Below are 115,343 nucleotides of genomic sequence, written 5' to 3' on the forward strand. Positions count from 1 at the left end.
GCGGCTGTCATTTGGTCCGGCCATGAGCGCAGCTGAGCTGTCAGCAGCTTGTGCCGCTATTCGACGGCTCGTCCCGGTCGTGCGCAACTGTTGTTTGGTGCTTAGTGATGCGCAAACAACCTCCACCGCGCCAATGCCGGGTTTAAGTCAGTTTAAGTACGAAGACTTATGCAGTTATCTGCTGGTTTGTCCACAAAGCCGCGATGCCGTGATCATTGATCCGGTCGAGCCTTTAGTGAACCGACTGGTGAATCTGGTGCAGGGCCAGGGTTTGCATTTAAAGGCCGTACTGGAGACACATCAGCATCAGGATCATCCGTCGGTACGGCTCGATCTGTTAAATGCCTTGGGACAACCCGCATTGCCGGCGGATACCGACCTGCTTGGCTGGCCACAGGGCATGATCAATCTGCAGATTGGCGATTACCAGTTAGAGCGTCTGGCGACACCAGGCCATAGCCCGGATGGGCAGAGCTATTTGTTGTATCAACACCAGCAAATCCTCGGCGCCTTTGTCGGTGATCTGTTGTTGCCTGGCGGCTTTGGCCGGCTCGACCTGGCTGGTGCTGACAGTCAGGCCTTTGTGCATAGCCTGCAGCAACTGAAGTCAGTGCTGCATGGCGAGACGCTGTTGTTGTCCAGCCATGATTATGCGCAGCGGTTTTTCACGACCTGGCAACTGGTGTGTCAGGAAGTGCCGGGGTTGGCAGATTTGGTTAGCAGCGGCAAACTGACCGAAACGTGGCAGCAGACTTTGCAACAACAAGCCTTGTCGTTACAACAACAAAGTCAGTACCAATGTGGCATTGTCGAAGTCAGTTATTCTGATGCTAAAGCACTGATAGGACCGGCCGAGATCGCAGCTTTATTGTTGCATAATCCCACACTGCAAATTGTTGATGTCCGTGAACCGCATGAACAGAACGCCGGTGAACTGGCGCCATTATTGCCTGCCAATGCAACAGTGCAACACTGGCCATTGTCACAATTAGCCTGGGCATTGATGAGCGGGGCGCTGCATCCTTCGCAGCAGCTGTTGCTGGTCTGCCGCTCGGGTAACCGCAGTTTGTTAGCAGCTAAGATCCTAAACCGGCTTGGCTTTGACCAGGTGTATAACCTCAAGGGTGGCGTGGCGTTGTTAAGTTGAGCTGACCAGCATCGGAACAATAAAAAACCCGCATTCAGCGGGTTTTTTGCATGCCTTTGGCTCACGCTTAATAAAAAAAGCGTTGCAGCGGGTTCAGCCAGCGAGTCAGACCTTCTTTGAACTGCAGTGGCGCGCTCAACACCGACAAACACAAACAAGGCTCATCGCTGATGTTGCGCGGTTTGTGCGTGTCATCCGGCGAGTTAATGATTAAATCGCCCGGCACATAATGGCCGTTTTCGTCGACCATTTCCCCGGCCAGCACTAAGGTCATCTCTAAGCCCTGATGTGTGTGTAACGGCACATCAGTGTGTTTATCGATAAAGAGTAAAGAAGCATGATGTGGCTCGCCAGATGGTAGGCGGGCTGTCGCGATGCCGCCCATGCTGAGCCATTTGCTGCGTTTTGACGCAACTCTGCGCAAACTACGCGGCAACTCAAACTGGTAACTACCAATCTGGATCAGTTGTTCAGCAGACTGCGCCGGACTGGCTGCTGTTCTTGGCAGTTGTGGTGTTGCCACAATGCTGTTCAACATCTCCAACCAGTCGGCGCTATGCAGATCCTGCGATGCCGGTGTTGATGCCGCCAGTTGGGCGCCTAGGTCGGTTTCAATATCGTGCCGCAATTGTTGGCAATGTGGACAGTAGTCCAGATGGGTTGCCACCAGTAGGGCTACTTCTGCGTTCAGACTGCCATCACAATACAATTCAAGCAGACTGATGCTCGGGTGATGATTAACGCTCTGAGTCATCCAACGCCTCTCTTAATCGGTCTAATGCCAAACGGATACGGGATTTCACAGTACCCAGCGGAATACTTAATAAATCAGATACTTCCTGATGTGACATCTCTTCGAGATACACTTTCTCCATCACTGTGCGCTGCGCAGGCGGCAGTGCAGCAAAATGCGGTGCCAGCTTTTCAGTTATTAGCCAAAGCTCCCACTTTTGCGTCTGATGGTCTTCAGCTTCCGGATAATCACCATCAGCCCATAAATCATCTGCAGAAATGTCGTCTTTGCGGCTTTGCTTTTTTCTCAGCATGTCAAAGCGCACGTTCCGCGCGATGGTGAAAATCCAGGTCGATGCACAGCCGCGGGTCGGGTCGAACAAAGCAGCTTTCTGCCAGACATTCAGCAGGGTATCCTGCACCATCTCCAGTGCTTGCTGTTCGTTACCGAACATTTTGATACCAAAAGCGCGCAACCGTGGCGCAAAGTAGCCAAACAGCTCTTGATAAGCCTGTTTGTCGCGGGTCAGTGCGACCAGTGCCAGTGCTTGTTCCCATTGGCCCAAGTCACGGTTTACCGATTCAGTCGTCGCCAAATTCAATGTCCTGTCGGATACCAGTACTGGTGTGGAAGGTTCGGGGCCATGATGCCTTGCTGTCATCATCAAATCCATTATTTAATCTTCCGAGTCGCTGAGTAGTATCCGTTATACGCAATGCCTATTGCCCTGGTTCAGTCGGCATAAAAGAAATATCATTCTAAAATATAGAATGATTCGTGCAGTTAAATGCGATATATTTTCGATTAAGTGTGATTTAAGCTGGTGCTATCCGTTGAAACCCGCTTCAACATTCTTCGAGGAAAAGGCAAATGAAAAAAGTACTGGTTGTTCAAAGTTCTGTCAGTGGTGAGCAAGGTAAGTCAAATCAACTGATCGAACAGTTTATTAACGCCTTACCGGCCGGTTTCAGTCGTGAAGACCTCGATTTGGTCAGCAACGGTTTTCCGCATCTGGCGATGAATGAAATTGGCGCCTGGATGACGCCAACTGATAACCGTAGCCCGGAACAAACGGCACTTGCAGCATTGTCAGATAACGCTATCGCCCAAGTACAGGCAGCGGATGTCATTTTATTAGGCGTGCCAATGTACAATTTCGGCGTACCGAGCCAACTAAAAGCCTGGTTTGACCGCTTGGCTCGCGCTGGTATTACATTTAAATATACTGAGCAAGGTCCGGTCGGTTTGCTGGCTGATAAGCCAGTGGTGATTTTCGCGACCCGCGGCGGTATTTACAAAGATCTGCCAGCTGATTCACAGACCCCATTCCTCAAGAGCTTCTTCAACTTCATTGGTCTGAAGGACCTGCATTTTGTCTACGCAGAAGGCCTGAATATGGGGCCAGACACTGCGGCACAGGCGTTGTCTGCTGCCAGTGCTCAAATCCAGTCATTAACGGCAGACCTGGCGGCCTGAGTCTGACCATGTAAACAGCCATCAAGGCCGGGCATTTGGTCCCGGTCTATGGCTATTGTGGCGCAGAAGATTGAATTTGGTGGACTTGCTTTGTATAACAACAGGCTCTGTCCACAATCTCAGTTCAGGTCTGGCTTCACAATATGAAAAAACTCCAGTACAGCACCATCGCACTCGCTCTAACCGCCATTTTATGCACAACCCCGGTATTCGCCGAGCGCGAGGCCGATCGTTTTAATCTGCAAACGCAACAAATTCAGGGCCAGAGTGGCGCTGTAGCTATGACGATCGAACAAGCAATGGCGCATCAGGACTGGCTCGGACGTCAGCCGGAACTGGCCTATTGGTCTGCTGATAGTCAATCATTGATTTATCAGCGCAAACAAGCCGGCAATGAATTACGTGACTGGCATCAGGTGGGGATCAACGGCGGTCAGAGTACTCAGGTAGCGCTCAATGACTTAGATGATGTCGGCGCAGCAGAACAGGTGTTTTCCGCCGATCGGAAATTTGCCGGCTGGATCTTCGAAGGCAATGTGTTTGTCAAAAGCCTCAGTGACGGCAAGATCAGCCAGCTGACGCGCAGTAATGATAACCGGCTTGCACTGCAGTTTTTGACCAACGGCCGGGTCGCCTGGCGCCAGGGCTGGGATTTTTATGCCGTTGATTTAAATAGTGGTTTGCATGTGCAATTGGCCAGCCTCAAACTGGAAGACGCACCAACTGCACCGCCAGCCCCGCAGGGTTATCTGGCAGAAGAACAGCATAAGCTGATTAAATTCGTCGCGCTTGAGCATAAAAACGCGCTGGATTTATATCAGCAGCAGGAAGCTCTGCGCAAAGCCAACAATACTGTGGCAGTGGCACCGGTGTATTTGGGCAAAGATAAACAGATTTCCGACGCAGCTTTGTCACCGGATGGCAGCAAGCTGGTGCTGGCGTTAGGTGCTAAAACCCGTTGGAATGACGAACGCGATATCATGCCGAATTACATTACCGGTAATGGTGATATTGCCGCGCAGCCGGTACGCCGGCGCGTCAATGATCAGAAACCAGAGCCTGAGCAATTTTTCCTGGTAGACCTGGTAACAGCGGAAGCGAAAGAACTGAAACAAGACGTGCTGTCCGGGTTTGATGAAGACGTATTAGCCAGTGTTAAAGCGGAAAATGCCAAACGTCATGGCAAAACTTATAAATCTGAGAAAAAGCCACGCGCTATCACGCTCATCAACGACTGGAGCTGGGATCAGTCTGCTATTCGCTGGAATGCCGACGGCAGCCAGGTCGCTTTAATGCTCAAAGCATGGGACAACAAGGACCGCTGGCTAGCCACTGTCGATTTTAAAAAAGCCGGTTTTGTTGAACAACATCGTTTACATGATGACGCTTGGATCAACTACGACTTCAACAACTTTGGCTGGGCGTATGACAACCAGCTGTATTTCCTGTCGGAACAAAGTGGCTACTCGCATTTGTATCTGAAACCGCTCAAAGGCGAGGCGAAAAAGCTGACCAGCGGTAGTTTTGAAGTGAGTCAGCCGGTACTGAGTAAAGACGGCCGCAGCGTGTACTATCGCGCCAATGCCCAGCATCCCGGCATCTACAATGTGTTTAAAGTTGCGCTGGACAGTGGCAAAACCACTGCGCTGACCCAACTGAGCGGCAATTTGACCTTTAAACTGTCGCCGGATGAACAAAAACTGCTGGTGCGTTACTCCACGTCTTTACTGCCGGAAGAGCTATACGTGATGGATAATCAGCCCAGTGCGCCACTAAAACGCCTGACTTATACCGTCTCGAAAGAATTGCAGAATATGGCACTGCAGGCACCACAGGTTGTTGCTGTGCCTTCCAGCCACGGCAAAGCGCCGGTGTATGCCAAGCTGTACTTACCCAAAGACTACAAACAAGGTGAAAAACGTCGCGCCGTCATTTTTAACCACGGTGCCGGTTATCTGCAAAACAGTGATTTAGGCTGGTCCAGTTACTTTCGTGAGTTCTTTTTTCATAACTTGCTGACTCAAAAAGGTTATGTCGTACTGGATATGGATTACCGGGCATCAAAAGGTTATGGCCGTGATTGGCGCACCGCGATTTACCGGCAGATGGGTACCCCGGAAATTGAAGATTTGGCCGATGGTGTGAATTGGCTGGTCGACAATGCGCATGTGGATCGGGCACGCATCGGCACTTATGGTGGTTCTTACGGTGGCTTTGTGACCTTTATGGCGATGTTCAAGCAACCTGAACTGTTTAAGGCTGGCTCTGCGCTACGGCCGGTTGGCGACTGGGCTTATTACAACCACCCGTATACGGCAAACATCCTCAATACACCCGATGTTGACCCGATTGCCTATGAGCGCAGTTCGCCAATTTATTTCACCGAAGGCTTAAAAGGTCAGTTGCTGATTAACTCGCCGATGGTTGATGACAACGTGTTTTTCCAGGACTCGGTACGCATAGTACAACGGCTGATTGAACATGAAATCAATAGCTTCGAAACAGCAATTTTCCCGGTAGAACCGCATGGGTTCCGTCAGCCCAGCAGCTGGCTGGACGAATACCGCCGGATTGAAAAACTGTTTGACCGTACGCTGTAACCGACAGAATATTGTAAAAATGAAAAGCCCCGAAAATCGGGGCTTTTTGCTTTTGAAGTTTGTCATTTAAGGCAGCTGTAAAAAGGCTTCAGCTTCTAAGGTTAGCTGTTCCGCGATCTGGTGACTGAGGCGATATTGTTGCAGACGCTGCAGATTGGTTTTGCCGGTAGCAAGTTCGGTCAGCCAGTCTTCCAACATGGCGCTGAAACCGCGTTGGGTCAGGGTTGGCACCCAATCGCCAAAACCGAGCGGCTGCAATATACCGGCGACACTGTGCTGACCACACCGCAGATTATCGATCTGCCAGTACTGATCTTTGGCAAAGACCTCGAGCCGTTCAAAACTGGCGCCGGCGCGACGGTCCATGATGGCACTAAAATCCCGGCCACGATGGGTAAATTGCAGCCGTACTTTTTGCAGCAATTGCTGATCGCGCACAAAATTATGCTGGATGTTGATGTCAGCGATATCGGTCAGCCCGGCGGCCAGCACCAATAAATCAATCAGATGAATAAAATCGTCAAAAATCAACTGACGTGGCACTGCACTGTGTAAATGCCGGTGTTTTTGATAGTGCAGGGTCTGCAGATCCGAGCCTGATTGACGAGCAAACAGTGGCGTCTGATAAAGCGGTGCAAAGCGACGGTTAAAGCCAACGACAAAAGGCAGATTGTTATCAGCAGCAAGTGTCAGTAATTGCTCGGTTTGTGCCAGCGTGTCACAAATCGGTTTGTCGATAAATAGCGCAATGCCTGCCTCGAGCACAGCCGTTGCCAGCTGAAAATGACTACTGGTGCTGCTATGCAGCATCACCGCATCAGGACGACTTGTCAGCATCGTAGCAAAGTCGCTGTAACAATTATTGACGCGGTATTGTCGACCTAACTGTCGAAGGATATCGTCATTGCGACTACACAAAATTGGCGAGATCTGCGGATGCTGGCAGACCAGTGGTAAATAGGCTTTTTGCGCAATGTCACCAAGCCCAGCCAAAGCGATCCGAAACATAAAATTCCCGAAAAATCCGCAAGATACACCAAGTGAATTGTGCAGCAGCGCGGGCTTTGTGACAAGACTCGTCTTCTGGCAGACCGCGCAGTTCAGCGCGCGACAAATCCGGTCGAGACACAGAGCATTTGCTCAGCTGAAAATAATGGTGGTAACTTATTCGGGCCAAATTCAGGTAGCTCTGGTGGGCAAACAAACTGCAGACGTTCGCCGCTGTAGGGGTGACTAAAAGTCAGTTCAGTCGCGTGCAGCAGCAAACGCGTTGCAGCTTGTTGCTGGTCCTGCGTCGCATAAATAGCATCTCCAAGGATCGGGTGGCCGAGACTTGCCAAATGCACCCGCAGTTGATGTGAGCGTCCGGTGATCGGTTTTAACTGCAGTAACGCAGAAGCCTGATCCTGCCACAACAGCCGGTAGAAGGTTTGTGCGGTTTTACCACGTTCGTGACAGATCTGATGGCGCGGTGCGAGCCCAGGCGAATACTGCGGGGACGCAGCGAGCGGTAAATCTATTAACCCGGCAGAAACTGGTGGGATGCCGGCGACTCGGGCGAGATAGGTTTTTTCCACGAGTCGGCTGGCGAACTGTTGTTTTAACGCGACTTCAGCTTTTTTCCGTAACGCAAACACCATCAGACCTGAAGTAGCCATGTCCAAGCGGTGGATCAGATACAGTGGGCTAAATTGCTGTGCCAGACGCTGTTGTACTGAATCTTGTAAGTGGTCACCCCGGCCCGGATTGCTCAGCAGACCGGAAGGTTTTTCAACGACCAACAGATCCTTATCCTGGTAAAGGATTTTTGGCCAGGGCGCGCCGGGCGGCTGATAAATGAAAGCGTCAGACAAAATGGCAGCTCAATAGCAAAAACACGGATTCTAGCGAATTTCTGGCGATCGGCAACAGCTGCTTTTATAATGCCGGCCTTTGTAGCCTGTTTGAGCCTTGTAATGACTGACCTGACCGACCTTGCGGTATTGCCCGCCACCACTGAACGCTGGCAATTACTGTATCAGGACGAAGATTTAGTGGTCGTCAACAAACCTACGCGTCTTCTGACAGTACCGGGACGGCACCCAGCAAACCGGGATTGCCTGGTTAGCAGGGTGCAAAATGAGTTTCCAGGAGCTCAAGTGGTACACCGGCTCGATTATGATACGTCGGGAATTGTGTTGTTGCCGCTACACAAACAGGCGCTGTCTGAGCTCAGTAAGCAGTTTCAGGCCCGGACCATTGGTAAGCAGTATCAAGCACTGGTCGCCGGGGAAATTTCAGCAGAGGGTGACATCGACCTGCCAATTGCGGCAGATGAGGCTCGCCGGCCTCTGTATAAGATCTGTGCCGAACATGGCAAAGCGTCTCTCACACATTACCAGCGACTGAGTTTCATGCAGGACAACCAGGTCAGTCGGGTGTTGCTGGAACCGCTAACAGGTCGGTCGCACCAGTTGCGTCTGCATCTGGCAAGTCTTGGTCATCCAATCCTTGGTGATGAGTTTTATGCACCGCTGGAGATACAACAGCAAGCAGATCGTCTTTGTCTGCACGCTTGTTTTATTAGATTTATCCATCCGAGAAGCGGCCAGTGGCTCGAATTCAGCCAGCCTCCGCCATTTTAACTGTGGCGCCGGATCTGCTGGAAGCTGTGCAATACGCCGAACAACAAGACGCCGCAAATGGCACCATACAGATGGGCGTCTGTGGCGACATCGGCTTCGATCAATAACACCAAATCGCCGCTGGCGCCGTGCCATTGCTCCCATCCGACCTTTGCAGCCACCCCTGCTAAGATCAACCAGCCACTCGACCAGTGGCGTCGTACATCTTCACAGGCGCCATACACCAGCAGAGTGTGTAACCAACCCGATAAGCCGACATATAAGCCAATCGCCGGGCTCCAGAACAATAAACCGAGGCTAATCAGTAAAAATCCACACAGCAACAAAAACAAAAATTGCCAGCGCTGATAATAACTACCGTGTAACGCAGTGATCACGACCAATCCAGCCAGATTCATCGCCAGATGCCAGCTGTTGGTGTGCAGCAAATGACCCGTCCATAACCGCCACCACTCACCAGCGAAGACTGCCTGCCGGTCAAACTGTAGCAATGGGGTCAGTTCAGTACTGAACACCGCCAGTAACAAGGTCAGCCCCAATAAGGCGAGAGGAGCACAACAAGTGGTAAACAACGCAGAAAACTTCAAAGCAGAACCTCAACAGGGTAACAGCATGCAGTGTAACGCAATTGTGGCTTTAGTTTTACCTGATTTACACTGATTTTCCAAGCCTGCGGCAGAACCCCGGTCTGTACCGGCTGATGTCATTGCAGAGCGCGTCGGTTCTGCGTTAAGGTGGATTTTTGCAGTTGAAAGAGTTGTGTCTGCTTATGTTTCATCTTCGTTTTTGTACTCGCTTGTTGTGGGGATCCGCTTTATTGATGCAGTCGTTCGGTCTGATTACTGTGGCGCAAGCGGCAGGTCAGCAAGATCCGGAGTCTGCAACCGGCATTCAGCATAAGCAGCAAGTCAGGGCGCGTCAGTTTATGGTGGTATCCGCAAATCCTTATGCATCTGAAGCCGGTTATCAGATGTTGCAATTAGGCGGCACCGCGGTGGATGCTGCTGTCGCGATGCAATTGGTGCTGGGTTTGGTCGAGCCGCAAAGTTCCGGCATCGGTGGTGGCCTGTTTATGTTGGCGTGGCAGGACAAAACGAAGCAGTTACATACGTTGGATGGTCGTGAGACTGCGCCGGCGGCTGCAACACCGGATTGGTTTGTGCAGGATGGAAAACTGCTGGATTGGCCGCAGGCGTTTGTTGGCGGTAAAGCCGTCGGCACGCCGGGCGTGATAGCAGCACTGGCACAAGCACAGCAAAAATTTGGCAAGTTGCGCTGGGAACAATTATTTGCTCCGGCGATAGCGCTGGCCGAGCAAGGTTTTAAGGTGTCACCACGGCTGCACATGCTGCTATCAGGCAGCCGGCATCCAGGCTTGCAGCGCTTTGCAAATAGTCGCGATTACTTTTATCCGGATGGAAAACCGTTACCGGTTGGTTTTGTGCGAAAAAACCCGGCTTACGCAGCATTATTACGCAGTATTGCCAAAGACGGCCCTCAAGCTTTTTATCAGGGCGACAATGCCAAAGCGATTATAAGTGCAGTGAATCAGGCAACAATCAATCCCGGTCAAATGACGGACGCAGATCTGCAGAGTTATCAGCCGGTGTGGCGAGATCCAATTTGTGCACCGTACCGCGAGGTGAAAGTCTGCGGCATGGCGCCACCAAGCTCAGGCAGTATCGCGGTGCTGCAAATGCTCGGCATTCTGAATCATTTTGAGTTAAAAACGTTAAAGCCTGAGTCTGTCGCCGCGGTGCATTTAATCAGTCAGGCCAGCCGGCTGGCGTTCGCCGACCGCGAGCGATATGCCGCAGACCCTGCATTCAGCCCCGTGCCGGTCGCTGGCTTATTGGCGCCAGCTTACTTAAAGCAGCGCGCAGCACAGATCAACCTCAAAGCGGATAATCAGCAAATCACTGCCGGCGTACCGGAAGGGGCGGTGCCACTGGGTGAGGCTAAGGCGCTGGAATATGCCAATACCAGTCATTTGTCAGTGGTGGATAAGGACGGCAATGCCGTCAGTATGACTACCAGTATCGAAAATGCTTTTGGTTCTGGCCTGATGGTCAATGGTTATTTGCTGAATAATCAGCTAACCGATTTTTCCCTGCAGGCGCGCGATAAGGGCTTATGGGTCGCTAATCGGGTCGAAGCTGGTAAAAGGCCAAGATCATCAATGGCGCCGATGTTAGTGTTTGACCAGCATAATCAGCTGCAGATGATCGCGGGTTCGCCAGGCGGCAGTCGAATCATTAATTACGTCGCCCAATCACTGGTGGCAATGATCGACTGGCAAATGGGACCACAACAAGCTGCAGATCTGGCGAAATTTACCCACCGTAACGATGTATTAGCAGTCGAGGAAGGCACACCACTAGTGCATTTGCCGTTACAGGAAATGGGCTATCAGGTGCGTGTGACCGAACTCAATAGTGGCCTGCATCTGATCAAACGTGATAAAGCCGGCTGGCTGGGCGGTGCTGATCCGCGCCGCGAAGGTGTGGCAAAAGGCCAATAAGTAAGCAGAACCAAACAAAGGATCATCAACATGAGTGTTATTGCGGTCGCAGAACAGGGCGTTCTGACACTGACGCTGGCGCGGCCAGAGAAAAAAAATGCATTGTCAGCAGCGATGTATCAGCAACTTAGTGCAGCATTGCAGCAGGCAAGCAGCGATGACAGTATCCGGGTGGTGTTGTTGACTGGCAGTGACAATTGTTTTTGTGCTGGCAATGATTTAGCGGATTTTCTGGCCGGAGGCAGCCTCAACCACGAGCATCCGACTGTGCAGTTTCTGCACATATTATCTCAGTTTGATAAGCCGCTGGTCGCCGCAGTAGCGGGACTGGCGATCGGCATAGGGACCACGGCACTGCTGCATTGTGATTTAGTTTATGCGACTGCGGATGCCCGTTTTCAACTGCCCTTTACGGCATTGGGGCTTTGCCCGGAGGCCGCGTCCAGTCTGTTATTACCGCGGTTGATCGGCTATCAGCGTGCCGCACAGTACTTATTACTCGGCGAAGCCTTTGATGGAGCACAAGCATTGCAAATGGGGCTGGTCAACCAATTGGCGACTGCGGATGCATTGCTTGGATTGGCACAGCAAAAAGCACAGCAGTTGGCGGCATTGCCGGCACAGGCGGTCCAGCAATCCAAGCGATTGCTGAAACAGCCGATGCACCAACAAGTGCAGCATGTACTACATCAGGAACTGGCTGAATTTGAACAGCTGTTACACAGCGACGATTGTAAGGCGGCTCTGAACCGTTTTTTCCGGCGTTAACCGGCGTGAGACAAGCAGCCCACAGGGAGGCGGGCTGTGCAGTGATCGCTCAGGTTAAATTTTGGTGCGGGCGAATGGATCATCTTTAATCACAGCAACTAACCACTTGCCGCCGTGTTTCTCCATTTTTACCATCCGCATATTAACTACTTTTTCATCGTTCTTTTTGCCGGTAAAAATCAGCATCACGTCTGCTTTGTCAGTGTAAAACTCACGCACATTCTTATTTGTGTCTTCGATGGTAATTTCGACCTGATCAAAGCTCATATTCAGTAAGGTCCGGCCTACCGCTTTGGCAGAGGCGTAACCATCCAGCACTCGTTTGAGGGATGGCACCGCATGGCTTTTTGCTTCTTTCAGGTCGTTCTCGACCAACAAGGCTTTGAAAAAATCGACGGCAGATACTTCGGGAGAATCGGTCGCCGTTGCCGCGGAGCCAGCAGCAGCCTGAATGTCTGGCTGGGTGGCTGTGGATGCTGCCGGCGATGATGACTCACCACAAGCTGTCAGGAATAAAGACGCCGCCATGCTGATGCTGAAGATACGCAGACCTGATAGTTTGAAAGTGGACATAACAACTTTTCCCTGATTTTTTCTGCAGTGTGCGCAAAGTGCTGTTGGCTGTAAAGTAAAAAAGGCTGCACATGGCAGCCTTTTTCTTGCTTAACGCATTAAGTTCAGGCTTGTAGTTCGGCTTCGGTGAATACGTCGGCAAACAAGGCGCTGGACAGATAACGCTCTGCGGACGAGGGCAGGATCACGACGATATTTTTACCGGCGAATTCAGGCAATTCGGCCAGTCGTTTCGCGGCGACTACAGCAGCTCCGGAAGAAATACCGGCTAAAATGCCTTCTTCTTTCATCAGGCGATGTGCCATCGCAATAGCGTCGTCGTTGCTGACAGTTTCAACGCGGTCAATCAGTTCCAAATCCAGGTTGCCCGGGATAAAACCTGCACCGATCCCCTGAATTTTATGTGGGCCAGGTTTGATTTCTTCACCAGCCAGCTTTTGGCTAATGACCGGCGAGTCGGCTGGTTCTACAGCAACGCTGATCAGCGGGTGCTTTTTTTCCAGCTTAATGTAGCGACTGACACCTGTGATAGTCCCGCCGGTGCCTACGCCAGCGACAAAAACATCAACATTGCCGTCAGTGTCATTCCAAATCTCAGGGCCTGTAGTATCAAAGTGAATTTGCGGGTTGGCCGGGTTTTCAAACTGCTGTAACAACAGATATTTATCCGGGTCAGACGCCTGAATTTCTTTGGCTTTTTCAATGGCACCTTTCATGCCTTTTGGCCCTTCGGTCAGCACCACGTTAGCGCCTAAGGCTTTGAGCAGTTTGCGGCGCTCTAAGCTCATCGTCGCAGGCATGGTTAACGTCAGCGGGTAACCGCGGCTTGCTGCCACGAAGGCTAAAGCAATACCGGTATTGCCAGAGGTTGGCTCAATAAGCTCTTTGCCAGGGCCTAACAAGCCTTTTTTTTCTGCATCCCAAATCAGGGCGGCGCCTAAACGGCATTTGACGCTAAAGCTCGGGTTACGGGCTTCAATTTTTGCGTAAACGTTACCAGTCGTGACACGTTTTAATTTGACCAGCGGCGTGCGGCCGATTGACAATGAGTTGTCTTCATAAATGTTTGCCATACAGAGCTCCAGACAGACAGAAAATTTGCCCCAGCATACCCGCTGGTATTAAAAACGAAAGTAGCGTTTTGATATAAGTTATACAACTTACTGTTATAAGCAATTCAAACAATTCAGAGGTTCAGATGCGTTTCCAGAGCAATGCACAATATATAGTTACGGCGGAGTTAGCGCTCGCAGTAAACGCAGCAGTGACGTTGCAAAAGCCTTTATTAATCAAAGGTGAGCCCGGTACCGGTAAAACTGAACTTGCCAAAGCGCTGGCGGCTGCTCTCGATACTGATTTGTTGCAATGGCATATCAAATCAACGACAAAAGCCCAGCAGGGCCTGTACGAGTACGATGCGGTTTCGCGGTTGCGTGACAGTCAACTCGGTGATGCGCGAGTGCATGATATTGCGAATTACATTAAACCCGGCAAATTGTGGCAGGCCTTCACCGCGACCAAACGCCCAGTATTGTTAATTGACGAAATCGACAAAGCCGACATCGAATTTCCCAATGATCTGCTGCACGAACTCGATCAGATGGCATTTGATGTCTACGAAACCGGTGAAACGGTGCGGGCTGTGCAGCGACCTGTGGTGATTATCACATCCAACAACGAAAAAGAATTACCAGACGCGTTCTTACGCCGCTGTTTCTTTCATTACATTCGTTTCCCCGATGCAGAGGCTTTAGAGCGGATTGTAGATGTGCACCTGCCGGGCTTATCAAAAATTTTACTGACCGAAGCGTTACAGAGTTTTTTTGGCCTGCGTGAACTGCCGGCGCTGAAGAAAAAACCATCGACGTCGGAATTAATCGACTGGTTACGGCTGTTGTTGGCCGAGCAAGTGACGCCAGAGCAACTCAAACAAAGCCGCGAAACCGGTGGTTTAATGCCGTTGTTTGGTGCGCTGCTGAAAAACGAACAAGATGTCGCTCTGGTCGAAAAACTGCTGTTCATGGCAAAACGGGCGCGCTGATGCTGAGTGGATTCTTTCTGACGGTACGCCGTCACGGTGTCAAAGTCAGTATCACTGAATATCTGGATCTGTTGCGCGCGTTGCAGCAACAACTGGTGTTTGCCGATTTGGATCAGTTTTATCAGTTGGCCCGGTTGTGTTGGGTCAAACATGAAACCGACTATGACAAGTTTGACCGTGCTTGTGGAGAGTACTTCGACGGTGTGGAGCAGCTTGATTTACTTGGCGCCATACCAAATGACTGGCTGACACCGGGCTTCATCCGGCAATTATCCGACGAAGACAAAGCTGCTCTGCAAAGCCTCGGTGGCCTTGAAGCCTTACTCAAAGCCTTCCGCGAACGGTTGGAAGAGCAACAAGGCCGGCATGCTGGCGGTAATAAGTGGATTGGCACCGGCGGCAGTTCTCCGTTCGGCGCTTATGGCTTTCATCCAGAAGGGATGCGGATTGGACAGCAGGGCAGTGGCGCGAGGCGTGCGGTCAAAGTCTGGGATCAGCGCCAGTTTCAGAGTCTGAGCAGTGATGAAGTACTGAATAACCGCAGTTTGCAGCTGGCACTACGCCAGCTACGGCGCTTTGCCCGCAGTGGTGCAGAAAGCGAGCTGGACTTAAACGACACCATCAGCGCCACCTCCAAACAAGGTGGATTACTCGATTTGCGTTATCAGCGCGAGCGGCACAATGCGGTCAAACTGTTGTTATTGTTTGATATTGGTGGCTCTATGGATGACTACATTCATCAGTGCCGTCAACTGTTTAACGCCGTGCGTGCTGAGTTTAAGCATCTGGAGTTTTTCTACTTTCACAATTGTGTTTATGAAACGTTGTGGCGCGATGAAAAACGCCGGCCACAAGACGCCGTGGCAACGACACAACTTCTGCACACTTATGGGCATGATTACAAACTGATTTTTGTCGGCGATGCGACGATGGGGCCTTATGAAATCAGCTATCCGGGTGGCAGTGTTGAGCACTATAACACTGAAGCCGGTGAAGTCTGGCTGCAACGCCTGCTGGCACAGTTCCCGCAGGCGGTTTGGCTCAATCCGCAGCCAGAAAGCTGGTGGCCACATTATGCTTCGATAGCGCAATTGAATAAGATCTGCCAGGGCCGGATGTTCGGTTTGACCCTGGATGGTTTAGCCAATGCGATCAATCAGTTAAAGCATAAAAACTAAGCGCTTGCCGCAACGTGAACCGGTTGTTACTATCGGGTAATAACCGTGAGTGGGAGCTGCCGTGATGCCTGAGAATAAATACGAACTGCCGGCCACGCCGGTGCCACAAGGCGAAACCGGTACACCGTTAACCCGCCGTGAAAGCCGAGAAATTGTTACCCCTTATGCTTTCGAAGTTTGTCCAAACCTACTCGGCGTGCCGACCGCGCACCCACTGCGCCGTGCCATTGCAATGGGGATTGATGGCATCATTATTTCCGGTCTCGCCAAGGCGAGTCTGTTGCTGATTTTACCGGTGATGACCTATCTCATCTGGTTTCGGCTACAGGCAAAAAAATTTAATCACGTCATTGTGTTGCTGTTAGCAACCGCGTTTATGTGTGCCTCGGCGACCTGGATGCCTGAGCTCATCGTAGAAGAAGACGCACAGCAAAAAGTCGGAGAAACTGAATTAAGCGCCGACCAGGCTATGGTGTTGGCCGCCAGCGCGCTAAAAATCCAGACTGAGAGCTGCAAGCTCGAATGCATGGAGAAAGAGCTGGAAAAAGTGGCCAAAATGTTGCGAAGGGCCGGCGTGGACAAAGTAGCAGCCACTGAAATGCTGGACGATTTAGTACAGGGGTCAGATTTCCCGGCGGCGCAATGGCCGACGTATCGTGAGGCTTTATTAAAAGACTTACCCGAAGCAGCGCCGGTTGCAATGCCGGAAGCCAAACCTGCACAGGCAGCACAACCTTCTTTGCCTTGGTATTTACCTGATGAAAATACCCATAGTGTCGTGGCCTGGGTGAAAGGAATTTTCGCGGACTTAGGCATCGGCGTCGGTTGGGCGGTGTTCTACTTCACGGCCACCATTGCCTGGTGTCATGGCCAGACCATTGGTAAAAAACTGATGTTAATTAAAGTGATCCAGCTGGATGGCAAAGAGTTGAGTCTGTTTGGCGCTTTTAGCCGGCAAGGCGGTTACGGTGCAGGTATTGCGACAGGTTTGCTTGGTTTTCTGCAAATCTTATGGGATCCGAACCGGCAGGCTATTCAGGATAAAGTCGCTTCAACCGTCGTGATTAGGCTTGGCAAAGCCAAACGGCCCCTGACGCATTAAGATATTGCCGACAGCGGCAGTCGCAGAACGCTACTGCCTTTGTCTTTCCTGCTGAGTTATACTGCAATTTTTATCACCCATCCGACCAGATCCAACGTTTATGGTGCGGAGTAGCGGAGAACGCATGAAGCCAATTCTGATCACAGGTTCAGGTGTATTTACGCCAACTGAAACCGTCAGCAACGAAGAGCTGGTCGCCAGCTTTAATCAATATGTCGATTTATTTAATGCCGAGAATGCCGCGGCAATTGCTGCAGGCGAAGTGGCTGCGCTGGAATATTCCAGCTGTGAATTTATCGAAAAAGCCTCGGGTATTAAATCGCGTCACGTGCTGTATAAAGACGGCATTCTCGACCCGCAGGTGATGCAGCCGGTATTTCGCCGACGTTCAGAAGATGAAATGCCGGAAATGGTTGAAATGGCCTTGGCTGCTGCAAAAGAAGCTATCGCTCAGGCAGGCAAAACGCCGGATCAAATTGATTTAATCATCTGTGCCGCGTCAAATATTCAGCGGCCATATCCGGCATTATCGATTGAGCTGCAGCAACAGCTTGGCGCCAAGGGGTATGCCTTTGATATGAATGTAGCCTGCTCCAGCGCCACTTTTGCCATCAGTAATGCGGTGAATGCGATCCGTGGCGGCACCGCGTCAGTTGTACTGGTAGTGAATCCTGAATTTGCTTCGCCACAGGTCAACTATACCAGCCGTGACAGCCATTTTATTTTTGGTGATGTCTGCAGCGCGACTATTGTCGAAGCGGCCGAAACAGCGACTGCTGATAACAGTTTTGAAATTATCGGCATGCGATTAAAAACTGAATTTTCCAACAATATTCGCTGTGACGTCAGTTATGTCGAACATTGTTATCCGGATGCTGATCCGCTGACGCCATTTTTCCGTCAGCAGGGCCGCAAAGTATTTAAAGAGTTGTTGCCGTTGGTTGCCGAAGTCATCGAAGGTGAAATGGCTACTTGTGGTTTGACGGCGCAGGACTTAAAACGACTGTGGTTGCATCAAGCCAATATCAATATGAATATTTTTGCCGTGCGAAAAATTCTGGGCCGTGAACCTGAAGCGGGAGAAGCGCCACTAGTGCTCGACACTTATGCCAATACCGCATCGGCCGGCTCCATTATTGCCTTCCACCAAAACAAACAAGGCCTGGCCGTTGGCGATCATGGCGTGTTGTGTTCGTTTGGTGCCGGTTATTCGATTGGCTGTTTGATCCTCAAACGCGCGATGTGATCCAAACAATAAAAAACGGCAAACCTCTAGTTTGCCGTTTTTATGTTTCACTTAGCTGAGTTGATTCGGGGCGTATTTAAGCGCTGATGTTGATCAGCGTTGCCATTAGAGCCGGATCAAAGAATTCTGGTCATAAGACACCGGCGAAGGAACAAAATCGTCAGCCTGCTCATCATTACGCCAGTCGTTGTGGCCTAAGCGATAACGAAACTGAAAGCTGCTGTCGTTCGGTAGGGTCAGTGTCAGGCTGAAGTCGCCATTTTTCTGCTTTTTCATTTCGTTGTCCTGCCAGTCGTTAAACTCGCCGACCAGGACTACAGATTCGGCCGCGGCCGCTTGCTCGGCCGGTACGACAAAGGTCACCTTACAGGCTGGTTTTGTTTTCAGGTATTGCTTGCTGATTGCCATGATTTACTCCGTTATGCTGAAAAGATCCAATTGCCGACAGGCGATGTGGCAAAACTAGCATAGTCTGTTTGACAACAACATGACACAGCGTGGCGATCCGCAGTGAAAACGTATGCGGACCCGGACTCATTAGTGAATGGTATCTGAAGACATGCCTGTTGTTCGTGCGTTTGCAGTCATAAACAGTTTTAAATGCAGACTTAAGCAGGGTGGCTGAAATATTTGGCAGTATCCGCCGTCAGCTGTCGGCAAGGGTTTGATGAATACCGGGCACAATTGCTTGCGCCCGGCGGGTTGATTAACACTCGATGATATTGACTGCGAGACCGCCGCGGGAAGTTTCTTTGTACTTGCTCTGCATATCGCGGCCAGTATCCCACATGGTTTTAATCACTTTATCCAGCGAGACTTTGTGCTCACCAGTGCCACGAAGTGCCAAACGTGAGGCATTGATGGCTTTTACCGCACCCATCGCATTACGTTCAATACATGGCACCTGTACCAAGCCACCGACCGGATCACAGGTCAGCCCAAGGTTGTGTTCCATGCCGATCTCGGCGGCGTTTTCGACGTTATCGACGGAGCCACCAAGAATTTCGGTCAAAGCACCCGCAGCCATCGAACAGGCGACGCCGACTTCACCCTGGCAGCCGACCTCAGCACCGGAAATAGACGCATTTTTCTTGTACAAAATACCGATGGCAGCGGCAGTCAACAGGTAGCGGGTGTAGATGTCCGGGGTCACAGGTTGAATGAATTTATCGTAATACATCAGCACTGACGGAATAATACCGGCGGCGCCGTTCGTCGGCGCGGTTACGACCCGGCCACCAGCAGCGTTTTCTTCATTCACAGCTAAGGCAAACAAATTCACCCAGTCCATCACTTGCAGTGGATCTGAGCTCTTTTCTGCGCATAAACGGCGGTACAATGCCGGTGCACGACGTTTTACTTTCAGACCGCCGGGCAGAATGCCTTCAGTGCGCATGCCGCGTTGTACGCAGTTGTACATGGTTTGCCAAATAAGCCCCAACTCGGTTTCAATCTGCTGTTCACTACGCAGGACTTTTTCATTTTCCATCATCAGTGCAGCGATCGACAGGCCATTTTCTTTACAAAGCTTCAGCAACTCAGCGCCGCTGTTAAATGGAAACGGTGGTGGATTGTCGGCGGCAAACTGGCTGGCGGCTTTTTTCTCACCAGCGAAATCTTCCGCTTTGACGATAAAACCGCCACCGATCGAGAAATAGATTTCACTAAACACAATTTCTTTGTTGGCATCAAAAGCAATCAGTTCCATGCCGTTACTGTGCTCTTTTAAGGTTTTGCGCCGGTGGAACACAATGGCGCCGTCACGTGGGAAGTTCACGACATGGCCAGATGCTAAGGTGATTTGTTCCTGCTCATCCACTTGCTTCAGGATGCCTGGTACCTGATCCGGGTCACAGTTTTCTGGTAAAAACCCGCATAGGCCGAGGATCACGGCTTTACCGGTGCCATGGCCAATGCCAGTTTGGCCCAGAGAGCCATACAATTCGGTTTTGATACTGGTGACTTCAGCGAGCCGTCCGCTGGCGGCGAGATTCTCGGTAAACAACTTGGCGGCGCGCATTGGGCCGACGGTATGAGAGCTGGACGGACCGATACCGATACTGAACATGTCAAAAGCACTGATAATCATAGGGTTGTCTTTTATTGCCTTATAAGAATACGACGATTGTACCGGATGTCTTGCGGTTCTGTAACTGATGCTGTCACTGGTCAGTGCTGCTTACAACAATTCAGGGCAATTCGCGGCAAGTGAACGTTACTCTTAGTGGTTGAAAAGTATTCATCAGCGCGCTGGCGGCGCAATTTGTTGTGCCAACTGATACAGCATTTCTGCACTGGCGCCCCAAATCAACTGTTGTTGCCAGGGGATAAAATGCAATTGTTGCCGGCGGCCGCGCAGTGGCCAAACTTCTGTTTGCCGGCGCTGCGCTGACAGCGCTTCATGCAGTGGCAGTAGCAGTACCGAATCGACCTCAGTTTGTTGCAGCGTTAAAACCGGCAGTTGGTCAAGCACGCCAAGCCAGGGTTCGACGATAAAACCAGTTGATGTATTGATGGACGGCAATTTGCCGAGTAAGCGGATTTGCGTGGTGGCAATACCGGTTTCTTCATAAGTCTCGCGCAGCGCTGCGGCACTCGATGCTTCACCGGCTTCGATCCGGCCACCGGGGAAGCTGATTTGGCCCGGATGGTGACGCAGATGCAAGGCGCGCCGCGTCATCAACAGGGTCCAGACGCCTTGATGGCGGAATATCGGTAGCAAGACTGCGGCGTTTGGCTCCGTTTGCTCGACCTTGCGCTGTTGTGGTGCTTGCAGCAGAAACCGGCTGATCCAGAGTTCAGTCTCGGTTACATTCATTGTTGTTGCCCATGACCTTGCATCAGCACAGGTAGGATTTTGCCGACTTTGTCATAGGTTTCCTGATATTCGGCTGCACCTTGTGAATCCGCAACGATCCCACCGCCAGCCCAGCAGTGGATTTGCTGATCCGCTACCACCAGCGTGCGGATCGCGATATTGGTGTCCATGTGACCATGCTGACTGATGTAGCCAATGGCACCGCAATAGACATTACGGCGGTGTGGCTCCAGCTCTTCAATAATTTGCATTGCCCGCACTTTGGGGGCGCCGGTAATAGAGCCGCCGGGAAAAGCTGCGCGCAATGCGTCTATAGGCTGATACAACGAGTCCAGTTGTCCGGTGACTGTGCTGACCAGATGATGCACCGCCGGAAAAGATTCGATAGCAAACAGAGCTGGGACGCGAACTGTGCCTGGCGTGCAAACCTTGCCAAGGTCATTGCGTAGCAGGTCCACAATCATCACATTTTCGGCGCGATCTTTTGTCGATTGACGCAGCGCTTCTGCGCTTTGTGCATCCAGCTCTGGGTCAGAAAACCGTGGTTTTGTGCCTTTAATCGGCTTGGTTTCCACTTGCCTGGCTTTCACCTCAATAAACCGCTCCGGTGAAATTGATAGCACCGCAACATCTGCCAGACGGATAAAAGCCGAAAAGGGCGCCTGGTTGCTGCGCCGCAGTTGTAGATAAGCACTATAGGCGTCGCCTTCAAATCCGGCAGTAAAACGCTGTGCCAGATTAATCTGATAACAATCACCGCTTTGCAGGTACTGCTGAATACGGTCGAATTTTTGCAGGTAATCAGCCTGACTCATATTTGCCTGCCAGGCGGAGGTTAGCACAAAACCAGCCGCAGACGGCAGATGGTTGGGCGCCTGCAGCGCATCGGCAAACAGCGCCTGATACAACGGGAAACTTTGTTCAGCCTGACCTTCGGCATCAACAAACCACAGCTGTTGCAGCTGTTTGTCCAGCACCAGTGCATGGCGGTAAATGCCGATTGCCAAGTCAGGCATCTGGATATCAGCCAGCGCCAGCTCTGGCAGTTTCTCGGTGACGCGGCCGAGGTCATAACCAAAAAAGCCAACAGCGCCGCCAACAAAAGGCAGCCCGGTCACGTCGGCCGGCAACTGCGGTACCAACTCAAGCTGCAGTTGTTTTAATAGCAAAAATGGGTCCGAATCGCTGACCTGCTGGCGCGGTTGCGCAGAGTCGAAGTAGTGCACCTGGCAGTGCCTGCCCGTCGCGGTCAGACATGCCAATGGCCGGCATACCAGAATGTCATAGCGGCTGTTGGGGTGGTCGGGAGCTGCTGAGTCGAGCAACATCGCAAATGGCTCTGTCGCCACAGCACGAAAAAAACCGGTTAAATCGGTTACAACCGATGACACAAGAAACTGCACAGACATAACCACAGACTCAATCAATTTTAGGCGGCGGCAGGAATGTCAGAACCGATGAATTCAGCATGAACTGACTAGCCGCCTCTACAGGATGCGCGTTATGATAGCAGCCCTGCTTAAAATGAGAAGCAGTGCCGGACCAGGCAAGGGTCGGGTGCTGTAAAAACACCATGTGCATATAGCATTAAAAAAAGATCAGGGCAGCCGGTGCGCTGACTGCCCCTAACCACGCAGAAGGGCACCCTATGACGGTTATTCGCCAGCAAGATTTTATCGATAGCATTGAAGATGCATTGCAATACATTTCTTATTACCACCCGTTGGATTTTATTCAGGCCTTAGAAAAGGCGTACCACAAAGAACAAAATCCGGCCGCCAAAGACGCCATCGCACAAATTCTGATTAACTCACGGATGTCCGCTCAGGGCCACCGGCCTATTTGCCAGGACACCGGTATCGTCACCTGCTTCGTCAATATCGGTATGGACGTGAAGTGGGATAAAACGGACATGACAGTGCAGGAAATGGTCGATGAGGGCACCCGTCGTGCTTACATGAACCCATTGAATCCGCTGCGCGCCTCGATCGTGATGGACCCCGCTGGTTCGCGCAAAAATACCAAAGACAACACACCAGCGGTGGTGCACATCAATCTGGTTGCCGGTCATCATGTTGAAGTGGCGATTGCCGCTAAAGGCGGTGGTAGCGAAAACAAAACCAAAATGGTGATGTTGAACCCGTCTGATTCTGTGGTTGATTGGGTGCTGGAAACTTTACCAAAAATGGGCGCTGGCTGGTGTCCGCCAGGCATGCTCGGCATCGGTATCGGTGGTACCGCGGAAAAAGCTGCGGTTCTGGCCAAAGAAGCGCTGATGGAAAGCGTCGATATGCAGGACCTGCTGGAGAAAGGTGCGCAAACCGGCGAAGAGAAACTGCGTGTTGAGCTGTACGAAAAGGTCAATAAACTGGGGATCGGCGCGCAGGGACTCGGTGGATTAACCACAGTGGTCGACGTCAAAATCAAATCAGCGCCGACGCATGCTGCGTCAAAACCTGTGGTGATGATCCCGAACTGCGCGGCAACCCGTCATGTGCATTTTCATTTAGATGGTTCAGGCCCGGCACACTTACCAGTACCAAAATTAGAAGATTGGCCAGAAGTGACCTGGGAATTAGGCCAGAACGTGCGTCGGGTCAATCTCGATACCGTCACACCTGCGGACGTATTGGAATGGAAAGCCGGTGAAACGGTGTTGTTGTCCGGCAAGATGCTAACCGGCCGTGATGCGGCGCATAAACGTATTGCCGATATGCTGGCCAAAGGTGAAGCACTGCCGGATGGCGTGGACTTCAAAAACCGCTTTATTTATTACGTCGGCCCGGTTGATGCAGTCGGTGATGAAGTCGTGGGCCCGGCAGGCCCAACCACTGCGACGCGGATGGATAAATTTACCGACATGATGCTGGGTCAAACCGGCTTATTGGGCATGATCGGTAAGTCTGAACGCGGAGATAAAACCGTTGCCAGCATCAAAGAACACAAAGCGGTGTATTTGATGGCTGTCGGTGGCGCGGCGTACCTAGTATCTAAAGCGATTAAAAAATCCCGCGTAGTGGCTTTTGCTGATTTAGGCATGGAAGCGATTTACGAATTTGATGTTGAAGATATGCCGGTGACTGTGGCTGTCGACAGTCAGGGCAATAACGTGCACGACCAGGGACCGGCGATTTGGAAAGTCAAAATCGCCGAGGCGGCAAAAGCCTGATAAGCTCGATAAACAACGCGTCTGCAGGCAACTTCAGGCGCGCTTTTACAATAAGAACTATATAAACAACCAAATTTGCGACAACGGAGTATCCAGATGAAAGCTTGGGGAATTCTGGTCAGTGCCTTGCTGGTAGCAGCAGGGGCACAGGCGAAAACCAATCTGACGATTGAGCACTTAAACAAACTGAACAAAATTTACGACGTCCAGGTGTCACCAGATGGCCGGTATGTGGTCTATGGCCAGAAAAATGGTGGTCTTGCGCCCGCCGATACCACGGCTGACCTGTATGTACTTGATGTGCAGGATGGCAACAAAGTGCGCCGTCTGACTGAAAGCGCCGGTCGCGAGCACGATGTGCGTTTTAACGCTGACGGTACCGCTTTGTACTTTTTGGCCGATCGCTCCGGTTCCAGCCAGCTGTGGCGCTTGCCACTGACCGGCGGCGAAGCCCGTCAGGTGACTGATTTGCCACTTGATGTGCAGGGTTACATGGTGTCGGCAGATGACAAAAAGTTAGTGCTGACACTCGACGTGAAACCCGGTTGTAAAGATCTGGCCTGTACCGTTGCACACAACAAAACCACAACAGAGAAAAAAGACAGCGCCACTGCTTATGATTCCTTGATGGTTCGACATTGGGATACCTGGGAAGATGGTCTGAAGAATCATTTCTTCGTGGCGGACCTTGGTGAAACAGCGGTCAAAGATGCCAAAGATTTAATGCCGGAATGGGATACAGATGTTGCTGGTACCAGCGAAGCTGCATTTACCCCAGACGGCAAGAACCTGGTGTTCAGTGCCAAAATTCCAGCTGTTGACCAAAGCTGGCACACCAATTTTGACATTTTTCAGGTGTCTCTGAACGGTGGCCAGAAAATCAATCTGACCAAAGACAATCCAGCCTGGGACGCCAAACCCAAATTCTCCGGCGATGGTCGTTATATGGCGTATCTGGCGATGAAAAAGCCAGTGTATGAAGCCGACCGCTTTGGCCTGATCCTGCTGGATTTAGTCACAGGCGAGCGCAAAGAACTGGCGCCGCAGTGGGACCGTTCGGTGGAAGACTATGTGTTTGCGCCGGATAACCGCACCGTTTATGTCACAGCGCAGGACTTAGGGCAAAAAGGCATTTTTGCCATTGACCATGCGTTTGGTGAAGTCAGTAAAGTTTATAGCAACGGCAGTGCCGGTGACGTTGCAGTGCGCGGCACCAATGTATTTTTCACCAATCACCAGCTCAATGCGCCATCTGACATTTATCAGCTGAAAAACAGCGGCGGCGAAGCCTACCCGTTGACGCAGGTCAACGCATTGACACTCAAAGACATCCAGCTGGCTGAGTTTGAGCAATTCAGTTTCCCGGGCGCCAATGATGAGACAGTCTACGGCTACTGGATGAAACCATGGAACTTTGAAGCGGGTAAAAAATATCCGATTGCATTTATTGTGCACGGTGGCCCGCAAGGCAGCTTTGGCAATATGTTCAATAGCCGCTGGAATGCGCAGTTGTGGGCAGCGCAAGGCTATGGCGTCGTGATGATCGATTTCCATGGATCTACCGGTTATGGCCAGGCTTTTACTGATTCGATTGCGCGGGATTGGGGTGGCAAGCCGCTGGAAGATCTGAAGAAAGGTATGGCGTTTATCACTGAACAGCAGCCATGGCTGGATAAGGACAATGCGTGTGCATTAGGTGCGTCTTATGGCGGTTTTATGATGAATTGGATCGCTGGCAACTGGACTGATGGGTTTAAATGTCTGGTGAATCATGCCGGTTTGTTTGATATGCCAAGTTTTTACGGCAGCACTGAAGAACTCTGGTTCCCGGAACATGATATGGGTGGCCCAGTTTGGGATAAAGCGGCGGACTATCAGAAGTTTAATCCAGCTGCTTTTGTCGATAACTGGAAAACGCCGATGCTGGTTATCCATGGCCTGAAAGACTACCGCGTGCCTTATGCACAAGGGCTTGGGGCATTTACCACGCTGCAGCGTAAAGCGATCCCGTCCCGTCTGGTGATCTTCCCGGATGAGAACCATTGGATCTTGAAACCTGCCAATGCCGAGCGTTGGTATAACGAGATCTTCAGCTGGATGAAACAACATACGGCAAAATAGTCAGTATTTTTTACAACAAAAGCCCGCTATCAGCGGGCTTTTGCTTAATAGCGCACAAAAACAGCGCATAAATAATAAATACGTTACAAAACAGTGTGGTGAAGTTGCAATTCAAAAGTGCTTGTATATGCTGAAGGGAAAGGTGTTTAACCTTTTGGAACACCACCCGACATAAGGATATGTGGATATGCGCTTCACCACTAAAATCAGACTGATTAGTCTGATCACCGCTTTAGTTCCATTAATTGTTGCTACCTTCATTGTTACTCTGCTGGCCCGTGCTGAATTATTCAGTCAGGCCGAGGCCAAATTGACGGCTGTACGTGAAATCAAACAGCGTCAGATCGAAGCCATGTTTCAGGATTTTGCTGCAGGTTTACAAACAATCAGCGCAGTTGTTGTTGCCGACCTCAATCCCGAACAGCCGCTCGCTTTACACAACTCCCTGAAAGCGATTGGGAAGGAGTTGGGGTTTTATGATGTGTTTGTCATTGCCCCCGACGGACTCGTGATCTATAGCGCGGCACGCGAGGCCGATTTTCAAAGTAATTTAATCAACGGCCCTTATGCCAACTCCAATTTAGCCAAAGTGTTTCAGCGCTCACGTGTAAAGACACAGCAAGTTGTACTGGAAGACTTCCAGCCATATGCGCCTTCTAAAGGTGAACCTGCAGCATTCATGGCCAAAAGCCTCGAGATTGGTCATCAGCAATACGTGGTAGCAGTACAACTTTCCATCGATAAAATTAACGCTGTGATGCAGGTCCGCGAGGGGATGGGGCAGACCGGTGAGAGTTATCTGGTTGGTCCCGATCAACGCATGCGCTCCGACTCTTATCTGGACAGCCGCAATCGAACAGTACGGGCGTCTTTTGCTGGCGCTGTTAGCACACACGGCGTTGACACTGCAGCAGCCAACGCTGCTTTAAAGGGCCAGGCCGGTCTTGTGTATATCGATGATTATAATGGCAATCCAGTAGTGTCGGCTTTTGCTCCCGTGGATGCGTTTGGTTTGCAGTGGGCATTGCTCGCTGAAGTTGATGTGGCGGAGATCGCAGCACCAGCTCAGCGCATGTTGTGGATTGGTTTGCTCGTAATTGTTGTGGCCATTGTTGCGGCCGTATTGGTGGCGAAACTGGTCACTGCTTTTGTGTTAAATCCGTTGGGCGGTGAACCGGCCGAAATGGTCCATTTGACCAGTGTTATTGCAAATGGTGATCTAACCATGGCGTTGCAGGCCAAATCGTCTTCGAGTCTGATGGGGTGGTTAGGCCGGATGCAGCAACAGCTTCGGCAGATCGTCAGTCAATTGGTTGGCGTCGGCCAAGCGCTGGAAATGGCGGCTGCGGCAAACTCGGCCGCGATGACTCAGGCGGATGGTAGTATGCAGCTGCAAGCCCGCGAAACCGAAATGCTGGCAACCGCGGTCGAAGAGATGAGTTATGCCGCCGCCGAAATTGGTAGTAACACGGTGAAAGCGGCAGACGAGGTCAATGGTTGCCAGCACAATGCAACGGCACTGAACCAGACGATTGGGCACGTCAGCTCAGGGCTGGATCGCACCATCAGTGCTTTTGACCAGATGCGCGGACAGGTCAATCAGCTTGATCAGGACAGTCAGAAGATTGCATCTGTAGTTGCTGTGATCACAGCGATTGCCGATCAGACCAACTTACTGGCGTTAAATGCGGCGATTGAAGCGGCGCGCGCTGGTGAGCAAGGGCGTGGTTTTGCGGTCGTTGCTGATGAAGTACGCCAGCTCGCCGGAAAAGTGCAGCTAGCGACGCGTGACATCGCGCAGGTGATCCAGGGCATTTTACAAATCTCCGCCCATCTATCGGGGAGCAGTGATGCATGTGCTGATATTGCCCATAGCGCGAAAACAGAAGCGGAACAAATGTTGGGCCAGGTGAGCCAGATTAATGAACGACTGCAGTCGCTGAAAGGCTTGATGGCGCAAACCGCCACAGCAGCAGAAGAACAAACCAGTGTCAGCGCGACCTTAGCCCGTAGTGTTTCCAGTCTGAGTGCGGCCGCGGAAGAAAACAGCACAGCGATCAGTGAAGTGGCGCACAATACCCAGAGTTTGCTGGGCCTTGCTAATGAGCTGGGGCTGACGGTCGGCCAGTTTAAAGTCTGATGGTGGTTGTGCGATGAGTTTTGATTTTACTGCGGCACGTAATTATTGTCTGGAACAGCCCGGTAGCTGTGAAGATTTCCCGTTTGGACCAGATATCTACGTGTATAAATCGCAGACCAAGATTTTTGCGATCCTGACAGAAAAAGACGCGCTGGCCCGGATTAATCTCAAAGCGGATCCCACCGAAGCGTTGATGTTACGCCAACTATTTGCTGCGGTGACACCCGGATATCATATGAATAAAACGCACTGGAATACGGTGCTGCTGGACGGAACTGTGCCGGTGAATGAAGTTAAACGGCAAATTGATAATTCTTGGGCGTTGATCCAGCCCAAACGGCGCCGAAAAGTAACACAAAATCCAGCGGCAGATTAATTACGCCTGATCTGTTTTTTGATATAGGCGCTGGCGGATAAACAGTTGTTCGATTTCAGTGCGGGCCCAGGGGGTTTTGCGTAAGAATTTCAAACTGGAATTGATGCTCGGGTCATTGGTGAAACAATTCAGTTTGACTTGTTTTGCCAGGCCAGTGAAGCCACCATTCTGTTCAAGCAGTAATTCAAGGATCTGCTGCAGAGTAAAACCATGTAACGGATTTTTTGGTTGTGGCGTAGACATCAGGGTTTAACTCCGGTTTTGGCAGATTCAACCGGTTTGACCGGCTCAGCTAGAGGGTGGGCTGGCACGACGGGGATCTGAGGGCGCTGACCTGCCGGGGCAAACAAAGAGCGCCAGATGCCGCCAAGTTTTTCGTCTTCGCTGCCAACCGACAGACTGGAGCCCGGCAGCAATGGACTTGGTGCCGCCAGTCCCTCAATTTTCAACCCATCCAATTGCCAGAAAATCCGGCTGGCAGCCAATAGCCTTACCGGCTCGATGGCCTGAGGGTCAACCAATGCCACTTGATAAATAAAGGAACTGAACGGACCAGCGGCGCCGGCTTCGCGCACTGCGCTGGCCCAAAGCACGTTAGATTCCAGATATAGATCGGCGATATCACGTTGAAACGGTTCATTATGATCCGGCACTGGTGGTACTACAGCTAAACGTTGTGGCGACCATAAGATCTGCCCGGCAGCGATATCAAAATCGCCGTGCACCAAACTGCCGCGACGTTGTTCACCACCGCGCTCACCTAACACCAGTAAATAGCGGTTCGCCGCTTTTTGTGCACAGACCAATCCTTCGAACTGGTCACCTTGTTGTTGCGGATTGTTATCAGACAAGACCGGCATCGGATAACTGGCCAGCACACGTGCGTAGCTGGTCTGCAACAGCTGGATATGGAATAGCCGGCCGAATTCACCTTGCCAACTACCTGATTCTGCGATTAAAAATTCGTTTGGGCGACCGGGCAGGGCGCAAGCGCTTTCCAGATCATTTGACATCTGGTCTTCCGGCCAGTTGCTAACCGGGATCGGCTGATAACGCGGCGCTTTGTCGGCAAACACCTGCAATACACCTAAACGTTCGCCGGGATTGGAGATTTTTTTATCCTGCACCACCAGATAGCGGTCCGTGTCAATTTGCGCCATACCACTGATGCCAGGCAGCGAAGGTGTGGTTTGTGAGCGGCTCAGAGTGAACCAGCGTGGGTCGATTGGCATTTGAAACAACAGCGGCGCCATTTTCAAAAAATGCTGCGTGTTGACTTCACATTGCACATTGTCCGGATAGTGTTGCTTCCAAGGGTCGTTAGCCAGATACAACGTCTGACCGTGCACGGCGACGCCTTCCAGCGCGGTTTGCACTACGCGTTCATACACCGGACATAAACCTGAGTTGTCGGTACCGACAAAAAACTGTAATGGCTGCACAAAAGGCCGCACCCGGTTGGTCAGGTCAAATACCCATAATTCATCGTCATTGCGCGCTGCTGCAATCAGATAACCCGGATGGCCCGGCACCGGACTTGGCATAAAATCGAGGTCATTAATTGGATGGCCACGGTCATCCAGATCCGGCAAGCTCAGGTTTGCGTCTATGACTTTAATAAAATTATCACGGGTCCAGAAATCCGGGGTAAGGCGGGTTTTAAAAATGGCAGGCAGTCCCGCCATGTTTTTTTCCAGACCAAGGTACAGGTTCTGATGATCATCAATCGCCAGGCCTTCGATGCCATCATTAGGTAAGTTACCAACATTCGCATCGGCCGGAAACTGCACTGGCCTTACCGCAGTAATTTGGGCACGGGTCAACGCAGCATCAATACTGATCTTCAGCAACAAAGTTGGATAAGAGGTTGAATTGGTTTGAGAAAACTTGCGGGCACAGGCCGGGCTCAGTTGGGCGCGACTCGCATCTTCAGTCACCGTAATGAGTGTCTGCGGATCGATTCGGTCCCAGGTCAGTGCTTCTAAATCGGGAGAATTTGCCAGATAGTCGCCAAAACAGCTTTTGCGTACCTCATCTGACAAAGTAATCGGGATCGGTGCCGTAATAAAACGACCGGTATCAGGGGCCAGACGGAATATTTTCATCCGCAGATCAGGGGCGGCACTTTGATCGCCGAGGCTCAAAAGTTCCCCGTTCCACCAAGTCAACCCTGACGTTTGCGGATCGGCCAGACTCTGGCCCTGCAAATCCATGATCCATTGCCCGGTTAAGGCCTGACTGGCGTTGACAGCTGGGGTATAAATGGCAATAAAAGCAAAACAATACAGAGATTTAACTAACAGATTCATGGTGCTCTCAACAGTGCGTCAGTTGGAATAACTGCAGGCGGCTCTGACAACAAAGCGGCTAATTTAGCAGAAATTCGCCAGCCGGAATACAGCAGTGAGAGAAGTGAATGCAGGACTGCGACGAAATCGGCCTGAACGGCGCTGAACAGGTGCAGAAAAAACAACCCCGGCACTGAGCCGGGGTTGTTTGGGCGATTTAGTAACCTTGTTCGTGTACGTCGCGGACGGCGCGTCCCGACGGGTCAGTCAGTTGCGCCATTTTTGCATCCCAAGCTAAGGCTTCAGGAGTTGAACAGGCAACTGACTTGCCACCTGGCACACAAGCAATCGCAGCCGGATGCGGGAAATGTTCCTCAAAGATGGTGCGGTACAAATAGCCTTCTTTGGTATCCGGAGTATTAACCGGGAAGCGGAAGCTGGCGGTGGCCATTTGTTGATCCGACACTTCTTTTTCGGCGAAGGCTTTTAAGCTGTCAATCCAGCTGTAACCAACCCCGTCAGAGAACTGCTCTTTTTGCCGCCATAAAATTTCTTTTGGCAGCAGCCCTTCAAACGCCTCACGCAGGATATGTTTTTCCATTTTGCCGTTGCCACACATTTTGGCTTGTGGGTTCAGGCGCATCGCGACATCCATAAAATGCTTGTCAAGGAATGGCACCCTGGCTTCAATACCCCAGGCCGACATCGCTTTGTTGGCGCGGTTACAGTCGAACATGTGTAAGCGGTCCAGTTTGCGCAGGGTTTCCTCATGGAACTCTTTAGCATTCGGCGCCTTGTGGAAATACAAATAACCACCAAAGATCTCATCCGAACCTTCACCAGACAGCACCATCTTGATGCCCATCGCTTTGATTTTACGTGCCATCAGATACATCGGCGTCGAAGCTCGGATAGTGGTCACGTCATAAGTTTCGAGGAAATACACCACGTCACGCAGTGCATCGATACCTTCCTGCACCGTGAAGTTCACTTCATGGTGTACGGTGCCGATAGCGTCAGCGACAGTACGGGCAGCTTTTAAATCCGGCGATCCAGGCAAACCAACTGCAAAAGAGTGCAAACGTGGCCACCAGGCTTCAGAAGCACCATCGTCTTCGACGCGGTTACGGGCAAATTGCTGTGTGATGGCTGAGATCAGGCTTGAATCCAAACCACCTGATAACAACACACCATATGGCACGTCCGACATCAGGTGACTTTTCACTGACTGTTCCAACGCCGCTTTGAGTTCGCCGAGGTCTGCCGGATTATCTTTGACGGCGTCATAGCTCATCCAGCTACGCTGATAGTATTTCACCAGCTTACCGATCTTCGAATCAAAATAATGTCCAGGCGGGAATTCCTGCATTTGTTTGCAGACTGGCACTAAAGCCTTTAATTCCGACGCGACATACAGCTGGCCATGCTCGTCATAACCGTAATACAGCGGAATAATGCCAATATGGTCGCGGGCGATCAGATAACGCTGCTGTTCGGCGTCATACAGAATAAAGGCAAACATCCCCTGTAACTGGTCAATAAACTCCGCACCATGCTCTAAGTACAGCGGTAGGATCACTTCACAGTCCGATTTGGTTTGGAAGCTGTAGTCGACGGTTAAATTCTTCTCTAAATTCTTGTGATTATAAATCTCACCATTCACTGCCAGAATGTGATTTCGATTTGGGTTAATCAGCGGTTGTGCACCGTTCTCAGTATCTACAATCGCCAGACGTTCATGTACGAGGATGGCATTATTATCATTCCAGACCCCAGACCAGTCAGGACCGCGGTGGCGTAATAACTTAGATAACTGTAGCGCCTGCTGACGCAACGCTTTAACATCCGTTTTGATGTCAAGCACCCCAAATATCGAACACATGGTAAAAACTCCGTATTGGTTAATCCGAAAAAAATCATTTCATTTGGCAGTATGTACGTTTAGACGTACCTCCCTGACTCTGCCAGCATGGGCAGAAATTGCAAGCGCTTTTTGCCGCTTTTTGCAAAGTAACCAGGCCTGGAGCCTTTCAGTGGTGCGGTCAAACTAATGATAACTACGAAAAATCAACGTTTTGTTGCGCCAGAGCAATGGGATGCGCAAATCCTCTTCGATCATCCGGCATACCGGTGGCTGTGCGCGGCATTGCCGCTGGCGACGCAAACGAATTTTCCAACACCGGCAGTGCTGACTGACTGGATAAAGCAATTACATCCGGATAGGGCGGTCGGCTTTGTGGATACGGCGACATGCCAGCAAGACCCGCGTTATTACGAAGTGTTTATCGCCGACACTCAACAGGTGCCGACTCGCCCGGACAACTGGCATGATTTGTTTGGAGCCTGTATCTGGACGTTGTTTCCTCGCAGCAAACAAGCGCTGAATCAGCGCCACCTGAGCGAAATCGCTTTGCATGGCAGTAAAAACCGTTCACCACTGCGCCACCAACTGACATTATTTGATGAATGTGGTGTCTTGTTGCTATGTCCGCCAGATCAGCAGGATCTGGTCGACGCGTTACGCGCGCATCAGTGGCAACACGCATTCTGGTTACAGCGGGACCGCTGGCATCACTGTAGCGGAGTGACGCCGCTGATCTTTGGTCATGCTAATTATGAAATGCTGACCCGGCCTTTTATTGGTCTGACGGCCAAATTGTGGCCACTGCCAGTCCCGACAGAATTCTGTGATTGGCCATTGCCGCAACAACTTGATTTCGTTGATACTGCGCTAAGTAAACAAATTGCAGAATTCACGTTAACTGATTTTCGCCAGCAGATGAGTCCTTTACCATTACTGGGCATTCCCGGTTGGTATCAGGATTTGCAGACTGTAACCTTTTATCAGGATGTCAGTTATTTCCGGCCAAAACGGCAAGCGCCTGTCATTGGTTAGTGATACTGCACTCGCACAGGGAAACAATAAAAATATGATTGAGATCCGTCAGCTGGCAAAAGCTTTTGCTCTGGAAAAAGGCCAGAAACTCAGCGAAGCCGAATTACAGGATGTGCGTTACACCGGACGCAGTTTTTGTTCAGTCCGGGATGTCAGTTTTAATTGCAATAATGGTGAAGTCATCGGCTTGCTAGGACCCAATGGCGCCGGCAAGACCACCACGCTGCGCATGTTATCCACTGCGTTAAAGCCTGATGCCGGCACGATTCTGCTTGATGGCAAAGATATACTGCGCGAGCCCGTGTTGGCGCGCCGCAGCATCGGGTTTTTATCCAGCAATACCGGCCTGTATGGCCGGCTGACGGCTTTTGAAAACGTCGCATATTTTGCCCGCCTGCATGGCATGACAGAAGTTGCTTTGCGTCAGCGTATCGACGAGTTGTTTACGCTGCTGGATATGCATAGTTTTGCCAGCCGCCGCGCCGAGCTGATGTCTTCCGGTATGAAACAAAAAACCGCCATTGCCCGCGCAGTGGTGCATTCTCCCGCGTTAGTGGTGTTGGATGAACCAACCACTGGTCTGGATATTATGACAACACAAACGGTGCTGGATTTTATCCATTCGTTAAAAGTGGCCGGCACTCCAGTGATTTTCTCGACACATCACTTGGATGAAGTCAGCAGTCTATGTGACCGCGTTGTAGTGATTAACCAGGGGATCAGTGCCTTTAACGGCAGTCTGGCGGCATTTCGCCAGTTAAGTTCGGACGGAGATTTACGTCAGGCGTTTATGTCAGTGATCAAGCAGGAGTCAGTCTGATGTGGCAAGTGTATCTGAAAGAATTATTAGAGTTGAGCCGGGATCGTAAGACCTTAATGTTTGTGATTTTACTGCCTGTGCTGATTTTCCCAGTTATTTTTGGTTTGCTTGGCCTCGTGGCAGCCAACGTCACTGCCAGTGCGCAGGCTGAAGAGCACAAATACGTCATTATTAATGCTGACAAAGCACCGGCTTTTGCCGAGCAGCTGTTTTATCACAAGAATTTTAAACAGGTTTCGACAGAATTGGCCGAACCTGAAGCGCTGCGCCAAGCCATTCGTGACGGGCAGTTTGACCTCGCGGTCATCATTCCGGCCGATTTTGCTGCCGGCTCAACTGAATTGGCGCAGAGCCAATGGACGGTGATTTATAACACTGCGCCAGTGCTTGATTTAATCGGTAATTATCTGAAAGATTTAGTGAAAGACTACAGTCGACAGCTACAGCTGGCGCGGCTTGAGGCGGTGGGTGTCACAGGTAAACAGGTTGACGCGGTCTTAGAGCCAGTGCAGATCAATAAAGTATCGAGCGCGGAAAACCGTGAAAATTTGGGTGAAAAACTGGGCGGCTGGATTGCCTATCTGTTGGTGCCGCTGTGCTTTATGGGCTGCTCTTACCCGGCAATTGATATCGCTGCCGGTGAAAAAGAGCGGGGTACGCTGGAGACTTTGTTAATTTGTCCAATCAGCCGCACCAGCCTGGTACTTGGCAAATTTTTGACGGTACTGACCACTGGATTGGCCACGGCTTTGATTACAGTATTGAGCTTTGGTGGCTGGGGCTATCTAATAGGCTCGCTGGCTGGCGTCGATGTTGTCGCTAAGGCAATGTCCGCGCTCGGTTTTGGCGATTTGATGTTGATCCTCGCGATGTTGATCCCGCTGACGATGATTTTTGCCAGTGCGTTGTTGTCGCTGTCGATTTATGCCCGTAGCTTTAAAGAAGCGCAAAATTATATCGGTCCGATGAGTATTTTGGTGTTTGTGCCGCTGGCGTTGGCATTGCTACCAGGCGTTGAACTGAACTGGAAAACGGCATTGATCCCAATGACCAATATCTCTTTGTGTATTAAAGAACTGGTGAAAGGCACCATCGATATGGGCATTTTAACACTGGTGATCGCTTCCACTGTGGTACTGGCTGGCGTATTGATTGCGTTTTGTGTCAATTGGTTCCAGCGTGAGAAGGTGTTATTCCGGTGATAAGTCTGATGCTGACAACAAATCCTTATGGTGCGGCCGTATTGGCTGGCGGCAGCCTCCAGACTGCCGGCATTAGTGTCGATGCGTTTGCACAATGGCTGAATAACGACTTGGCAGCGCTGGCAGAGGTTTATAAGTTGTGCTGGCTGACCTTCAACGCTGCAGAAACCGCTTTTATCGCACCGGCACTGCAACATGGTTTTGTCTATCACCATGTGCAGGGTACTGACATCACTTTAGTCAAACGCCTGCAACATGACGCCTATTTGCCGCTGGCGGCCACCCATAGTATTGGTGTTGGTGCTGCAGTGTTTAATCATCTTGGCCAGATTTTACTGGTGCGTGAATTACCATTGCCTGGCAAAAAACCGGGGTACTTTAAATTGCCTGGCGGTATGGTGGAAACGCAGGAACATTTTGTCGAGGCGCTGCAGCGGGAAGTGTTGGAGGAAACCGGGGTTGTCGCGGTTTTTCAGGGGTGGTTCGCGATGCGACATCACCATCAGGGCCAGTTTGGCGCATCGAATCTGTATCTGGTGGCCAGACTGAACAGTCAACAAACCGATGTGAGTCCCGATCTGCACGAAATTGCGGAAGCCGCCTGGTTTGACCCGCAAGCATTTTTGGCAGATCCGCTGGCCCACCCATATAACAAGCTGTTAGTGCAGGGCGCGCTGGACAGTCCGATCTGGACCGCACGGGAATTGCCCGCGTATCAGGCTGGCCCGTTGGGTTTTGAGCTGTTTCAGGGCTTTTAAAATAGATCCTGTTACGATCCAGAGGCTTATAAACTTCTGCAGATTTATGCTTGAAAAACGACCAGCGCTTAGGCAGGATTTGATATCCCTACAGCCAACAGGAGTCGGGCCCATGACCTCTGAATTCGTCAAGAAAATCCATTTGGAAACTGCACAGCGCTATCAGGCGCAAGGCTATAACCGGGACGCGTTAATCTCGCATTTTCGCAAAGTGGCACTGGACGCCGATGAAATCAATGAGCTGTTAGATGCGCTAGAACAGCAACCCTGGGCAGAACAGCCATTTCGGGCCCGCAGATAATCAACAAATCGCGTTAGCTCAGCATGGCTGACGACGTCGAGAGTAAATAAAAAAAAACCGCCGTTTGGCGGTTTTTTTATGATACGCAAAGCAACTTAAAGCCGGTTGGCCCACAAGTCGTATTCGTCAGCAGCTTCAACAACCGCTTTCACCACGTCGCCGGGTTTCAGCGACGTTTCTCCATTTAAATAGACCGCGCCGTCAATTTCCGGTGCGTCGGCGAAACTGCGGCCAATGGCGCCTTCGTCATCCACTTCATCAATCAGGACGTCGATAGTGCGGCCTATTTTCGCTTGCAAACGTGCTGCACTGATCTTTTGCTGTGTTGCCATAAACCGATGATATCGGTCTTCTTTGACTTCTTCCGGCACTGGATCCGGTAATTCGTTAGCTTTTGCGCCTTCGACCGGGCTGTATTTAAAACAACCGACGCGGTCAAGCTGTGCTTGTTCGAGGAAATCCAGTAATTCCTGGAACTCTTCTTCGGTTTCACCCGGAAAACCAACGATAAAAGTAGAACGGATCGTCAGTTCAGGGCAGATCTCGCGCCATTTTTTGATCCGCTCTAATGTACGCTCAGCCTGACCCGGGCGCTTCATCAGTTTCAGGATCCGTGGACTGGCGTGTTGAAATGGAATGTCGAGGTAGGGCAGCAGTTTTCCTTCAGCCATCAATGGGATCACATCATCCACATGTGGATATGGATAGACATAATGCAGACGTACCCAAATCCCCATAGCAGACAATGCTTCGCATAACGACTGCATGGAGGTTTTTACCGGCGCGCCATTCCAGAAGCCGGTACGGTGCTTCACGTCGACGCCGTATGCGCTGGTATCCTGAGAGATCACTAATAACTCTTTGACGCCAGCATTTTTCAGGCGCTGTGCTTCATCGAGAACCTCACCGATAGGGCGGCTGACCAGATCACCGCGCATTGATGGAATGATACAAAAGGTGCAGCGATGGTTGCAGCCTTCGGAAATCTTTAAATAGGCGTAGTGTTTGGGTGTCAGCTTAACGCCGGTATCCGGAACAAGCTGTTGGAACGGGTCGTATTTAGGCTTAGGCACGAATTGATGGACCTGCGCCAGTACGTTTTCATAGGCATGCGGTCCGGTGATACCGAGAACATTCGGGTGGACTTCACGAATTTCATCTTCACGAGCACCGAGACAGCCAGTCACAATAACTTTGCCATTTTCTGCTAACGCTTCGCCGATAGTGTCCAGTGATTCCTGGACGGCACTATCGATAAAACCACAGGTATTGACGATCACGAGTTCAGCGTCGTCGTAGCTTGGGACTATGTTGTAGCCTTCGATTTTGAGCTGCGTCAGGATCCGCTCAGAATCTACCAGGTTTTTGGGACAGCCCAGACTGACAAAACCAACTTTAGGTTGCGACATATTTCTTTATACCTTGGCGAAAATGGGGCGGTATTTTAAACCAATTCAACCCCACCTCACCAGCTGCATTTAGCAACGCTGCGATATTGCCGCGAAATAAACTGCAGGAACCGCATGATAGTCGTTGAAAAATTAACCGATTCGACAAAATGCAAGAAAATCGTTAATTAATGGCACCGTATATGCTTAATATTTTGCAGTCAAAAATGACTATCATAAAAAATAGAACCCTTCCTTAAATTCAGAGGTAACCATGTTTAAGAAAATGTTAATGACTATGTTTGGTCTGGCTATCGCGGCGGCTTCAGCGCTGACGCCTGCGCATGCTGGTTTGGTGATCAAACAGGATTTCTGGGGTAAAAACGCTGACAATAGCCTGGTGCTGTTTGGTCAGTTAGTGGTTGACCCAACACAGGCTGTGCAATGGTCTGGCAGCATCTATAAAGCTTACGGCTGGAGCAGTTTCAAACTGTTTGGTACTGACGTAGCAAAACCAGCCCCGCTGTTTGAAGCCGAATTTGACATGGATAATTTATACGCAGGTTTCAGCTTCCTGTCTTTTGACGTCAGCGATAGCAACAATCAATACAATTTCTTCGGCATTAACGATGTTGCCTTAGATCTCACATTCTTTGACTTACGCGATGCCTCTAAAGCATTCGATGATCCAGCTTCTGTGATCTTTACAGACGACACACTCGTCACCCCTGGTTCAACAGCAGTCAGCGCACCTGCTTCAGCCGCCTTGTTAATGCTGGGTTTTGCCGGATTGATGCTGCGTCGTCGTCAGGCAGTATAAGCCTGCAGTCGTTATATAGATTGTCAAAAAATTTTACAAAATAACAAAAACAAATCCGAAGTCAATTGTTAACAAAAATGCTGCAAGGCTACGTCAACACTACAAATGTAATTAATTGTGAGTTTTTGTGGGCGCTACAGAGTGTCGAAAAAATTGACAGTTACTGTTAAATGAAGTTTTCACGCTCGCCGGCAAGATACAGTCGCGACGTGACAACCGAATGACAATTACAGCTGGTGTGACAAAAATCAGTTGATGACGGAAAATCCGGAGAACGTAAATGAAATATCTGCAATGCTCACGTTTCAGTGTGCTGGCACTTGCTATCGCAGCCGTCTGTCAGACGGCTACAGTTCAAGCTGCTGGTTATGAAGTGAAAATCGACACTAACAAACTGACAACACCCGCTGAATCTCAAGCAATCGCTACTTATATCGTGCAACTGGTTGGTAAATCAGGCGTAGAAAAAGCCGCTGATTTAGGTCAGCTGACGCCTAACAATGCACCTGTTGGCACTGCTCTGAACTTGTACGACAGTACTAACCCGCAAATTGTTGCTTACAACGCTGGCTTAAAACAGCTGCAACAGAAACTGGCGAGTCAGTTCAGCAATACTGGTTTGATTTATTCTTACACTCACACATTCAACGGTTTTTCTGCCCGCATGACGGCAGAGCAGGCATCTCAACTACGGATGCATCCAGACGTAGTTGGGGTTTGGGAAGATAAACCTGAACAAGTCACGACATCACGCACGCCTGCGTTGCTCGGCCTGACCGGTCCTGATGGCCAGCATACGCTGGGTATCAAAGGTGAAAACATTATCGTTGGTATCGTCGATACCGGTATTTCTCCAGCCAATCCAAGTTTTGCCGACGATGGTTCATATGCGCCATTGGCCAGGTTTAAGGGCACATGTGATAAAGGCCAGGATGCAGATTTTGCCTGTAACAATAAAATGATTGGTGCGCGTTACTTCAAAGATTCGTTCCAGTCCGTGTACGCTATTCAACCTGGCGAATTTATTTCTCCACGTGATGCCGACAGTCACGGTAGCCACACAGCCAGTACTGCTGCCGGTAATGCAAACGTAGCCGCCAGTATCGGTGGACAAAGCTACGGCAATATCACCGGTATCGCGCCACGGGCCCGTATAGCTGTGTATAAAGCTTGTTGGAACAGCGACTATGTGTCACCAGCCGGTGCACAAGAGCGCGGATGTTTCTACGGCGATACCATGGCAGCAATTGATGCTGCTGTGGCAGATGGCGTTGACGTTATCAACTACTCCATCGGCGGTAGCCGCACAGATTTAACCACCATTTCCGTGGCAGCAAAACTGCGCGCAACTCAAGCTGGTGTTTTAGTGTCAGTTTCAGCAGGTAACGACGGCGGAAACAACGCAATCGAAACCGTTGGTACACCAGCACCATGGGTTGTCAGTGTTGCGGCTTCAGGTTTCTCTGTAAACGCTATCGGCGTTAACAGTGGTCTGGGCGTGAACAAAATGACTGCCATCGAAGGCACAGTGACCAAACCACTGAGTGTGACCGGTGCTGTCACTGGTAATGTTGTGGTTGCACAGCCAGCGCTGGGCTGTACTCCATTGACCAATGCTGCTGACGTAGCTGGTAAAGTTGTGTTGATCCAACGCGGTACCTGTGGTTTCGCAGACAAAGTGCTGAACGCACAAAACGCAGGCGCAACTGCAGTTCTGGCATACAACAGTGTGGCAGGTAACCCAATCGCGATGGGCGGTACAGTAGCATCAGGCCCGACAATCCCAGGTGTGATGGTAAGCCTGAGCGATGGCGCCACTATCGCAGCTGCGGTAAATGGCGGCACCACTGTGAATGTCACACTGGATCCAAACCAATTGTCTAACGCAATGGCGGACTTCTCTTCTAAAGGTCCAAACAAAGCCTCTTATGACATTTTGAAGCCGGATATCACGGCGCCAGGTGTCAATGTGCTGGCTGCTGCAACGCCAACAACGTTCACCAAACCAAAAGGCAACAACTTTACCTTTATGTCTGGGACTTCAATGTCTAGCCCACACATTGCCGGTATGGCGGCGTTGTTGATTGAACAACATCCGGACTGGACGCCGGCGATGGTGAAATCGGCACTGATGACGACGTCTCACCAAAATGTGACTAAAGCCAGCTCATCTGTACTGGCTGATCCGTTTGATTTCGGTGCTGGCCATGCTGCACCAGTGAAAGCGATGGATCCAGGTCTGGTGTATGACGCCAGCGCGCTGGATTATTACGCCTTCCTGTGTGGCATCGGCAATACAGCCTTTGTGAAAAGCGCGTCAGGTTTCGATTGCGCGGCTTATGTTGCTGCTGGTTATCCAACAGATGCTACTCAACTGAACTACCCGTCGATTTCAGTATCGCAGCTCAAAGCGGCTAAAACTGTGGTCCGTGTCGTCACCAACGTAGGTGGCAGCAATGCTAACTATCGCCCGGTGATCCAAGCGCCAGCCGGTGTTGACGTGGTATTCAAAACGTTAAATGCTGCAGGTCAGCTGGTCGAAGCCAGCAGTCTTGATGTACCGGCAAATGGCAAAGCGGTCTACGCTCTGACATTAACGCCAACCAGCGGTGCAGTGCTGAACAAGTGGGCATTTGGTAGCTTGACCCTGACTGACGGCGTGCACAACGTCCGTAGTCCGCTGGTCGTTAAACCAATGGAACCAGATGCGATCATCGCACCAGGGTCGTTAACGACTCAGGTTGCTGCAGCATCAGGCCGTGTGTCTTTCACCGCTGATATGTCTTACTCAGGTGTAACGTCTGGCAAACTGTTTGGTCTGTCACAGGCCTTCGGTACAGCAGGAACAGCAACGCAGGATCCGGACAAAACCTTCGGCTTTAACGAAGCAACGCTGGGCACGCACATCCTGACAGTACCAGCTGGTACTCAGGTTGCTCGTTTCACTCTGCGTAATGCACTGACCAATCTGACTGCACCTGATATGGACTTATATGTCTATCGCTGTGTGGCTTGGAGCTGTTCAAGCGTTGCGGTATCACAAAATGCCGAAGCCAATGAAGACATCGTGTTACGTAATCCGGCCCCTGCAAATAACGCAGCGAACGGCGACGTCTACATCGTTTGGGCACATGCCCGCGACTTAAAAGGCGCAGCGAAGGTGAACTACACACTGGCGTACTGGATTGTTGACAAAGCAAATACAGCCACCAGCACTTTAACTGCCAGTACCCGTGCAGTGAAAGGTCGTCCAAACGTGATCACCGTGTCTACCAAAAACTTGGTGGCTGGTGCATTACCTTACATGGGTGTTGTGACACTGCATGATGCAAAAGGTACTGCCCGCACTTCAACATTACTGGAAGTCTTTGCGAAGTAAGACTAAGTAAGATCTACAAGGCGTTATTCTAAAGACGCTGACCTCAAATCCCCCGGCTTTGCCGGGGGATTTTTTTGTGCATAAACCGTCCGCATACGCATCGAAGTCGTGCTATTTCGCTGTTGTCGCTTGACTTCAAATAATTTCAAACGTACATTTCAAACAGATGTTTAAATTCGTTACTGATAAGACCAGTTTATGGTTTTTGCCGAGATTTGAAGCCTGCTTATGAGCAATAAACAAAGCACACAACTGAAAATTCTGGAAGCCGCCGAGCAGCTCTTTGCTGAAACCGGCTTCAGTGCGACTTCGTTGCGTCAGATCACCAGTCTGGCTGAAGTGAATCTGGCATCAGTGAATTATCATTTTGGCTCAAAAAAAGAATTGATTCAGGCTGTGTTGCAGCGTTACCTCGCAGTGCTGATGCCGCGACTGGATCAGGAGTTTAATCGCCTGTTGTCAGCGCAGCAGCCCAATCAGCTGACGACAGTTCTGTCGGTGTTTGTCGAACCTTTGCTTGAACTTGGCCAAGTGCAACCACAGGGCACCAGTACTTTTTTACAGTTGCTAGGCCGTGGTTATACCGACGTACAGGGCCACTTACGCTGGTTCTTTAACCATCATTATGGCCGTACCCTCGATAAGTTCGTGCTGCTGGTGCAACAAAGCTGCCCGGCGTTACCTGCCAGCGAAATCTTCTGGCGATTGCACTTTTCGCTCGGCACCATCGTATTCACTATGGCATCGAACGTGGCACTAAAAGATATTGCTGCGGCTGATTTTAATGAAACCGTTGAAATCGACGGCGTGATCCAACGTTTAATTCCGTATCTGGCGGCCGGTATTGCCGCGCCGTCCGCGGCATAATTTTTTAAGACCCTGATTGATAAGTAATAACTGTTTAACCCTGCAGATCTGAGGAACACTTTATGTTGATTTTATTTGTGCTCATCGTTGCCCTGGCAGTGGTGTTGGGTGTGACCGATATCCGGCGCAACCTGATCACCAAGCCTATTTTCGCCATTTTCAAAAAAATTCTGCCGCCACTGTCGGACACAGAGCGCGAAGCGATGGAAGCAGGGGACGTCTGGTGGGATGGTGAGCTGTTCAAAGGCAAACCAGACTGGCAGAAACTACATCAGATCCCAAAACCACAGTTAAGCTCTGAAGAGCAGTCTTTCCTCGACAACGAAGTCGAAACGCTGCTGAAAATGCTGGACGACTATAAAATCGTGCAGGAACAACGCGACCTGCCGACAGACGTGTGGAACTACATTAAAGCCAACGGCTTCTTCGCGATGATTATCCCGAAAGCCTACGGTGGCCGTGAGTTCTCGGCGATTGCCAACTCAACCATCGTCTCGCGCATCGCCACACGCAGCTTAACAGCCGCAGTCACTGTGATGGTGCCTAACTCATTAGGCCCGGGTGAACTGCTGATGCATTACGGCACGCAGGAACAAAAAGACCGCTGGTTACCAGGTCTGGCTGCGGGTAAAGAAGTGCCATGTTTTGCTTTGACCGGTCCGGAAGCGGGTTCAGATGCTGGTGGTATCCCGGACAATGGCGTGGTGTGTAAGGGCCAGTTTGAAGGCAAAGAAGTCATCGGGATCCGACTGAACTGGGACAAGCGTTATATCACGCTGGCACCGGTTGCCAGTGTGCTGGGCTTGGCGTTTAAGCTGTATGACCCTGAGAGTCTGCTCGGTGATAAAGAAGATATCGGTATCACTTGCGCACTGATCCCAACGTCACATGAAGGTGTGCAGATCGGCGACCGTCACTTCCCGATGAACATGGCGTTCATGAACGGCACTACTTACGGCAAAGACGTGTTTATTCCGTTGGATTGGGTTATCGGTGGCCCGGCTTATGTTGGCCGCGGCTGGCGCATGCTGGTGGAGTGTCTGTCAGCGGGCCGCGGTATTTCACTGCCGGCATTGGGCACTGCAACTGGCCATCTGGCCACACGGATGACCGGCGCTTATGCCTATGTGCGTCAGCAATTTGGTCTGTCAATTGGTAAGTTCGAAGGCGTGCAGGAATCATTGGGCCGCATTGGTGGCTTAACCTATAGCTTAGAAGCGATGCGGGTGATGACTGCCGGTGCTATCGATCTGAAACTGAGCCCATCTGTGGTTACAGCCATCGCCAAGTATCACATGACTGAAATGTCACGCACACTGCTGAACGATTCATTTGATATCCACGCCGGTCGTGCCATTCAATGTGGTCCGAAAAACTATCTGGCGCACGGTTACATGGGCGTGCCGATCTCTATCACAGTAGAAGGCGCCAACATTCTGACCCGTAACCTGATGATTTTTGGTCAGGGAGCAACTCGTTGCCATCCGTACGTATTAAAAGAGCTGGAAGCTGCGGCCAATCCAGACAGCGAAGCAGGTCTGAAACAATTTGATGAGCTGCTGTTAAAACACGTTGGCTTTGCACTAGGCAACACTTTTGGTGCCTTATTCCAGGGCCTGACCGCTGGTGCTTTTAACAAGTCACCGGTTGCCGGTGAAACTGCACAGTACTACAAACAACTGACGCGGATGAGTAACGGCCTGGCGCTGTGCGCGGACTTCTCCATGCTGATGTTAGGCGGTGATTTAAAACGCAAAGAGATGCTTTCAGCCCGTTTGGGTGATGTGCTGAGTCACTTATACATTGCATCTGCTGTGCTGAAGTTTTATGAAGATAATGGCCGTCAGGTCGCAGATCTGCCGTTCGTGCATTACAGCGTACAGCGCAATCTGTATGAAATTGGTCGGGCTTTTGCCGGTTTCTTCAGTAACTTCCCGAACCGTCTGGTTGGTAAGCTGTTAAAAGGTTTGGTATTCCCGTTTGGTATTAATTATCAGTTGCCTGACGATGAAATGGCGATGCAAATCTCTGATGCGCTGTTAAAACCAAGTGTGATCCGCGACCGTCTGACCCACTTGTGTTACTTAGGTGAAGGCGAAAACGACCCAACCGGTTCAATGGAACAAGCGTTCCTGGCAGTGCATGCCGCGCAGCCACTGATGAAAAAGATCTTCCAGGCGCAAAAAGACGGCAAAATTGCCCGTAAATTGCCACTGGATGTGACTATCAACAAAGCCGCTGAAGCGGGTGTGTTAAGTGCCGAAGAAGTGGCACAGCTGGAGCAGATGAACAAACTGCGGTTTGCTGCCATCAGTGTCGACAGTTTCAAGCCGGGTGATTTGGAAAGTCGCGCACTGCAGGCCTGATGCTACTGTGGTCCTGTGAAAAACCCCAGCGTGCGTGAGCACGCTGGGGTTTTTGTTTATGCCGGAGCAAACGCAGGCCATAGCCTTCTGTTCGCCTATCGGGTAAAGTAAATGCCCATTTCTGCATATAACATCAAGAGATTAAGCGCCGCATGTTTGGATCTGTCATGCTGGACCTGCAGGGTCCGGAAATTACTGCTGAAGAAATCGAATTGTTAGACCATCCGGCCGTCGGCGGGGTGATTTATTTTACCCGTAATTATCAGGATAAAGCCCAGCTGCGCGAACTAGTGCGCCGCACCCGCGCTGCCAGCCGCAACCCGCTGTTATTGGCGGTGGACCACGAAGGCGGCCGTGTGCAGCGGTTTCGGCCAGAATTTACGTTAATTCCGGCGATGGGACAGATTTTACCTGGCGCCGGTGGTGATTTAACCAAAGCGCAGCAGTATGCCACTGAGATGGCCTGGCTGATGGCAATGGAAGTACTGACGCAGGATATTGATATTTCATTTGCACCGGTCGCTGATGTCTGGGGTGTTTGTGATGTGATCCGCAACCGGGCGTTTTCGCCAGACGCCAAGCAAGTTGTCGCGATGGTGCAAGCCTTTGCCAAAGGTATGCATGGCGCTGGCATGAAAACCACCGGCAAACATTTCCCGGGGCATGGCTCTGTCAAAGAAGATTCGCATCTGCAGTTGCCGGTGGATAACCGCAGCCGTGACGCGATTGAAGGACTGGACCTGTTTATTTTCCGCGAGCTCGCCAAAGTTGGCGCTTTGGATGCGGTGATGCCGGCACATGTGGTGTATCCGGCCTTTTGTGACAAAGCTGCCGGTTTCTCTGATTATTGGCTGCAAACAGTGTTACGCGGTCAGATGCAGTTTGACGGCGTGATTTTCAGCGACGATTTAGGCATGGCTGGGGCGCATCAGGCCGGCAATTATCAGCAACGGGCCGAGGCTGCTTTAGCTGCGGGCTGTGACATGATCCTGGTTTGCAATGACCGCAAAGGCGCGATTGAAGTGTTGGATACCTTGCCACAAGCCTTCTGGCAACACAGTAGTCAGCGTCTTGGCAGACTTAAACATCACAACACCACCACAGAAGTGCAGCTGGCTCAAAGCCCGCGTTATCGCGAAGCGGTGGAACTGGCGGCGCGCCTGCGGGCCGTCGAACTGACCGGTGGTGTCAGTTCAGCCGGTATTGTTGAACGCACTTAACCCAATTCAAAGGACAGGTCTGATGATTGAAACCCGGATCGCCGGCTTAAGTTTACGGCTGGCCACTGCCAACGATGTACCGCAAATTCTGAGTTTTATCCGCCAGCTGGCTGACTATGAAAAGTTACTGGATATGGTGGTAGCAGATGAAGCGAAACTCACCGCGACGCTGTTTGGTGACAAAGCCTATGCGGAAGTGGTGATCGCCGACTATCAGGGCAAGCCTGCCGGCTTCGCGTTGTTTTTCCATAATTACTCGACCTTTCTGGCCAAGCCTGGCATTTATCTGGAAGATTTGTTTGTTGACCCGTCATTGCGCGGTTTGGGGATTGGCAAGGCACTGATCACTTATTTGGCTACATTAGCGGTGCAACGCGATTGTGGCAGGCTGGAGTGGTCAGTGTTGGACTGGAATCAACCGGCGATTGAGTTTTATCAATCGCTTGGCGCCCAGATGCTGCATGACTGGAGGATTAACCGGGTGACTGGCCAGACGTTGCAGGCAATGGCTGGGATGTTTCCGGGTTAAATTCTGCTAAACAGCTTTGCTGAGCGGTTCAGACAGCGGGCTATCACTGACCAAGAGCAGGTGGATTCTCAGGCAATCCACCTGCAATTCAAGACTGCACTTACTGGTTAACCTTTAAAGCCAATCGACTTCGCCAGTGCCATGACCGCTTTGATTTGCGGGCCTTGCTGGTTGCCATAGTTGCTGTCGGTATAACCCCACCAATCCCAGCAACCGTTTGGGTTAAACGGCACCATGGCGCTTTTTTCGGTTTGCGGGTAAAGCACAACGATGTCGTTGCTGTCGGCCCATTCATTTAATCCTGTACCTTTAGCATAGGCGTCACCGACGGCGCTGGCGTATTGTTTACAGCCATGAAAACTGATGTGCAGGGTACAACTGCTGCCTTTTGCACAGCTTTGTGGCACATAAAGAAATCCGGTTTCCCCCAAAGAAGATGCCGTATCACCAGCTAAGTCCTGTTGCTGCAGCGAGAAAAGCTGCCCCGTGGTTTTATCAGCTTTGGTTTTTAACTCAGGGTATAGATGTTTGAGCAGCGCGCCGGCGGCGTCATAGCCACAGGCACCGAGATAAGGCGTCTCTGACAGCTCACAGCCAGCGCCTCTGTTGGCGGTCGGGAAATTGTGACCAAATGCCTTGTCGCTAACATACTGCACTTTCGCGCCCAGTTGCTGATACAGCGTTGCCAGGGCATCACTCACTTTGCTATGCACGGTTTTATCTGCAGTGCCGTGTAATAAAAATACTGGGCTGCCTTTGAGGTTGCTCAACGGCGCGATACTGCCGGCGCCGGCTTGTTGTTGTAGCAATGCTGTAGCTTTTGATAAATCCGGCGCGCTGCTGTCTTTGTTAAAACAAAGCTCCAGCGCAACCTGTAAGGAGTTTTGTGCACAACCATAAGGCCCGGCCGCGATAATGCCAGCGCCAGTGACTTTGTCGCTAAAGGCCAAATGGAACTGATTGGCCATGTAGCCGCCGGACGACAGACCGGATACAGACAGTTTGTCTTGCAATTGCAGCGTTGGCAGGTCGCTGGCATTGGCCGGTAGCGTGTGAAACAACATCAGACAACTGGCGGTGAAAAGAGTCGGGACAACTGCGGTTCTGGTCAGCATAAAGGCGATCCTGGTCAGTCAAAAGGGGAATGATGTTGCCATCACATAAAGTCTCACCGAGCTTGTCGTGCCCGTTGCGTGACGTCAATAGTGCTTTGGTACAGTCTGGTTGCGGCGGCACCTGATGCTGCTATCTGCTTGTCAGCACAAATAAAACTGTGGGACTATCAGCAAGAAGAAGGCGCCAGACAGTAATTCCCTGGCTGGTCATACAAACAGAGTGGAGTAGTGCATGGGACAAACACATCAACGGGACGAACGCATCGACTTGTTGCGCTTTATTGGCCTCGCTATGGTGATCCTGGCGCATGTGTATCCGCCGATGTGGGTGGCGCAGCTACGGAATTTCGATGTACCGCTGATGGTATTAGTGTCGGCACTATCCTTTAGCGCTTCGGTCAAGCAAGAAAGTTATGGCCAGTATGTCTGGGCCCGGGTTAAACGCTTGGTGTTTCCGGTCTGGTTATTCCTGACGCTTTATTTCGCTGTGCAGTGGGCTTTTGCATATCCGCATGTGTTGCCGGATGCTGACAAAATTCTGCGCTCTTACACGATGATTGACGGCATCGGATATGTTTGGGTCATTCGGGTGTTTTTATTAGTCGCATTGCTCGCCCCCTTTATTTACCGCTTCCATCAACGGACACCAGAAAATAGCCAATATTTCCGTGTGCTGGTGCTGTGGTATCTGGCTTATGAAGTTGCGGTCAATATGATTCTGCCCGAGATTAGTGGCATCAGCAGGACAATCCTGCGCAATACGTTGTTTGATGCCGTGCCTTTTGCTTTGTTGTTTGCGCTGGGTTTGCGGATCCCGGCAATGACTAAGTCGGAACAGCTGCGCTTTTTCACGCTGTTTAGCGCGGTCTTTGTATTGCTTGCCGGCTGGTTTTTCTGGCAACAGGGCAGTTTCCAGCGTACCCAAAGCTTTAAGTATCCGCCGCAACACTATTATCTTGCCTATGCTCTGATGTGCGCCTTTTTGCTCTGGCTGCTGGCAGAGCCGGTGTTACGCGGGCTTCGCAGCAGCAGGTTAATTGGTTTTGTGCTGTTTGCAGGCAGCAATAGCATCTGGATTTATCTGTGGCATATTTTCTTTCTGCAAATCATTGAGCTAAGTTGGGGTCCGAAGTATCTGCTGGTGTTTGCCTGTTCGGCTGTTGTCACTTGGCTCCAGGTGAGTTTGATCCAGCGCTTTTGGTTGCCGAAGGTGGTAAATCCGGCAACTAAACGCAACATCAAAGCATTGCTGACCGGTTAGTGACGGCAGCGATATTTCTGTTGCGAGAACATTGACAGGGCAGCAGTTGCCACCAATACTGAGGACAAATGAGACATTTGACTGAGGTGCATGATGGCTATTCCAGTAACTATCGCGGATGACTCGTTGTTATCGCGCAAGACGGTCCGTAAAGCGCTACCGCCTGAATGGGATATTGAACTGACCGAAGCGTGCAACGGCAAAGAAGCGCTGGCTGCCGTCGCAGCAGGCAAAGCTGAGGTACTGTTTCTTGACCTGACGATGCCGGAGCTGGATGGCTTTGGTGTACTGCGGCAACTGCATGAACACCATACCAAAACGGTCGTCATCGTGATCAGTGCCGACATTCAACCCGAAGCGCGCAAGCTGGTCGAATCTTTAGGGGCCTTTCGCTTTTTGCACAAACCATTACAACCGGATCAACTGCGCCAAACATTGGCCGATCTGGGGTTGTTATGAGTATGCTGCTGAGTGAGTTGCAACGCGACGCGTTGCAGGAACTGATGAACATCTCGATGGGACAGGCAGCGAACGCGTTGGCGCGGCTCATTGATGCAAAAATCAACTTATCAATTCCGAAGATTGTTGTGGTCGGCGCCACAGAATTTCAGCAGATGTTTTTAACCGACCACTATTGGTTTACCCGACAGTCTTTTCTCGGCAGTGTCAAAGGTGAAGTGTTAACACTGTTAGCCCGCGCCGGCACCGAAACCATCGGCGGGCTCATGGATTATCCATTGCCGCTGGACGATCGCAGTAAAGAAGAGCTGCTACTGGAACTCGCTAACATCTTAGCGGGGGCTTGCCTCAATGGTTTTTCCACACAGTTGGCGTTGCATACCAAACTCAGTATGCCAACGATGTTTAATCCGGAGCTGCGGCAGGCCGAAAGCTTTCGCTGGTCTAGTACCCTGCTGTTGGAAGTGGAATTTCAGCTGGAAGGCTCCGCCTTTGATTCGCGGATTGTGATTTGCCTTGAACAACTGTCCATCGATGTGTTGATCAACAAGCTCAACACTCTGCTGGAGGACTGAGTCATGGACCAGTCGCATCTGCATTTACAATTAAACAACCGGCTGCCGCTGGGAATTTGTGTGCTGGATGCTGCGTATCAGGTGTTGTACTGGAATGATTTTTTCAGCGACCGAACCGGCTTGCCGTTTGCAGAGGTACAAGGCAAAAATCTACTGGAACTATTCCCGCAACAGGCGCGTTATCTGAAGAAAAAAATCGACAGTGTGTTAGTGCTCAATAATGCTAGTTTCTCATATTGGGAACATCAGCCGCATGTGTTCCCGTTCTCGTCAAGCCGGCCTATCACCGGTGAAGAAACGCTGATGTATCAGAATATCGAATTCCTGCCGGGTGAATGCGATGACAGCGCGGTTCGAACCGTTTGTCTGGTGGTACAGGACGTCACAGAGCTGGCGAGCTATTTTCAGGCAGAGCAACAGTTATCGGCACGACTTGAACAAGAAAGTGCTGAACTGAAGGTACTGAACGAAAAGCTGTCGATGGCACAAAGTCAGTTGCTGCAATCGGAGAAAATGGCTGCAATTGGCCAGCTGGCGGCCGGCGTCGCGCATGAAATCAATAATCCGATTGGATTTATCAGTTCCAATTTGCAGACCTTACAGGACTATGCGACGCGCCTGCTGAAGCTAACAGTCTTTTATGAAAAGATCGTCAGTAAAACCGCGAATGAAACTTTTTTAGCGTTACAGCGTGATATCCAACAGCGTCTGCAGTTTGATTTTGTCCGCACCGATTTGCCGGAATTATTAAGCGAATCCATCGACGGGATCGATCGGGTGGCAGAAATTGTTAAAAATCTCAAAGCGTTTTCTCATGTCGACAATGCCCAGTGGCAACCGGCTAATTTGGTCGACGGACTGGAAAATACCTTGAAAATCGCTGCCAACCAGTTGAAATATCACGTCGAAATTCATCGGGATTATGCCGCTGACTTACCTGAAGTCTATTGCCAGCCGAATCAAATCAATCAGGTGTTACTGAACCTGCTGGTCAATGCTGCGCAGGCCATGGACCATAAAGGTCATTTGTACCTGCGCGCCTGGCAGCAGGACCAGTCAGTCTGTATCGAAGTTCGTGACTCGGGCCCTGGCATTGCGCCTGAACATATGAGTCGTTTGTTTGAACCTTTTTTCACCACTAAGCCGGTGGGAAGCGGCACTGGGCTTGGCCTGTCGTTGTCCTACAGCATTGTCAAAAAACATCATGGCGACATTCTGGTGCAATCGAAACCAGGTGAGGGCGCGAGTTTTGTCGTCTGTTTACCCATCGCAGGTCCTGCCGCAGCTAATATGACTGGCGAGGATAGGGCTATGTTATGACTGACGAAGCAGCCGATCCGCAAGCAGATTTGCTCATTAGCCAGTTGATGGTTGAATTGTCACAGTGTTTTGAGAGAAGTGTCTGTGATGGTGGTTTATTGTCGTTGCATCTCTGCCGTTTGATGTCTGTTTTGCAGTGCGATGCACTGGCAATTTATCAGCCTGAACACAGCGGGTTGGCAGGGATTATGGTGCCAGATGTTAACGATGAATTTGCTCGGGACTATGCCAAAGTTGCAGTCACGGGCCTGCAATTTCCGGAGCGACTTTCCGGCGCTCAGCTTCAGATAGTTTCAGTGAGTCGGACTTGGAACGGACGACAAGCATTGCTGTTGCCGGTGCACAGCGAACGCAATGCCGGTTATTTATTGCTGTGTGGTACCTCGAATTGCGAGACGATAATTCAACAGCTTGCCCCCTGGCGCCAGCTGCTTAATTATTTTTTATCGTTGGAATCTGTCACTTCCTGTCAAGTCACCGAGACGTTGTTGCAGCAACAGGCTACTAGTGCTGCCGAGGCAATTTGTTGGCAACTGGATACGAAAACAGGTCAGCTGGAGCTGGGGACTGACGACCTTCAATGGTTTGGTTTGAAAAAGGATCTCGACGTCCCTCTGACCCAGCAATGGTTATTTCAACAAATGCACCCGGATGATGCAGATCGATGCCGAAGCGCTTTTGAGCGGCATTTGCACGGCGAGACCTCGTTGTATGATTGTGTCGGCCGTATCTGGCATCAAGGCGGTTATTGGATTTGGGTCCACTGCCGGGGAAAACTGCAATGCAAAGCTGGTCAGCCGAACAAAATGCTGGGGTTGTTTTTTGATGTAAGTGAAAGAATGCAAACGCAACTGCAGCTGGAAACCCTAACCGCCTGTGTGCCTGGTGTAGTGTTTCAGTACTTGCGACGGGTCGATGGTAGCCGATGTTTCCCCTATCTGAGTCCCCAGGCCGAGAAACTGTTATCCCTGCCATTGCATCAGCTCCGCCAAGATGCCACTCCGTTATTGCAAAAAGTACACCCGGAAGACTTGCCCGTTCTGAGCCAGCAGCTCGACCAATCATCCAACTCGCTGGCAGTATTACAGGCTCGTTTTCGGTTGCGTGACAGTAATGGGGATTATCTCTGGTATCTTGGCAAAGCCCAACCAGAGTTGCTCCCTTGCGGTGATGTGTTATGGCACGGCCACTTGTCAGATATCTCAGCGGAGATCGCAGTAGAAGAGGAAATGCGTATCGCAAGGGAGCAGGCCGAACAGGCGTCGCGTTTTAAAAGCAGTTTCTTAGCTAACATGAGCCATGAAATCCGCACACCTATGAACGGTGTGCTGGGCATGCTGGATGTGTTAAGTGCAGGGTTGACTGAGCCGCAACAGCGAACCAATATCCGCATTATGCGAGATGCCGCCACTGCATTATTAACAGTAATTGACGATATTCTGGATTTCTCCAAGCTCGATGCCGGCAAATTAGCTGTGGTGCCAGAACCTTGTGAAGTAACAACGCTTCTGGCCCAAATCGTCGGAGTATTGGATGAACTGGCCTTCAGACAACAGGTGTTTTTGAGTTATTTTATTGATCCTGTAGTACCGTCATATGTGCTAGCGGATAGTGGGCGAGTGCGGCAAATCTTACTAAATTTGCTCAGCAATGCGATCAAATTCAGCAGTGGCACTGGTCGCCAGGGGCGTGTCCATCTGGCGTTAACGGTATTAGATCAGGACAAACATGATGTGTTGCTGAGTTTTTCGGTACGCGATAACGGTATCGGCATGTCAGAAGTTAGCCAGCAGCGTTTGTTTAAACCTTTTATCCAGGCCGATGATTCAACCAGCCGGCGTTTTGGTGGTACCGGTCTTGGTCTGTCTATTAGTCAGCAGCTGGTGCATTTAATGGGCGGACTGATTGAAGTCAGTAGTCAGCTTGAATTAGGAAGTGAATTCAAAGTAATGTTACCGCTACAGGCGCTATCGATTGCTGGCGACACGCCTGGCATGCGAATAAAGCCTGTAGTTGTCATCATCAGTGAACCCACATCAACACAGGCGTCTGATTGGTTAAGATATTTACAGGCGACCGGCTGTGAGGTGCAGATACTCACGGGTCCTGATGCCGCAATACTGACAGAGTGCTCAGTCCGGGTCTGGCTTATTGACGTTTCCACTGATGCACTCTCAATGTTATGGCTCGACTTAGCCGGCCGCATTCGCAAAGCACAGCCGGAAGACGGGATTGTGATGTTAGGCCGTGGAAGGCGGCGAGTCCCAAGATTACTGGCGGAAAAACAAGTTTATCTGGATGCCAATGTGCTAAGCCGACAGGTCCTTTATCAGGCCATTGAATTGGCGCTAGGCATCGAGCTGTCGCCGGACTCATCGGTGGAAGTGCTTCCTGCGGCGATTCCGCAATTAACACAACGCATTCTGGTGCTTGAAGACAACAGTACAAATCAGATAGTGATCCGACAGATGTTGTTGCAATTGGGCTATCAGTCAGATCTGGCCGCGGACGGCGTGCAGGGTTTACAAAGTGCTCAACAGCAACGATACGATCTGATCCTGACCGACCTACATATGCCTTTGCTGGATGGCTATGAGTTTTGTCGCGCCTGGCGTGATATTGAGGAGCTGCAGCAGCGTCAACCGACTCCTGTGCTGGCGCTGACAGCCAATGTTCGGCCTGAAGAACAACAGCGGTGTCTCGAGGCTGGGATGAATGGGTGTCTGACCAAACCTTTACCCATCTCAGCATTGCAGCAAGCGCTACAACAATGGCTGCCGGCATCGCCTGCTTCAGCGTCTGACTCACAGCCGGAAGAGCCGGTAGACCGCACCTCAGTGCTCGATTTTGATCGCATCTTACTTGCAAAAACGGTAGGCGAAGATGCAGTCGAAGAAGTCCTAGCGGATTACGCATCGGCTTATCACCAAACGATGCCAGCTATGACGGACGCTATGGCAAACCAGCAATTTGGACTAGTCGCCGCCTTGGCGCACAAACTGAAGTCGTCGACAGCATTTGTCGGTCTGCATGATTTTTCAGACGCTCTGGTGCTGTTGGAGCAAGTTGCGCGCAGTGGCAGCGATTTGGATGCGTTAAACGCGTGCTGGATTAGCTGCCAGCATCATGCCCTGCAAGTCAGTAATTTATTCCGCCGTTCAGCCGGTGCTGCCTAATATCACAAATAAATTTGTTGCAGTGCCAGTAAATAGCCTTTGAGTACAGCGGTATCCAGCGGCTTTTTCAAAAAGGTCACATCCTGCAGTATCTCTTGCTGCAAGTCTAGTTGCTCCTGTTCCAAGCCACTGACAACAATAATATGCCGCATATCCTGGGCTCGGTGAGCCTTGATGCGTTTTAGCATTTCAAAGCCGTCTATAAAGGGAATCTCAAGATCCAAAATTAACAGATGAGGAAAGCCTGCACCTAACCGCAGCATAGCCTCCAGACCGTTGTCATAGAGTTCAAGCTGCAGTGGCAACTGCATTTTGGCTAGCTCTCGTTCGTAACAGCCCCGCATAAAATCATCGTCTTCAACGATCATCACTTCAAGCTGCGAGACCAAGCCTGTTTTTGCTGGGGGCTGTATGAGTGGTAGTGGTTGGCGGTGCTGCTGCAAAGACTGCAGCAGAATACGCCGGTGACCACCGCTGGTTTTCCATGCACTGAGTTTGCCTGCCTCGACCATTTGCTGCACTGTGCCGACTGATACACCAAGCAGTTTTGCGGCTTCTGTCGTGCTGCAATATGCATCCGCACGTTGCGTCACAATTTCATCTTCCACCATTTCTCTCCGGTTCTGCAGTATCACTTCTTAAATTTATCAATGATTTGGCAAATTTACCAGAAGTGGCGGCTTTTTAATCGGGTTAATTTGGTAAAAATAATATAAACGTCATATTTGACAGTTTGCTCAAGGCCGTTCTAAGCTAACTCCAAGAGACAAATGAGACAGGTGCGACGTATGCAAGAAAGTGAGCATGGTTTAAATCGCGTTCCCAGCACGCATGAAAGTGTGACTAGTGTAGGTCAGTACCTAACCTTTAATTCTGGTGGTGAATGTTATGCGTTATGTATTCTGGCGATTAAAGAAATTATCGAATTTGGCAATATTACTAAAATTCCCATGATGCCTATTTTTGTGCGGGGGGTAATTAACCTGCGCGGTGCTGTTGTACCGGTGATTGACTTAGCCGCGCGGCTTTATGGTGAGCAGCTGACAGCTGGTCGACGCACCTGTGTTGTGATTGTCGAGCTTGAAACCGAAGACGGCAAGATTGAACTGGGCGTCGTAGTTGATGCAGTAAATGAAGTGCTTGAACTTTCTGCCAAAGATCTGGCAGCGGCTCCGAATTTTGGCAGTCGAATCCGCACTGACTTCATTCGGCAGATGGCGCGTATCCAGGATCGTCTTGTGATGATACTGGCTCTTGAGCGGGTGTTGTCTGTTGATGAGATGGCCGGCCTGATGGCTCTGAGCCAGGAAAAGTCAACAACAGCGCAGGTGGCATGATGTTAAGCGTCGGCATGCAACAGTGGTGGCAAGCGCAAACAAACCGGCCAACAGCTTTGGCTGCCTATTGTGATCAGACAGCGCAGCGATTGGTTATGACTTTGCTGGTTTTAAGTCTTGCGCTCGCGCTTTTCCATTGGGTCTGGCTCATGACAGTCGTCGCTCTTGCATGCTGTTTGCGCCTGCAAAAGCTGACTTCCCATCATTTACAGCAACAGCTGCTGCAGAATGCACAATGGCAATCCGCGTTGCACACAAGCGAGCAACAGGCAGTAGCGGACCATGAATCAGTTGTCGCCGAAACACAGTTACTGGCAACGCTGATCACTCAGCTCGGCTTCGGCCAAAAATTAGGTGACCAGTCGGTTAATCAGCTGGTCGAAGATTTTAATCTGCTTTACGTCTCCCTTGGCCAGAGCATGCAACTTGCACAAAGTGCCGCGCAGCGATTCGAACCAGGGCAGGACAGCTTTGCTGCGACCAGCGAAATGTCGCTTGCGCAGGTGCTGCAAATGTTACAGCAGGCGCTGCAGCGAAAATCACTACTTTTAGAATCTAATCAACAAGTTGCCCAAGCTGCTGGCGCATTGAAAAACCAGACTGAAATTATTCAGCGCATTTCAAAAGAAATCACTTTGTTGTCTCTAAATGCATCCATCGAAGCTGCGCGGGCTGGTGAAGCCGGTCGAGGATTTTCGGTGGTGGCCGAACGGGTCCGTGAATTGTCAGATACGACTTCACAGGCTGCCAACGACATAATTAGCCGGATGCAGACATTAATGCAGGCGATCGACGGCAGTTCCAGTCAATTGCAGTGCAGCGGTGAAATGGATGAACAACTGATGGCAGATGCCAACCGTCAGATTGGCACTGTCCTGAGCGGTTTTAGTCTGATGACCAGAGAGCTTTGCGGCACTATCGGCCAGTTAGAACAGACTCAGCTGCAGGTACAGCACAAACTGGAAGACGCCGTGCGGAATTTTCAATTTCAGGATCGCGTCAGTCAGCGTTTAACTCACGTGATCAGTGCCATGCAGCAGCTGCAAAACCTACGCGCTGATAGTGCAGTGATACAGCGCGATGACCTCGAACAACTCGGTATTAATTTGTATCAGTCATACACCATGCAAGACGAACGTGAATTGCATCAGGCGGCAGTGCCAGGCGAAAGATCTGAACACAGCCAGCAAGACATTACTTTTTTCTGAGGACAGCAAGATGTCAAAAACAATTTTAGTGGTCGATGATTCCGCTTCCATCCGCCAAGTGGCTCGCATGACACTTGCAGGCCAAGGTTATGAAGTGCTTGATGCCTGTGATGGATTGGAAGCGCTTAAACATCTGGATGGGAAAAAAGTCCATTTGATTATCAGTGATTTGAATATGCCAAACATGGACGGTCTGACGTTGTTACAGCGGGTCAAAGGCGAACCAGCATACCGTTTTACTCCTTTTGTTATGTTAACCACCGAGTCTGGTGAAAATTTTATGGCGCAGGGCAAAGCGCATGGAGCCCGAGCCTGGATGGTGAAACCTTTTAAAGCTGAACAATTGTTGATGACAGTGTCTAGGCTGTTGGCCTGAGGGGGTTTTATGCGTGCTGAGATACTGAAGTTTCCGTCTAGTCTGACCGTGTATGAAGTGCAGCAATACGCTAGTGACTGGCAGGCGATATCTGTCCGGCAACCAGAGAAACTAGAATTAGACTTGTCCGACTTGCAGGAGCTGGATGCTGCCGGTTATCAACTGGTGTTGAGTTTACTCAAAGGGCTGCCTAATCCAGAGCTCACAGTCAGAGCAGGCTCTGACAGTCATCTTATTGCTGCCTGGTTAGCAGACCAGCTGAGTGCTCAGGGTTATAGTCTGGGAGGCATGCATGCTCAATCTGACTGAACTAGTTGGGGTATTCCTGACAGAAGCCCGTGAATTGCTGGAGCAGCTGGAGCGTGGCGTATTGGCGCTGGAAAAAGCGCCGGACAGTGTCAGTACTGAAGACATCAATGCGATGTTCCGCGCAGCTCATACTATCAAAGGCTCAGCAGGCGTAGTTGGACTGGATGCAGTTGTAAGCTTTACCCATCTGGTTGAAACTGCCTTTGAACAAATACGCAGTGCGCAGTTGCACGTTTCCAAACCACTTTCGCAACTTCTATTACGTTGCAACGACCATGTTTCAGCTTTGCTGGACTGTGCAGAGACGGCGGTTGAGCCTCCTGTTGCGTTGATAGAGGCTGGTGATGCCTTGCTTGCCGAGCTCAAACCCTGGTTGCAGTCTTCTGAATCTACTACTGTCAAAGAACAAGCGGCTCCGGCACTGGCGCTTGCAAAAACAGATCGCCGGCAGTGGCATCTGTTTATGAAGTTATCTGCCAGTTGTTTTACCGATGGGTTAGATCCTCTGGCATTGGTGCGTTATCTACGCCAGCAGGCGGCAGTCTGTGATGATTTCTGGTATGCCGATCAAGTACAGCCGTTGAGCCAAATGGCGCCAGCACAGGCAGAAACCTGCATGCTGATGCTGGATTTAATACTGCACGACATCGATGAACAGGTTCTATACGACGCTCTGGAGTTCATTCGTCAGGACAGTCTTTGTGCTTTGTTCAATATGCCGGGTTCTGACAGCGACAAGCAGACGTTTCTCGATAGCCTACAGAATCCAGAGTTGACGCAGCGTCTGCAACAACGCTGGCAGGTCGCAGGGCTTATGGCCAGACCTGACAGGCCGCTGCAGGCTGGCCCGCTGGCGGCTTGCAACCGCAACGAACCTAGGCCGGAAGTCAAAACAGTCCAGCGCCAGGCTGATCAGCGAATGATGCGCTTGCCGGCCTTTAAGCTAGATACTTTGGTCAATCAGTTAGGGGAATTGCTGATAGCGACCGCGACTTTGCATGAGCATAGTCGACAGTTTAACAACAGCGATTTGACTGAACGCGTGCAACAAGTGCAACAGCTGGTTGACGACATTCAGGGTAGTGCACTGCAGCTACGGATGGTGCAAATCGGTGAGACATTTAACCGCTTTCAGCGCGTGGTACATGATATCGCGGCTGACCTTGGTAAAGATGTGCATTTGGTCATTGAAGGTGCCGAAGCCGAACTGGATAAATCCATGGTAGAAAGGATTAGTGATCCTCTAATGCACCTTGTGCGCAACGCTCTGGACCACGGACTGGAAAGCGCGGCAGAGCGTATCAAAGCAGGTAAAAGTGCGCATGGCAGTTTACTGCTGCGCGCTTATCACGACTGCGGCAGTATCGTGATCGAAATTCGGGATGACGGCCGCGGTATTAATCGCGAAAAAGTGCGGCAGAAAGCACTGAGCCAGGGCCTGATAAGCGCTAATGCTGAACTGACGCTGCGCCAAATCGATGAACTGATTTTTGAACCCGGATTTTCCACAGCCGATGCGGTGAGCAATTTGTCCGGCCGGGGTGTCGGTATGGATGTTGTGCGGCGCAATATTGAAGCACTGCGTGGCACTGTCGATATCAGCTCAGAACCCGGCTACGGTACGCAGTTTCAGCTGCGCTTACCGCTGACGCTGGCCATTATTGACGGCTTTATGGTTCGGGTCGGTCAATCGCGTTTTGTGATCCCGCTGGATATGGTCAACGAGTGTATTGAATTGCCAGCTGCGATGGCGCTTGACGCCGCCGCAAGCTATCTCAATTTGCGTGGCGAAGTTCTGCCCTTTATCTACCTGAATCAGCTGTTTGGGCTGAATGAATCCAACGGTGACCGTCGCAGCATCGTGGTGGTTCGTTATGGCAAGCAAAGTGCTGGATTAGTGGTAGACCAGCTGCTTGGCGAGTTTCAGACAGTGATTAAACCATTAGGCAAATTATTTCAGTTTTTACAAGGCATTAGCGGTTCCAGCATCCTGGGATCCGGTGATATCGCATTGATCCTCGACATACCGCGTCTGGTGCAGATCCATGTGCAGGCGGCAGAGCGTCAGTGCACAACAACGACCATCTGAGGTGAAACTATGGGAATTTTACGGTTTTTTTCTGATAAGCAAAGCAGCCGTTTAACACAGACACTGCAACTGCAAAGGCAAAGTCAGCGCTACGAAGCATTATCGCCGGAGTCTTTCGACGCCGACTATCAACTATTGGCAGCTGAAGTAGATTTACTACTGCTTGAGTTGCAGCGGCGCTCATTGCCGACGACAGCGCTTGAGTACCTAAACACCTGCGTCATGCTGGCCGACCAGCAAGGCATTATTACTTACCTGAATCCGGCATTACAGCGTTTGCTGCAGCAGGCTGAGCCAGAGATCCGCACTCATATTCCATCGTTCTCATTACCACGTCTGGTGGGTGATTCTATTGACATGTTTTTTAATCCAGGAACCCGTGGCATGTCAGTGGTGGTGTTGAAATTGGGTGAGCGTAGCTTCCGGCTCAGTCAAAACACGCTTATGGCGCAAGGTCAGCAGATAGGCACGGTGCTGGAGTGGCAGGACCTGACTGCAGAGCTGCAGCGGGAGAAAACGCTGGCCGCACAGTTTGGTCAGAGTTTTACCGCGGCAGCACGCGGCGATTTCACTCAACTGATCAATATTGATTTACTCGATGGTATTGCTCGTGATATTGCGCAGCTGTCAAACGAGTTGCTCGGACAACTCGATACCGTGCTACGCGACAATCTGGCTGTGATCCGCGGTGTCAGTAAAGGCGATTTATCGGTGCGACCGCAGGTCCGAGCCGAGGGCCTGATGGGGGAGCTGGCTTCCTGTTCTCAGTCGCTGACTGATTTGATGAATCAGCTGGCGACGGCTATTGCTGAAATGACGTCGAAACATGACGACGGCTTCAGTAGCTTTCAGCTCAATGAACGCGAATTCCCAGGTTCATTCAGTGCGGTCTGTGGGCAAATTAACCGCCTAGTCAATTCTCATGTCGGTCTAATGAAAGATTATGTCAAAGTAACGACCGCCTACGGCATAGGTGATTTCAACGCTGATATGGCGCGCTTACCCAATGAAAAGGCGGCGATTTCTAATGCCGCTGACGCCACCAAAGAGAACTTGCTCCGATTAGCAGGATTGCTGGCCGCTGTCGTACAAAGTGCGAAAAACGGTGAGTTGCAATATCGAGTCGATGGCAGCGGTTTTGCTGACACATTCCGCGACATGATTAATAGCTTTAACGAAGTGTTAGCATTTACTGAAAAACCAATTATGGAAACGGCTTCGGTCATGACGGGTTTGCAACAAGGTAAACTTACAGTCCTTGTTGAGGGCGACTATCAAGGCGTTTATGCCAGTCTCAAAGACAGTGTCAATGGCACTGTTGAAAGTCTGCGCCGCATCATTGCCGATGTCAGGTCTAATTCTGAAGCCCTAGCTCAGGCTTCCACAGAAGTCTCTTCAACTGCTCAATCCTTGGCGCAGGGGGCCAGTGAGCAGGCCGCTTCAGTTGAGGAAACCTCTGCGGCAGTAGAACAGATGAACGCGTCGATTTCGCAAAATGCAGAGAATGCCAAGATCACCGACGGCATGGCGTCAAAAGCTGCTGGGGAAGCGGTAGAGGGCGGCCGGGCTGTAGTTGACACTGTGCTGGCGATGAAACAAATCGCCTCAAAAATAGGCATCGTCGATGACATTGCTTATCAGACGAATTTACTGGCGCTCAATGCCGCTATTGAAGCGGCCAGAGCCGGCGAACACGGCAAAGGCTTTGCGGTCGTTGCAGCCGAAGTGCGGAAATTGGCTGAGCGGTCGCAAGTGGCTGCGCAGGAAATTTCTGAACTGGCCAGTGGCTCGGTACAAAAAGCCGAAAGAGCTGGCGATCTCCTGAAAGAGATTGTCCCTGCCATAGGAAGAACCTCCGAGTTAGTGCAGGAAATCGCGGCGGCCTCTGACGAGCAATCTGTCGGTGTTGGTCAAATCAATGAATCTATGATGCAAGTCACGCAGGCGACGCAGCAGAATGCGTCGGCATCTGAAGAGCTCGCAGCAACAGCAGAAGAGATGTCGGGACAAGCAGAGATGTTGATGCAATTGGTCAGCTTTTTCCAGCTTGATCACAGCGAAGGCCAAAGTGTAAGTCCCCTGTCTAGGCCGGTATTGAATAAAATAGGTACAACTTCGAATGTTACACGGCTTAGTGGTGGGCCTGCAACTTTAGATCCTGCCAGTTTTGGCCGGTTTTAAGCAGGAGCCTCCTGATGAGTTTACAGGCTATCAGTGACAATGATTTTGCTGCGATCAGCCAGTTATTTTACGCCGAGTCGGGGATCCGACTTGGCATAAATAAACGGAGCCTGGTTTGTGGCCGGTTGGCTCCACGGCTAAAAGCACTGCAGTTGGATAGCTATGGCGCTTATCTGCAATTCATCACTGCACGTGGCAACGAGCTGGAGCGGCAATTGACGGTTGATTTGCTGACAACAAATGAAACGTATTTTTTTCGCGAACAGCAGCATTTTGATTTACTGAAGGACTTGTTACAACAAGGCTGGCCAGGGCATGTGCCGCAGATCTGGAGCGCGGCCTGTTCATCGGGTGAGGAACCCTACAGCATTGCGATGACCTTGGCTGAACATCTCGGCGATAAGCCATGGCAGGTTGATGCCAGCGACTTGTCGAACCGAATGCTATCAACTGCTGAACAGGGCTTGTATCCATTATCCAGAGCGCGTGAAGTTCCCTCAGCACTCCTGCGTAAATACTGCCTCAAAGGTCTGGGGCAATTTGATGGTTACCTATTGGTTGAACCCGGCTTGCGTCAGCGTCTGAGTTTGCATACCCACAATCTGATGGAACCTGTTACGCGCAAAAAGAAATACGACCTGATTTTTCTGCGTAACGTGCTGATTTACTTCGATGCGGCCAGTAAGAAAACCATCATCAATCATTTACTTCAGGCGTTACAGCCAGGCGGGCTGCTGTTTGTTGGCCATTCAGAGAGTCTCAATGGCATTACGGATGCATTGGTTCCGTTGCGCCCGGCGGTTTACCGGCTGGCCGAGGTATGACGTTACAGGTGTTTCTCAATCCCGGTGATTGTTGGATGGGAAGTTGCCGTCCGGGTCAGTTAACGACCATTTTGGGGTCATGTATTAGTTTGGTGGCCCTTCTACCGCCAGCTCGATGGGTGGGAGTATGCCATGCGGTGCTACCGACACGCGCGAAGCTGGTTTCGGCACCCTTGAGCGGGCGCTTTGTCGATGAGGCGTTCATGATTTTCGCGCAGGAACTGATTCGTTATGGAGCGACACTGCAGCAATGCGAGCTTCAGCTCTATGGTGGTGGCGATATGTTTTTTGTGAGCACCAGCAGCGATGCACCAGCAATGTTTCGGGTGGGTCAGCAGAACCTGCATATGGCGTTGAATTTGCTCGGCAACCTGAATGCGGTTCTGGCGGTGCAGGACTTTGGTGGCAATTGCTACCGCCACTTACGTGTCGATTTAAGTAATGGCCGGACGCAGCTTGATAAAAATGGGCTGCCTCAACGGGCGATATCAACGGTTTCATCATTAAAGGCAGGCAGATATGACCGAAAGAATTAATGTAATGCTGGTTGATGATTCTGCGGTGATCCGCCAGACACTGGGCCAGTTAGTTACCGCAGATCCTGAATTGACTCTGATAGGCGCACACAGCAATCCGATCTTCGCGATGCGCGCGATGGAGCAGCAGTGGCCTGACGTTTTGGTGCTCGATATCGAAATGCCAGGGATGGATGGCCTAACCTTTTTGCGCTCTCTGATGCGCAGTCGGCCATTGCCGGTAATTATTTGTTCTTCGCTGACACTGGCTGGGGCGCGCAGTTCTGTTGAGGCGCTTGGTGCCGGTGCTGTAGAGATTTTTGCGAAACCAGTGATGTCATCTAAAGACGATTTGCTCAGAGTCGGCCGGGACATAGTCCGATCTGTGAAAAATGCCGCAAGAGCAAAAATGGTCAAACAGCAGTCGTTCAGCAGCCTTAGTCATGCGGCGCAGCGCCAATTATTTGCTAAGACACTTTTGCATGAAAACCATCAGAGCATAAGTTTGGTGGCGCTGGGGACTTCGACCGGCGGGACCCAGGCGCTGGAGTTTGTCCTGCGCCAACTACCTGCAACTTTACCGCCTATCGTAATTGTTCAACATATGCCGGCCGCTTTTACCCGTGCTTTTGCCGAACGGATGGACCATATTTCAGCACTAAATGTGGTCGAAGCGAAGCATCATGAACTGATGCAACCTGGTCATGTTTATATCGCACCAGGCGGGTTGCATCTGCAAGTGGAAAAACACGGTCAAGAACTTTATACCGTAGTTCAGGATGGTCCTGCAGTATCCCGCCATAAGCCATCTGTTAATGTATTATTCAATTCGGTGGCACGTGAACTCGGCGCTGCAGCCCAAGGGTATATTCTGACCGGAATGGGTGACGATGGTGCCCGAGGTTTGCTAGAAATGCATCAGGCAGGTGCTACGACTTATGCCCAGGATGAAGCCAGTTGTGTAGTGTTTGGTATGCCAAAAGAAGCAATTCGCCTCGGCGCAGTGCATCAGGTTCTTTCATTACAAGACATCGCACACAAACTGGCGATGCTGAGTCATCAGACATCATAATCAGTACAGCAATAATACCATCAGACATAGGTATTATTGCTGTGCCGCCGTATACAACTTATCTATTAATGCGCCAAGTAACTCTTCGTCCATAGTGCCGGCTTTCAGTGCGCCGTGTGCTGCTGCCGCTAGTGCGCTGATATCGTCGAGGCCAAAGCACGCTGTTGTGCCTTTAATCTGGTGTAGCAGGCGATTGAGTTTATCCAACTCCTGAGTGTTCATCAAACGCTGGATGGTCTCAGCATGGCTGGGCAGAGATCGGCGGTATTCATGTAGTAGTTCGTCGTCGGTCTCTTTCAGTGTAGAGCTACCATCGTCTGTTGAAATCTGTAGTGTTTCTCTAGTCAAATCGCCCGACTGCATGTGAGCTAGCGCTTCTAACAATTGTTGCCGGGAAAATGGTTTTGTCATGGTCAGGGTGAACAAATCGCTGAGCTGTTTGGCCGGCTCTTCAAATACGTCGGCACTGAGCGACAAAATCGGGCACAACACACCCATATCCCGCAATTGCCGGGCTGCGGCCATTCCATCAAGTTCCGGCATCTGTTGGTCCATGATGATCAGGTCAAAGCTATGCTGGCGGCAGAGCTCAAGGGCGGCTAGTCCATTCTCGGCGAAACTAAGTGTCAGAGGTTGTAGTTCTAAATAGGATGCGATTAAGGCGCGGATATCGGCAACATCATCGACGACCAGCAAACGTGCCGATCTGAGTAGAACCGCAGGTGCCGATTTTTGCTCTAGCTCAGGTTTGTCCTCGTGGATTGTGCTCACTAAATGCGCTGGAACCTGCAGGGTAAAAGTGGAACCAACACCAATAGCGCTTGAGACCATGATTTGCATTTGCATCGCCTCAGCTAATTGGCGGCAAATGTACAGCCCAAGGCCAGTTCCGCCATAATGACGACTGGTACTGCTATCGGCCTGAGTGAAAGCTGAAAACAGATGTGCCTGCTGCTCTTGCTGGATGCCAATACCCTGATCGATCACGGCGATGTTGATACTGCCGTCGTTGCACGCCAGGATTTTAAGCGTGATTTGTCCACTTGCGGTAAATTTTATGGCATTGCTCAAAAGGTTAAGCAAAATTTGCCTAAGCCGAAATGGATCTGCGGTCAAGGAAAGACCGTCTGCGTTATCATTGTTTACCTTGAGAGTCAGGCCTTTTTTTGCAGCAAGCGACCCTACATTGTCGGTCAGTAGCTGAATAAACTCCTTTAATGGCACAGCCTGCAGCTCCAGACTCATTTTTCCTTCATCAATTTTGGCCGTATCCAGAATATCGTCTACCAGCCGTTGCAGATGTTCAGTATTTTGTTGGATGCGGTTAATCAATACCAAATCTGTCGCTGTCAGCCGGCCGGCGAGTTGCTCGGTAAAACCTTTAATCACGGTGATCGGCGTGCGTATTTCATGGCTCATGTTGGCAAGAAAACGGGTTTTAATCGCGGCAAGCTGCGTTGCCCGGTCTCGTTCATGTCGCAGTTCTTCGGTGCGGTGACTGACGCGCTGTTCCAGCTCGTTATTTAGTGTCACGATTTGCTGCATTGACTGATACATGCCGCGACGTGATGCTCTGACACGGTGTTGCATATCACTGATGGTGAGCGCCAGTGTGTCAATTTCAATCGCTGACTGGTGCAGTAATGGCCGTGGTTGTGGTGGATCGTCTGGCTGCCAGGCAGAGGCGCTGTGGGCCAGCTGTTCGAGAGCTGTGGTATAACGGCTGACAAATGCCCGCGACAAGGCAGTAATGGCTTCAAGTAACAGCATCGCTACCACCATCGCTAATGCCAGAAATACATGATAGCGCTGGATAAAGCTGTCGGTATCGATAAAGTACTTTAACTGCCACTGGCCGGGCGACACGTAATTCTTGAGTAGGAAATGTGCGGCATTTTCTGTCAACATAATAGGGCCGAAGCTGTTGAACCAGTTATTACGTAAATACTCGCGTGGGTCTGGATCCGACTGGGAACTCACCGACCAGATTTGGCCAAGCGGACGATCATCCGAAGTGCCCCAAATTTTCTTTTGCTGATGATCTAACAACACCCGGTGGGAGATCTCGAGGTCAGTTGGTGAGATTGCTTTTGTCAGCTCTGACAGATTGACCGACACTTCCAACACACCGCTAAACGCTGCTTTGGTATCAGTCAGCGGTGTACTGACTGCAAACAACTGATCCTGTCCGAGATTACGACCAAGAAACGTATCGCTGATATAGGGTAAACCGGTGCGGCGTGGCTCGGTGAAATAGCTACGGTCTGCCACACTACTGCCAGGTTTCGCGGTCTCAGGCAGGTCCGCTTTATAAAAATGCTGAACTTTGCCTTCGGCATCAGTGATCAACGCCGAGCTAAATTCGGCGCGTTGTGCGGTCAATGCCGGCAATAACGCCGATGGACTGACAATATCCAAAATCTTGCCTGCCAGTACAACCTGGGTCAGATAGCCGGTCAGGTGACCGCTGATTTGTTTGGCAAGCTGGGCCTGTTCGTCACTGTAGCGCTGCAAATACCGCGATACATCTAATGCCGTCGCGCCATGCAATACCAGCGCAATTAACAATGTTGACGGAATGCTGCTGTACATCGCGACCCGATGAGACAATTGTTGAGTCAGAGACTGTTGCTGTTCGTGGCTGGCGGATGCAGTCAGCGTATCAAGAATTAACATCGCACGCAGGCAGAAGGCAAATACGGCGGTACTCAGGCCAGCATACAGCAGCAGGTAAAACGGCTCGCTGGTGATTTTAAACGGCGCGGTCAGACTGAATAAAACGGTACAGCTAAATGCATACAGCGCAATAGCTGCAAAACTGTATTGCCGGATACGGTCGTTAAAACAGAGCAGGACCAGCAATTGCAGCAGACTGGCGGTTAACGCCAGATTTTGCCACAGTGGTAACAGAATCAAGCCAGCGGCAGGGACCAGCCAAAACAGTCCCAGACGACGCAAGATTAAAAATAAAGCGACATTGCCTATGCTAAAAGGCACGACAAAAGGCAAATCGATAATGGTCATGTTGGCCAGCGTCCCGAGCAAAACCAGCAGCAACCAATAACGGATCCGACGTAAGCTCAGTGCTTTGTGTTGCCAAACCATCAGCGCGCCTCCAACACCGGCAGACGTAATTGAAAACAAGTTCCCGCAGCACTGGTATCAGCAAGTCTCAGCGTGCCCCCATGTTGTTCGACAATAGCGCGCGAAAGCGATAATCCAAGTCCGGTGCCTTGTCCTACCGGCTTTGTGGTAAAAAAGGGTTCAAAAATATGCGCCTGGGCACTCTCAGCAATACCACAGCCATTGTCCTGTATATCCAGTATCCATTGGCCATCGGCGGCATACAGACTCAAATCAATCTGACCTTTGCCGGCGCCGACTGCCTGATTGGCATTGATCAGCAAATTAAGTAGTACCTGACCAAGCTGTGTGGCATTGCCGCGCAATAACGCCGGCTCGGCCGGCAGGTGCAGCTGGATCCGCGCATTATGTTTGACCTGAGTTTGTGCGATCCGGATGCTGTCTTTGAGCAGGCTGCAAAAATCGAGATCATGCTGAGTTTTTTCGTCTGGATGTGAGAAGGTGCGCAGATTATTGATAATGTCGCGGGAGCGCCGTGCCCCCTCGAGTGATTCATTAATTAGATCCTGACTTTCCTGCTGCAGGTAACCAAGTTGCAGGCTGTCACCCAGCGTTTTCAGCTCCGGATGCAGTTGCGTGCTTTGGGTAATAAATTGATCATACTGTTGTAGGTAGTGACGTAAGGTATTGAGATTACAATAGATAAATCCAAGCGGATTATTCAGTTCGTGTGCCACACCTGCTGCTAGCTGGCCGATCGCGGCCATTTTTTCCTGACGCATCAGGCTTTGTTCAATCCGATATTGTTGCGCGCGTAAATCATCGCGTTCCTGTAACAGTTTACGCTTTTCGATTTGCGACAAAGTGCTGGCGATAAAGCTGCTAAACGAACGTAGCATGCCTGCGTTGTTGGCAGAAAACGCGCCAATTTTTTTCGAGAACAGCAATAAGACAAATGAAGATTGTGTCGTCTGCAACGGGTAGGTTAACGCAGATAAATAACCGTCACTAAAGCCAGACATTGCCGGTTGCCACCAGTCCAGTTTCGGCAAATTAAACAAATTTAAATCACGGAGAAATAACTGGGCGAGGGCGTCAGCATCGGGTAACAACTGTGCATTTAAAGCCGGTTGTGATGCTAAAAGTTGTAATTGCGCGCTGTCGTTTAAGCGCTGCAAAATACAAATGGCATCATAATCAATCACTTTGATAATGCCTTCAAACAGCTTGCTAAACAGCTCATCATGATGTTCGGACGATAAAATAGCATCGAGACCATGGCTCAGCAGCTCATTCAGATGTCTGAATTGTTCAAGCTGCTGCTTTTCGTAGGTTAGCTGCAGTATTTTTTCCTGCAATTGTTCCTGATTTTTCATCCCAGACCCTTCATTTGGTGTGGCCGAACAGCACTGCGGAAATCATCAGATTGCCGTGGCGGTTAAAACCATCGGCAAAACAGCCTTGTTCGCCATAAGTAAAGGCTACCAGATAGGGCAGACCTGGCAGGCTACTGGTCAGCGACTGCTGGACCTGGTGAATTTCGTCGCGTACGGCCAGCATACAACCAGCGCAATACACAATCAGCGCAGCGGCTGGTGCCGTATCGTGCCGTAACCGCAGGTTATTCGCTGCGACCTGGACGACATGTGCGGCACGACGCACTAACTGTTCTTTCGACCCGTGCATCAACGATATCTCGTCTCCAACTTGTAATTCTGCAAGCAATCTGATGCTGCCATCGTCGCCGACATTAGTCGGTAAACTCAGCAAGGAGAATGGAACATCGCGCGCCGACAGCTGGCGGCCAATCGGATGAAAAGTGCTCTGACTCATGACTACGCCGGGCTGCAGCGGCGCCAATCCGGCGCCGAGTAGCCAGCGGTTGTAGACTTGTAAGGCCGGTTCACCGTCGATTTGCATGATATTCCGGTCGCTGACGGCCGTCACAACACCGCTGAATTTGCCGGAACTGTAGCCACTACTGAAATAACTGCTGACCGGGACTGTCGGATAGAGTACCGCAATGACTAACAAATCACTGCCAAGCGTCGTACCGTCATACTGGCACCATTGCCCACTGACATCATCGTCTGCAGCGCTGCCCCCGAGGATCGGAACCTGATCGCCAACCACTTGTTGGATGCCGCTGATTATTTGCTCTTCAAACCCCGGCGCTTGCATACACCAAATCAAGCCTGGCAACTCCCCCGACCGCTTCGCCATAGCCATAGCAGCCAGTACAGTGTCCGCTGCCTGTTGGCTGATTTGCCCACTGATTTGTCTGACGCTGGCCACGCCATAACTGCCGGCAGGATCTGTCAATGCCAGTAACGTTAAACGGCGATCTGTTGCAGTGTCTACGCCAAACGACGATGCTGCGCCGATACAGGAGCTACAGGCAATCCAATTAGCGGCAAATTGCTGTGGCCGTTCTAATCCGCCCAACGCTTGCAAACTGGCGACATTGCCGGTCGCAATCAGCAGGTTGACTGGCTCCGGCAGCTGTTGTTGCAGTTCTTGCTGCAAAGTCTGTGGATCGGTCGCATTGAGTTGCAACAACCTGAACATTGGTTTCACTCCTCTTCGGTGTTATCCAGTGGCGAGACCATCTCCACCGGCACCACCAGCGATTCTTTGTGCTTGATCTCGTAACGCTGCAAGCTGTCAATGGTCGGACCGGTGAGTTGTTGTCCCTTAGGTAACAACAACAAGTGTTTTTTGTTGTACAAATTGTGTTTGAGCCGCATACCTGGCTGCAGTTCAGCGACGCTGATCCCATCAGAACTACGGTCGTTTCCGGTTCGCAAGCCGCTACGTACCAGAGTACTGAGCGCAATGACGACTTCAGGGTCGTACCAGGTGCCAAGATGGCGGCGAATTTGTTCTAACGCCTGTTCATGGGTATGGGGTTGTGGATGCAAGCGCTGAAACACATACAGCCAAAAATCACGAGCGACTGCTAAGACCCGGGCGGTCAGACAAATGTCGGTGCCGACTTTGTGCTGCGGTTCGCCACTGCCGTTAAAGCGTTCATATTGCTGAGCGATGGTGTCTCGCACGGCTTGCAGGTGCTGTGCTGGTGCCAGAATGTCTTCGGCGTATTGCGGATGTTGTAAATATTGACTGCGTTCTGCCGGACTCATTTTGTGCAGCGGTTGCAGCTGTAAATGGGTGGGCAGCCCCAGTTTGCCGAGCTCTGAAAATAAGCCTGCCTGGCGCAATTGCTGCCGCTGTTCGCGCGGTAGATTTAGCAGGCGTGCCAGTGCAACACAGGTCTGACTGACATTCAGAGCAAACTCACCGGATAGGCATGGACTACTGCTGATAATGTTGTACAACACCTCCAGCGTCGCTTTATGGTCCTGTTCCTTTTGGGCGATCATGGCTTTGAGTTGATGTAAGGTTTTTTTCAACTGTGCGGTGCGGTGCTGCACCATCTCTTCAAGATTGTGATTCAACGCCTTTAATTCGACATTCTGCCGGGCCACTTGCGCTGTCAGTTGTTTATTGGCGCTGACGAGACGAAACAGCTGCAGACCTTCTTCGATTAGTGTCAGTAGTTCCTGATTTTGCCATGGCTTTTGCACGTACCGATGGATTTTACCGATGTTAATGGCCTGCACTGTAGACGCCAAATCGGCGTAGCCGGTCATCAGAATGCGGTAACAATCCGGTTGTAACTGTGCGGCTTGCGCGAGAAATTCAGCACCATTCATCTGCGGCATCCGCATATCGCTGATGATCAACTGCACTTTTTCAGTTTGCATCAGCTGCAGCGCCTGTTGGCCACTCCCAGCCAGTAATACCCGCACGGGCTGGCCGACAAACAAACGTTGCAGTGATTTCAGAATACCGGGTTCATCATCGACACAAAGCAGCACTGGTATCGACGGAGCGGGTGTTGTCACTATAAGCTGTCCTGTATGTCGCATTTGTCTTTAAGCTGAAATGTATGCTATACCATGCAGAAGTCAAGTCAGTGAAGTAGGTTTGATTGATGAAAACACTAAAACCCGGTGAGATCGCAGCATATTGTGACGTGCATCACCGAACAGTCAGTCGCTGGATCTCGCAAGGTCAGCTCAAAGGCCACAAGCTGCCGGGACGCGGCAACTATCGGGTGCTGTTGCCTGACTTTATCAGTTTCCTGCAACTGCAGAAAATGCCGATGCCACCAGAGCTGGCCGACAGCATGCGCGAAAGCGAGCCGGAAGTAGCGCCGGCCGCGGCGCAAGACCGGCGGATCTTGGTGATAGACGACGAAGCGTCCTATCGGCAAGCGATTAAGCGGGTATTATTTTCCAGTGGCTATCAGCTGGATTTTGCTGCAGATGGCTTTCAGGCTGGCGTAAAGATCGCCGGTGGGCAACCAGATTTGATTACGCTAGATTTGTCCATGCCAGGTTTGGATGGTTTTGACGTGATCCGATATATCCGCCAGCAGCCAGAACTCGAGTCGGTGCGAATTCTGGTGATCTCGGGATTGGGCAGCCAGGAATTGGCCCAGGCCAAGGCACTAGGCGCCGACGCGACATTAAGCAAGCCGTTTGAAAACAATCAGTTATTAGAATTGGTCCAGCAACTGCTGCAGGGAGATCCCAATGCTGAACAAAGTGCTGTTGGTCGATGACGAAATTTCTATCCTGCGCTCGCTGGAGCGGTTATTGGTCCGCTCGGGCTATCGCGTGTTCACTGCAACAAGTGGTGCCGATGCGCTGTTACGCCTGCAGCAGGATAAGTGTCAGGTGATTATTTCTGATTTTCGCATGCCGGAAATGTCAGGCGGTGAGTTGCTGGCAAATGTGAAACGACTCTACCCTGAAGCCGTTTGTATGGTGTTAAGCGGCTATTCCGACTTCCAGTCTGTGTTGCAGCTGCTGAACTCAGGCACGGCATTTCGTTTCCTGCAAAAACCCTGGGAAGACGAACAACTGCTGCAAGAAATTGAAGCGGCGTTTCGGTTGTATCGCCATAACCGTAGCTTGCGGATCCGCAGCCAGCTGATGATCAACAGCAACGGCGCTTTGCTGGAACTATCGCCTGAAGGGGTGATCCTGCGCAGTAACGGCGTGGCTCAGAATTTATTAGGGCAAACCGAAGCAAGCTTGTACCGGAGCCTGTTTAGTCAGTGGTTTCAACTCAGTGATAGCCAACAACAGGTGTTCTTACAGGATATTCATGGGTCACTGGAAGTCAGTGACTTGGGTGATGAGCCCTGTGAGCTGCATGTGCAGTACAAAGACGCTGAATGTACGCTGGTTGGGTTTAAACGCATTCAGCAACAAGAAGGGCCGGCCGGGGTCTTTACCTCAGCGTTATTGGACCAGCATGCAGTGTTGCAGCAACTGGATAGTTTGTTGCAACAACAACGCACTTTTTCCGTGGCAGCGATCCGGCTGAAGAATTTCAGTGACTGGGCTGACATGCTTGGGTTTGGTGAAGCCGGTCAACTGTTTGAAAGTATCAGCCAGAGCCTGATGCAGGCCAGCCGGCCTTATGGTGCTTTGGCGTATCTGGCGAACGAATTATTTATTCTGACTATGCCGGCAGCGGTGACTGAAGTTGAAGTGCATCAGCAACTGACAGAGATCCTGCAAAGGGTGCGGCAACCATTCATGCAACAGTCACAGGTTTTACGTCCATTGTTTACTGTGACTTATTGTATGGCCCCCGAGGACGGTGACAGTGCAAAACTGCTGCTAAATAATGTCCTGACCAGCAATCGTATGCATTTACATAGCCCGCATGCGTTTTTTATGCGGTTTAGTGCCGGCGACGCCGACAAAAAGCGTCAGCAATTGCGTATTAGTGATGCCCTGTTTCGCGCCGTAGAGCACGATCAGTTTGAATTGTACTTTCAGGCCAAACTGGATTTGCATCAGGACCGTATCGATAGTTGTGAAGCATTATTACGTTGGCGTCACCCGGAACTTGGCTTCGTCTCACCGGCATTATTTATTCCGATTGCCGAACATGATGGACAGATCATTGAGATTGGCCTTTGGGTATTGCGTAAGGCTTGTATGTTGGCAACCCGCTGGCAACGGGACAAGATGCCACTGGTTCGTATCGCGGTGAATATTTCCGGTGTTCAGTTGTTGCAACAAGATTTTATCCAGCAGGTCCAACGCATCTTTGTGGAAACCGGTGTTGATACTGCGACCATTGAACTGGAGTTAACCGAGTCATGGATGATGCAGGATCTGGCGCAAAGTGCGGCCTCGTTGCAGTCGCTTAAAGCGCTTGGGGTGCGGATTGCCATTGACGATTTTGGTACTGGCTATTCGTCACTGGCGTATTTGTCCAGATTACCTGTGGATGTGTTAAAAATCGACCGTTCGCTGATTGTCGACCTGGAATCGAATATTAATACGCAAAGTCTGGTCAGCAATATTTGCCGGATGGCGCATGCACTGCATGTCGAAGTCGTGGTTGAGGGCGTGGAAAACGCCGAACAGCTGCAGATCCTGCGCAGCATGGGTTGTGATCTGGCACAAGGGTTTCTCATCGCAAGGCCGGTCCCGGAACATGAATTTTTGCGTCAACTGCAGGCCGGTCCGGCCGCAACAGACAGATCAGGAGTATGACCATGTCAGCCAAGCCTGTAGTACTGTTTATCGACGATGATAGTTTTATGCTCAAAGCCTTGCTGCGGGCTTCATTGCGGCTGCAGTCTGGCTGGACTTACTACTTGTGTGATGATCCGCAGCATTGGCCTTCCGCGCTACCAGACGGTGTGTTGCCCGACCTGATTGTCAGTGATTTTCTGATGCCTGATCTGAATGGCGACATGGTACTGGCTCAGGCGATGGCATTGTATCCGCAAACGGTGCGCGTCTTGATGACAGGGGATACGACGGAAGAAGTCGTCAGTAGTGTTAGTTTACAGGCCCATTTTGTGCTGAGTAAACCGTTCAGCGAGCAGGACATGCAACAGCTGTTTGGTTGCGTGGAACGGCTGCGTAGCCTGCAGATCCCGTTACAGTTGCGGCAGCTATTAGGGCAGGCCGACAGTTTGCCGGTGTTACCTGCGATTATCCGCCAGTTACGACAAGTGCTGGCGGCTGAGAATGCGGATTTAGTGCAGGCTGTTGATTTAGTGGCGCATGAACCAGTGATCGCAGCGCGTTTGCTGCAACTGGCTAACTCGGCGTTTCTTGGATATAGCCGGCCAACTCACTCCTTAGCGGAGTCGCTGCTGCGATTGGGCTTGCGTCTGGTTGAAGCCATAGTGACGCTGATGGCCGTTGATCAGACAATATCAGCGACAGCCACAGATGGCAGTCATCTGGCTATCAGCGAGCAGGCATTTAAGCAAGCCGGGATCGCGCGTCAGTTAGCAGATGCCGCGCAATTGTCTACTGAGCAGCAGGATCAGCTGTTTGTATGCGCTTTGCTTAGCGCGCTCGGGCCACTCAGTAAACTGAAATGGCAGCAAGATAAAAGCGTTATTCCTGCGACGATTAACGGTATCAACAGCGATAGTGTGATCACCATTTATCTGCTGACTCTGTGGGGCTATCCGGCATCCCTCTGCCAGTTGGAACAAGACAAATGCTTGTATGGCGCATCACCGGATCCAGCCGATTTGAAGCCGTATATTTTATTTATCGCCAGTGAATATCAACGCGGTTGCAGCAAGGATTATCTGCAGCACAGCGCCCGTTTGTTGCAGAATATCGGTCTACAACAAGCAATCTTGCACTTGCCAGTGCCCGCTTGATCGCTGCGGGTGCGGCTGGCTTCATTACTTCTTCTTGATTAAAGCCACTGGGTCTGTCGAAAAATTACTTGTCGACATGACCATTTGTCATGCACTCTGTAGAGAAATGACATCGCTGTCATTTTTATAATAACAGCGGGGCAGCAGAAAAAGTGGGGGGTAACATGTTGATACAAAGCATTTATTTGAAATCAGTTGTCGGAAGTTCCGATGCGTACTTCTGATCTGGATTTAAGCGCGGGACGAGTGTTGTCGATTGACGTGTTTCGCGGTATCACTATTTTTGTCATGGTGTTTGTCAACGAGCTTTCTGGTATCAATGACATTCCCTGGTGGATGAAACATCTACCGGCCAGCACCGACGGTATGACTTTTGTCGACTTAGTGTTCCCAGCCTTTTTGTTTATTGTCGGGATGTCGGTGCCTTTTGCGGTTCAGGCCCGCGCACGCAAAGGCGAAAATCCACTGCAGCAGTTTAAACATTTGCTGCTTCGCAGTCTCGGACTGGTGATTATTGGCGTGCTGATGGTCAGTACTATCGGTGGTTTTGATGAATCACAGATGGCGTTGTCGATGCCGGTCTGGACCTTATTGATGTATCTGGCGGTGTTATTGGTCTGGGCGCAATATCCCCGGCACGGCGCCGCGGTGATCCGCAATCTGGCACAAGGCTGCGGGGTACTGGCCTTGGTGCTGCTGGCCTACAGTTTCCGCGGTCCTGACGGCAGTTACATCAGCCCGCAGTGGTGGGGTATTCTTGGTTTGATTGGCTGGGCTTATCTGCTGGCAGGTACGGTATTTTTAATCAGTCGCCGTGTCAGTCACGTCCGGTTGCAGCTGCTGTTGCTTGGGGCTGCGGCATGTTTCTTTTTAGTCTTGTTTGCGCTATTGGACGGGCAAGCTGCCGTTGCCGGCCAACCTGCGATTGGATTTATCCAGCGCTGGGCGGTGGAAAACAACAGCCACACCCATACTGCGATTGTGTTGGCCGGTGTGATGTTATCGATTCTGTGTTATCACCCGGCGCTGCAAGCTAAACGATCACGTAATCTGCTGCTGTTCGCGGGTCTGTTGGGCGCGCTGGCGCTGGCCAGCTGGCAGTGGTTTCCAATCTCCAAGATCTGGGCGACGCCGAGTTGGGCACTGTTCAGCGCATGGTTCTGCACGCTTTTATTTGTGGCGGTTTTTGTGCTGGTTGATCTCAAAGGCTATCAGCGCTGGTGCACGTTGTTTGCTCCCGCTGCGGTCAATCCGTTATTGGCTTACATCTTGCCTTACATACTGGCAAGTGCTGCCGCAATTGTTGGCGCGACTTTGCGTCCTGCCGTTTTTGACAGTGGTGTCGCCGGCATGTTGTGGAGTCTGGCTTTTGCCGCGATCATTCTGTTGTTAACAGCATTGCTGACCCGGCTGGGGCTGAAAGTAAAACTATGACAGCTGGTCCTCGTCCGGCGCTTGCCGGGCGAGGAGGTTGCCCCCCGGTGATGCTACCGGGGGGCCTCTTCGAATAAAGTCAGCGAATAAAATCAGCAAATAACATCAGCGCATAAAATCAGCGCTGCTGTGGCGCTCTGGAACCTGTTCTTCCTCAGGCCCCCAGTTACGATTGACCCGCACGCCGCGTTGCACTGCCGGGCGCTCGTCAATACGCTGCGCCCAGGCCATCACATGCGGATACTCATGCACCGCTAAAAACTCAGCCGCGTTGTACAGGCGGCCCAGCACCAGCTGACCGTACCAGGGCCAAATGGCGATATCGGCAATGCTGTAGTTTTCGCCGGCGACATAATTGTGCTGGCTTAACTGGCGTTCCAGTACATCCAGTTGCCGTTTGGTTTCCATCGCATAGCGATTGATCGGATACTCAAATTTTTCCGGTGCATAGACGTAAAAATGACCAAAGCCACCGCCGACAAAAGGCGCGCTGCCCATTTGCCAGAATAACCAATTCAGGATCTCTGTGCGTGCGGCCGTGCTTTCGCCAAGCATGACTCCGAACTTCTCTGCCAGATATAACAAAATCGCGCCGGATTCAAACAAGCGGGTTGGCGGCGTGGTGCTGTGATCCAGCAAGGCCGGAATTTTGCTGTTGGGATTTATTGCCACAAAATCAGAGCCAAACTGTGCGCCACTGCGAATATCAATCAGCCAGGCGTCATAGTCGGCTGCAGCAATTCCCAGTTCCAGCAATTCTTCCAGTAACACTGTCACTTTGATGCCATTGGGCGTGGCGAGCGAATAAAGCTGTAATGCATGGTTACCGCGTGGCAAGGTGGTTTCGCTGCGCGCGCCGGCGGTCGGTCGATTAATTGCGGCAAAGGCGCCACCATTTTCGTTATCCCAGCGCCAGACGGCAGGTGGGGTGTAGGTGGGGTGGCTCATGGTTCGCTCCGGTCAGATTTGTTCAGGTCTGATCCAGCATATGGGCGGCCGGCGAAAATACAATGGGATAGGCTCACGCAAATGCGCATAGCAGCATCTTCATCACCGACAGCTCGTTGCGGCAACAGATGGTTGCAGTTTTGACCAATACTCGTTTAATTCCCCGGTTGTCATAACCACGCGGCCACGGCAAGATAGCGTTTTGATTCTGTTGTAGAGAGGCTCGCGATGTCACCGGTGCTCAGCAGCGCATTTTTACAAGAACTGGCTAAGGCCCGACACTTACTGGCCGTGGGCGACCAGACTCAGGCGTTTCGTCACTTAGAGCGCGCCCACATACTGAGTCAGGCTTATGTCTGGCCACATGTGCGGACGCATTGGCTGATGCTGCAACTGGCGTGGCAACAGTCTGACTACGGCGCGGTTGCCGGTCAGGCGATCCGGATGTTATTGGGGGCACTCGGCTCTGCAGTAGGGCGCTATCCGCTTGGTAATACCGGCGGCAGTAATATCAATATGTTCCTACATTTGCCGATCCCAGCTGATTTGCAGGCCGTGCTGGAGCAGGACCGATTAGACCGTTTCCGACGCCGGTGACCGGTTCGACGCAGCGACAGTTCAAGACGGAAAAAGGCCAGCTAGTTGCTGGCCTTATTGCATGTCTGAGTCAATTTTGGGTCAATAGCCCCGTAAATGGCTGATCCCAGGCGAATTAAACGCTTTGCCAAGCAAACTCTTTTAAACCTAAATCTGCCAGCACTTTGTCCAGATGCGCTTTAGCCTCTGGCGTTGGCCCCGGATAATCGCCACCAATTGCGGTATTGCCGACATAACCGATATCTTTGGTGCCTTGTGGCGTACTGAAAAACGCCGCGACCACTAAGCCACGCAGCAATGCAAAAGCTTTGGCGATACGCTGGAATTGTGGTTTGGTTTGGGCATTGTCGAAGGCAATATCGTCGATAATGGCTAGTCTTTGCGGCCGTTTTAGGCTGGCAAAGTTGCTGCCAAATCTTAAAGTTGCTTCATCATCAATCCACGCCAACGCGGCTAAAATGACCGGTCTGTCCTGCTGCTGACGCGGATAAGGCGCGCTGATCCATTCATCGATAATCGCCGGAGCGTCGACTTCAGACGCCGAAGGTACATCGCCCTCGCGGGGGATCAGAATATCGGACAGCAGTGCCAGCAGTGTTAGCTGCGCCGCAGACATCGTTAATGGCCACGGTGATTCTGGTGGCAAAATCATATTTGGATCTGTGCCATAGCCTTTGGCGGTGATAGGTTTGAGGTTTAACTGTGGCCAGTGCTCAGTCGTTGCCGCTGCCTTATCTGCCGGGTTTACCGGTGCAGCAGGTGGCGCACTGTCGCAACCACTTAACGTCGGTAGCATAGTGCTGGCGGCGAGGGCAGCCAGCAGTTTTAATGACTGACGCCGGCTCAGGCCAGACTGATAGTGGTAGCTGGCATCATCAGCAGCGCCAACTTCTGGTTGATTGATTTCATGAGTCATTTACAGTGCTCCCTTGTCTAACTGCGTGGCCAACCAGGACGAATTGCGCATCGCCAGCGTCATGATGGTCAGCGTGCAGTTTTTATGCGGATTGGAGGCAAACACACCGCCATCCATCACAAATAGATTCGGACAATCCCAGCTCTGACCCCATTGATTGGTGACAGAATCAGTTTTGCTGGCGCCCATCCGGGTGGTGCCGACTTCATGAATGATTTGGCCGCCTTTTAGAATGGCTTGTTCTGGTTTCGGTAATTCACCAACCTCTGCGCCGAGCAAGGTCAGGATCTCTTTTGCAGTTTTTAAACCGTGGGCCACCTGTTTTAACTCGTGTTCTGACCATTTCCAGTGAAAACGCGCCACCGGAATGCCCCATTTATCCGTGACTGTTGGATCTATATCCATATAACAATCCGGATTCGGCAGCATTTCACCGCGCAGCGCAAAAGACACATAAGCGCCGTATTTTTGTTTAACTTGCTGTTTTAGCTCGCTGCCATAGCCCTGCAAACCAGTATCGACGTTGGCGCCTGGCTCACCAAAACGCCCACCGAGCTCGAAGTGGTAACCACGCGGGAAATCCAGCTGTTTGGCGGCCTGGGCTTTGTGCCCCCACCAGGGAATAAACAGATGATTCGCGGTGTGACCATCTTCGTTGTAAATCGGCCGGCCTTGTAGCGCCGGCACCAGTGCGCCGATATTGGCACCGGTCGAATCCATCAGGTTTTTACCGACTTGGCCGCTGGAGTTGGCCAGGCCTTGCGGATGTTTGGCGGATTTTGAATTTAACAACAAACGCGCCGATTCACAGGCACTGGCGGCGAGGATCACCACCCGCGCTTTAAGCTGATGTTCGGTGCCGGTTTTTTTGTCGATATAACTGACGCCGGTGACTTTACCGTTGTCATCGGTGGTAACCGTTTTCACCATCGCATCAGTGCGCAAATCCAGTAAACCGGTGGCTTTAGCCATAGGCAACAACGAGGTCGTGGTCTGAAATGCCGCGCCGATCGAGCAGCCATGGCCACAAGGCGTGGCATAAAAACAGGCGGCGCGGTTATCCAGCGGCCGGGTCAACACCGCACGGTGCATTGGCACCGCCGGGATGCCGAGTTTTTTCGCTGCAGCGGCGATCAGCAGCTCTGGTACCCGTGGCTGCGGCGGTGGTTGCAATACGCCTTCCGGCGACGGTGGCATATCATCGAGGCCAGTGTTGGTGCCACAAACGCCGACTAAGGCTTCAGTTTTGTCGTACCAGGGTGCGATATCGGCATATTCAAAAGGCCAGTCGGCACCGAGGCCATCCCGGCTTTTGCCTTTAAAATCGTGTTCGCTGAAGCGCAGCGAATAGCGCCCCCAGTGATTGGTGCGACCACCGAGCATCCGCGCGCGCCACCACATAAATTCAGAATTTTCTGCAGCGGTGTAGGGCTCATCCGGTACCTGCCAGCCGCCATCGATAGTGGCATCATAAAACCCAAAATCTTTGTCCGGCGTGGCTGCGCCCATCAGCGGCGCATCACCATTGCGCTTAAACATCGGTGTTTCTTTTTTCGGGTCGTAATCGCGCCCAGCTTCCAGCAAAACTACTTTATGGCCAAGCCGGGTCAGTTCATAAGCTGCCATCGCACCACCGGCGCCAGAGCCAACCACTAAAATTTCAAAGTCTGCGCTCGCCATTATTTCAGCTCTTTAATTTTGATGTTTTTAAACCAAACAGTATCGCCATGATCCTGCAGACCAATGTGACCTTTTTTGGTCGCAGCGAAACCAGGCCAGGTGGCAAATTTACTGGTCGACAGCAATTGTTGCCAGCGGCTGTCGCCGATTTTGATGGCTGCGGTCTGCACGCCGTTTTGCCAGACATTTAGCTGGTCCTGCTGCAGCCGGATGGTCAGCTGATTCCACTGGCCGGCAATTTTATGCGAGGCCGGTGGTGAGGCAATCATGTCGTATAAAGAGCCGGAGCGGTGGCTCGGCAGTTTATTGTCGGGGTGGCGTTCGTTATCGAGGATCTGGATCTCAGGTGCTTGGGCGTAGATGGTGTTACCGGTTTCATTTACCCGCACAAAAACACCGCTGTTACCGCTTTCGGCGATTTTCCAGTCCAGCTTCAGCTCAAAATTTTCAAAAGTCGCTTTGGTTAAAATATCGCCGCCGCCTTTACCGGCCAGCTTTAGCGCACCGTCTTCAATTTGCCACAGCTCACTGATACCGGTTTGTTTGAAATTGCGCCACTGTGTGCGATCTTTACCATCAAATAGCAATTGCCAGCCGTCAGCCTGTTCTTGGCTGGTTAATTGGTTGTCGGCGGCGCCGGCACTGAGTGAAAGTGCGCTGCAAAGCAGTAACGCCGTGACTGTCGTTAAATTTTTCAAAGTCTATCCTCCTGTTGATGCTGCGTGCTGCCGGGGTGTCAGGCAGCATAAAACACAGTTATATCGCAGTGATCGCAACCGCTACTGCCAGATCCGTCCGAAACAGTAACAGTGGTCCCGCTGTTATTTTGTGCTCTATAAAAGCAATGGGAGGCAGGTTGATGCAAGTAAAAATTTACTTTTTTGAGGCAAAATCCTTCAAGCAGTAGATAAAGTGTGAAAAATCGCAAGCGCTTGCTTTGTTGGGATGAAACCGATTACATAAAATACTGGAAAAATCGGCCTGCTGCAGGCAGGCTAAATATCCAATCAGCGGAGGATGAATGATGGTCGGCTATCGAAGTTTTTTACCCGGAATAGGCTTTTGGCTGGTATTGCTCAGCACAGGTTGGAGCAGCACTTTGTTTGCGGCTGAGCCTGCTGTAAGCGGGGATGACGGCGTTAAAGTGCACCGCGATGTGATTTATGTCCGGCCTGCCGGGCAGCCGCTGGCACTGGATATCTATCAGCCGGAGCGGCCGGGCATCCGGGCGCCCATGCCGGTCTTGCTGATTTTTCATGGCGGTGGCTGGTTGATTAACACCAAAAGCATCATGCAGCAGATGGCCGGTTATATCGCGGCGCATGCTGATATCGTGGTCGTTAATGCCGACTACCGGCTGCTTAGCAGTAACTATAACACCACCAAACTGAATCAAATTGTCGAAGACGCGCTTGGGGCAACCTTGTGGGTGCAGCGCAATATTCAGCATTATCAGGGCGATCCGGCGCGTGTCGCAGTCACCGGCGACAGCGCGGGCGGCCATTTGGCGGCGATGGTGACATTGGCCGGGCAGAATTTATCGTCACAAGGTTTTGCCAGCCGTACGCCGGGATTTAAGCCCAGTTATTTACCGGAAGGTGAAAGTGCAGAAAGTATCCGCGCCGCGGGTGGCATTCAGGTGCAGGCTGCGGTGTTAAGTTATGCCGTGTTTGATTTGCAGGCGCGGGCCTTTGCCGATTTCGAAACAGCCAAAAATGGTTTTTGGGCGATGGGCAAAGCCAGTGCGCGTGGTTTTTTTGGTGCGGGTATCAATGTTCACAGCCATCCGGAGCTGTACCGGGCGTTATCGCCGCTGTATTTGATCCCAAAAGCCTGTCAGCGCCGACTGCCGCCGCAATTTGTCCATGTTGGTAGCCGCGATGCGCTGACGACACCGGAATCAGCGCGGCAATATGTCGAAGCGGTTAATCAGGCTGGGCATCACAGCGAGTTACATATCTATCCGGGCTTGAACCACGCTTTTCTTGATAATGACTGCAATGAATTTCTCGGCAATTGTTTTGACCGTGATGCCAAAGCACCGCTCGATGACATTATCCGTTTTCTGACTGAGACGCTGGCGGTACCTGCTAGCGACGCGAAACCAGCATGTTAAGGCGAGTACCGGCGCTGGTTTGTGGTTTGTGCTGGCTACTGGCTTGCCCAGCAGATGCTTTGCAGGCAGTCGAGCCGGCATCTGTAGCGCCAGACTGCAGCAGCTTGCGGCTGAATCAACTCAAAGTGCTGGGCTCGCATAACAGCTATAAACGACGGCTGCCGGATGAGGTCTATCAGGCTGCGGCAGCGCGGGGCATCAACAGCAAAGCACTGCGATACGGCCATCCTGCTTTGGCGGCACAGCTCGATTTTGGTTTGCGCCAGCTGGAGCTGGATGTGGTGTCTGACAGTGTGGCGGGGCAGCAGCACCGGCTGGCCGAGCCATTGGCTGAAAAATGGCTGGGCCGCCCGCTGCTCAGTAGTGCTGACCGTCATAAGTATCAACAAACAGGTTTAAAAACGCTGCATCTGCCGGATATCGATTTTGCCTCGCATTGCCCGTTGTTTGCCGATTGTTTGTTGGCGCTCAGGCACTGGTCCGATACACACCCGGCACATTCGCCGGTATTTGTGCTGATGAATGTTAAAGAGCGCGGTGCTTTTGGCGCAAATGGCGGTGGATTTCAGCCGGCGCAGTGGGATGCAGAGCTGTATCGCATGTTGGATCGGCAAATCCTGCAAGTGTTAGGCGCAGAGAAACTGTTGCGACCTGCCGATGTGCAAAAGCCCGGTTTATCGCTGCGCGATTCAGTGCGCCAGCATGGCTGGCCTAGTGTCAGTCGTACCTTAGGACAGTTTATTTTTATCTTTGATGGCGATACGACGCAGGCGCGCAGTTATCAGGCTGCAGTGGCAGCGAGGGAACAGGTCTTATTTGCCAGCACCGGCATCGACGACCCGCAGGCCGCGATCCTCGTGCTGAATCAGCCAGTAGCGCAGCAGGCGCAGATCCAGTCTGCCGTCGCGGCTGGTTTTATTGTCCGAACCCGCAGTGATGAGCCACTAAACGCCGACGCTACACGTTTTAACAGTGCGCTGCAAAGTAACGCCCAAATCATCTCCACCGACTTCTATCATGGCGCGCCGCAAGGGATTGCCGCTTTGCAATATAAACCGGCACAAGTCGCAGCAATAACATCTTGTACAAGCAAGGTTGGTTTGCCATAAAAAAGAGAATAAAAACAAGCAGATACTGAAGGTTTGTCATCACAGGCAGACGTTTATTTGCTGAGTTGCCACCGGTTGCAATTTAACGATCGCGCTAGATTGACACCGGTGTCATTGCTTGATATATCTACATTCATCTTCAGCGGTTGTCCCTGACAGCCAGCCATTTTTTCCGGGCGCAGTGGTCTTTGTACAGACGACGCCAGAGTTGGGAGCGGGTATGACTGCAGCATCACAGGCCAATAAACAGGCGACTTTGCCAACAGGCGGGCGTTTGTTGGCACTCGATTTATTTCGCGGCCTGACCATTTTGTTGATGGTGATTGTCAACAGTCCGGACTTAACCGGGCAGTGGCACCACGCCTATTGGAACGGCGCGACTATCGCTGACTGGGTGTTTCCGTGGTTCCTGCTGATCGTGGGTGTGTCGCTGGCGGTCAATGAACCGAAAATGCGCCAGCAACGCCAGTTGCTCGGTGATGGCGCACTGCTGTGGGGCATTGCCAAACGCACATTGCAGCTGTTTGCACTGGGTCTGCTGGTCAATCTGTTTTACACCGATTTCAGTGCGGTGCGGGTACTGGGTGTGTTGCAGCGTATCGCCATTGTCTATTTCTGTTGTGCCGTGTTGCTGTTGTATCTGTCGCGCCAAAAAATTCTGACCCTTGGTGCTGTGTTGCTGCTTGGCTATTGGGCGCTGCTGAGCTTTGTGCAGTTTCCGGGCGCTGTAGTGGGCGATCTGAGCCGGGGCAATACCGTAGTGAATTTGTTTGACCAGCATTATCTGCCCGGCAAACTATGGCGCGGCCATTGGGATCCGGAAGGCCTGCTCAGTACTTTACCGTCAATTGTCACCGGCATCACAGGGTTGTGGGCCGGTTGGCTATTGCAGGGCGTGACAGCTTTACCGCCTGCGCAGGCGACCCGACGCTGGGTTCAGCTGTTTGCCGCTGGTGTTCTGTTATCGCTGCTCGGCTACGGTTGGAGCCTTGATAACTGGCTGGGTAGTTACGCGTTTCCGTTAATTAAACAAATCTGGACCTCTTCTTTTGTGCTGTACACCTCGGGCCTGGGTTTTATCGGCTTTGTGTTGTTGCAGGTATTTTACCAGCAAGCCGGTCGGCGCTTTTGGGCAGAGCCGGTGGTGTTTTTACTCAAAGTGCTCGGCATGAATGCGACAGTGTTGTACCTGTGGCATGTGGTTTTACATTATTTACTGACGCAGAACTGGTGGTGGCATTTTACTGATACGGCGCCGGACCGCGCTTTATCGTTTTATGGCTGGCTGACGCAAAGCAGTGCAGGGCCTGCCGGCACCGCGACCGCATGGTATCTGCTGATTTTTATCACGTTGAGTATATTGCCAAACTTCTGGCTGTATCAGCGCCGCATTTTCATTAAGTTATAAGGAGCGCCTGGTATGCGTTGCAACCATCCAACATCCCGAAAAGCAGTGCTGATGCCGGTGCTGCTGCTGGCAGCACTGTGGCAGCAGGTTGCCAATGCTGATCCGGCGCAGGAAGCCAAAGCCGTGTTAGAGCGTGTCACCGGACAAGCGCTGCCGCAGCTGGAGCTACAGATCGAGCCGGCCGCTTCTGAAGCTTTTCAGGTACAGAGCAGCGCCGGCAAATTACAGGTCCGCGCCGGCAGCGCCGTGGCTGCCACTTATGGTGCTTACCAGTATTTGCGCCAGCAAGGCCAGCTGCATGTCAGCTGGGAAGGCAACCGCATCAATATCCCGGCCCGATTTGCCGATCAGCAGAGCCTTAACGGCAATGCGTTGTTTGCACTGCGCGCCTATATGAATGTCTGTACTTTTGGTTACAGCACGCCGTTTTGGGATTGGTCGCGCTGGCAGCGGGAAATCGACTGGATGGCATTGCATGGCATAAACCAGCCGCTGGCGATGGAAGGGCAGGAATATGTCTGGCAGCAGCTGTGGCGTGAATTTGGTCTGACCGACCCAGAGCTGGCCGGATTTTTCTCCGCAGCGACAGTCGCGCCCTGGCAGCGCATGGGCAATATTGAAAATCATTTAGGCCCGTTGCCACAAAGCTGGATCAACAAGAAAAAAGATTTACAGCTGCAAATCTTGCAACGGATGCAGGCGCTTGGCATGAAACCAGTATTGCCGGCGTTTTCCGGTTATGTGCCAAAAGCCTTTAAGCAACGTTTCCCGAACGCCAAAATTAACCGGATGGAACCCTGGTCCGGCTTTGATCGGGAAAGTTATTGGCTGGACCCGGCAGATCCGTTGTTTGCCACCGTCGCCAAACGCTTTCTTGAGCTGTATCAGGCCACTTATCCGGTCAAAACTGCCGGACAGTATTATCTCGCCGATGCCTTTAACGAAATGCTGCCGCCACTAAGCGGCGATGCCACTGACGCCGCCAACCGTGACCGGCAGCTGGCGGACTATGGTCAGGCGTTGTACCAGTCAATCGCGCAAGTGCAGCCTGATGCCACCTGGGTATTGCAGGGCTGGATGTTTGGCGACCATGCCAAATTCTGGCAGCCGTCAGCGGTGAAAGCCTTTTTAAGTAAAGTGCCCAAAGCGAAAACGCTGGTACATGACATCGGCAATGACCGCTTTGATGTCTGGCGCAGCACCAGTGCTTATGCCGGTGCGCAGTGGGTATATGGTTTTATCCATAATTACGGCGGCAGTAACCCGGTTTATGGTGACTTAAGTTTTTACCAACAGCAGGTCAGCCAGCTGACTGCTGATCCGGCGAAGGGAGCACTGACTGGTTACGGCGCCTTTCCGGAGGGCATCGAAAATAACAGCCTGGTGTATGACTTTATCTACGACCAAGCCTGGCAAGTCGGCGACAAGCCGGTCGCGGTGAAGCATTGGATCAAGGATTATCTGCAGGCGCGCTACGGCAAAGTGACGCCTGAACTGCTGCACAGCTGGCAGCTGCTCGAGCAGGCGTTATATCAAACGCGTTATTGGGGTTCACGTTGGTGGGAAGGCTCGGCCGGTGCTTACCTGCTGTTTAAGCGACCACAGCGTAACTTTACTGAATTTGGCGCCCATGCCGGCGACCAGGTCAAACTGCGCCGCGCGCTGAACAGTTTGTTGTTACAGGCGCCGCAGTACGTCGATTCGCCACTGTTTCAACATGATGTGCTGGAATTTAGCCGGCATTATCTCAGTATCGAGCTGGACCTGTTGTTACAACAAAGCGTACGGGCCTACCAAAAACAGCAATATGCCAAAGCCGATGTCTGGCTGAACGAATTTAGTGGCGTGGTGCAACAGCTCGACAGTTTATTGGGCGCGCAGCCGCAGTCATTAAGTCAGTGGCTGCAGAGTGCCGTTGCTTATGGTGAGAATCCGGAAGAATCCCGTCTATATCTGCACAATGCAAAAATGCTGCTGACCGTTTGGGGCGGCACCCAGTTAAAAGATTATGCGTCACGCGGTTGGCAAGGCATGTATGCCGGTTTTTACCTGCCACGCTGGCAGCTGTTTTTCCAGACCCTGCAACAACAACCGCAAATCAGCGATGTTGAGCTGGACCGGCGCTTACGCGACTTCGAACTGCAGTGGACCCAGTCAGCTGAATTGTTTCCAGCCGCAGTCCCCGCTGCACCACTGACCCAGTTGCCGACGCTGTTGCAACGCGTCGATCAGTTAAACAAAGCCGCTGGTGTGGCACTACAACCGAAAAAAGCGCTGGCAACCCATCAGGGAGCACGGCCATGATTAGTCGCCGCCAGTTTATGCAGGGATCCGTCGCGGCACTGGCGGCGACGCCGCTATTGGCAGACGCATTGGTACACCAGCTCGCAGCTTATGAACAACGTTATGACCAGCAGCGCAAAGCAACAAGGCTGGCGCAACGTGCTGAACCCGTGCTGGATTTTGCCAGTTTTCTACCGCACGGCGATGGTGTGCACAAAGATACGGCCGCGTTACAGGCCGCAGTGGACGCCGCCGCAGCCAAGGGCGGAGCCCGGATTTTAATTCCGGCCGGCACTTACCTGATTGGCGCGGTGCAGCTGAAAACGGCGGTCACGCTGGAACTGGCTGCCGGCGCGACGTTATTAGGCAGTGTCGATATCGCCGATTATTACATCAACGCGGCCGATGGCAGCAGCACGCTACAGGCATTGCTCTATGCCGAACATGCCAAAGCGATCCGGCTCTGCGGCAGTGGCACCATTGATGGCCGCGGCCGCGAACTGTCGCTCAATATCAACGATTTACATCATAGTGGCGCTCGGGTGGAGCCGGATTTTAACTATTGGCGCAACCGCTCGAATCATCGACCCAGTGTGATCGCGTTTCATCATTGCCAGCAGTTAGAAATCGTTGATATCACCGTGAAAAATGGTGCGTCCTGGGTGCAGCATTACGCCGGTTGTGATGACCTGCGGATTGAAAATATCAAAGTGCATAGTGACTGTTATTGGAATAACGATGGCATTGATATCAACGACTGCAAAAAAGTCCGGGTGCGCGGCTGCTTTATCAATAGCGCTGATGATGCGATTTGCCTGAAGTCCACCACAGGCCCCGGCCACTTTAATGATGACATTGAGATCAGCGACTGTGTGCTGCGCTCCAGCGCCAATGGCGTTAAGTTTGGTACCGAATCACAAGGTGGTTTTCGCCACGTGCGCATTCGTAACATCACGGTATTTGATACTTACCGCGCTGCGATCGCGTTGGAAACGGTCGACGGTGCGTTTTTAGAGGACGTCGAAGTCGACGGCGTTACGGCTAATAATGTCGGTTGCGGGCTGTTTATCCGCTTGGGTCAGCGCAACATGCAGGTCGCTGCTGACACACCACCGGGGCGGCTCCAGCAGGTGCGCATTCGCAATCTGCGTGCGGAAATTGCCTTTGGCCGCGCCGATGCAGGCTATGAAATGCGCGGGCCAGGGCTCAATGCTTTTTATAATCCGATCCCGGCGTCGATCAGCGGGCTGCCGGACGCCTGCGCCAGTGACATCGTGCTGGAAAATATCGATATGGTGTATCCGGGGCGCGCGAACCGGGGCCAGGCCTACCGGCCTTATCATCAGCTGTTTCTGGTGCCGCAGGAGCGGGCGGCTTATCCGGAGTATTCGATGTTTGGCGAACTGCCAGCCTACGGATTGTTTGTCCGCCATGTCAGAGGACTGGTTCTGAAAAGCGTGCGGTTGTCGAGCCTCGAAGCTGATTTTCGCCCGGCGCTGGTGCTCGATGATGTCATTGGGCTGACGCTAGATCAGGTACATTTGGGTGGCGCGCAGCGGCCACAGCTAGTGCTGCAAAAAGTCAAAGTGACAGCCAGCAAGGGCCTCAGCGGGCAGGACAATGCCGCTAAACCCGTGGCGCTGGGTAGCAGCGATATTGCCATCGTCAGCACAGACCGGCCTTACCTGGAGATCAGCAGCAGCCCGGGCGCGAATGCCAGTGTGGCGTTTAAATCAAAGGCTGATGCAAAGACAGTAGCCCCGGCCACAGTCGGCAAGGGACAGCGGTGATGACGACTCCCGGCATCTCAAGGCTCAGCGCAGGCCTGATGCTGCTGTTGCTGGCGGGCTGTCAGCAGCAGAGCGCAAAAACGTTGCCGGCTGCAGAGCTGGCGGTCAAACCGCAGTGGCTGGCGGGCGATCACCATGTGCATACGCATTACAGTGTGAAATGGGATAACTCGGTGTTTCCGCCCAAACCGATTTTGGGTGGCGATGCCAAATATTCAATTGAACACAATGCCCGCATGGCAGCTGCTTTTGGCCTGCGCTGGATGGTGATAACCGATCACGGCGGGCCGAATCGTGCCCGTCTTGCGCTCGAACAGGCCTATCCGGAGCTGTTGGCTTCACGCGCTGCCTTGCCACAGATTTTGCAGTTCTATGGTATGGAGTTTGACGTGCCGGGCAACAGTCCGGGCGGCCGGCATGCCAGTTTGATCATGCCAAAAACACCGACTGAAGCGCAGCAGCTCTTTCAGATTGAAAGCCGGTTTAATGGTCGCCAGGGTGTACCGCCGGGGCCGGAAAAAGCTGAAGACAGTTTTATGCTCAAGGCGTTGCAGGCGATGGCGGCATTACCTGATACCCCGTTGCTGCTGGTCAATCATCCGGCCCGCCTGGCTAAAGGGCTACGGCAGTATTTTAAAGTCACGCCAAAGCAACTCCGAGACTGGCAGGATACCGCGCCCGGCGTGGTGATTGGCATGAGCGGTGCCGAGGGCCATCAGGCGGCGACGCTCAATCCGGATGGCAGCAGTAAAGCCGGCGGTATTCGTGGCGAATATCCGGACCATCCGACTTACGGTGGCTACGACCAGATGACGGCGCGGCTTGGCGGTGTCTGGGATAGTTTATTGGCGGAAGGCCGGCGCTGGTGGGTCACCGGAGTGTCGGACAGTCATGGCCATTACACTGACGGCTGGGCTGATTTCTGGCCAGGCCAATATGCCAAAACCTATGTGTTGGCGCAGCAGGATTACGCCAGCATTTTTGCCGCGCTCAAAGCCGGCAAAATATTTGTCACGACTGGCGATCTGATCAGTGCACTTGATTTGACTGTCGCCGTCAAAGGCGCAGCGCAAGGCGTTGGTGCCGGCGAAACCTTAAAGGTCAAAGCTAATGATGAATTGGTGCTGCGGCTGTCTTTTCGTGATCCGGACGCGCCTAATGGCGGTGGTTTTAACCCGCAAGTGGCGCGGATTGACCTGATCCGAGGCCTGATAACCAGCACCGCAGCCAACGGTCAAGCTGGCGATCAAAGCCGAGCAGCAGATCGGAACAACGATGAGGCGCCGGCAACCAAGGTCAGCCAGCGCTGGTACGCTGGCGACTGGCGAATCCAATCCGACGGCAGTGCCATGCTGGAATGGCCGCTCGGCCGCATCAATCAGAGCCAATATTTACGCCTGCGGGGGACCAATCAGCGTGACGAACTGGAACCAGCACCGGATCAACCAGGCGAAAACCCCTGGCATGATTTGTGGTTTTACAGCAATCCGGTGTATCTGCAGCTAAGCGCGAACTAGGGCAGCTGCATAATCTGGTTGCCTTTGATACTGACCCGGTCGCCGACGCGTAAATCGCCAATCTGCTGATAATCAAACTGCTGCGTGCGGCTGTTATCCAACCGCACCAGCACCCGGTAAATCTGGTTGCCTTGTTGATTTTGTTTGGCGATCTGGTTGCCCGCCACAGCACCACCGATCACACCGGCTCCGGTGGCCAGCGTACGGCCGGAACCGCCGCCAAACTGATGACCGACCACACCGCCAAGCACGGCGCCGAGCAAAGCACCGCCGGTACCATTCATCGACGATTGCGGCAAGATCTGGATACTGGCGACAGTGCCAATTTGTTGTTGCGCACGAACGGATTGCTGCACGCCATAACCGGGATTGCTGCTACAGCTGCTAAGACAAAGCAGCACACAACCCAGAGCCAGATAGCGTGGTGACGGACTTTGAGTACCAGATAATTGAACAGAGTGCATCAGGAAATTCCTAAACGGGTGACTGAGTAATACCAGCCTATGCGCTTTTTGGCCGCGGCTCTGTGCGGCCGGGCACCCTGAGTCCGTTATCTGCCTGCCGAAAGAATGACAAGAAGTTCACACAGACCTGCCGGTGAATCGCTGAATAAACGCGCTGAATTTCAGATTGAACCGGCCTGCCCAAACCTTATAGCTTTGTAAGCAGGTTTGTCGATGCACTGCCAAAGTAGTTGTTTTTATTAGATATGCAAGATTGCATTGCGGGGAATGCTTAAAGCGGGATTGTTGTATAACCATAGCCTCATTAGGCTGCAGGGAAGTCAATTCAGACCTTTTTGCAGTACAGGAGGCTTTATGCCTGATCATCTTCATTCTACGACGACGCCACCATCGGCTTTACCGGCCTTCTTGCCAAGGACAGTGCAGCGCATGGCCAATCATGGGCTTGGCCAGTTTGTGCTGGCATTTGTGGTCATTCTGGTGCCATTTATTATCGCCAATGCGCTGGCCAAACTGACGCTCGATGGCGAGCAGTGGCTGCACCTTCGCAACGCCTTCAAAGTGGCGGTGCTGACCTTAGCCTATTGTTATTACGTGAAAAAAATTGAGCAGCGCCGCGTCACGGAACTGGCGTTGCCCGGTGCAGCGAAGGAAACGTTGCAGGGCTTTGGCCTCGCCACGCTGTTAATAACAGTGCCAGTGGTGTTGCTGTGGGTTGGTGGATATTTTACCGTGCAGGGCATCGCGCTGAATTTTTCGCTGTTGCATCTGTTGGTGGGTTTTTTCAGTGTCGCGGTGCTGGAAGAACTGATTTTCCGCGCCATTTTATTTCGCTTGCTGGAACGATCGTTAGGCACCTTGCTGGCCATCCTGGTGTCGTCGGCGTTATTCAGCGCGGTACATTTGTTAAACCCACATGCCGATTTACTCAGTACTTTCCAGCTGCTGGTGCTTGGCTTGCTGTTTATCGCCGCGTTTTTATATACGCGCCGCTTGTGGCTCTGTATTGGTTTGCACTGGGGCTGGAATTATGCACAGGGCGGCCTGTTCTCCAGTCCGGTATCCGGTCAAAAAGCCGATGGTATTTTACAGTCGACGATGACAGGCCCGGCCTGGCTGACCGGCGGTGACTTTGGGATCGAAGCATCTGTACTGGCATCCGGCGGTGCACTGATCTGTACCGTGTTGCTGCTGAAGGCGGCGCGGCAACAGCATTGGGTGTTACCGTACTGGCAACGTGCTGCGGACGCAAAGCCGGTGACACAGCCTGAAACTAAGACAACAACAACTGACTGATCTCACGGCTGAGCCGGTCATAGACGGTACGGATCAGCTTGTTGTTGGCAATATCGCGATGACAGCTGAGCCAAACACCAAATTCCGGCAGTGGTAAATCCGGCAGAACCTGGACCAGCTCGGTTTCCTGCGCCAGCACATAATGCGACGCAAAACCGATACCGGCACCGGCGCGCAGCGCGGTCAGATAACTGGCTTTGTCGTCGGTGCGCAGGGCAAATGCTGATTTTTCCTGCAGCAGGCCAAACTGGCGAAACCACTGCAGCATCACCGGCAATTGGTCATGGCCAATCAGCCGGTGCGCCGCCAGATCGTCAACTGACGAGGGCATGCCAAAATGGTCGAGATAACTGCGACTCGCCATCGCCTGAATGCGCACAGTACCAAGTTTTCGGCACACAGTATCAGGCTGCGTCGGTTCGACCAGCCAGAAGCCGATATCGGCATCGCGACTGAGTAAATCCGGCAGTTCGTCCGTTGCGACCAGTTCCAGCTGCAGCCCGGGTTGTTCACGCAGCAAAGTAGCGAGCAGGGCAGGCATTAAGGTGATTGCAATCAACTGACTGGCGTAGATCCGCACAGTGCCGGTCAGCTCCGCGCCCAAATCCTGCAGCGACAGGCAAAGCCGGTTGGCGGCAGTTTCCAGATCTTTGGCGTGGGCATAAATTTGCGCCGCCGCCGCGGTCGGGTGCAGGCCTCTGGGCGTGCGTTCGAACAGCGTGACCGCCAGTTGTGATTCCAGCTCGGCCAGTTGCCGGCTGAGGGTAGGCTGTTGCATACCAAGCTCGCGCGCAGCAGCAGCGGTGCTGCCGGCCCGATAGATCGCCAGAAAACTGCGTAGCAGCACCCAGTTAAACTGCTTGGCATCAAGTCGATGATTTTGCATAGCTATACGGTATTTTTTAATGATTTGTGTATAGCGACAATAGGTGGCACTTAGCGCGGGGTCAAGCGAACTTTGTCACTGTCGGGCAGCCCAGCGGCGTGCCGGGCGGCAGTGTTAAGTGAATTCAACATTCATCATCTAGAAGAAGGACAATACCAATGAAAAATTTAGCGTTGATTTTAACGATGTCAGGTCTGCTTTGTGCATTCGCGCTACCGGTGCTGGCTGGTACGCCGGTCACGGCAATGGCCCCGGCGTTGCAATCACAATTACTGCAAAGCCCAGATCCGCAGCTGGCGGCGAATAAAAAGCTGGTGTTTGATTTCTGGCGCGAAGTCATAGACGCGGGTCAGCTTGATAAAGCCGCGACGTATCTGACAGAAGTCTACATTCAGCACAATCCAAATATCGCCGACGGCCGCGCCGCATTTGTCGCGTATTTTGCCCAGTTCAGCAAGCCAAGCCCGGTGCAACCGCAGATCAGCCTGCCGCTGGTCAATATCATCGCGGAAGGGCCTTATGTCACGCTGGTGTTTGTGCAGACGTTGCCGGATAAAGCTAATCCAGGTAAGACTTACACCACCACCGCATTTGATCTGTTCCGCATCGCCGACGGCAAAATAGCCGAGCATTGGGACAGTATGCGCAAAGGCTAATTGGAATCTAGCACGGCGAAAACATTGGGATTTCGCCGTGCGGTCCGGCCGCTTTAACTGCGTGCATCAGCGGCCGCAAGTGGCCCGGCTGGATCTGATTGGTGGGCTTATTTCGGGGCCTACTGCAGATCGCAGCTGTGATCGCAACGGCCTGGTCTATCAGCTCAGCTACCTTCTGCATAACCTGTAACAAAGCCAATATATCCGCCTGCGCGGCACCAATCAGTACGACGAGCTGGAACCCAATGCCGATACCAAAGGCGAACCCCCTGGAGCGATTGGTGTTTTTGCAGCAATCCGGTGTTTATTGAAGTGGGGTCGTAGGGTGGAGTTGGTTTGACTGAGGTTTGCTGATAACAGCTGAAGCCTAACAACAGACTTATCGTGGCAAAGCCAACATCGCCACCACTGCGTTCGCCCGTTCGCGCCTCCCGCGCTCACTCTTGATCGCTCACTCCGTGGCTGCCGATGCTGGCGTTGTCGGAGTATTGGGACAACAGCTATGAGGGATATGCTAACGCCAGCAGCCGAAGGCTGCAAATGACGCGGCTTGTTAGAAAACATATTACTTAGCCCCCAAATATGCTACAAAACATACCATGATTGCTGGCAAGATCAAAAAGTTGAGAACTGTTTTGTATTCTTTCTTTATTAATGCGTGAATGCCGACTGCTGTGTGCGCAGAGAATATTGCTGTACAAATAGCTCCTGAAACAATAATACGATTAGTGTATTCAATATTTGGAAAGAAAAGATAAACCACCATGGCTGGTGGTATAAGTAGAAAAAATTTAGTTACTTGGATAGACGAGTCATTTATGAGTTTAACGTATTTCTGCACAAGGCTCATTGCGTAACCTTCTAACGCCCGCCACACAGGCGAGCAACTTGTTGCGAGTCCAGCGCCGTAGGCGCGGTGTGCTGGCGATTGTTATATGCCCCATTCAATAACGCTAACGCCCTTGATATTGCTAATAATGGTTTCAAGCTCACCTTTCACTCGTGTTTCAGTAGACTTATCAACATTACCAAATATTCTCTTGAACAATGAAACGCGTTGTTCAGGCCAGATTTGCCAAAGAGGTATATCTGTTTCTTCATCGTTCTTACCCAAATAAATATCAAGCTTTACTCCGTCAATTTCGATTTCAATTGAAAACATATAATCGGAATCTATTGGATCTTTAGGGGCGAAATTCAGTTTTTGAAGTGCTGTGTAAACGTATGATGCGAGTTCTTTAGCCGAACCAAATTCATTTGTTTTGAAGTAAAGATTTTGATTCATCTGCAGTCCTCAGGGGCATATAACATATTAATCAAATGCAAAAAGCACGCTTTAAACCCTGCGTTGTGCCTTTGATCTTTTTAACATCAGTTAACACTACCGAAAAAAGCTACAGATCTCAATCTCTTTGCCATTGCTGCACGCTTTGTAAAAAGCGAAAGCGTGCGCGGCGCCTTTGATCTAATTCAAAACATTAAATTTACATTGGCGGTTGGGTTATTCTGAGGACCTTTAGTCGTAATAGACCGCTATTGGTATACGTGATGATGCCAATGAACTCGCAAAACGGTCGGGCAACAACCTGAGCAGACCCTCTGCGGCAGGGACGCCGCAGAGGAGCCTACAGGGATTGTATTCACGGCGTGTCTGCGTTGTTGTTGCCCCGACCGTTTGCCACGGATTCGCCCTCAAGGCTCGTTATTTCCGGAGCTCTGCCGGCAAGCTTGTGACCCCCAGTTTTATTGTCGGCTACCGTGCTGTTTGGGTTGGAATTCAACGATGTACGGCGGCGCTTCGCTTGCCGATACCTACAGATCAAAATCTGTAACTGGGTGAGCACAAGCGAAGCCCGCGGGGCGTGACACGCTGGACATGAGGTTTAAATTTACCTGTAATCGCCACGTGTTGACTTTTCAAATGAACCGTCAAAACCTCGGACCGCCGCAGAGGAGCCTACAGGGATTGTATTCACGGCGTGGGTGGGATGGACAGGCCTATCGCTGCGATTTGTGCGCAGCATGCGGGCACCCGCGAGGGGTGCCCCTACGTTTTGCGGTGGTTATTTCATCGTCGGCATCGAGAACTGATTACCCGTTGGCATAGAGCCACTGGGCCAGCGGGCGGTGATGGTTTTCATCCGGGTGTAAAACCGCACACCATCCGGGCCGTGCATATTCAGTGGGCCGAACACACTGCGTTTCCAACCGCCGAAGCTGTGAAATGCCATCGGTACCGGGATTGGCACGTTGACGCCAACCATACCGACTTGCACCTGCGCGGCGAACTCGCGGGCCGCTTCGCCGCTGGCGGTAAAAATGGCGGTGCCGTTACCGAATTCATGTTGGTTAATCAGCGCCAGACCTTCGGCAAAAGATGGTACCCGCACCACACACAGCACCGGGCCAAAGATTTCTTCGCGATAGATTTTCATCGCACTGCTGACATGGTCAAACAGCGTCGGGCCGACGAAAAAGCCCGCAGAATCAGCCGCTACCTGCCGGCCATCAGCGACTAATACCGCACCTTCGGCCACGCCGGCGTCGATATAACTACGGACCTTGGCGGCATGCTGTTGGCTTACCAGCGGGCCCATTTGTGGCTCTGGCGTGACGCCGGTGCCCGGGCCTACCTGCAGCACAGCAATTTCACTCTGCAACTTCGCCACTAACGCATCGGCGACGGCATCACCGACACAAAGCGCGACCGAAATCGCCATACAACGCTCACCGGCCGAGCCATAGGCTGCGCCCATTAACGCGCCGCTGACCTGTTCTAAATCGGCGTCCGGCATCACCAGCATATGATTTTTCGCACCGCCAAGCGCCTGCACCCGTTTGCCGTGCGCTGAGCCGGTGGCGTAGACATATTCGGCGATAGGCGTTGAGCCAACAAAGCTGACTGCCTGCACCGTGGGGTCGGTCAGCAACACATCGACGGCCGTTTTGTCGCCGTTGATCACATTAAATACGCCAGGCGGCAGGCCGGCTTCGGTCAGTAGTTCGGCGAGGCGCATCGGCACTGTCGGGTCTTTTTCCGACGGCTTTAACACAAAAGTGTTGCCGCAGGCGATGGCGATCGGGAACATCCACAGCGGCACCATCGCCGGGAAGTTAAACGGCGTAATACCGGCACAGACGCCCAGTGGTTGCATCAGGCTGAAGCTGTCGACACCACGGCCGACGTTCATTGAATGCTCGCCTTTTAACAAATGCGGAATACCACAGGCAAACTCAACCACTTCCAGACCGCGCGTCAGCTCGCCTTGGGCGTCAGAAAACACTTTGCCGTGTTCTTTACTGATAAGCACGGCTAGTTCATCACGATGTTGCTCGAGCAAGGCTTTAAATTTAAACATCACCCGGGCGCGGTTTAATGGCGTGACCTGCGACCAGCTGACAAAGGCTGTTGCGGCTGCGCTAATGGCGGAGCGGGTTTCGTCGGCAGTCGCCAGACTCACTTCGGTATGGGCAACGCCGGTGGCAGGGTCAAACACTGGCTGGCTGCGACCACTGTGGCTGGCGACAGCCTGACCATTGATATAGTTTGCGATTTGTTGCATGAAAGAGATCCTTATCACGCCGGTTTGCACACCGGCGGGTGAACTGCGGTTAATACGGCTGTTGTTTTTTCTGCTCGCTATAACTGGCATGCGCCGCCTGTACACCAGGCAAAGCGGAAACCTGCGGGATCGCCACATCCCACCAGCTGCCGTTATCGGTGCTGGTTAACGGATCAGTTTTAATTTCAATCAGATAGCTGCGTTTGGATTGCCGTGCCCGTTGCAGTGCTGCTTCAAGAGCGGCAATGCTGCCAACCCGTTCACTTTGAGCGCCAAGCGCTTTAGCGTGGGCGGCAAAATCGATATCGGGCGCATCACCGTGGCAATCCTCCAGCAGATTGTTAAAGCCAGCATTACCAGTGCCGCGTTGTAAGCGGTTGATGCAGCCAAAACCACGGTTATCCAGCAGTACTACAGTGATTTTTTGCCCCAGCATCACGCTGGTGGCCAGCTCCGAATTCAGCATCAGATAAGAGCCATCACCGACCACCACAAAGACTTCACGCGAAGGGCTAGCCATTTTTACACCGAGCGCACCGGCAATTTCATAACCCATGCAAGAGAAGCCGTATTCAACGTGGTAAGTCCCCGGACCTTCAGCACGCCAGAGTTTATGCAGCTCGCCTGGTAAGCCGCCGGCGGCACAAACCACCACATCTGTAGCCGCTGATTGGCGTTTGACTGCACCTAGCACCTGCGCGTCGCTCGGCAGTTGCTGCCGGCTGCTGCTTGGGGTGGCTTCGGCCAGACTGCTGAGTGGATCCGCGGTCAGGCGTTCATATTGTTGTTGCCACTGATGGTCCAGCAACGCGGCGCGTGCTGACCAGGCTGGATCACTGTGGCGTTCGGTTAAAGCATCTTGCAGCTGGGCCAGCACAGTGGCGGCGTCGCCGACCAGTGGCAGGGCCTGATGTTTTCCGGCATCAAAGCCACCGATATTGAGCTGGATCAGCCGTTGATGTGCGCCGGCAAAAGCGGTGCGCGACTGCGTGGTGAAATCCTGCAACCGGGTGCCGATGGCGAGGATCACATCGGCTTCCTGCGCCAGTACGTTGGCAGCGGCTGAACCGGTTACGCCAATGCCACCGACGGCAAACGGATGAGTCCAGGCCAATGCACCTTTACCTGCCTGCGTTTCTGCAACCGGAATGCCCTGGCTGCTGGCAAACTGACTGAGTGCAGCACAGGCCTGACTGTAGTGCACACCACCGCCGGCAATAATTAATGGTTTTTTTGCCTGTTTTAGCAGTGCCACCGCGGCGGCAAGCTCACGCGGCTCGGCGGCGGGGCGGCGAATATAATGAATGCGCTGTTCAAACAGCGACACGGGATAATCAAAGGCTTCGGCCTGTACGTCCTGCGGTAACGCCAGTGTGACCGGGCCACAATTAACCGGATCCAATAACGTCTGAACCGCGACCGGCAACGAATGGATCAGCTGCTCTGGGCGGTTGATGCGGTCAAAATAGCGGCTGACTGGCTGGAAACAATCAGTGGCCGCGATCATCGGGTTACCGAAGTGTTCAATTTGCTGCAACACCGGATCTGGTGTGCGATTGGCAAAATGATCGCCGGGTAACAACAACAGCGGTAAGCGGTTGGCATGGGCCAGTGCGGCGGCGGTGACCATGTTGGTAGCGCCCGGACCTACTGAACTGGTGCAGACCATGATGCGGCGGCGCTGCTGCGCTTTGGCATAAGCAATCGCAGCATGGGCCATGCCTTGTTCATTGTGAGCGCGATAAGTCGGCAGCTTTGATTGTGCCGCAAACAGTGCTTCGCCAATGCCGGCGACATTGCCATGGCCAAAAATGGCAAACACACCGGCAAACAGCGGTTCAATCTGTGCCGAGCCAGCGTTGCTGTCAGCAACTGAATCATGGCTGATAAACTGGGCGCAGAGAAATTTCACCAGTGCCTGGGACATGGTCAGGCGGATGGTGCTTGCAGCTACAGTGTTTTGTTGGCCGCTTTGTGGTGTAGCCTGGTTCATACGATAACTCCTTGTGCTGATCTGTCATTACGCGCTGGCTGAGTGGCGGCAGCGTCGTGCCGGCTGAGCCAGGCCAACACTAAGGCGCAGTAGTTGCTGCGGATCTGCTGCATAAACGAGTCATCGTCCAGCTGACCTGCCAGCCACTGTTGGCTGGGCGCACCAAAAATGGTGCGGCCAATGGCAAAACCACGACACAACGCAAAGCCACTGGCGTCGCGAAACGCCTGCATCAGTTGTTCTGCCGGTGCGTCGAGGCCGAGTAAAATCACGCCCCGACAATGTGGCGCGCGCCGATTAATCAGCGCAGTGAGCGCTGCCCAGCCGGCTTTATCCGGTGCCGGTAACTTCCACCAATCGGGTCTGATTTGCTGGTCATAAATCCGGCTCAGGCACTCGGTCAGCGCGCCCCCGAGTTCTGCCTGACTGGCGACTGAGCCTGCCGGCGGGATCACTTCTATCAGCAGTTCGTGGCCTGAGATCGCACAAGCACGATACAACTCATTTAGCTGGCGAAGTTGCTGTTGCCACAGGTCTGCGGCGTCAGCCGGGTGCATAAACACCAGACATTTAACGATATGCTGGCGTGGCCAGCTAACAAGGCGAGAACCAATAGAGCGACCACCTTCCAGTTCCAGTGGACGGGAAGAGGGCACTTCGACCGGCCGGCCAATCCACCATGGTTGCTGGTTGGCTGTGTTTGTGCTTCCAGTTAGCGTATTCAACGCATCCTGACCATAGGTGTCGTCAATCAGCACACCAGGCTGGAAGCTGAGCACAGTCTGCAGCTCAGCCGCTTCGGCTTGCACCGCGGCTAATATCAGCTGTTTTAGTTGCGGCACGCGTGACAATGGCGCGTTGGCTTGTTGCGCCATGTCGGCAAACTGTTTGCGGTGGTCAAACGCCAGAATGCACAGCTCGCTCCACAGGGTTGGAAACCGCGTCGTCACACGATGCAGGTAATTCAGTTCGTCGTCGAGATCGGGCCTCGCGATCTGTTGCTGATGCGCCAGGTAATAATCCAGTTCTTCTGGTGTTGGCACCGCCGGCGCGCAGCCATGACGGGACACCACCAGCGCGCCGCTGGCATTGGCATAAGCACAGCAGCGGCTATAAGGCTCGTCTCTCAGCCAGCCACGCAGGAAACCGGCCATAAAGGCATCGCCGGCGCCCAGTACGTTCAGCACTTCGACCCGCACGCCCTGACTAAAAAACGCCGCGTTTAAATCAGCCGGGATCGCGCCATCAAACACACTGCAGCCTTCAGCGCCGCGTTTGAGTACCAGCACGGCGTCAGACAGCTCGCGCACTTTTCTCAGACAAGCGAGGGTGTCGGTGCTGCCACCGGCAATATGGAATTCTTCTTCGGTGCCGACAATCAAATCACACAGCGGCACAATCGATTGCAAATGTGCAGTGACACTGTGGTTAGAAACAAAACGATTATCGCCGTCGCCGGGACGGGTTAAGCCCCACAGTACTGGCCGGTAGTCGATATCGAGGATCACTTTGGTGTTGTTGTTACGGGCAAAACTAATAGCGTGCCGTGCCACTGCATCAACGTGGGCGGTCGAGAAGTGCGTGCCGGTGATCAGCAGTGCTTTGGCTGAGGCGATATAAGCTTCATCAAAATCAGTTTTATCTACGGCCATATCGGCGCAGTCAGTGCGGTAAAACAATAGCGGAAACTGATCTTTGGTTTTAATCGACAAAATCGCCAGCGCGGTCAACCGCTGTGGATCTGTTTTGACATGACTGACATCACAGCCACCGCGTTGCAGTTCTTCGCGGATAAACTGGCCAAATTGCTCATCACCGACCCGGGTCAGCATTGACGCCTTCAATCCGAGCCGCGCGGCGCCAAAAGCGATGTTACAGCTCGAACCACCGAGTGACTTGGCAAAAGACGCCACATCCTGCAGCCGGTCGCCAATTTGCTGGCCATACAGATCGACTGAGGCGCGACCTAAGCAGATTAAATCCAAAGGTTTGACTGACATTGCGGCAAAGCTCCTGGGTTGCGGACTCCGGTTTTGAGATCTGTTTATAATAGATTTGACACCGGTGTCAATTTAAAGCGAACCCCGCTAAAATAGAATATAAATTCTGCACAATCAATAGTTGGAATATTTGTTTTATTTTGTTAGGCTGGCCAGCATCAAGTAGCAACCGACCAGAGTAAGGCATGATGCACGGCACTAACTGCCAGACCCAGCAGCAACTCGAACAGTTAATTGAACAGCGATTTTCGACGCTGAGTAACAGGTTGCAGCTGATTGGTCGCTATTTGCTGGACCAACCGGAGCAGGTCGCTTTTGGCACTACAGCGTCCATCGCGCAAGGTGCCGGTGTGCATGCTTCGGCGTTAGTGCGATTTGCCAATGCCTTTGGTTTTAGTGGCTTTTCCCAGATGCAGCAGTTGTTTCAGCAGCAGCTGGTGCAAAGTGGTGTCGACTATCCAAGCCGCATTGCCGCCGTGCGTGAAGATCACAGCGTGGCGCCAGATATGGCCGGCCTCAGCTATCTGCAGCAAATTAGTCAGGCCAATCAACAGGCGATGCAGCAACTGTGTACAGATATGGACAATGTCACGTTGGCCAGTGCCACGCGGCTGTTACAGCAAGCGCGCATTATCCATATTCAGGGCGCGCGCCGGGCTTTCCCGGTCGCCAGTTACGCCGGTTATTTACTGGGTAACTCAGGCCGCGCCGTGCAGGTGCTCGATGGTGTTGGTTATATGCAGCACAGTGGGCTGAATCTGATCAGTGCCGATGATGTGGTGCTTGCCATCAGCTATGCACCTTATGCCAGTGAAACGCAGGCAGTGCTGGAGCGTGCACTGCAGTGTGGTGCCAAAATTATTGCCATCACCGACAGCAGATTGAGCCCGCTGGTGCCGCAAGCCAATGTGGCGCTGTTGGTGCGTGAAGCCGAATTACATGCGTTTCGCTCGTTAAACGCCAGTATGAATCTGGTGCAGGCGCTGGTGTTGGCGCTGCTGCACGACGAAGGGCACACGGCAGCGTCTGATCAAGCGCATGCCGATGCTGCCAGCGAATCTTTTACCTAAAGCCGGGGGTTGCTGATGTCTTATTTACACCGAAAACCACAATTACCTGATGCCTCTGGCCGCATTCAGCACATTACCCCCGAGAACGCCGGCTGGCGTTATGTGGGTTTTGAAGTGGTGCTGCTCAAAGCCGGTGATAGCCGGCAGTTTGCCAGCGGCGCCGAGCAAGAGCTGTGTGCCGTGCTGTTGTCTGGCCGGGTCAATGTCAGTTCAGCCACGCTACAGGCCGACAATATCGGAGAGCGCATGTCAGTGTTTGCCGGCATCGCCCCTTATGCAGTGTATTTGCCGGCTGGCGACACTCTGACCGTCACTGCACTGACCGACGTCGAACTGGCGTTATGTCGCGCGCCGGTCGATGCGGCAGCAACACCGTTGCCGGCACGCCTCATCACACCGGCCGATTGTGCGCGCGAAAGCCGCGGGCAGGGTACCAATACTCGTCAGGTCTGCAATATTCTGTTTGGCAACTTACCGGCACAACGCCTGCTTATCACCGAAGTCATCACGCCGCCGGGGCATTGGTCTAGTTATCCACCGCACAAACATGACACCGATGCGTTGCCAGCCGAAAGTGCGCTGGAAGAAACTTATTACCATAAACTCAATCCGGTGCAGGGTTTTGCCTTCCAGCGCGTCTACACCGACGACCGGCGGATCGATGAAACCATCAGCGTGGAACACAACAGTGTGGTGCTGGTACCGGAAGGTTATCATCCAGTCGGTGCGCCACACGGTTATGAACTGTATTACCTCAATGTGATGGCCGGACCGAGCCGTAACTGGGTGTTTCACAATGACCCGCAACATGCCTGGATTGTGCAAAAGTGAGTCAGATGATGCGGGCACTGTGGCGGGCGATTGTACCAGCGGGCTTAACGTGCCGGCGGACAGGTCGAATCGCGTACTATCAGCTCACAGTCGTAAATATTGCTTTGATCTTCTGGCGTCAGCGGCTCAGGCATTGGTTTACCCTGCAGTTTGTTAATCAACAGCAAGGCCGCGCGATAGCCAATGGTGGCTATGGGCTGGCGCATCGACGTCAGATTGGGCCAGACTTTGGTAGTGATCGAGATATCATCAATGCCGCAGATCGACAACTCTTCCGGCACTTTAATGCCAAGGCTGTGCGCGGCGTACAACACGCCAACGGCCATTTCATCATTGGCTGCCAGAATGGCAGTAGGGCGTGGCGTACGACTCAGCAACACGCCAGCAGCGTCCACGCCGGACTGATAGGTGTAATAGCCCTGGACTACCAGCGTTTCATTGACTGTTTTGCCGGCATCGTGCAGCGCTTGGCGAAACCCTTTCTCGACGCGGTGGCTCGATTGCTGGTCCGGATGGCCAAGCACAAAGGCGATGTCAGTATGTTGCAGTTGCAGCAAGTAGTTGGTCATCTCGAAAGCCGCTTTGCTGCCGTTAAACCCGACGCTGTCACCGCTGCCCTGATCCTTCGGCCCGATGCGGATATAACAAACATTTTTCCGATCCAGCATGTCGAGCAAATCTTGTTTATCACTGAGCGGCGGCACCAAAATCAGCCCATCTGCCAGCGTGTTATCGATGAATTCTTCAATTTCATGCACCAGCGTCGGCGAGCGGTAGCTGCAGTCGTACAAAAACAGCCCCATATGTTCTTCACTACAACACTGCAAAATGCCTTTTTGCAGCTTTTGCAGATAGCCGGGGCTGGGGTTATCGGCCAGCAGAGCAATAAACAACGAGCGGTTTTTTGCCAGAGCCATCCCCAGCGGGTTGCGCTTAAAGCCCAGTTCGTTAATCACTGCCATCACTTTATCGCGGGTGTCCACCGAGACATTGGCTTCGTTATTAATCACCCGCGACACGGTCTTTTTCGACACGCCGGCCTGCCGGGCGACATCATTAATGGTGACAGAAGACATCGACTGAGTTCCCTCTTTGCTGCAGAAATATTCCGATAGAACGGATGGGTTAACTTGTTCACAACACACACGTTTTTGGATTGGATCTTGTGATTGAAGCTGCGCATGGTCAGCTTAGCATTAACAGGCAACGGCAGAAAAGCCAACCGCTGTCTGCGGCCATCAGTCACAGTGACGCTTAGCTATAACCACAATTGACACCGGTGTCAATTGACGATATATATTTAGCCATAGTTTTATTTTGTGCTAGCGGTGGCAGTGTGCCAACGGCAGGGCGAACGCAGGTAGCCCCCAGTGCAGACCGAGCATTGGCTGCGGTTTATCTGGCAGAACGGATGATGCACCGTCAGGCTGATGCACTGTCAGCTGATACAGCAAGTTGCAACAACGTACGCGTTCGAGCTGGCTGATGCTCTGACTGATCGACTGGTAAAACGCGCTGACAAACTTAAATAACTGCTTTGACTGGCCTTTGTCACTGGCACCGGCGTATGACAAGGCGCTAACTACTGAGGTATCTGGTCGTGACTTTACCGCGTTTATCCGTTGCCCTTTTTAGTGAAACCAACTTAAGCAACACCAACTTCAGCCAAACGCATCGTGTCGGGCCTTTGTTGCCATGGCGTCAGCGTCAAGCAGCGGTCACACCGCGGATCGTGCATCTGGGCATCGGTGCATTTCACCGCGCTCATCTGGCCTGGTATACCGACGCATTGATGCAGGCGGGAGGTGGAGATGATCCATGGCCTTGGGCCATTATGGGCGTCTCATTGCGTTCGCCTGAGGTTGCGGCGCAGTTAAATCCGCAGCAAGGCCTGTATACGCTGCAACAAAGTTCAGCCAGCAGTACATCACAGCAGGTGATTCAGTCGGTGCTGGGTGTCTTAGTCGCGCCGCAAGACCCGGCAGCCGTTATCGCGCTGCTGGGTGCGCCAACCACAGAGATTATTTCGCTGACGGTGACCGAAAAAGGTTATTGCCTTGATTTGGTCAGCCGGCAGCTTGATTTTGCGCATCCGGATATTGTGTTTGATTTGGCGCATCCTTCGACACCGCGAAGTACCATCGGTTATCTGGTGGCCGGTCTTGCTGAGCGATTTGAGAAAGGCTATCCGGCGCCGACCATTCTTTGTTGCGACAATCTGCCGCAAAACGGTGTAACGCTGGCGCGGCTGGTCACGCAGTTTGCCGAAAAGCTCAACCCAGAACTGGCTGGCTGGATCACGTCGCAAGTGGCGTTTCCATCCAGCATGGTTGACCGGATCGTGCCGGCGACGACGCAGGCCGATATTGAGGTGCTGGCTGCTGAGACCGGTTATATGGATCTGGCGATGGTCAAAACCGAGCAGTTTTCGCAGTGGGTGATTGAGGACAAATTTGCTGGCGCGCGGCCCGCATGGGAACAGGTTGGCGCTTTGTTGGTACAAGACGTGACGCCGTTTGAACACGCCAAACTGCGCCTGCTAAATGGTGCGCACTCTGCACTCGCTTACCTTGGCACTTTGGCCGGCTACAGCTATGTGCATCAGGTGGTGGCCGACCCATTGTTTGGGCGCTATCTGCGTCATTTGATGACGCAAGAATTAATGCCAACGCTATTGGTGGACGGCCAGGCGCCGGCTGGGCTCGACCTGCCGCGTTATATCGACGCGCTGCTGCAACGTTTTGCCAATCCGGCGCTGGCGCACCGCACCATGCAAATCGCGATGGACGGCTCACAGAAATTACCGCAGCGGCTGTTGGCGGCGGCTCAGCAGCGCCTGCAAGCCGGTTTGCCGGTCGATGCGATTTGCTTTGCCGTGGCAGGCTGGCTGCGGTTTAGCATGGGCTTTGACGCCAAAGGCGATGCGCTGGAAGTGTCTGATCCGCTGGCCGCGCGTTTACTGGAGATCCGTCTGGTGCATTGGGATCATATCGATGAGTTGGTCGGTGAGTATTTAAAGCTCAGTCAGGTGTTTGCACCGGCATTAGTGGCGTATCCACAGTTTGCTGAGCGGCTGACATATTGGCTCAGTTATATTCTGGCCAACGGCGTGCCGACGGCTTTGCAATCGTTATTACTTGAAGTTCAGGATTATGCCGCAGCGCCGCGACTGGCCGGGAGTGCAAAATGATTAAAGTGACCGTGTGGAACGAATGCCGGCATGAAAAAGAAGATGCTGACGTGCAGGAAGTGTATCCGGAGACGATTGGCGGTTGTATCGTCAATCAGCTGGCGCCTTATGGCTTTGACCTGACGCTGGCGACACTGGACGATGCCGATCAAGGCTGGCCCCAGTCCAGGATCGACGAGACTGAAGTGGCCATTTGGTGGGGCCACCGCTATCACGATGAGCTCAGTGATGCGCTGATCGACAAGCTGCAGGCGCGGGTGCTGGCGGGCATGGGACTGATTGTGCTGCACAGTGGCCATCATGCCAAATTGTTTAAGCGTCTGATGGGCACCAGCTGTAATCTGAGCTGGCGCGAGGCCGAAGGCGGTGAACGCGAACGGGTCTGGTGTCTGAAACCGGCGCATCCGATCGCCTACAATATTCCACCGCAAATCGAGCTGCCGCAGTCAGAAATGTATGGCGAACCTTTTGATATCCCGGATCCGGATGAGCTGATTTTTAATTCCTGGTATCAGGGCGGAGAAGTACTCAGAAGTGGCTGCACCTTCACACGGGGTCGTGGTCGAATTTTCTTTTTCGCCCCGGGCCATGAGACCTTCCCGATCTACCGTAACCCGCATATCACACAAATTCTGGCCAATGCCATCCAGTGGGCGCATCAACCGCATACTACCGGCTGGATGATGGGCAACTGGGGCCGGCCAGTGCCGCTGGAAGCGGGCGCGCCGAAACAAACTTACTTTAAAAAACCACGCAAGTTAATGCTGGCTGAAAAGGCGGCAAAAAAGCAGAAATAACGGCAAAAACCGCCGGCGATGTGCCGGCGGATGCTGCTTTCTATCAGTGTCTACCCAATGATTCAGCGCGAATACCTGAACTGTGACCACAGGCTAAGACAGATCATCGTCACAGGCCTTTTGTCTCAGTGCTGAATTGAAATCCTAGCTGTGTAAGATTGGATTAGCTGACTTTCGCTCTTAGTTAAACCGGATTGGGACAGCGATGATCGTCTGACCTCGCGTTTCCTGTGGTATCGAATACGCTGCAAGACTGCAGATCGGGATCTTGACCAGTAGTTATGGCTATACTCAACGTCAATACTTGGATGGGCGCTACCGGCTGAATAGGGTTGCTGTCCTCTGTAAGTTCAGCTGATGCCGGGATAACCATGTTCAATTTTGTGAAGTTCCTGATAACTGTAAGCTGCCTGTGGGTATCTGCGGCAACCACAGCACAACAACCACCACGACCGCAGACGATGACATTTTCTTATGTCGATCACCCAGCGATGGTGAACTTGATTATTCCGCTGATCCGCGACACTTACCTGAAACTGGGTATTAAAACCGAATTTGTCGCCCAGCCGTCGAATCGGAATTTGTTATTGGTAGATAAAAATCTGGTAGACGGTGACGTGGGCTATATGCGGATTGTATTGGCCGGCTATCAGAATATTATTACGGTTGAACCAGCATTAGTGTCCGGCATTTTTACACTACTGTGTAAGCCCCAGCTGAAGTGCACGCCAGCAGTGCTGGCGGATGCACAGCAGACAATAGTCAGTACTTCGGTTTCAAAAAACGGCATGGATGTTGGGTTTCGCGGAGAAATCCATAGTCAGTTTTATATCGTCAATGATCTGGCGCTGATCCCGAAATTTATCCGCAATGGGCGATTTGACTATGCGATATACCCAACGACTGAACAGGAGCTGGCACAAATGGACCTAACCGGCTTGCAGTATGTAAAGTTGTTTCAATCCGACCTGTATCATGTATTGCATAAAAAGTACGCATTTATGGCGCCTGAGATCAGTGCAGCGCTGGCAGCAACATTGGCCCAGAAGAAAACGAAGTAGAGGTGTCGGGCGGTATCTAGGCTCAGAAACAATCAATTGACGCAAAAGGAGGTATTGCGATGACAGGGACCCGTTGGTTAATGCTGTTGGTATGGCTGCTGTGTTGGCAGCTGTTGCCGGCGCAGGCGTGTGGTTTAAAGGTGCTGACCGAAGATTTACCGCCTTATCAGGTGGTGCGTGAGCAACAGGTGGTGGCAGGCTCGGCCTATTTGCAGGTCGAAGCGATACTACGAAGTGCAGGTTTGCCGTGTCGTACAGAGGTGTTGCCCTGGGCCAGAGCATTTGAGTTGGCGCGGACTGAGCCGAACACACTGATTTATTCAATAGCGCGGTTACCGGCACGCGAGAGCCTGTTTATCTGGCTGGCACCGCTGATTAACGCTGACTATCGCTATTATTCCGCCGACAGTGCGGTGATCGAGCAAATCCAGCAAGGCAAATCGCCACAGGATTTTGTCGCCGTGGCGGTCGCCGGCAGCATGATTGACAGTACCTTGCAACAAATTGGTTTTGTACCAGACCAGAATCTGATCCAGGTAAAAGATATCAACGCGCAGTGGAAAATGCTGCGGATCCGCCGCGCGCAGTTGACGCTGGCGTTTGCACCAGATTTTAAGGCGCTGGCTGATCCGAAAGTGGGGCAAACCCAGTTTTATGCCTCCCGCCAGGTGGTCCGGCAGATCCAGCTGTATCTGGCCGCGCATCCACAAACAGATCCGGGCCTGATCCGTCAGTTACAAAACGCGATAGAGCAACAATCGGTGCTCAGTGTGCCGGTCAATCCGGCTTTACACTGACCATACCCAAGCATCATGCGCAGGTGCGACCAGACAAAAAACAACAGCAACCAATGGTTGCTGTTGTTTTTTTAAGCTCTGGCTGTCAGATGCTACAAGGTCACCGGCGCGCCATGTTGGCTGGCAGATAACTTCACGGCATCCCACAACTGTGCCATCCGCAGGCCCTGACGCACATCAGATGGGTTGGTAATTTCACCCAATCGGGTTTGCATAAACACGTTCATCAGGTTGTTGGCCGCTTCCTGGTCTTTGCGAACCACATTGCCTTGCGCATCTTCAATTTCCATCCAGCGACCCCAGGCACAGATCCGCACAATAGCGGTCGGAAAGTAGCATTCGATGCGTGACACGCAGCGGATGGCGCGGCCACAAGCATGCAGGTTAAACAGAGTGCCGTCTGACAATTCGCCGGACACAGTCGTCACCACGTCGACCGGAAAACCCAGATTTTGCATCATGGCACTGATACGGGAAAACGGTTGGCTGGTGATTTTGGACACGGTATTCATCATATGCGCGCCGGTGTCGAACATAAAACCACCGCCGGAGATCGCCGGCACTTGTTTCCAGTGCCCCTGATATTTGTCAGCCCAGTCTTCCCAAATTGCCGCATTGATACTGACCAGCGGGCCATAGGTTTGATTGGCAATGGCGTCTTTTAACTCGTTGACCAACGGCGATAATCCGCCCTGATATGCGACAACCAGCGTTTTGCCGGATGTTTCCTGCGCGGCCACTAAAGCTTCGGCTTCGGCAACTGTCGTCACCATGGGTTTTTCCAGCAGCACATCAAGGCCAAGCTCCAGCGCCAGCAAGGCTTGTGCGGCATGGCTGGCGTGCGGCGTACAGATATAGACTGCATCCAGCGCAGCGCATTGGTCGCGTAATAAGGTTTCCCAGCTATCAAAACAAAGCGGGGCCGTTTTATTCGCGCCAGCGGCTATTTGGCAAACATTGGCCATCGCTTTGTCGTTCGGATCCATGATGGCCGAAATAACGATGTCGTCCCGGCTGATCCAGGTCTGGATGTACTGGGTTGCTTTGGTCCCGCAGCCAATAATGGCGAGTTTTAGTTGCACATCTTCCTCCACTGGCCGCTTGACCAGATTTTTTAGCGTACACCGGCTTAAAACCAGGTTTTTGCTCTGTGGTTTATTGCGGTCTTTCCGCAGTTATATCTGACATGCAATCATTATTTTATATATAAAATACAATAAGATAGATTTAGCTGTTGCCGGTCTGATATCGAATGTGTCCGGTACAGCACAAGCCGTCACTGATTGCAGGTGTTTGCGTTGGTATGCACCATTAATACGCATATTGACACCGGTGTCAATATGCGTATTATCAGAAAGGACAGGGTACAAAGCATAAAAAATCGCCGGCACTGAACCAACAGGGTGCAACCTTAACCAGGCAGAACCGGCAGATGCACAAATAGTGCGCAACAGAAAATAAAATACGGGCTGGACAGATGATCTGGACTAAACAGCGCGGCAGAGCAAATCTGCTGCTACCGGTGGCGGTGACGCTGGCGGTGAGTGTCATGGCAGCGATGTACTGGGGGCGGGGGGAGCCGACCACAGCACAACGTCTGGCAGAAACGGAAGCGGCAAAACGGCCGTTATTGGTCATAGCGGAGCACCGTACTGCACGTTTGCAGGCGCTTTATCAGTTGCAGCCGCAGCTGGAAGCGCAATTAGGGATCCGGCTGAAAATCGTTGAATATCCGGCGCCGCCGCAGGATTACTTCACCAAACTGGTGACAGAACTACGTGCCGGCAACGCACCGGATGTGTTTACCGTACCGCGAGATCTGCAAGTGGACGATTTGGCCGCCGCCGGTTATCTGGCCGATTTGACCACAGACGCACAGCAATGGCCGGGTTATGCCCAGTTGCCGGAGTTGGTCAAAACCCTGACCCGGGCCAGCTTCAACGAGCATGTGTATGTGATCCCGTCGATTGTCGCCGTCGAGCAGCTGTACTACCGGCATGATTTGCTGACTGACGCTGGCATCAGTACCGCACAGCCGCAAAATTGGCAGGAATTGCTCGAGCGTAGCCGCGAGATCAAACAAAAAATGGCGCAATATCCGCTGCTGATCCCCGCTGGCCTGACCTGGGGCATGGGCTCTTATACCGAAGGACTGCGTTATCTGCTCGCCAGTTTTCAACATTATCAGCTGCTCAACGGCCAAAACCAGTACGTGCTCGACAACAACGCGGTACGCCGGTCCTTTGGCTTTTACCAGACGCTGATTGAAGAGCAATTGATGCCAGTGCAGCCGCTGCTAAACCCAGAGCCTTGGGTTATCCCGAAATACGAAATGTTTCCCAAAGGTCAGTTGTTGATCACCACCTGTGGCAGCTGGTGTCCGGTGTTTGACTGGGGACCGGGTAGCCGCAATCCGATCCCGGACGTGGCCAATGCGGTGCGCACCTGGAAATTTCCATCAGCCGATGGCGGCAAGCCTTTTGCGCTGGCGTCTGTGGTTTATGCCTGGGGCGTCAATGCGAAATCGCGTCAACAGCCCTTAGCGCGCCAGTTGGTGCTGGCGCTGGGTGAAAACGACGTGGCTTTGGCTTATGCGAAACAATTGGGGAATGTGCCGGCGCGGCTCGATGCAGCTGAACATCCGGCTTTTGCGGCATTGGGTAATTTAATGGCCGACCATGCGTTATTAAAGGACGCGCGGGCACTGCGCACGACGGTAGGCTCTAACGCGATGATGGCTGGGGTGGCGCAGGCGTCCGAAGCGGTACTGACTGGCCGGGCTGATGGCGAGCGCGCCCAGCAAATGTTGTATGACTACGTGGTGAATGTGCTCGGTAGTGCTCAGGTCGAAACAGCAGGATTGGCTGCGGCCGGGCAACCTGATAAAGGACATAACGATGATTAAACTGACGTTTGAAGCCCGGCGCCAGCTCGGTTACCGCTTAATGATGACGCCAGCGCTGTTGCTGATGGCCGCTTTTATTGTGTTCCCGGCATTTTATGCCTTTTCACTGAGTTTGACTGACGACGCTTTGCTGGGTTTCGCCGCGCAAGGATCGTCCTTTGTTGGTTTACGGAATTTTGAACGGCTATTCGGCGACCCATTGTTTTGGAACTCACTAAAAGTCACGCTGATTTTTGTTATTGGATCGGCGGTGATTGGTCAGTTTCTACTAGGGTTTGCCTCGGCGCTGATGTTGCAGCGGCCGGTGAAATACAAAGGTATTTTTAACGCCATTATTTGTCTGCCAAACGCAGTGCCGGAAATGGTCGTTGGTTTTTTATGGATCTCGATGTTTGCCAGCGGTGAATATGGCACGCTGAACCGGCTAGTGGCCTGGTTTGGCGTTGAACCGCAGCAGTGGCTATACACTTTTCCATTGTTGTCGATCATCATCGTCAACACCTGGCGTGGCATTGCGTTTTCGATGATTTTGTTAACGTCCGGACTCGCTTCGATCCCCAAAGATATTTATGAAGCGGCACGGGTGGATGGTGCCACTGACAATCAAATCTTCTGGCGCATTACCGTGCCGATGATGATGCCGACGATTTTTCTCTACATGTTCATTTCAACGGTCACCACCTTCGCGATCTTCGGTCTGGTTTACACCTTAAGCCGTGGCGGCCCTGCCAATAGCACCGAGATATTGGGTATTTATATTTACAATCAATCATTTACTGCGTTTCAGCTGGGGTATGGTGCATCTGTCGCTGTGGTCAGTCTGGTGGTGTCGATGTTGCTTGGCATGGTGTATGTCAAAGCGCTGAAGGTTGAGGTTTGACATGTTGACAATAGTCCGCACAACCTCTGAGGGAATGTCCATGTCCGAGAATTCGGCGAGTTTTTTTGCGCAGCGCCGGGCTTACCTGACGCTGATCCTGATTTCACTGTTCTGCCTGATGCCGTTTTTCTGGGTGCTGTTGGCGGCGTTTGACCCAAAGGCCAGTCAGTTTCTGCAAATTCCGGCCGGCGTCACGGTGGACCATTTCTGGAACCTGCTGGCCAATGAAAGTGGCGTGCGCTGGGTGCTGAATTCTGTAGGCATTGTCGGCAGCGCAACTTTGTTGTGTTTGGTATTAGCTGGTTTTGGTGGTTATGCCTTGTCGCGGACCCAGGCCTGGTGGAAACGGCCATTGCTGTACGCCATTATTCTGGTGCGCATCGTGCCGCCACCGGCGCTGATTGTGCCGGTGTACAAAGTGATGCTGTTTCTGAACGAATGGGTGAATGGCCTGATTAATAGTCTGACATCAGACGTCGCGCAGCAAATGATGCTGAGCCGGATGTTCTCGTTTGTTGACGGTTATCTGGGCCTTATTCTGATCCAATGCGCGATGCAGTTGCCATTGGCGATTTGGATCATGAAGACCTTTTTTGACGCAATCCCGAAAGATTATGAAGAAGCAGCCGCGCTGGATGGTGCCAGTCAGTGGCAGACGGTGCGTCATGTATTAATTCCATTGGCCTTGCCGGGTTTTGCCGCGGCCGGCCTGTTTGCGTTTATCAACGCCTGGGGCGATTTCCTGATGCCGCTGATGTTCACTTCATCGCCGGAATTACAGACGCTGCCGCTTGGCATGTTCCGCGCTTTCCTGCGCGTCGATGCTATCGATTATGGATTTTTAACGGCGCTGGCGGTGATTTACACCTTACCGGCGGTCATCGCATTTGCCTTTGCCCGAAAGTTTTTAACCCAGACTTTCTCCGGTGGCGTCAAAGGATAAGGACCTGTTATGTCACAGATTGAACTGATTAATATCAAAAAGAATTACTTAGGCACGGAGATCGTCAAAGGCATCGACGTGACCATTAATGAAGGTGAGTTTGCCGTGATCGTCGGGCCGTC

96 protein-coding genes (2 of these 96 only partly in view) are annotated in these 115,343 nt (G+C 52.0%); 62 read left to right on the forward strand and 34 right to left on the reverse strand.

Annotated features, from left to right (window positions below):
* Positions 1 to 1,147 carry the 3' portion of an aminotransferase class V-fold PLP-dependent enzyme gene (locus tag ACFFJP_RS08215; RefSeq protein ID WP_377242291.1) on the forward strand. 1,109 nt of this gene lie to the left of the window's left edge, so only the last 1,147 of its 2,256 coding nucleotides appear in the window; its start codon lies beyond the left edge, outside the window; its stop codon occupies positions 1,145 to 1,147.
* 67 nt (positions 1,148 to 1,214) lie between these two features.
* On the opposite strand, the gene ACFFJP_RS08220 is transcribed toward ACFFJP_RS08215, so the two are convergent.
* Complete coding sequence (locus tag ACFFJP_RS08220; protein ID WP_377242293.1) at positions 1,215 to 1,901, reverse strand: ChrR family anti-sigma-E factor; 687 nt, start codon at positions 1,899 to 1,901, stop codon at positions 1,215 to 1,217.
* A complete protein-coding gene (locus ACFFJP_RS08225) occupies positions 1,885 to 2,553 on the reverse strand; it encodes a sigma-70 family RNA polymerase sigma factor (RefSeq protein WP_377242295.1) in 669 nt (222 codons plus the stop codon). Before ACFFJP_RS08225 ends, ACFFJP_RS08220 begins: the two co-directional genes overlap by 17 nt.
* Before the next feature lie 197 nt (positions 2,554 to 2,750).
* Here ACFFJP_RS08225 and ACFFJP_RS08230 point away from each other — a divergent pair, with 197 nt between their 5' ends.
* Both ACFFJP_RS08230 and ACFFJP_RS08235 read left to right on the forward strand, forming a co-directional pair.
* Positions 2,751 to 3,356 (forward strand): FMN-dependent NADH-azoreductase, encoded by a 606-nt coding sequence (locus ACFFJP_RS08230; protein ID WP_377242297.1) that lies wholly within the window; start codon positions 2,751 to 2,753, stop codon positions 3,354 to 3,356.
* 143 nt (positions 3,357 to 3,499) lie between these two features.
* Positions 3,500 to 5,956 (forward strand): S9 family peptidase, encoded by a 2,457-nt coding sequence (locus ACFFJP_RS08235; RefSeq protein WP_377242299.1) that lies wholly within the window; start codon positions 3,500 to 3,502, stop codon positions 5,954 to 5,956.
* A 66-nt stretch (positions 5,957 to 6,022) separates the two neighbouring features.
* Here ACFFJP_RS08235 and ACFFJP_RS08240 read toward each other — a convergent pair whose 3' ends face one another.
* Both ACFFJP_RS08240 and ACFFJP_RS08245 read right to left on the reverse strand, forming a co-directional pair.
* On the reverse strand, positions 6,023 to 6,964 hold the full coding sequence (locus tag ACFFJP_RS08240) for a Gfo/Idh/MocA family protein (protein WP_377242301.1): 942 nt from the start codon (positions 6,962 to 6,964) through the stop codon (positions 6,023 to 6,025).
* A 92-nt stretch (positions 6,965 to 7,056) separates the two neighbouring features.
* Positions 7,057 to 7,809 carry an RluA family pseudouridine synthase gene (locus ACFFJP_RS08245; protein WP_377242304.1) on the reverse strand — a complete coding sequence of 251 codons (753 nt, stop codon included), beginning with the start codon at positions 7,807 to 7,809 and terminating at the stop codon, positions 7,057 to 7,059.
* Positions 7,810 to 7,911: 102 nt separating this feature from the next.
* On the opposite strand from ACFFJP_RS08245, the gene ACFFJP_RS08250 reads away from it, so the two are divergent.
* Positions 7,912 to 8,580: an RluA family pseudouridine synthase gene (locus tag ACFFJP_RS08250; RefSeq protein ID WP_377242306.1), complete on the forward strand. Its 669-nt coding sequence runs from the start codon at positions 7,912 to 7,914 to the stop codon at positions 8,578 to 8,580.
* Here ACFFJP_RS08250 and rrtA read toward each other — a convergent pair.
* The gene (gene rrtA, locus ACFFJP_RS08255; RefSeq protein WP_377242308.1) at positions 8,577 to 9,167 is read right to left on the reverse strand and encodes a rhombosortase; all 591 of its coding nucleotides are present in this window, start codon (positions 9,165 to 9,167) and stop codon (positions 8,577 to 8,579) included. The two genes, ACFFJP_RS08250 and rrtA, sit on opposite strands and share 4 nt — an antisense overlap.
* A gap of 182 nt (positions 9,168 to 9,349) precedes the next feature.
* Between rrtA and ggt the strand changes: the two genes are divergently transcribed.
* Both ggt and ACFFJP_RS08265 read left to right on the forward strand, forming a co-directional pair.
* The gene (gene ggt / locus ACFFJP_RS08260; RefSeq protein ID WP_377242310.1) at positions 9,350 to 11,101 is read left to right on the forward strand and encodes a gamma-glutamyltransferase; all 1,752 of its coding nucleotides are present in this window, start codon (positions 9,350 to 9,352) and stop codon (positions 11,099 to 11,101) included.
* A gap of 30 nt (positions 11,102 to 11,131) precedes the next feature.
* Complete coding sequence (locus ACFFJP_RS08265; protein ID WP_377242312.1) at positions 11,132 to 11,869, forward strand: enoyl-CoA hydratase-related protein; 738 nt, start codon at positions 11,132 to 11,134, stop codon at positions 11,867 to 11,869.
* 54 nt (positions 11,870 to 11,923) lie between these two features.
* On the opposite strand, the gene ACFFJP_RS08270 is transcribed toward ACFFJP_RS08265, so the two are convergent.
* Both ACFFJP_RS08270 and cysK read right to left on the reverse strand, forming a co-directional pair.
* On the reverse strand, positions 11,924 to 12,442 hold the full coding sequence (locus tag ACFFJP_RS08270; RefSeq protein WP_377242314.1) for a hypothetical protein: 519 nt from the start codon (positions 12,440 to 12,442) through the stop codon (positions 11,924 to 11,926).
* Positions 12,443 to 12,546: 104 nt separating this feature from the next.
* Positions 12,547 to 13,515, reverse strand: coding sequence for a cysteine synthase A (gene cysK / locus ACFFJP_RS08275; RefSeq protein ID WP_377242316.1), 969 nt, complete (start codon positions 13,513 to 13,515; stop codon positions 12,547 to 12,549).
* 191 nt (positions 13,516 to 13,706) lie between these two features.
* Here cysK and ACFFJP_RS08280 point away from each other — a divergent pair, with 191 nt between their 5' ends.
* The 4 genes from ACFFJP_RS08280 to ACFFJP_RS08295 all read left to right on the forward strand — a co-directional run bounded on the left by ACFFJP_RS08280 (position 13,707) and on the right by ACFFJP_RS08295 (position 18,009).
* Positions 13,707 to 14,483, forward strand: a complete 777-nt coding sequence (locus ACFFJP_RS08280) for an AAA family ATPase (RefSeq protein ID WP_446686826.1) — start codon at positions 13,707 to 13,709, stop codon at positions 14,481 to 14,483.
* The gene (locus ACFFJP_RS08285; RefSeq protein WP_377242321.1) at positions 14,483 to 15,661 is read left to right on the forward strand and encodes a vWA domain-containing protein; all 1,179 of its coding nucleotides are present in this window, start codon (positions 14,483 to 14,485) and stop codon (positions 15,659 to 15,661) included. The genes ACFFJP_RS08280 and ACFFJP_RS08285 overlap by 1 nt, the downstream gene beginning before the upstream one ends.
* Before the next feature lie 64 nt (positions 15,662 to 15,725).
* The gene (locus ACFFJP_RS08290) at positions 15,726 to 16,763 is read left to right on the forward strand and encodes an RDD family protein (protein ID WP_377242323.1); all 1,038 of its coding nucleotides are present in this window, start codon (positions 15,726 to 15,728) and stop codon (positions 16,761 to 16,763) included.
* 124 nt (positions 16,764 to 16,887) lie between these two features.
* Positions 16,888 to 18,009, forward strand: a complete 1,122-nt coding sequence (locus ACFFJP_RS08295; protein WP_377242325.1) for a beta-ketoacyl-ACP synthase III — start codon at positions 16,888 to 16,890, stop codon at positions 18,007 to 18,009.
* 105 nt (positions 18,010 to 18,114) lie between these two features.
* Here ACFFJP_RS08295 and ACFFJP_RS08300 read toward each other — a convergent pair whose 3' ends face one another.
* From ACFFJP_RS08300 to pabB, 4 genes are all read right to left on the reverse strand, one after another.
* Complete coding sequence (locus tag ACFFJP_RS08300; RefSeq protein ID WP_377242327.1) at positions 18,115 to 18,417, reverse strand: isoamylase early set domain-containing protein; 303 nt, start codon at positions 18,415 to 18,417, stop codon at positions 18,115 to 18,117.
* Positions 18,418 to 18,715: 298 nt separating this feature from the next.
* Positions 18,716 to 20,098 carry an L-serine ammonia-lyase gene (locus ACFFJP_RS08305; protein ID WP_377242329.1) on the reverse strand — a complete coding sequence of 461 codons (1,383 nt, stop codon included), beginning with the start codon at positions 20,096 to 20,098 and terminating at the stop codon, positions 18,716 to 18,718.
* 153 nt (positions 20,099 to 20,251) lie between these two features.
* The gene (locus ACFFJP_RS08310) at positions 20,252 to 20,827 is read right to left on the reverse strand and encodes a CoA pyrophosphatase (protein ID WP_377242331.1); all 576 of its coding nucleotides are present in this window, start codon (positions 20,825 to 20,827) and stop codon (positions 20,252 to 20,254) included.
* Positions 20,824 to 22,218 carry an aminodeoxychorismate synthase component I gene (gene pabB, locus ACFFJP_RS08315; RefSeq protein WP_377242333.1) on the reverse strand — a complete coding sequence of 465 codons (1,395 nt, stop codon included), beginning with the start codon at positions 22,216 to 22,218 and terminating at the stop codon, positions 20,824 to 20,826. The genes ACFFJP_RS08310 and pabB overlap by 4 nt, the downstream gene beginning before the upstream one ends.
* 257 nt (positions 22,219 to 22,475) lie before the next feature.
* Here pabB and ACFFJP_RS08320 point away from each other — a divergent pair, with 257 nt between their 5' ends.
* The 4 genes from ACFFJP_RS08320 to ACFFJP_RS08335 all read left to right on the forward strand — a co-directional run bounded on the left by ACFFJP_RS08320 (position 22,476) and on the right by ACFFJP_RS08335 (position 28,633).
* Positions 22,476 to 23,996 (forward strand): fumarate hydratase, encoded by a 1,521-nt coding sequence (locus ACFFJP_RS08320; protein ID WP_377242335.1) that lies wholly within the window; start codon positions 22,476 to 22,478, stop codon positions 23,994 to 23,996.
* 96 nt (positions 23,997 to 24,092) lie between these two features.
* Positions 24,093 to 26,117 (forward strand): S9 family peptidase, encoded by a 2,025-nt coding sequence (locus ACFFJP_RS08325; RefSeq protein WP_377242337.1) that lies wholly within the window; start codon positions 24,093 to 24,095, stop codon positions 26,115 to 26,117.
* 187 nt (positions 26,118 to 26,304) lie between these two features.
* On the forward strand, positions 26,305 to 28,257 hold the full coding sequence (locus ACFFJP_RS08330; protein WP_377242339.1) for a methyl-accepting chemotaxis protein: 1,953 nt from the start codon (positions 26,305 to 26,307) through the stop codon (positions 28,255 to 28,257).
* Between the two features lie 13 nt (positions 28,258 to 28,270).
* Entirely contained in the window at positions 28,271 to 28,633 is a 363-nt protein-coding gene (locus ACFFJP_RS08335) for an MmcQ/YjbR family DNA-binding protein (protein ID WP_377242341.1), read from the forward strand.
* On the opposite strand, the gene ACFFJP_RS08340 is transcribed toward ACFFJP_RS08335, so the two are convergent.
* The 3 genes from ACFFJP_RS08340 to asnB form a co-directional block, all read right to left on the reverse strand.
* Positions 28,634 to 28,876: a VF530 family DNA-binding protein gene (locus ACFFJP_RS08340; RefSeq protein ID WP_377242343.1), complete on the reverse strand. Its 243-nt coding sequence runs from the start codon at positions 28,874 to 28,876 to the stop codon at positions 28,634 to 28,636.
* Positions 28,876 to 30,942: a YjiK family protein gene (locus ACFFJP_RS08345; protein ID WP_377242345.1), complete on the reverse strand. Its 2,067-nt coding sequence runs from the start codon at positions 30,940 to 30,942 to the stop codon at positions 28,876 to 28,878. The genes ACFFJP_RS08340 and ACFFJP_RS08345 overlap by 1 nt, the downstream gene beginning before the upstream one ends.
* A 196-nt stretch (positions 30,943 to 31,138) precedes the next feature.
* Positions 31,139 to 32,803 (reverse strand): asparagine synthase B, encoded by a 1,665-nt coding sequence (asnB, locus tag ACFFJP_RS08350; protein WP_377242347.1) that lies wholly within the window; start codon positions 32,801 to 32,803, stop codon positions 31,139 to 31,141.
* Between the two features lie 168 nt (positions 32,804 to 32,971).
* Between asnB and ACFFJP_RS08355 the strand changes: the two genes are divergently transcribed.
* From ACFFJP_RS08355 to ACFFJP_RS08375, 5 genes are all read left to right on the forward strand, one after another.
* Positions 32,972 to 33,817: a DUF3025 domain-containing protein gene (locus ACFFJP_RS08355; RefSeq protein ID WP_377242349.1), complete on the forward strand. Its 846-nt coding sequence runs from the start codon at positions 32,972 to 32,974 to the stop codon at positions 33,815 to 33,817.
* Between the two features lie 34 nt (positions 33,818 to 33,851).
* Positions 33,852 to 34,637, forward strand: coding sequence for an ABC transporter ATP-binding protein (locus tag ACFFJP_RS08360; protein WP_377242351.1), 786 nt, complete (start codon positions 33,852 to 33,854; stop codon positions 34,635 to 34,637).
* Positions 34,637 to 35,839, forward strand: coding sequence for an ABC transporter permease (locus ACFFJP_RS08365; protein WP_377242353.1), 1,203 nt, complete (start codon positions 34,637 to 34,639; stop codon positions 35,837 to 35,839). Before ACFFJP_RS08360 ends, ACFFJP_RS08365 begins: the two co-directional genes overlap by 1 nt.
* A gap of 8 nt (positions 35,840 to 35,847) precedes the next feature.
* A complete protein-coding gene (locus ACFFJP_RS08370; RefSeq protein ID WP_377242355.1) occupies positions 35,848 to 36,597 on the forward strand; it encodes an NUDIX hydrolase in 750 nt (249 codons plus the stop codon).
* A 112-nt stretch (positions 36,598 to 36,709) separates the two neighbouring features.
* A complete protein-coding gene (locus tag ACFFJP_RS08375; protein ID WP_208931155.1) occupies positions 36,710 to 36,898 on the forward strand; it encodes a hypothetical protein in 189 nt (62 codons plus the stop codon).
* Between the two features lie 95 nt (positions 36,899 to 36,993).
* Here ACFFJP_RS08375 and rimO read toward each other — a convergent pair whose 3' ends face one another.
* Entirely contained in the window at positions 36,994 to 38,307 is a 1,314-nt protein-coding gene (gene rimO, locus ACFFJP_RS08380) for a 30S ribosomal protein S12 methylthiotransferase RimO (RefSeq protein WP_377242357.1), read from the reverse strand.
* A gap of 253 nt (positions 38,308 to 38,560) precedes the next feature.
* On the opposite strand from rimO, the gene ACFFJP_RS08385 reads away from it, so the two are divergent.
* The 6 genes from ACFFJP_RS08385 (at position 38,561) to ACFFJP_RS08410 (ending at position 47,467) form a co-directional block, all read left to right on the forward strand.
* The gene (locus ACFFJP_RS08385) at positions 38,561 to 39,106 is read left to right on the forward strand and encodes a hypothetical protein (protein ID WP_377242359.1); all 546 of its coding nucleotides are present in this window, start codon (positions 38,561 to 38,563) and stop codon (positions 39,104 to 39,106) included.
* A 280-nt stretch (positions 39,107 to 39,386) separates the two neighbouring features.
* Positions 39,387 to 42,485 carry a S8 family serine peptidase gene (locus tag ACFFJP_RS08390; protein ID WP_377242361.1) on the forward strand — a complete coding sequence of 1,033 codons (3,099 nt, stop codon included), beginning with the start codon at positions 39,387 to 39,389 and terminating at the stop codon, positions 42,483 to 42,485.
* A gap of 228 nt (positions 42,486 to 42,713) precedes the next feature.
* Positions 42,714 to 43,352 carry a TetR family transcriptional repressor PsrA gene (psrA, locus tag ACFFJP_RS08395; protein WP_377242363.1) on the forward strand — a complete coding sequence of 213 codons (639 nt, stop codon included), beginning with the start codon at positions 42,714 to 42,716 and terminating at the stop codon, positions 43,350 to 43,352.
* A 62-nt stretch (positions 43,353 to 43,414) separates the two neighbouring features.
* Positions 43,415 to 45,718 (forward strand): acyl-CoA dehydrogenase, encoded by a 2,304-nt coding sequence (locus ACFFJP_RS08400; protein ID WP_377242365.1) that lies wholly within the window; start codon positions 43,415 to 43,417, stop codon positions 45,716 to 45,718.
* A 152-nt stretch (positions 45,719 to 45,870) separates the two neighbouring features.
* Complete coding sequence (gene nagZ, locus ACFFJP_RS08405; RefSeq protein WP_377242367.1) at positions 45,871 to 46,938, forward strand: beta-N-acetylhexosaminidase; 1,068 nt, start codon at positions 45,871 to 45,873, stop codon at positions 46,936 to 46,938.
* A gap of 22 nt (positions 46,939 to 46,960) precedes the next feature.
* On the forward strand, positions 46,961 to 47,467 hold the full coding sequence (locus tag ACFFJP_RS08410; RefSeq protein WP_377242369.1) for a GNAT family N-acetyltransferase: 507 nt from the start codon (positions 46,961 to 46,963) through the stop codon (positions 47,465 to 47,467).
* A gap of 107 nt (positions 47,468 to 47,574) precedes the next feature.
* On the opposite strand, the gene ACFFJP_RS08415 is transcribed toward ACFFJP_RS08410, so the two are convergent.
* Positions 47,575 to 48,582: an extracellular catalytic domain type 2 short-chain-length polyhydroxyalkanoate depolymerase gene (locus ACFFJP_RS08415; protein WP_377242372.1), complete on the reverse strand. Its 1,008-nt coding sequence runs from the start codon at positions 48,580 to 48,582 to the stop codon at positions 47,575 to 47,577.
* Between the two features lie 232 nt (positions 48,583 to 48,814).
* Here ACFFJP_RS08415 and ACFFJP_RS08420 point away from each other — a divergent pair, with 232 nt between their 5' ends.
* From ACFFJP_RS08420 to ACFFJP_RS08440, 5 genes are all read left to right on the forward strand, one after another.
* The gene (locus ACFFJP_RS08420) at positions 48,815 to 49,843 is read left to right on the forward strand and encodes an acyltransferase family protein (protein ID WP_377242374.1); all 1,029 of its coding nucleotides are present in this window, start codon (positions 48,815 to 48,817) and stop codon (positions 49,841 to 49,843) included.
* A 93-nt stretch (positions 49,844 to 49,936) separates the two neighbouring features.
* Complete coding sequence (locus ACFFJP_RS08425) at positions 49,937 to 50,302, forward strand: response regulator (protein ID WP_377242376.1); 366 nt, start codon at positions 49,937 to 49,939, stop codon at positions 50,300 to 50,302.
* Positions 50,299 to 50,877, forward strand: a complete 579-nt coding sequence (locus tag ACFFJP_RS08430; protein WP_377242378.1) for a chemotaxis protein CheC — start codon at positions 50,299 to 50,301, stop codon at positions 50,875 to 50,877. Before ACFFJP_RS08425 ends, ACFFJP_RS08430 begins: the two co-directional genes overlap by 4 nt.
* A gap of 3 nt (positions 50,878 to 50,880) precedes the next feature.
* Positions 50,881 to 52,197 carry an ATP-binding protein gene (locus tag ACFFJP_RS08435; RefSeq protein ID WP_377242380.1) on the forward strand — a complete coding sequence of 439 codons (1,317 nt, stop codon included), beginning with the start codon at positions 50,881 to 50,883 and terminating at the stop codon, positions 52,195 to 52,197.
* Positions 52,194 to 55,373 carry an ATP-binding protein gene (locus tag ACFFJP_RS08440; RefSeq protein WP_377242382.1) on the forward strand — a complete coding sequence of 1,060 codons (3,180 nt, stop codon included), beginning with the start codon at positions 52,194 to 52,196 and terminating at the stop codon, positions 55,371 to 55,373. Before ACFFJP_RS08435 ends, ACFFJP_RS08440 begins: the two co-directional genes overlap by 4 nt.
* A gap of 2 nt (positions 55,374 to 55,375) precedes the next feature.
* Here ACFFJP_RS08440 and ACFFJP_RS08445 read toward each other — a convergent pair whose 3' ends face one another.
* Positions 55,376 to 55,984, reverse strand: a complete 609-nt coding sequence (locus ACFFJP_RS08445) for a response regulator (RefSeq protein WP_377242384.1) — start codon at positions 55,982 to 55,984, stop codon at positions 55,376 to 55,378.
* Between the two features lie 177 nt (positions 55,985 to 56,161).
* Here ACFFJP_RS08445 and ACFFJP_RS08450 point away from each other — a divergent pair, with 177 nt between their 5' ends.
* From ACFFJP_RS08450 to ACFFJP_RS08490, 9 genes are all read left to right on the forward strand, one after another.
* A complete protein-coding gene (locus tag ACFFJP_RS08450) occupies positions 56,162 to 56,710 on the forward strand; it encodes a chemotaxis protein CheW (RefSeq protein ID WP_377242386.1) in 549 nt (182 codons plus the stop codon).
* 95 nt (positions 56,711 to 56,805) lie between these two features.
* The gene (locus tag ACFFJP_RS08455; RefSeq protein ID WP_377242388.1) at positions 56,806 to 57,918 is read left to right on the forward strand and encodes a methyl-accepting chemotaxis protein; all 1,113 of its coding nucleotides are present in this window, start codon (positions 56,806 to 56,808) and stop codon (positions 57,916 to 57,918) included.
* Positions 57,919 to 57,928: 10 nt separating this feature from the next.
* Positions 57,929 to 58,294: a response regulator gene (locus ACFFJP_RS08460; protein WP_377242391.1), complete on the forward strand. Its 366-nt coding sequence runs from the start codon at positions 57,929 to 57,931 to the stop codon at positions 58,292 to 58,294.
* Between the two features lie 9 nt (positions 58,295 to 58,303).
* Positions 58,304 to 58,603 (forward strand): hypothetical protein, encoded by a 300-nt coding sequence (locus ACFFJP_RS08465; RefSeq protein WP_377242393.1) that lies wholly within the window; start codon positions 58,304 to 58,306, stop codon positions 58,601 to 58,603.
* On the forward strand, positions 58,587 to 60,692 hold the full coding sequence (locus ACFFJP_RS08470; protein ID WP_377242395.1) for a chemotaxis protein CheA: 2,106 nt from the start codon (positions 58,587 to 58,589) through the stop codon (positions 60,690 to 60,692). The genes ACFFJP_RS08465 and ACFFJP_RS08470 overlap by 17 nt, the downstream gene beginning before the upstream one ends.
* Positions 60,693 to 60,701: 9 nt before the next feature.
* Positions 60,702 to 62,873: a methyl-accepting chemotaxis protein gene (locus ACFFJP_RS08475; RefSeq protein ID WP_377242397.1), complete on the forward strand. Its 2,172-nt coding sequence runs from the start codon at positions 60,702 to 60,704 to the stop codon at positions 62,871 to 62,873.
* Between the two features lie 14 nt (positions 62,874 to 62,887).
* Entirely contained in the window at positions 62,888 to 63,697 is an 810-nt protein-coding gene (locus ACFFJP_RS08480) for a CheR family methyltransferase (RefSeq protein WP_377242399.1), read from the forward strand.
* 35 nt (positions 63,698 to 63,732) lie between these two features.
* Positions 63,733 to 64,233: a chemotaxis protein CheD gene (locus tag ACFFJP_RS08485; protein WP_377243408.1), complete on the forward strand. Its 501-nt coding sequence runs from the start codon at positions 63,733 to 63,735 to the stop codon at positions 64,231 to 64,233.
* Positions 64,217 to 65,284, forward strand: a complete 1,068-nt coding sequence (locus ACFFJP_RS08490) for a protein-glutamate methylesterase/protein-glutamine glutaminase (RefSeq protein WP_377242401.1) — start codon at positions 64,217 to 64,219, stop codon at positions 65,282 to 65,284. The genes ACFFJP_RS08485 and ACFFJP_RS08490 overlap by 17 nt, the downstream gene beginning before the upstream one ends.
* 33 nt (positions 65,285 to 65,317) lie before the next feature.
* Here the strand turns inward: ACFFJP_RS08490 and ACFFJP_RS08495 are convergent, their stop codons facing one another.
* Genes ACFFJP_RS08495 through nosR form a run of 4 tightly spaced genes read right to left on the reverse strand, consistent with a single transcriptional unit; the run spans position 65,318 to position 72,276 of the window.
* A complete protein-coding gene (locus ACFFJP_RS08495; protein ID WP_377242403.1) occupies positions 65,318 to 68,389 on the reverse strand; it encodes an ATP-binding protein in 3,072 nt (1,023 codons plus the stop codon).
* Positions 68,389 to 69,744 carry a sensor histidine kinase gene (locus ACFFJP_RS08500; protein ID WP_377242405.1) on the reverse strand — a complete coding sequence of 452 codons (1,356 nt, stop codon included), beginning with the start codon at positions 69,742 to 69,744 and terminating at the stop codon, positions 68,389 to 68,391. The genes ACFFJP_RS08495 and ACFFJP_RS08500 overlap by 1 nt, the downstream gene beginning before the upstream one ends.
* Before the next feature lie 10 nt (positions 69,745 to 69,754).
* Positions 69,755 to 70,936 carry an FIST signal transduction protein gene (locus ACFFJP_RS08505; RefSeq protein ID WP_377242407.1) on the reverse strand — a complete coding sequence of 394 codons (1,182 nt, stop codon included), beginning with the start codon at positions 70,934 to 70,936 and terminating at the stop codon, positions 69,755 to 69,757.
* A 5-nt stretch (positions 70,937 to 70,941) separates the two neighbouring features.
* Complete coding sequence (gene nosR / locus ACFFJP_RS08510; RefSeq protein ID WP_377242409.1) at positions 70,942 to 72,276, reverse strand: response regulator c-di-GMP phosphodiesterase, NosR family; 1,335 nt, start codon at positions 72,274 to 72,276, stop codon at positions 70,942 to 70,944.
* An 89-nt stretch (positions 72,277 to 72,365) separates the two neighbouring features.
* On the opposite strand from nosR, the gene ACFFJP_RS08515 reads away from it, so the two are divergent.
* The 4 genes from ACFFJP_RS08515 (at position 72,366) to ACFFJP_RS08530 (ending at position 77,525) form a co-directional block, all read left to right on the forward strand.
* Entirely contained in the window at positions 72,366 to 72,998 is a 633-nt protein-coding gene (locus tag ACFFJP_RS08515; protein WP_377242411.1) for a response regulator, read from the forward strand.
* Complete coding sequence (locus tag ACFFJP_RS08520; protein WP_377242414.1) at positions 72,970 to 74,955, forward strand: EAL domain-containing response regulator; 1,986 nt, start codon at positions 72,970 to 72,972, stop codon at positions 74,953 to 74,955. The genes ACFFJP_RS08515 and ACFFJP_RS08520 overlap by 29 nt, the downstream gene beginning before the upstream one ends.
* Before the next feature lie 2 nt (positions 74,956 to 74,957).
* Complete coding sequence (locus ACFFJP_RS08525) at positions 74,958 to 76,091, forward strand: HDOD domain-containing protein (RefSeq protein WP_377242416.1); 1,134 nt, start codon at positions 74,958 to 74,960, stop codon at positions 76,089 to 76,091.
* Positions 76,092 to 76,301: 210 nt separating this feature from the next.
* Complete coding sequence (locus tag ACFFJP_RS08530; RefSeq protein ID WP_377242418.1) at positions 76,302 to 77,525, forward strand: DUF5009 domain-containing protein; 1,224 nt, start codon at positions 76,302 to 76,304, stop codon at positions 77,523 to 77,525.
* Between the two features lie 105 nt (positions 77,526 to 77,630).
* Here ACFFJP_RS08530 and yghU read toward each other — a convergent pair whose 3' ends face one another.
* Complete coding sequence (yghU, locus tag ACFFJP_RS08535) at positions 77,631 to 78,473, reverse strand: glutathione-dependent disulfide-bond oxidoreductase (RefSeq protein WP_377242420.1); 843 nt, start codon at positions 78,471 to 78,473, stop codon at positions 77,631 to 77,633.
* 228 nt (positions 78,474 to 78,701) lie between these two features.
* Between yghU and ACFFJP_RS08540 the strand changes: the two genes are divergently transcribed.
* Entirely contained in the window at positions 78,702 to 79,070 is a 369-nt protein-coding gene (locus ACFFJP_RS08540) for a DUF3703 domain-containing protein (RefSeq protein ID WP_377242423.1), read from the forward strand.
* A gap of 115 nt (positions 79,071 to 79,185) precedes the next feature.
* Here ACFFJP_RS08540 and ACFFJP_RS08545 read toward each other — a convergent pair whose 3' ends face one another.
* The 3 genes from ACFFJP_RS08545 to ACFFJP_RS08555 are packed head-to-tail and all read right to left on the reverse strand — an operon-like array spanning position 79,186 to position 82,364.
* Positions 79,186 to 79,986 (reverse strand): gluconate 2-dehydrogenase subunit 3 family protein, encoded by an 801-nt coding sequence (locus ACFFJP_RS08545; RefSeq protein ID WP_377242425.1) that lies wholly within the window; start codon positions 79,984 to 79,986, stop codon positions 79,186 to 79,188.
* Positions 79,987 to 81,666 (reverse strand): GMC family oxidoreductase, encoded by a 1,680-nt coding sequence (locus ACFFJP_RS08550; RefSeq protein ID WP_377242427.1) that lies wholly within the window; start codon positions 81,664 to 81,666, stop codon positions 79,987 to 79,989. It abuts the gene before it with no gap.
* Positions 81,666 to 82,364 (reverse strand): 3-keto-disaccharide hydrolase, encoded by a 699-nt coding sequence (locus tag ACFFJP_RS08555; RefSeq protein ID WP_377242429.1) that lies wholly within the window; start codon positions 82,362 to 82,364, stop codon positions 81,666 to 81,668. The genes ACFFJP_RS08550 and ACFFJP_RS08555 overlap by 1 nt, the downstream gene beginning before the upstream one ends.
* 323 nt (positions 82,365 to 82,687) lie before the next feature.
* Between ACFFJP_RS08555 and ACFFJP_RS08560 the strand changes: the two genes are divergently transcribed.
* From ACFFJP_RS08560 to ACFFJP_RS08585, 6 genes are all read left to right on the forward strand, one after another.
* Entirely contained in the window at positions 82,688 to 83,782 is a 1,095-nt protein-coding gene (locus tag ACFFJP_RS08560) for an alpha/beta hydrolase (protein WP_377242431.1), read from the forward strand.
* Positions 83,776 to 84,891 (forward strand): Ca2+-dependent phosphoinositide-specific phospholipase C, encoded by a 1,116-nt coding sequence (locus ACFFJP_RS08565; RefSeq protein WP_377242433.1) that lies wholly within the window; start codon positions 83,776 to 83,778, stop codon positions 84,889 to 84,891. Before ACFFJP_RS08560 ends, ACFFJP_RS08565 begins: the two co-directional genes overlap by 7 nt.
* Before the next feature lie 220 nt (positions 84,892 to 85,111).
* Positions 85,112 to 86,299, forward strand: a complete 1,188-nt coding sequence (locus tag ACFFJP_RS08570) for an acyltransferase family protein (RefSeq protein ID WP_377242435.1) — start codon at positions 85,112 to 85,114, stop codon at positions 86,297 to 86,299.
* 12 nt (positions 86,300 to 86,311) lie between these two features.
* Positions 86,312 to 88,603, forward strand: coding sequence for an alpha-N-acetylglucosaminidase (locus tag ACFFJP_RS08575; protein WP_377242437.1), 2,292 nt, complete (start codon positions 86,312 to 86,314; stop codon positions 88,601 to 88,603).
* Positions 88,600 to 90,372, forward strand: a complete 1,773-nt coding sequence (locus tag ACFFJP_RS08580; protein ID WP_377242439.1) for a glycoside hydrolase family 28 protein — start codon at positions 88,600 to 88,602, stop codon at positions 90,370 to 90,372. Before ACFFJP_RS08575 ends, ACFFJP_RS08580 begins: the two co-directional genes overlap by 4 nt.
* Entirely contained in the window at positions 90,372 to 91,889 is a 1,518-nt protein-coding gene (locus ACFFJP_RS08585) for a CehA/McbA family metallohydrolase domain-containing protein (protein WP_377242442.1), read from the forward strand. Before ACFFJP_RS08580 ends, ACFFJP_RS08585 begins: the two co-directional genes overlap by 1 nt.
* Here ACFFJP_RS08585 and ACFFJP_RS08590 read toward each other — a convergent pair.
* Positions 91,886 to 92,353: an outer membrane lipoprotein gene (locus ACFFJP_RS08590; protein WP_377242444.1), complete on the reverse strand. Its 468-nt coding sequence runs from the start codon at positions 92,351 to 92,353 to the stop codon at positions 91,886 to 91,888. The genes ACFFJP_RS08585 and ACFFJP_RS08590 overlap by 4 nt on opposite strands.
* Positions 92,354 to 92,707: 354 nt before the next feature.
* Between ACFFJP_RS08590 and ACFFJP_RS08595 the strand changes: the two genes are divergently transcribed.
* Entirely contained in the window at positions 92,708 to 93,649 is a 942-nt protein-coding gene (locus ACFFJP_RS08595) for a CPBP family intramembrane glutamic endopeptidase (RefSeq protein ID WP_377242446.1), read from the forward strand.
* Here ACFFJP_RS08595 and ACFFJP_RS08600 read toward each other — a convergent pair.
* Positions 93,627 to 94,535: a LysR family transcriptional regulator gene (locus ACFFJP_RS08600; protein WP_377242448.1), complete on the reverse strand. Its 909-nt coding sequence runs from the start codon at positions 94,533 to 94,535 to the stop codon at positions 93,627 to 93,629. The two genes, ACFFJP_RS08595 and ACFFJP_RS08600, sit on opposite strands and share 23 nt — an antisense overlap.
* Before the next feature lie 158 nt (positions 94,536 to 94,693).
* Between ACFFJP_RS08600 and ACFFJP_RS08605 the strand changes: the two genes are divergently transcribed.
* Positions 94,694 to 95,191, forward strand: coding sequence for a nuclear transport factor 2 family protein (locus ACFFJP_RS08605; RefSeq protein ID WP_377242450.1), 498 nt, complete (start codon positions 94,694 to 94,696; stop codon positions 95,189 to 95,191).
* 565 nt (positions 95,192 to 95,756) lie between these two features.
* Here ACFFJP_RS08605 and ACFFJP_RS08610 read toward each other — a convergent pair.
* The 5 genes from ACFFJP_RS08610 to ACFFJP_RS08630 all read right to left on the reverse strand — a co-directional run bounded on the left by ACFFJP_RS08610 (position 95,757) and on the right by ACFFJP_RS08630 (position 102,747).
* Positions 95,757 to 96,041, reverse strand: a complete 285-nt coding sequence (locus tag ACFFJP_RS08610) for a hypothetical protein (RefSeq protein WP_377242452.1) — start codon at positions 96,039 to 96,041, stop codon at positions 95,757 to 95,759.
* An 81-nt stretch (positions 96,042 to 96,122) separates the two neighbouring features.
* Positions 96,123 to 96,476: a hypothetical protein gene (locus ACFFJP_RS08615; protein WP_377242454.1), complete on the reverse strand. Its 354-nt coding sequence runs from the start codon at positions 96,474 to 96,476 to the stop codon at positions 96,123 to 96,125.
* 778 nt (positions 96,477 to 97,254) lie between these two features.
* Entirely contained in the window at positions 97,255 to 98,754 is a 1,500-nt protein-coding gene (locus ACFFJP_RS08620; protein ID WP_377242456.1) for a CoA-acylating methylmalonate-semialdehyde dehydrogenase, read from the reverse strand.
* 49 nt (positions 98,755 to 98,803) lie between these two features.
* Positions 98,804 to 100,747, reverse strand: coding sequence for a 3D-(3,5/4)-trihydroxycyclohexane-1,2-dione acylhydrolase (decyclizing) (iolD, locus tag ACFFJP_RS08625; protein ID WP_377242458.1), 1,944 nt, complete (start codon positions 100,745 to 100,747; stop codon positions 98,804 to 98,806).
* Positions 100,744 to 102,747 (reverse strand): bifunctional 5-dehydro-2-deoxygluconokinase/5-dehydro-2-deoxyphosphogluconate aldolase, encoded by a 2,004-nt coding sequence (locus tag ACFFJP_RS08630; protein ID WP_377242460.1) that lies wholly within the window; start codon positions 102,745 to 102,747, stop codon positions 100,744 to 100,746. Before ACFFJP_RS08630 ends, iolD begins: the two co-directional genes overlap by 4 nt.
* 185 nt (positions 102,748 to 102,932) lie before the next feature.
* Here ACFFJP_RS08630 and ACFFJP_RS08635 point away from each other — a divergent pair, with 185 nt between their 5' ends.
* On the forward strand, positions 102,933 to 103,817 hold the full coding sequence (locus tag ACFFJP_RS08635; protein WP_377242463.1) for a MurR/RpiR family transcriptional regulator: 885 nt from the start codon (positions 102,933 to 102,935) through the stop codon (positions 103,815 to 103,817).
* Positions 103,818 to 103,832: 15 nt separating this feature from the next.
* Positions 103,833 to 104,648 (forward strand): 5-deoxy-glucuronate isomerase, encoded by an 816-nt coding sequence (gene iolB, locus ACFFJP_RS08640; protein ID WP_377242465.1) that lies wholly within the window; start codon positions 103,833 to 103,835, stop codon positions 104,646 to 104,648.
* A gap of 44 nt (positions 104,649 to 104,692) precedes the next feature.
* On the opposite strand, the gene ACFFJP_RS08645 is transcribed toward iolB, so the two are convergent.
* On the reverse strand, positions 104,693 to 105,724 hold the full coding sequence (locus tag ACFFJP_RS08645) for a LacI family DNA-binding transcriptional regulator (RefSeq protein WP_377242467.1): 1,032 nt from the start codon (positions 105,722 to 105,724) through the stop codon (positions 104,693 to 104,695).
* 524 nt (positions 105,725 to 106,248) lie between these two features.
* Here ACFFJP_RS08645 and ACFFJP_RS08650 point away from each other — a divergent pair.
* The 4 genes from ACFFJP_RS08650 to ACFFJP_RS08665 all read left to right on the forward strand — a co-directional run bounded on the left by ACFFJP_RS08650 (position 106,249) and on the right by ACFFJP_RS08665 (position 110,493).
* A complete protein-coding gene (locus ACFFJP_RS08650; RefSeq protein WP_377242469.1) occupies positions 106,249 to 107,838 on the forward strand; it encodes a mannitol dehydrogenase family protein in 1,590 nt (529 codons plus the stop codon).
* Positions 107,835 to 108,635, forward strand: coding sequence for a ThuA domain-containing protein (locus ACFFJP_RS08655; protein ID WP_377242471.1), 801 nt, complete (start codon positions 107,835 to 107,837; stop codon positions 108,633 to 108,635). Before ACFFJP_RS08650 ends, ACFFJP_RS08655 begins: the two co-directional genes overlap by 4 nt.
* Positions 108,636 to 109,096: 461 nt before the next feature.
* Positions 109,097 to 109,696: a hypothetical protein gene (locus ACFFJP_RS08660; protein WP_377242473.1), complete on the forward strand. Its 600-nt coding sequence runs from the start codon at positions 109,097 to 109,099 to the stop codon at positions 109,694 to 109,696.
* A 59-nt stretch (positions 109,697 to 109,755) separates the two neighbouring features.
* On the forward strand, positions 109,756 to 110,493 hold the full coding sequence (locus ACFFJP_RS08665; RefSeq protein WP_377242475.1) for a substrate-binding periplasmic protein: 738 nt from the start codon (positions 109,756 to 109,758) through the stop codon (positions 110,491 to 110,493).
* 92 nt (positions 110,494 to 110,585) lie between these two features.
* Here ACFFJP_RS08665 and ACFFJP_RS08670 read toward each other — a convergent pair whose 3' ends face one another.
* A complete protein-coding gene (locus ACFFJP_RS08670; RefSeq protein ID WP_377242477.1) occupies positions 110,586 to 111,575 on the reverse strand; it encodes a Gfo/Idh/MocA family protein in 990 nt (329 codons plus the stop codon).
* Positions 111,576 to 111,970: 395 nt separating this feature from the next.
* Here ACFFJP_RS08670 and ACFFJP_RS08675 point away from each other — a divergent pair, with 395 nt between their 5' ends.
* The 4 genes in view from ACFFJP_RS08675 to ACFFJP_RS08690 are tightly spaced (at most 40 nt apart) and all read left to right on the forward strand, a layout consistent with a single transcriptional unit that may run on beyond the window.
* Entirely contained in the window at positions 111,971 to 113,398 is a 1,428-nt protein-coding gene (locus tag ACFFJP_RS08675) for an ABC transporter substrate-binding protein (protein WP_377242479.1), read from the forward strand.
* On the forward strand, positions 113,391 to 114,278 hold the full coding sequence (locus tag ACFFJP_RS08680) for a carbohydrate ABC transporter permease (RefSeq protein ID WP_377242481.1): 888 nt from the start codon (positions 113,391 to 113,393) through the stop codon (positions 114,276 to 114,278). The genes ACFFJP_RS08675 and ACFFJP_RS08680 overlap by 8 nt, the downstream gene beginning before the upstream one ends.
* A 40-nt stretch (positions 114,279 to 114,318) precedes the next feature.
* Positions 114,319 to 115,221: a carbohydrate ABC transporter permease gene (locus ACFFJP_RS08685; RefSeq protein ID WP_377242483.1), complete on the forward strand. Its 903-nt coding sequence runs from the start codon at positions 114,319 to 114,321 to the stop codon at positions 115,219 to 115,221.
* Positions 115,222 to 115,230: 9 nt separating this feature from the next.
* A protein-coding gene (locus ACFFJP_RS08690; protein WP_377242485.1) for an ABC transporter ATP-binding protein crosses the window boundary here: on the forward strand, positions 115,231 to 115,343 show its beginning. The gene runs 994 nt beyond the window's last position; the window shows 113 of its 1,107 coding nt (coding positions 1-113); the start codon lies at positions 115,231 to 115,233; its stop codon lies off the right edge, out of view.

The sequence above is a fragment of the Rheinheimera tilapiae genome, from assembly GCF_042432165.1.
GTDB lineage: Bacteria > Pseudomonadota > Gammaproteobacteria > Enterobacterales > Alteromonadaceae > Pararheinheimera > Pararheinheimera tilapiae.

Coding starts and splice junctions, on each gene's coding strand:
- ACFFJP_RS08220 (WP_377242293.1), bottom strand. CDS start 1,901: ATGACTCAGAGCGTTAATCATCACCCGAGCATCAGTCTGCTTGAATTG.
- ACFFJP_RS08225 (WP_377242295.1), bottom strand. CDS start 2,553: ATGGATTTGATGATGACAGCAAGGCATCATGGCCCCGAACCTTCCACA.
- ACFFJP_RS08230 (WP_377242297.1), top strand. CDS start 2,751: ATGAAAAAAGTACTGGTTGTTCAAAGTTCTGTCAGTGGTGAGCAAGGT.
- ACFFJP_RS08235 (WP_377242299.1), top strand. CDS start 3,500: ATGAAAAAACTCCAGTACAGCACCATCGCACTCGCTCTAACCGCCATT.
- ACFFJP_RS08240 (WP_377242301.1), bottom strand. CDS start 6,964: ATGTTTCGGATCGCTTTGGCTGGGCTTGGTGACATTGCGCAAAAAGCC.
- ACFFJP_RS08250 (WP_377242306.1), top strand. CDS start 7,912: ATGACTGACCTGACCGACCTTGCGGTATTGCCCGCCACCACTGAACGC.
- ggt (WP_377242310.1), top strand. CDS start 9,350: ATGTTTCATCTTCGTTTTTGTACTCGCTTGTTGTGGGGATCCGCTTTA.
- ACFFJP_RS08265 (WP_377242312.1), top strand. CDS start 11,132: ATGAGTGTTATTGCGGTCGCAGAACAGGGCGTTCTGACACTGACGCTG.
- ACFFJP_RS08270 (WP_377242314.1), bottom strand. CDS start 12,442: ATGTCCACTTTCAAACTATCAGGTCTGCGTATCTTCAGCATCAGCATG.
- cysK (WP_377242316.1), bottom strand. CDS start 13,515: ATGGCAAACATTTATGAAGACAACTCATTGTCAATCGGCCGCACGCCG.
- ACFFJP_RS08285 (WP_377242321.1), top strand. CDS start 14,483: ATGCTGAGTGGATTCTTTCTGACGGTACGCCGTCACGGTGTCAAAGTC.
- ACFFJP_RS08290 (WP_377242323.1), top strand. CDS start 15,726: ATGCCTGAGAATAAATACGAACTGCCGGCCACGCCGGTGCCACAAGGC.
- ACFFJP_RS08295 (WP_377242325.1), top strand. CDS start 16,888: ATGAAGCCAATTCTGATCACAGGTTCAGGTGTATTTACGCCAACTGAA.
- ACFFJP_RS08300 (WP_377242327.1), bottom strand. CDS start 18,417: ATGGCAATCAGCAAGCAATACCTGAAAACAAAACCAGCCTGTAAGGTG.
- ACFFJP_RS08305 (WP_377242329.1), bottom strand. CDS start 20,098: ATGATTATCAGTGCTTTTGACATGTTCAGTATCGGTATCGGTCCGTCC.
- ACFFJP_RS08310 (WP_377242331.1), bottom strand. CDS start 20,827: ATGAATGTAACCGAGACTGAACTCTGGATCAGCCGGTTTCTGCTGCAA.
- ACFFJP_RS08320 (WP_377242335.1), top strand. CDS start 22,476: ATGACGGTTATTCGCCAGCAAGATTTTATCGATAGCATTGAAGATGCA.
- ACFFJP_RS08325 (WP_377242337.1), top strand. CDS start 24,093: ATGAAAGCTTGGGGAATTCTGGTCAGTGCCTTGCTGGTAGCAGCAGGG.
- ACFFJP_RS08330 (WP_377242339.1), top strand. CDS start 26,305: ATGCGCTTCACCACTAAAATCAGACTGATTAGTCTGATCACCGCTTTA.
- ACFFJP_RS08335 (WP_377242341.1), top strand. CDS start 28,271: ATGAGTTTTGATTTTACTGCGGCACGTAATTATTGTCTGGAACAGCCC.
- ACFFJP_RS08340 (WP_377242343.1), bottom strand. CDS start 28,876: ATGTCTACGCCACAACCAAAAAATCCGTTACATGGTTTTACTCTGCAG.
- ACFFJP_RS08345 (WP_377242345.1), bottom strand. CDS start 30,942: ATGAATCTGTTAGTTAAATCTCTGTATTGTTTTGCTTTTATTGCCATT.
- asnB (WP_377242347.1), bottom strand. CDS start 32,803: ATGTGTTCGATATTTGGGGTGCTTGACATCAAAACGGATGTTAAAGCG.
- ACFFJP_RS08355 (WP_377242349.1), top strand. CDS start 32,972: ATGATAACTACGAAAAATCAACGTTTTGTTGCGCCAGAGCAATGGGAT.
- ACFFJP_RS08360 (WP_377242351.1), top strand. CDS start 33,852: ATGATTGAGATCCGTCAGCTGGCAAAAGCTTTTGCTCTGGAAAAAGGC.
- ACFFJP_RS08365 (WP_377242353.1), top strand. CDS start 34,637: ATGTGGCAAGTGTATCTGAAAGAATTATTAGAGTTGAGCCGGGATCGT.
- ACFFJP_RS08370 (WP_377242355.1), top strand. CDS start 35,848: ATGCTGACAACAAATCCTTATGGTGCGGCCGTATTGGCTGGCGGCAGC.
- ACFFJP_RS08375 (WP_208931155.1), top strand. CDS start 36,710: ATGACCTCTGAATTCGTCAAGAAAATCCATTTGGAAACTGCACAGCGC.
- rimO (WP_377242357.1), bottom strand. CDS start 38,307: ATGTCGCAACCTAAAGTTGGTTTTGTCAGTCTGGGCTGTCCCAAAAAC.
- ACFFJP_RS08385 (WP_377242359.1), top strand. CDS start 38,561: ATGTTTAAGAAAATGTTAATGACTATGTTTGGTCTGGCTATCGCGGCG.
- ACFFJP_RS08390 (WP_377242361.1), top strand. CDS start 39,387: ATGAAATATCTGCAATGCTCACGTTTCAGTGTGCTGGCACTTGCTATC.
- psrA (WP_377242363.1), top strand. CDS start 42,714: ATGAGCAATAAACAAAGCACACAACTGAAAATTCTGGAAGCCGCCGAG.
- ACFFJP_RS08400 (WP_377242365.1), top strand. CDS start 43,415: ATGTTGATTTTATTTGTGCTCATCGTTGCCCTGGCAGTGGTGTTGGGT.
- nagZ (WP_377242367.1), top strand. CDS start 45,871: ATGTTTGGATCTGTCATGCTGGACCTGCAGGGTCCGGAAATTACTGCT.
- ACFFJP_RS08410 (WP_377242369.1), top strand. CDS start 46,961: ATGATTGAAACCCGGATCGCCGGCTTAAGTTTACGGCTGGCCACTGCC.
- ACFFJP_RS08415 (WP_377242372.1), bottom strand. CDS start 48,582: ATGCTGACCAGAACCGCAGTTGTCCCGACTCTTTTCACCGCCAGTTGT.
- ACFFJP_RS08420 (WP_377242374.1), top strand. CDS start 48,815: ATGGGACAAACACATCAACGGGACGAACGCATCGACTTGTTGCGCTTT.
- ACFFJP_RS08425 (WP_377242376.1), top strand. CDS start 49,937: ATGGCTATTCCAGTAACTATCGCGGATGACTCGTTGTTATCGCGCAAG.
- ACFFJP_RS08430 (WP_377242378.1), top strand. CDS start 50,299: ATGAGTATGCTGCTGAGTGAGTTGCAACGCGACGCGTTGCAGGAACTG.
- ACFFJP_RS08435 (WP_377242380.1), top strand. CDS start 50,881: ATGGACCAGTCGCATCTGCATTTACAATTAAACAACCGGCTGCCGCTG.
- ACFFJP_RS08440 (WP_377242382.1), top strand. CDS start 52,194: ATGACTGACGAAGCAGCCGATCCGCAAGCAGATTTGCTCATTAGCCAG.
- ACFFJP_RS08445 (WP_377242384.1), bottom strand. CDS start 55,984: ATGGTGGAAGATGAAATTGTGACGCAACGTGCGGATGCATATTGCAGC.
- ACFFJP_RS08450 (WP_377242386.1), top strand. CDS start 56,162: ATGCAAGAAAGTGAGCATGGTTTAAATCGCGTTCCCAGCACGCATGAA.
- ACFFJP_RS08455 (WP_377242388.1), top strand. CDS start 56,806: ATGACTTTGCTGGTTTTAAGTCTTGCGCTCGCGCTTTTCCATTGGGTC.
- ACFFJP_RS08460 (WP_377242391.1), top strand. CDS start 57,929: ATGTCAAAAACAATTTTAGTGGTCGATGATTCCGCTTCCATCCGCCAA.
- ACFFJP_RS08465 (WP_377242393.1), top strand. CDS start 58,304: ATGCGTGCTGAGATACTGAAGTTTCCGTCTAGTCTGACCGTGTATGAA.
- ACFFJP_RS08470 (WP_377242395.1), top strand. CDS start 58,587: ATGCTCAATCTGACTGAACTAGTTGGGGTATTCCTGACAGAAGCCCGT.
- ACFFJP_RS08475 (WP_377242397.1), top strand. CDS start 60,702: ATGGGAATTTTACGGTTTTTTTCTGATAAGCAAAGCAGCCGTTTAACA.
- ACFFJP_RS08480 (WP_377242399.1), top strand. CDS start 62,888: ATGAGTTTACAGGCTATCAGTGACAATGATTTTGCTGCGATCAGCCAG.
- ACFFJP_RS08485 (WP_377243408.1), top strand. CDS start 63,733: ATGGGAAGTTGCCGTCCGGGTCAGTTAACGACCATTTTGGGGTCATGT.
- ACFFJP_RS08490 (WP_377242401.1), top strand. CDS start 64,217: ATGACCGAAAGAATTAATGTAATGCTGGTTGATGATTCTGCGGTGATC.
- ACFFJP_RS08495 (WP_377242403.1), bottom strand. CDS start 68,389: ATGGTTTGGCAACACAAAGCACTGAGCTTACGTCGGATCCGTTATTGG.
- ACFFJP_RS08500 (WP_377242405.1), bottom strand. CDS start 69,744: ATGAAAAATCAGGAACAATTGCAGGAAAAAATACTGCAGCTAACCTAC.
- ACFFJP_RS08505 (WP_377242407.1), bottom strand. CDS start 70,936: ATGTTCAGGTTGTTGCAACTCAATGCGACCGATCCACAGACTTTGCAG.
- ACFFJP_RS08515 (WP_377242411.1), top strand. CDS start 72,366: ATGAAAACACTAAAACCCGGTGAGATCGCAGCATATTGTGACGTGCAT.
- ACFFJP_RS08520 (WP_377242414.1), top strand. CDS start 72,970: ATGCTGAACAAAGTGCTGTTGGTCGATGACGAAATTTCTATCCTGCGC.
- ACFFJP_RS08525 (WP_377242416.1), top strand. CDS start 74,958: ATGTCAGCCAAGCCTGTAGTACTGTTTATCGACGATGATAGTTTTATG.
- ACFFJP_RS08530 (WP_377242418.1), top strand. CDS start 76,302: ATGCGTACTTCTGATCTGGATTTAAGCGCGGGACGAGTGTTGTCGATT.
- yghU (WP_377242420.1), bottom strand. CDS start 78,473: ATGAGCCACCCCACCTACACCCCACCTGCCGTCTGGCGCTGGGATAAC.
- ACFFJP_RS08540 (WP_377242423.1), top strand. CDS start 78,702: ATGTCACCGGTGCTCAGCAGCGCATTTTTACAAGAACTGGCTAAGGCC.
- ACFFJP_RS08545 (WP_377242425.1), bottom strand. CDS start 79,986: ATGACTCATGAAATCAATCAACCAGAAGTTGGCGCTGCTGATGATGCC.
- ACFFJP_RS08550 (WP_377242427.1), bottom strand. CDS start 81,666: ATGGCGAGCGCAGACTTTGAAATTTTAGTGGTTGGCTCTGGCGCCGGT.
- ACFFJP_RS08560 (WP_377242431.1), top strand. CDS start 82,688: ATGATGGTCGGCTATCGAAGTTTTTTACCCGGAATAGGCTTTTGGCTG.
- ACFFJP_RS08565 (WP_377242433.1), top strand. CDS start 83,776: ATGTTAAGGCGAGTACCGGCGCTGGTTTGTGGTTTGTGCTGGCTACTG.
- ACFFJP_RS08570 (WP_377242435.1), top strand. CDS start 85,112: ATGACTGCAGCATCACAGGCCAATAAACAGGCGACTTTGCCAACAGGC.
- ACFFJP_RS08575 (WP_377242437.1), top strand. CDS start 86,312: ATGCGTTGCAACCATCCAACATCCCGAAAAGCAGTGCTGATGCCGGTG.
- ACFFJP_RS08580 (WP_377242439.1), top strand. CDS start 88,600: ATGATTAGTCGCCGCCAGTTTATGCAGGGATCCGTCGCGGCACTGGCG.
- ACFFJP_RS08585 (WP_377242442.1), top strand. CDS start 90,372: ATGACGACTCCCGGCATCTCAAGGCTCAGCGCAGGCCTGATGCTGCTG.
- ACFFJP_RS08590 (WP_377242444.1), bottom strand. CDS start 92,353: ATGCACTCTGTTCAATTATCTGGTACTCAAAGTCCGTCACCACGCTAT.
- ACFFJP_RS08595 (WP_377242446.1), top strand. CDS start 92,708: ATGCCTGATCATCTTCATTCTACGACGACGCCACCATCGGCTTTACCG.
- ACFFJP_RS08600 (WP_377242448.1), bottom strand. CDS start 94,535: ATGCAAAATCATCGACTTGATGCCAAGCAGTTTAACTGGGTGCTGCTA.
- ACFFJP_RS08605 (WP_377242450.1), top strand. CDS start 94,694: ATGAAAAATTTAGCGTTGATTTTAACGATGTCAGGTCTGCTTTGTGCA.
- ACFFJP_RS08610 (WP_377242452.1), bottom strand. CDS start 96,041: ATGAGCCTTGTGCAGAAATACGTTAAACTCATAAATGACTCGTCTATC.
- ACFFJP_RS08615 (WP_377242454.1), bottom strand. CDS start 96,476: ATGAATCAAAATCTTTACTTCAAAACAAATGAATTTGGTTCGGCTAAA.
- ACFFJP_RS08620 (WP_377242456.1), bottom strand. CDS start 98,754: ATGCAACAAATCGCAAACTATATCAATGGTCAGGCTGTCGCCAGCCAC.
- iolD (WP_377242458.1), bottom strand. CDS start 100,747: ATGAACCAGGCTACACCACAAAGCGGCCAACAAAACACTGTAGCTGCA.
- ACFFJP_RS08630 (WP_377242460.1), bottom strand. CDS start 102,747: ATGTCAGTCAAACCTTTGGATTTAATCTGCTTAGGTCGCGCCTCAGTC.
- ACFFJP_RS08635 (WP_377242463.1), top strand. CDS start 102,933: ATGATGCACGGCACTAACTGCCAGACCCAGCAGCAACTCGAACAGTTA.
- iolB (WP_377242465.1), top strand. CDS start 103,833: ATGTCTTATTTACACCGAAAACCACAATTACCTGATGCCTCTGGCCGC.
- ACFFJP_RS08645 (WP_377242467.1), bottom strand. CDS start 105,724: ATGTCTTCTGTCACCATTAATGATGTCGCCCGGCAGGCCGGCGTGTCG.
- ACFFJP_RS08655 (WP_377242471.1), top strand. CDS start 107,835: ATGATTAAAGTGACCGTGTGGAACGAATGCCGGCATGAAAAAGAAGAT.
- ACFFJP_RS08660 (WP_377242473.1), top strand. CDS start 109,097: ATGACATTTTCTTATGTCGATCACCCAGCGATGGTGAACTTGATTATT.
- ACFFJP_RS08665 (WP_377242475.1), top strand. CDS start 109,756: ATGACAGGGACCCGTTGGTTAATGCTGTTGGTATGGCTGCTGTGTTGG.
- ACFFJP_RS08675 (WP_377242479.1), top strand. CDS start 111,971: ATGATCTGGACTAAACAGCGCGGCAGAGCAAATCTGCTGCTACCGGTG.
- ACFFJP_RS08680 (WP_377242481.1), top strand. CDS start 113,391: ATGATTAAACTGACGTTTGAAGCCCGGCGCCAGCTCGGTTACCGCTTA.
- ACFFJP_RS08685 (WP_377242483.1), top strand. CDS start 114,319: ATGTCCGAGAATTCGGCGAGTTTTTTTGCGCAGCGCCGGGCTTACCTG.